Source organism: Psychromicrobium lacuslunae, from assembly GCF_000950575.1.
GTDB classification, from domain to species: domain Bacteria; phylum Actinomycetota; class Actinomycetes; order Actinomycetales; family Micrococcaceae; genus Renibacterium; species Renibacterium lacuslunae.
Genome location: NZ_CP011005.1, coordinates 288358 through 401897, shown reverse-complemented (window position 1 = coordinate 401897; position 113540 = coordinate 288358). Strand labels below are relative to the sequence as shown.

Annotated in this window: 110 protein-coding genes (2 of these 110 only partly in view); 34 read left to right on the top strand and 76 right to left on the bottom strand. The window is 59.6% G+C overall.

Annotated features, from left to right (window positions below):
- Positions 1 to 477, top strand: partial view of a class I SAM-dependent methyltransferase gene (locus UM93_RS01860; RefSeq protein WP_045073309.1) — the 3' portion only. The gene continues 141 nt to the left of window position 1, outside the view; 477 of the gene's 618 nt are visible here — the last part of the coding sequence; the start codon falls outside the window, past its left edge; its stop codon occupies positions 475 to 477.
- 134 nt (positions 478 to 611) lie between these two features.
- Here the strand turns inward: UM93_RS01860 and UM93_RS01855 are convergent, their stop codons facing one another.
- From UM93_RS01855 to UM93_RS01820, 8 genes are all read right to left on the bottom strand, one after another.
- Positions 612 to 2171 carry an amino acid permease gene (locus UM93_RS01855; protein WP_082056975.1) on the bottom strand — a complete coding sequence of 520 codons (1560 nt, stop codon included), beginning with the start codon at positions 2169 to 2171 and terminating at the stop codon, positions 612 to 614.
- 77 nt (positions 2172 to 2248) lie between these two features.
- On the bottom strand, positions 2249 to 3187 hold the full coding sequence (gene dapF, locus UM93_RS01850) for a diaminopimelate epimerase (protein ID WP_045073308.1): 939 nt from the start codon (positions 3185 to 3187) through the stop codon (positions 2249 to 2251).
- A gap of 9 nt (positions 3188 to 3196) precedes the next feature.
- Positions 3197 to 4135 carry a tRNA (adenosine(37)-N6)-dimethylallyltransferase MiaA gene (gene miaA, locus UM93_RS01845; protein ID WP_045073306.1) on the bottom strand — a complete coding sequence of 313 codons (939 nt, stop codon included), beginning with the start codon at positions 4133 to 4135 and terminating at the stop codon, positions 3197 to 3199.
- Positions 4132 to 5619 carry a tRNA (N6-isopentenyl adenosine(37)-C2)-methylthiotransferase MiaB gene (gene miaB, locus UM93_RS01840; protein WP_045073304.1) on the bottom strand — a complete coding sequence of 496 codons (1488 nt, stop codon included), beginning with the start codon at positions 5617 to 5619 and terminating at the stop codon, positions 4132 to 4134. Before miaB ends, miaA begins: the two co-directional genes overlap by 4 nt.
- Positions 5620 to 5809: 190 nt before the next feature.
- Positions 5810 to 7075 carry a coiled-coil domain-containing protein gene (locus UM93_RS01835; RefSeq protein ID WP_052663521.1) on the bottom strand — a complete coding sequence of 422 codons (1266 nt, stop codon included), beginning with the start codon at positions 7073 to 7075 and terminating at the stop codon, positions 5810 to 5812.
- Positions 7076 to 7260: 185 nt separating this feature from the next.
- Complete coding sequence (locus tag UM93_RS01830; RefSeq protein ID WP_045073302.1) at positions 7261 to 7812, bottom strand: regulatory protein RecX; 552 nt, start codon at positions 7810 to 7812, stop codon at positions 7261 to 7263.
- Positions 7799 to 8854 carry a recombinase RecA gene (gene recA / locus UM93_RS01825; protein WP_045073300.1) on the bottom strand — a complete coding sequence of 352 codons (1056 nt, stop codon included), beginning with the start codon at positions 8852 to 8854 and terminating at the stop codon, positions 7799 to 7801. Before recA ends, UM93_RS01830 begins: the two co-directional genes overlap by 14 nt.
- Positions 8855 to 9189: 335 nt before the next feature.
- Positions 9190 to 9411: a DUF3046 domain-containing protein gene (locus tag UM93_RS01820; RefSeq protein WP_045073298.1), complete on the bottom strand. Its 222-nt coding sequence runs from the start codon at positions 9409 to 9411 to the stop codon at positions 9190 to 9192.
- Positions 9412 to 9439: 28 nt separating this feature from the next.
- Here UM93_RS01820 and UM93_RS01815 point away from each other — a divergent pair, with 28 nt between their 5' ends.
- On the top strand, positions 9440 to 9934 hold the full coding sequence (locus tag UM93_RS01815; RefSeq protein ID WP_045073296.1) for a MarR family winged helix-turn-helix transcriptional regulator: 495 nt from the start codon (positions 9440 to 9442) through the stop codon (positions 9932 to 9934).
- A 104-nt stretch (positions 9935 to 10038) separates the two neighbouring features.
- Here the strand turns inward: UM93_RS01815 and UM93_RS01810 are convergent, their stop codons facing one another.
- From UM93_RS01810 to UM93_RS01770, 9 genes are all read right to left on the bottom strand, one after another.
- Entirely contained in the window at positions 10039 to 10488 is a 450-nt protein-coding gene (locus UM93_RS01810; protein ID WP_045073295.1) for a helix-turn-helix domain-containing protein, read from the bottom strand.
- Between the two features lie 112 nt (positions 10489 to 10600).
- Positions 10601 to 11164 (bottom strand): CinA family protein, encoded by a 564-nt coding sequence (locus UM93_RS01805; RefSeq protein WP_082056973.1) that lies wholly within the window; start codon positions 11162 to 11164, stop codon positions 10601 to 10603.
- Positions 11161 to 11775 carry a CDP-diacylglycerol--glycerol-3-phosphate 3-phosphatidyltransferase gene (pgsA, locus tag UM93_RS01800; RefSeq protein WP_045073294.1) on the bottom strand — a complete coding sequence of 205 codons (615 nt, stop codon included), beginning with the start codon at positions 11773 to 11775 and terminating at the stop codon, positions 11161 to 11163. The genes UM93_RS01805 and pgsA overlap by 4 nt, the downstream gene beginning before the upstream one ends.
- A gap of 134 nt (positions 11776 to 11909) precedes the next feature.
- Positions 11910 to 14726, bottom strand: coding sequence for an FtsK/SpoIIIE family DNA translocase (locus UM93_RS01795; protein WP_045073293.1), 2817 nt, complete (start codon positions 14724 to 14726; stop codon positions 11910 to 11912).
- Between the two features lie 273 nt (positions 14727 to 14999).
- Complete coding sequence (locus UM93_RS01790) at positions 15000 to 16523, bottom strand: DUF4185 domain-containing protein (protein WP_199921796.1); 1524 nt, start codon at positions 16521 to 16523, stop codon at positions 15000 to 15002.
- A gap of 44 nt (positions 16524 to 16567) precedes the next feature.
- Positions 16568 to 17308, bottom strand: coding sequence for a hypothetical protein (locus UM93_RS01785; protein WP_045073292.1), 741 nt, complete (start codon positions 17306 to 17308; stop codon positions 16568 to 16570).
- A gap of 2 nt (positions 17309 to 17310) precedes the next feature.
- The gene (locus UM93_RS01780) at positions 17311 to 18198 is read right to left on the bottom strand and encodes a carbohydrate ABC transporter permease (RefSeq protein ID WP_199921795.1); all 888 of its coding nucleotides are present in this window, start codon (positions 18196 to 18198) and stop codon (positions 17311 to 17313) included.
- Positions 18180 to 19130: a carbohydrate ABC transporter permease gene (locus tag UM93_RS01775; protein ID WP_082056971.1), complete on the bottom strand. Its 951-nt coding sequence runs from the start codon at positions 19128 to 19130 to the stop codon at positions 18180 to 18182. The genes UM93_RS01780 and UM93_RS01775 overlap by 19 nt, the downstream gene beginning before the upstream one ends.
- A 28-nt stretch (positions 19131 to 19158) precedes the next feature.
- Entirely contained in the window at positions 19159 to 20496 is a 1338-nt protein-coding gene (locus UM93_RS01770) for an ABC transporter substrate-binding protein (protein WP_199921794.1), read from the bottom strand.
- Positions 20497 to 20717: 221 nt separating this feature from the next.
- Between UM93_RS01770 and UM93_RS01765 the strand changes: the two genes are divergently transcribed.
- A complete protein-coding gene (locus tag UM93_RS01765; RefSeq protein ID WP_045073290.1) occupies positions 20718 to 22352 on the top strand; it encodes a fucose isomerase in 1635 nt (544 codons plus the stop codon).
- A gap of 30 nt (positions 22353 to 22382) precedes the next feature.
- Positions 22383 to 23369, top strand: coding sequence for a LacI family DNA-binding transcriptional regulator (locus UM93_RS01760; RefSeq protein ID WP_045073288.1), 987 nt, complete (start codon positions 22383 to 22385; stop codon positions 23367 to 23369).
- A gap of 19 nt (positions 23370 to 23388) precedes the next feature.
- On the opposite strand, the gene UM93_RS01755 is transcribed toward UM93_RS01760, so the two are convergent.
- The 11 genes from UM93_RS01755 to dapB form a co-directional block, all read right to left on the bottom strand.
- Complete coding sequence (locus tag UM93_RS01755) at positions 23389 to 25821, bottom strand: GH116 family glycosyl-hydrolase (protein ID WP_052663517.1); 2433 nt, start codon at positions 25819 to 25821, stop codon at positions 23389 to 23391.
- Positions 25822 to 25873: 52 nt separating this feature from the next.
- On the bottom strand, positions 25874 to 26740 hold the full coding sequence (locus tag UM93_RS01750) for a carbohydrate ABC transporter permease (protein ID WP_045073286.1): 867 nt from the start codon (positions 26738 to 26740) through the stop codon (positions 25874 to 25876).
- On the bottom strand, positions 26733 to 27671 hold the full coding sequence (locus tag UM93_RS01745; protein WP_052663515.1) for a carbohydrate ABC transporter permease: 939 nt from the start codon (positions 27669 to 27671) through the stop codon (positions 26733 to 26735). Before UM93_RS01745 ends, UM93_RS01750 begins: the two co-directional genes overlap by 8 nt.
- Positions 27668 to 29029, bottom strand: a complete 1362-nt coding sequence (locus UM93_RS01740) for an ABC transporter substrate-binding protein (protein WP_052663511.1) — start codon at positions 29027 to 29029, stop codon at positions 27668 to 27670. The genes UM93_RS01745 and UM93_RS01740 overlap by 4 nt, the downstream gene beginning before the upstream one ends.
- A gap of 5 nt (positions 29030 to 29034) precedes the next feature.
- Entirely contained in the window at positions 29035 to 30147 is a 1113-nt protein-coding gene (locus UM93_RS01735) for a glycoside hydrolase family 172 protein (protein WP_045073284.1), read from the bottom strand.
- Positions 30148 to 30406: 259 nt separating this feature from the next.
- The gene (locus UM93_RS01730; RefSeq protein WP_045073283.1) at positions 30407 to 31498 is read right to left on the bottom strand and encodes an epoxide hydrolase family protein; all 1092 of its coding nucleotides are present in this window, start codon (positions 31496 to 31498) and stop codon (positions 30407 to 30409) included.
- Between the two features lie 190 nt (positions 31499 to 31688).
- On the bottom strand, positions 31689 to 33380 hold the full coding sequence (locus UM93_RS01725; protein ID WP_045073282.1) for a ribonuclease J: 1692 nt from the start codon (positions 33378 to 33380) through the stop codon (positions 31689 to 31691).
- Between the two features lie 20 nt (positions 33381 to 33400).
- The gene (dapA, locus tag UM93_RS01720; RefSeq protein WP_045073281.1) at positions 33401 to 34318 is read right to left on the bottom strand and encodes a 4-hydroxy-tetrahydrodipicolinate synthase; all 918 of its coding nucleotides are present in this window, start codon (positions 34316 to 34318) and stop codon (positions 33401 to 33403) included.
- A 72-nt stretch (positions 34319 to 34390) separates the two neighbouring features.
- On the bottom strand, positions 34391 to 35197 hold the full coding sequence (locus UM93_RS01715; RefSeq protein ID WP_045073280.1) for an alpha/beta fold hydrolase: 807 nt from the start codon (positions 35195 to 35197) through the stop codon (positions 34391 to 34393).
- Positions 35181 to 35696: a hypothetical protein gene (locus tag UM93_RS01710; RefSeq protein WP_234399358.1), complete on the bottom strand. Its 516-nt coding sequence runs from the start codon at positions 35694 to 35696 to the stop codon at positions 35181 to 35183. The genes UM93_RS01715 and UM93_RS01710 overlap by 17 nt, the downstream gene beginning before the upstream one ends.
- Positions 35696 to 36445, bottom strand: coding sequence for a 4-hydroxy-tetrahydrodipicolinate reductase (gene dapB / locus UM93_RS01705; protein WP_045073278.1), 750 nt, complete (start codon positions 36443 to 36445; stop codon positions 35696 to 35698). Before dapB ends, UM93_RS01710 begins: the two co-directional genes overlap by 1 nt.
- A 220-nt stretch (positions 36446 to 36665) precedes the next feature.
- On the opposite strand from dapB, the gene UM93_RS01700 reads away from it, so the two are divergent.
- On the top strand, positions 36666 to 37970 hold the full coding sequence (locus tag UM93_RS01700; protein ID WP_045073277.1) for an MFS transporter: 1305 nt from the start codon (positions 36666 to 36668) through the stop codon (positions 37968 to 37970).
- Here the strand turns inward: UM93_RS01700 and UM93_RS01695 are convergent.
- Genes UM93_RS01695 through UM93_RS01680 form a run of 4 tightly spaced genes read right to left on the bottom strand, consistent with a single transcriptional unit; the run spans position 37965 to position 40621 of the window.
- Entirely contained in the window at positions 37965 to 38429 is a 465-nt protein-coding gene (locus tag UM93_RS01695) for a molybdenum cofactor biosynthesis protein MoaE (RefSeq protein ID WP_045073275.1), read from the bottom strand. The two genes, UM93_RS01700 and UM93_RS01695, sit on opposite strands and share 6 nt — an antisense overlap.
- Entirely contained in the window at positions 38419 to 38895 is a 477-nt protein-coding gene (locus UM93_RS01690; protein WP_045073274.1) for a MogA/MoaB family molybdenum cofactor biosynthesis protein, read from the bottom strand. The genes UM93_RS01695 and UM93_RS01690 overlap by 11 nt, the downstream gene beginning before the upstream one ends.
- Entirely contained in the window at positions 38892 to 39389 is a 498-nt protein-coding gene (gene moaC / locus UM93_RS01685; RefSeq protein WP_045073273.1) for a cyclic pyranopterin monophosphate synthase MoaC, read from the bottom strand. The genes UM93_RS01690 and moaC overlap by 4 nt, the downstream gene beginning before the upstream one ends.
- Positions 39386 to 40621 (bottom strand): molybdopterin molybdotransferase MoeA, encoded by a 1236-nt coding sequence (locus tag UM93_RS01680; protein ID WP_045073272.1) that lies wholly within the window; start codon positions 40619 to 40621, stop codon positions 39386 to 39388. The genes moaC and UM93_RS01680 overlap by 4 nt, the downstream gene beginning before the upstream one ends.
- A gap of 120 nt (positions 40622 to 40741) precedes the next feature.
- Between UM93_RS01680 and UM93_RS01675 the strand changes: the two genes are divergently transcribed.
- A complete protein-coding gene (locus tag UM93_RS01675) occupies positions 40742 to 41584 on the top strand; it encodes an MTAP family purine nucleoside phosphorylase (protein WP_045073271.1) in 843 nt (280 codons plus the stop codon).
- Position 41585: 1 nt separating this feature from the next.
- A complete protein-coding gene (locus UM93_RS01670; RefSeq protein ID WP_045073269.1) occupies positions 41586 to 42647 on the top strand; it encodes an NAD-dependent epimerase/dehydratase family protein in 1062 nt (353 codons plus the stop codon).
- A 6-nt stretch (positions 42648 to 42653) separates the two neighbouring features.
- Here the strand turns inward: UM93_RS01670 and UM93_RS01665 are convergent, their stop codons facing one another.
- Genes UM93_RS01665 through UM93_RS01655 form a run of 3 tightly spaced genes read right to left on the bottom strand, consistent with a single transcriptional unit; the run spans position 42654 to position 46142 of the window.
- On the bottom strand, positions 42654 to 44240 hold the full coding sequence (locus UM93_RS01665) for a molybdopterin-dependent oxidoreductase (protein ID WP_045073267.1): 1587 nt from the start codon (positions 44238 to 44240) through the stop codon (positions 42654 to 42656).
- On the bottom strand, positions 44224 to 45396 hold the full coding sequence (locus tag UM93_RS01660; protein WP_045073265.1) for a sensor histidine kinase: 1173 nt from the start codon (positions 45394 to 45396) through the stop codon (positions 44224 to 44226). The genes UM93_RS01665 and UM93_RS01660 overlap by 17 nt, the downstream gene beginning before the upstream one ends.
- Positions 45393 to 46142 (bottom strand): response regulator transcription factor, encoded by a 750-nt coding sequence (locus UM93_RS01655; RefSeq protein WP_045076698.1) that lies wholly within the window; start codon positions 46140 to 46142, stop codon positions 45393 to 45395. The genes UM93_RS01660 and UM93_RS01655 overlap by 4 nt, the downstream gene beginning before the upstream one ends.
- A gap of 165 nt (positions 46143 to 46307) precedes the next feature.
- On the opposite strand from UM93_RS01655, the gene UM93_RS01650 reads away from it, so the two are divergent.
- Genes UM93_RS01650 through UM93_RS01640 form a run of 3 tightly spaced genes read left to right on the top strand, consistent with a single transcriptional unit; the run spans position 46308 to position 48339 of the window.
- On the top strand, positions 46308 to 46964 hold the full coding sequence (locus UM93_RS01650; protein ID WP_199921793.1) for a glycosyltransferase family 2 protein: 657 nt from the start codon (positions 46308 to 46310) through the stop codon (positions 46962 to 46964).
- Positions 46961 to 47626 carry a TIGR04282 family arsenosugar biosynthesis glycosyltransferase gene (locus tag UM93_RS01645; RefSeq protein ID WP_045073263.1) on the top strand — a complete coding sequence of 222 codons (666 nt, stop codon included), beginning with the start codon at positions 46961 to 46963 and terminating at the stop codon, positions 47624 to 47626. Before UM93_RS01650 ends, UM93_RS01645 begins: the two co-directional genes overlap by 4 nt.
- Positions 47623 to 48339: a class I SAM-dependent methyltransferase gene (locus tag UM93_RS01640; RefSeq protein WP_052663509.1), complete on the top strand. Its 717-nt coding sequence runs from the start codon at positions 47623 to 47625 to the stop codon at positions 48337 to 48339. Before UM93_RS01645 ends, UM93_RS01640 begins: the two co-directional genes overlap by 4 nt.
- Here the strand turns inward: UM93_RS01640 and UM93_RS16960 are convergent.
- Positions 48336 to 48794: a hypothetical protein gene (locus UM93_RS16960; RefSeq protein ID WP_052663507.1), complete on the bottom strand. Its 459-nt coding sequence runs from the start codon at positions 48792 to 48794 to the stop codon at positions 48336 to 48338. The genes UM93_RS01640 and UM93_RS16960 overlap by 4 nt on opposite strands.
- Positions 48791 to 49954 carry a molybdopterin-dependent oxidoreductase gene (locus UM93_RS01630; protein WP_082056968.1) on the bottom strand — a complete coding sequence of 388 codons (1164 nt, stop codon included), beginning with the start codon at positions 49952 to 49954 and terminating at the stop codon, positions 48791 to 48793. The genes UM93_RS16960 and UM93_RS01630 overlap by 4 nt, the downstream gene beginning before the upstream one ends.
- A 112-nt stretch (positions 49955 to 50066) precedes the next feature.
- Here UM93_RS01630 and UM93_RS01625 point away from each other — a divergent pair, with 112 nt between their 5' ends.
- Complete coding sequence (locus UM93_RS01625) at positions 50067 to 51557, top strand: glycosyltransferase 87 family protein (RefSeq protein ID WP_052663504.1); 1491 nt, start codon at positions 50067 to 50069, stop codon at positions 51555 to 51557.
- Here UM93_RS01625 and UM93_RS01620 read toward each other — a convergent pair.
- Together UM93_RS01620 and modA are read right to left on the bottom strand one after the other, a co-directional pair.
- The gene (locus UM93_RS01620) at positions 51497 to 52312 is read right to left on the bottom strand and encodes an ABC transporter permease (RefSeq protein ID WP_199921792.1); all 816 of its coding nucleotides are present in this window, start codon (positions 52310 to 52312) and stop codon (positions 51497 to 51499) included. The genes UM93_RS01625 and UM93_RS01620 overlap by 61 nt on opposite strands.
- Positions 52313 to 52315: 3 nt before the next feature.
- The gene (modA, locus tag UM93_RS01615) at positions 52316 to 53167 is read right to left on the bottom strand and encodes a molybdate ABC transporter substrate-binding protein (RefSeq protein ID WP_052663502.1); all 852 of its coding nucleotides are present in this window, start codon (positions 53165 to 53167) and stop codon (positions 52316 to 52318) included.
- Between the two features lie 119 nt (positions 53168 to 53286).
- Between modA and moaA the strand changes: the two genes are divergently transcribed.
- The 4 genes from moaA (at position 53287) to UM93_RS01595 (ending at position 58113) form a co-directional block, all read left to right on the top strand.
- A complete protein-coding gene (gene moaA, locus UM93_RS01610) occupies positions 53287 to 54354 on the top strand; it encodes a GTP 3',8-cyclase MoaA (protein ID WP_045073262.1) in 1068 nt (355 codons plus the stop codon).
- Between the two features lie 12 nt (positions 54355 to 54366).
- Positions 54367 to 54633 carry a MoaD/ThiS family protein gene (locus UM93_RS01605; RefSeq protein WP_045073260.1) on the top strand — a complete coding sequence of 89 codons (267 nt, stop codon included), beginning with the start codon at positions 54367 to 54369 and terminating at the stop codon, positions 54631 to 54633.
- Positions 54634 to 54780: 147 nt separating this feature from the next.
- The gene (locus UM93_RS01600) at positions 54781 to 55419 is read left to right on the top strand and encodes a TIGR00645 family protein (RefSeq protein ID WP_082056967.1); all 639 of its coding nucleotides are present in this window, start codon (positions 54781 to 54783) and stop codon (positions 55417 to 55419) included.
- Positions 55420 to 55797: 378 nt separating this feature from the next.
- Positions 55798 to 58113: a fibronectin type III domain-containing protein gene (locus tag UM93_RS01595; RefSeq protein ID WP_234399357.1), complete on the top strand. Its 2316-nt coding sequence runs from the start codon at positions 55798 to 55800 to the stop codon at positions 58111 to 58113.
- A gap of 92 nt (positions 58114 to 58205) precedes the next feature.
- On the opposite strand, the gene UM93_RS01590 is transcribed toward UM93_RS01595, so the two are convergent.
- The 4 genes from UM93_RS01590 to UM93_RS01575 all read right to left on the bottom strand — a co-directional run bounded on the left by UM93_RS01590 (position 58206) and on the right by UM93_RS01575 (position 63710).
- Positions 58206 to 59516, bottom strand: a complete 1311-nt coding sequence (locus UM93_RS01590; protein ID WP_045076689.1) for a M16 family metallopeptidase — start codon at positions 59514 to 59516, stop codon at positions 58206 to 58208.
- 96 nt (positions 59517 to 59612) lie between these two features.
- Positions 59613 to 61886 (bottom strand): polyribonucleotide nucleotidyltransferase, encoded by a 2274-nt coding sequence (locus UM93_RS01585; protein ID WP_045076688.1) that lies wholly within the window; start codon positions 61884 to 61886, stop codon positions 59613 to 59615.
- Positions 61887 to 62112: 226 nt separating this feature from the next.
- Positions 62113 to 62382, bottom strand: a complete 270-nt coding sequence (gene rpsO / locus UM93_RS01580; protein WP_045073257.1) for a 30S ribosomal protein S15 — start codon at positions 62380 to 62382, stop codon at positions 62113 to 62115.
- Positions 62383 to 62756: 374 nt separating this feature from the next.
- Positions 62757 to 63710, bottom strand: coding sequence for a GlxA family transcriptional regulator (locus UM93_RS01575; RefSeq protein ID WP_045073255.1), 954 nt, complete (start codon positions 63708 to 63710; stop codon positions 62757 to 62759).
- A gap of 96 nt (positions 63711 to 63806) precedes the next feature.
- Between UM93_RS01575 and UM93_RS01570 the strand changes: the two genes are divergently transcribed.
- Positions 63807 to 64760: an NADP-dependent oxidoreductase gene (locus tag UM93_RS01570; RefSeq protein ID WP_045073253.1), complete on the top strand. Its 954-nt coding sequence runs from the start codon at positions 63807 to 63809 to the stop codon at positions 64758 to 64760.
- A 127-nt stretch (positions 64761 to 64887) separates the two neighbouring features.
- Here the strand turns inward: UM93_RS01570 and UM93_RS01565 are convergent, their stop codons facing one another.
- Together UM93_RS01565 and UM93_RS01560 are read right to left on the bottom strand one after the other, a co-directional pair.
- Positions 64888 to 65853 (bottom strand): bifunctional riboflavin kinase/FAD synthetase, encoded by a 966-nt coding sequence (locus UM93_RS01565; RefSeq protein ID WP_045073251.1) that lies wholly within the window; start codon positions 65851 to 65853, stop codon positions 64888 to 64890.
- Positions 65854 to 65863: 10 nt separating this feature from the next.
- Positions 65864 to 66406: a DUF4345 domain-containing protein gene (locus tag UM93_RS01560; protein ID WP_045073250.1), complete on the bottom strand. Its 543-nt coding sequence runs from the start codon at positions 66404 to 66406 to the stop codon at positions 65864 to 65866.
- Between the two features lie 184 nt (positions 66407 to 66590).
- Here UM93_RS01560 and UM93_RS01555 point away from each other — a divergent pair, with 184 nt between their 5' ends.
- Complete coding sequence (locus tag UM93_RS01555; protein ID WP_045073248.1) at positions 66591 to 67580, top strand: malate dehydrogenase; 990 nt, start codon at positions 66591 to 66593, stop codon at positions 67578 to 67580.
- On the opposite strand, the gene UM93_RS01550 is transcribed toward UM93_RS01555, so the two are convergent.
- The 4 genes from UM93_RS01550 to truB are packed head-to-tail and all read right to left on the bottom strand — an operon-like array spanning position 67577 to position 70014.
- The gene (locus UM93_RS01550; protein ID WP_045073246.1) at positions 67577 to 68212 is read right to left on the bottom strand and encodes a GNAT family N-acetyltransferase; all 636 of its coding nucleotides are present in this window, start codon (positions 68210 to 68212) and stop codon (positions 67577 to 67579) included. The two genes, UM93_RS01555 and UM93_RS01550, sit on opposite strands and share 4 nt — an antisense overlap.
- Positions 68209 to 68676, bottom strand: a complete 468-nt coding sequence (locus UM93_RS01545; RefSeq protein ID WP_045073245.1) for a hypothetical protein — start codon at positions 68674 to 68676, stop codon at positions 68209 to 68211. Before UM93_RS01545 ends, UM93_RS01550 begins: the two co-directional genes overlap by 4 nt.
- 31 nt (positions 68677 to 68707) lie before the next feature.
- Complete coding sequence (locus UM93_RS01540; protein ID WP_045073243.1) at positions 68708 to 69073, bottom strand: hypothetical protein; 366 nt, start codon at positions 69071 to 69073, stop codon at positions 68708 to 68710.
- Positions 69070 to 70014, bottom strand: a complete 945-nt coding sequence (truB, locus tag UM93_RS01535; RefSeq protein ID WP_082056966.1) for a tRNA pseudouridine(55) synthase TruB — start codon at positions 70012 to 70014, stop codon at positions 69070 to 69072. The genes UM93_RS01540 and truB overlap by 4 nt, the downstream gene beginning before the upstream one ends.
- 23 nt (positions 70015 to 70037) lie before the next feature.
- On the opposite strand from truB, the gene UM93_RS01530 reads away from it, so the two are divergent.
- Positions 70038 to 71192, top strand: a complete 1155-nt coding sequence (locus UM93_RS01530) for a pyridoxal phosphate-dependent aminotransferase (protein ID WP_045073241.1) — start codon at positions 70038 to 70040, stop codon at positions 71190 to 71192.
- Positions 71193 to 71308: 116 nt separating this feature from the next.
- Here the strand turns inward: UM93_RS01530 and rbfA are convergent, their stop codons facing one another.
- The 5 genes from rbfA to UM93_RS01505 all read right to left on the bottom strand — a co-directional run bounded on the left by rbfA (position 71309) and on the right by UM93_RS01505 (position 76812).
- Entirely contained in the window at positions 71309 to 71746 is a 438-nt protein-coding gene (gene rbfA, locus UM93_RS01525) for a 30S ribosome-binding factor RbfA (protein WP_045073239.1), read from the bottom strand.
- Positions 71747 to 71853: 107 nt separating this feature from the next.
- Complete coding sequence (gene infB / locus UM93_RS01520; RefSeq protein WP_045073238.1) at positions 71854 to 74688, bottom strand: translation initiation factor IF-2; 2835 nt, start codon at positions 74686 to 74688, stop codon at positions 71854 to 71856.
- A gap of 157 nt (positions 74689 to 74845) precedes the next feature.
- Positions 74846 to 75166, bottom strand: coding sequence for a YlxR family protein (locus UM93_RS01515; RefSeq protein ID WP_045073236.1), 321 nt, complete (start codon positions 75164 to 75166; stop codon positions 74846 to 74848).
- 109 nt (positions 75167 to 75275) lie between these two features.
- A complete protein-coding gene (nusA, locus tag UM93_RS01510) occupies positions 75276 to 76247 on the bottom strand; it encodes a transcription termination factor NusA (RefSeq protein WP_045073235.1) in 972 nt (323 codons plus the stop codon).
- A 1-nt stretch (position 76248) separates the two neighbouring features.
- Positions 76249 to 76812 (bottom strand): ribosome maturation factor RimP, encoded by a 564-nt coding sequence (locus UM93_RS01505; protein ID WP_157874070.1) that lies wholly within the window; start codon positions 76810 to 76812, stop codon positions 76249 to 76251.
- A 117-nt stretch (positions 76813 to 76929) separates the two neighbouring features.
- Between UM93_RS01505 and UM93_RS01500 the strand changes: the two genes are divergently transcribed.
- A complete protein-coding gene (locus tag UM93_RS01500; protein WP_045073233.1) occupies positions 76930 to 78849 on the top strand; it encodes a DUF4439 domain-containing protein in 1920 nt (639 codons plus the stop codon).
- Complete coding sequence (locus tag UM93_RS01495) at positions 78849 to 79847, top strand: aminoglycoside phosphotransferase family protein (RefSeq protein WP_045073231.1); 999 nt, start codon at positions 78849 to 78851, stop codon at positions 79845 to 79847. Before UM93_RS01500 ends, UM93_RS01495 begins: the two co-directional genes overlap by 1 nt.
- A 38-nt stretch (positions 79848 to 79885) precedes the next feature.
- Here the strand turns inward: UM93_RS01495 and UM93_RS01490 are convergent, their stop codons facing one another.
- Positions 79886 to 80692 carry a sulfite exporter TauE/SafE family protein gene (locus UM93_RS01490; RefSeq protein WP_045073230.1) on the bottom strand — a complete coding sequence of 269 codons (807 nt, stop codon included), beginning with the start codon at positions 80690 to 80692 and terminating at the stop codon, positions 79886 to 79888.
- Positions 80693 to 80704: 12 nt separating this feature from the next.
- Positions 80705 to 82510, bottom strand: a complete 1806-nt coding sequence (locus tag UM93_RS01485) for a proline--tRNA ligase (protein ID WP_045073228.1) — start codon at positions 82508 to 82510, stop codon at positions 80705 to 80707.
- Between the two features lie 103 nt (positions 82511 to 82613).
- Between UM93_RS01485 and UM93_RS01480 the strand changes: the two genes are divergently transcribed.
- From UM93_RS01480 to UM93_RS01460, 5 genes are read left to right on the top strand one after another with little or no spacing between them, the layout of a single operon-like run.
- A complete protein-coding gene (locus tag UM93_RS01480; protein WP_045073226.1) occupies positions 82614 to 83252 on the top strand; it encodes a PadR family transcriptional regulator in 639 nt (212 codons plus the stop codon).
- Positions 83253 to 83300: 48 nt separating this feature from the next.
- Complete coding sequence (locus UM93_RS01475; RefSeq protein WP_045073225.1) at positions 83301 to 84071, top strand: ABC transporter ATP-binding protein; 771 nt, start codon at positions 83301 to 83303, stop codon at positions 84069 to 84071.
- A gap of 8 nt (positions 84072 to 84079) precedes the next feature.
- Positions 84080 to 84820: an ABC transporter permease gene (locus tag UM93_RS01470; protein WP_082057229.1), complete on the top strand. Its 741-nt coding sequence runs from the start codon at positions 84080 to 84082 to the stop codon at positions 84818 to 84820.
- The gene (locus tag UM93_RS01465; protein ID WP_045073222.1) at positions 84820 to 85494 is read left to right on the top strand and encodes a TetR/AcrR family transcriptional regulator; all 675 of its coding nucleotides are present in this window, start codon (positions 84820 to 84822) and stop codon (positions 85492 to 85494) included. Before UM93_RS01470 ends, UM93_RS01465 begins: the two co-directional genes overlap by 1 nt.
- Positions 85495 to 85526: 32 nt before the next feature.
- Positions 85527 to 85802: a hypothetical protein gene (locus UM93_RS01460; protein WP_157874069.1), complete on the top strand. Its 276-nt coding sequence runs from the start codon at positions 85527 to 85529 to the stop codon at positions 85800 to 85802.
- A gap of 15 nt (positions 85803 to 85817) precedes the next feature.
- Here UM93_RS01460 and UM93_RS16955 read toward each other — a convergent pair whose 3' ends face one another.
- Positions 85818 to 86393, bottom strand: coding sequence for a TetR/AcrR family transcriptional regulator (locus UM93_RS16955; protein WP_052663499.1), 576 nt, complete (start codon positions 86391 to 86393; stop codon positions 85818 to 85820).
- 64 nt (positions 86394 to 86457) lie between these two features.
- On the opposite strand from UM93_RS16955, the gene UM93_RS01450 reads away from it, so the two are divergent.
- On the top strand, positions 86458 to 87384 hold the full coding sequence (locus UM93_RS01450) for an alpha/beta fold hydrolase (RefSeq protein WP_045073219.1): 927 nt from the start codon (positions 86458 to 86460) through the stop codon (positions 87382 to 87384).
- Positions 87385 to 87400: 16 nt separating this feature from the next.
- Here UM93_RS01450 and UM93_RS01445 read toward each other — a convergent pair whose 3' ends face one another.
- From UM93_RS01445 to dxr, 7 genes are all read right to left on the bottom strand, one after another.
- Positions 87401 to 88300, bottom strand: coding sequence for a GNAT family N-acetyltransferase (locus UM93_RS01445; protein WP_045076684.1), 900 nt, complete (start codon positions 88298 to 88300; stop codon positions 87401 to 87403).
- A complete protein-coding gene (gene ispG / locus UM93_RS01440) occupies positions 88254 to 89429 on the bottom strand; it encodes a flavodoxin-dependent (E)-4-hydroxy-3-methylbut-2-enyl-diphosphate synthase (protein ID WP_045073217.1) in 1176 nt (391 codons plus the stop codon). The genes UM93_RS01445 and ispG overlap by 47 nt, the downstream gene beginning before the upstream one ends.
- 88 nt (positions 89430 to 89517) lie before the next feature.
- A complete protein-coding gene (locus tag UM93_RS01435) occupies positions 89518 to 89808 on the bottom strand; it encodes a YciI family protein (protein ID WP_045073216.1) in 291 nt (96 codons plus the stop codon).
- Positions 89809 to 89902: 94 nt separating this feature from the next.
- Positions 89903 to 90436 carry a hypothetical protein gene (locus tag UM93_RS01430; RefSeq protein WP_045073214.1) on the bottom strand — a complete coding sequence of 178 codons (534 nt, stop codon included), beginning with the start codon at positions 90434 to 90436 and terminating at the stop codon, positions 89903 to 89905.
- 38 nt (positions 90437 to 90474) lie between these two features.
- On the bottom strand, positions 90475 to 91080 hold the full coding sequence (locus tag UM93_RS01425; RefSeq protein ID WP_324606755.1) for a MarR family transcriptional regulator: 606 nt from the start codon (positions 91078 to 91080) through the stop codon (positions 90475 to 90477).
- 68 nt (positions 91081 to 91148) lie between these two features.
- Positions 91149 to 92537, bottom strand: a complete 1389-nt coding sequence (locus tag UM93_RS01420) for a M50 family metallopeptidase (RefSeq protein WP_045073211.1) — start codon at positions 92535 to 92537, stop codon at positions 91149 to 91151.
- Between the two features lie 14 nt (positions 92538 to 92551).
- On the bottom strand, positions 92552 to 93775 hold the full coding sequence (gene dxr, locus UM93_RS01415; RefSeq protein WP_045073209.1) for a 1-deoxy-D-xylulose-5-phosphate reductoisomerase: 1224 nt from the start codon (positions 93773 to 93775) through the stop codon (positions 92552 to 92554).
- An 82-nt stretch (positions 93776 to 93857) separates the two neighbouring features.
- Between dxr and UM93_RS01410 the strand changes: the two genes are divergently transcribed.
- The gene (locus UM93_RS01410) at positions 93858 to 94652 is read left to right on the top strand and encodes an isocitrate lyase/PEP mutase family protein (RefSeq protein ID WP_045073208.1); all 795 of its coding nucleotides are present in this window, start codon (positions 93858 to 93860) and stop codon (positions 94650 to 94652) included.
- A 95-nt stretch (positions 94653 to 94747) separates the two neighbouring features.
- On the opposite strand, the gene UM93_RS01405 is transcribed toward UM93_RS01410, so the two are convergent.
- The 7 genes from UM93_RS01405 to UM93_RS01375 are packed head-to-tail and all read right to left on the bottom strand — an operon-like array spanning position 94748 to position 102498.
- A complete protein-coding gene (locus UM93_RS01405) occupies positions 94748 to 95587 on the bottom strand; it encodes an HpcH/HpaI aldolase/citrate lyase family protein (RefSeq protein ID WP_045073207.1) in 840 nt (279 codons plus the stop codon).
- 2 nt (positions 95588 to 95589) lie between these two features.
- A complete protein-coding gene (locus UM93_RS01400) occupies positions 95590 to 96141 on the bottom strand; it encodes a MaoC family dehydratase (RefSeq protein WP_045073206.1) in 552 nt (183 codons plus the stop codon).
- A complete protein-coding gene (locus tag UM93_RS01395; protein ID WP_045073205.1) occupies positions 96134 to 96808 on the bottom strand; it encodes a CoA transferase subunit B in 675 nt (224 codons plus the stop codon). The genes UM93_RS01400 and UM93_RS01395 overlap by 8 nt, the downstream gene beginning before the upstream one ends.
- A gap of 3 nt (positions 96809 to 96811) precedes the next feature.
- Positions 96812 to 97627, bottom strand: coding sequence for a CoA transferase subunit A (locus tag UM93_RS01390; RefSeq protein ID WP_045073204.1), 816 nt, complete (start codon positions 97625 to 97627; stop codon positions 96812 to 96814).
- Between the two features lie 52 nt (positions 97628 to 97679).
- Positions 97680 to 98852: an acyl-CoA dehydrogenase family protein gene (locus UM93_RS01385; RefSeq protein WP_045073203.1), complete on the bottom strand. Its 1173-nt coding sequence runs from the start codon at positions 98850 to 98852 to the stop codon at positions 97680 to 97682.
- Positions 98849 to 100843, bottom strand: a complete 1995-nt coding sequence (locus tag UM93_RS01380) for an acetyl/propionyl/methylcrotonyl-CoA carboxylase subunit alpha (protein WP_234399355.1) — start codon at positions 100841 to 100843, stop codon at positions 98849 to 98851. Before UM93_RS01380 ends, UM93_RS01385 begins: the two co-directional genes overlap by 4 nt.
- Positions 100844 to 100890: 47 nt before the next feature.
- On the bottom strand, positions 100891 to 102498 hold the full coding sequence (locus UM93_RS01375) for a carboxyl transferase domain-containing protein (RefSeq protein ID WP_045073202.1): 1608 nt from the start codon (positions 102496 to 102498) through the stop codon (positions 100891 to 100893).
- 93 nt (positions 102499 to 102591) lie between these two features.
- On the opposite strand from UM93_RS01375, the gene UM93_RS01370 reads away from it, so the two are divergent.
- Entirely contained in the window at positions 102592 to 103248 is a 657-nt protein-coding gene (locus UM93_RS01370; RefSeq protein ID WP_052663497.1) for an SACE_7040 family transcriptional regulator, read from the top strand.
- An 80-nt stretch (positions 103249 to 103328) separates the two neighbouring features.
- Here UM93_RS01370 and UM93_RS01365 read toward each other — a convergent pair whose 3' ends face one another.
- From UM93_RS01365 to pdhA, 3 genes are read right to left on the bottom strand one after another with little or no spacing between them, the layout of a single operon-like run.
- The gene (locus UM93_RS01365) at positions 103329 to 104708 is read right to left on the bottom strand and encodes a dihydrolipoamide acetyltransferase family protein (RefSeq protein WP_199921790.1); all 1380 of its coding nucleotides are present in this window, start codon (positions 104706 to 104708) and stop codon (positions 103329 to 103331) included.
- Positions 104705 to 105736 carry an alpha-ketoacid dehydrogenase subunit beta gene (locus tag UM93_RS01360; protein WP_045073199.1) on the bottom strand — a complete coding sequence of 344 codons (1032 nt, stop codon included), beginning with the start codon at positions 105734 to 105736 and terminating at the stop codon, positions 104705 to 104707. Before UM93_RS01360 ends, UM93_RS01365 begins: the two co-directional genes overlap by 4 nt.
- Positions 105733 to 106905 (bottom strand): pyruvate dehydrogenase (acetyl-transferring) E1 component subunit alpha, encoded by a 1173-nt coding sequence (gene pdhA / locus UM93_RS01355; protein ID WP_045073198.1) that lies wholly within the window; start codon positions 106903 to 106905, stop codon positions 105733 to 105735. The genes UM93_RS01360 and pdhA overlap by 4 nt, the downstream gene beginning before the upstream one ends.
- Before the next feature lie 266 nt (positions 106906 to 107171).
- On the opposite strand from pdhA, the gene UM93_RS01350 reads away from it, so the two are divergent.
- The 3 genes from UM93_RS01350 to UM93_RS16950 all read left to right on the top strand — a co-directional run bounded on the left by UM93_RS01350 (position 107172) and on the right by UM93_RS16950 (position 108941).
- Complete coding sequence (locus tag UM93_RS01350; RefSeq protein WP_045073197.1) at positions 107172 to 107663, top strand: Lrp/AsnC family transcriptional regulator; 492 nt, start codon at positions 107172 to 107174, stop codon at positions 107661 to 107663.
- A 292-nt stretch (positions 107664 to 107955) separates the two neighbouring features.
- Positions 107956 to 108366, top strand: a complete 411-nt coding sequence (locus tag UM93_RS01345) for a DUF4383 domain-containing protein (RefSeq protein WP_045073196.1) — start codon at positions 107956 to 107958, stop codon at positions 108364 to 108366.
- Complete coding sequence (locus UM93_RS16950) at positions 108366 to 108941, top strand: hypothetical protein (protein ID WP_052663494.1); 576 nt, start codon at positions 108366 to 108368, stop codon at positions 108939 to 108941. The genes UM93_RS01345 and UM93_RS16950 overlap by 1 nt, the downstream gene beginning before the upstream one ends.
- A gap of 77 nt (positions 108942 to 109018) precedes the next feature.
- Here UM93_RS16950 and UM93_RS01335 read toward each other — a convergent pair whose 3' ends face one another.
- Both UM93_RS01335 and UM93_RS01330 read right to left on the bottom strand, forming a co-directional pair.
- A complete protein-coding gene (locus UM93_RS01335) occupies positions 109019 to 110617 on the bottom strand; it encodes a solute symporter family protein (RefSeq protein ID WP_045073195.1) in 1599 nt (532 codons plus the stop codon).
- On the bottom strand, positions 110617 to 111009 hold the full coding sequence (locus UM93_RS01330) for a DUF485 domain-containing protein (RefSeq protein ID WP_045073194.1): 393 nt from the start codon (positions 111007 to 111009) through the stop codon (positions 110617 to 110619). The genes UM93_RS01335 and UM93_RS01330 overlap by 1 nt, the downstream gene beginning before the upstream one ends.
- A gap of 199 nt (positions 111010 to 111208) precedes the next feature.
- Between UM93_RS01330 and UM93_RS01325 the strand changes: the two genes are divergently transcribed.
- The 3 genes in view from UM93_RS01325 to UM93_RS01315 are tightly spaced (at most 41 nt apart) and all read left to right on the top strand, a layout consistent with a single transcriptional unit that may run on beyond the window.
- Positions 111209 to 112462, top strand: a complete 1254-nt coding sequence (locus UM93_RS01325; RefSeq protein ID WP_045073193.1) for a histidine kinase — start codon at positions 111209 to 111211, stop codon at positions 112460 to 112462.
- A 41-nt stretch (positions 112463 to 112503) separates the two neighbouring features.
- On the top strand, positions 112504 to 113277 hold the full coding sequence (locus UM93_RS01320; RefSeq protein WP_045073192.1) for a LytR/AlgR family response regulator transcription factor: 774 nt from the start codon (positions 112504 to 112506) through the stop codon (positions 113275 to 113277).
- A protein-coding gene (locus UM93_RS01315; protein ID WP_234399354.1) for a hypothetical protein crosses the window boundary here: on the top strand, positions 113274 to 113540 show its 5' portion. The gene runs 189 nt beyond the window's last position; the window shows 267 of its 456 coding nt (coding positions 1-267); it begins with the start codon at positions 113274 to 113276; its stop codon lies beyond the right edge, outside the window. The genes UM93_RS01320 and UM93_RS01315 overlap by 4 nt, the downstream gene beginning before the upstream one ends.

The following is a 113540-nucleotide window of genomic DNA, read 5'->3' as shown; positions in this document are numbered from 1 at the left end:
GCGATCCTACTCAACGAAGCGCCCGTGCCGCCCACGCGAGGCAACCTGCTGGACATTGGCTGCGGCTGGGGGCCGATTGCGCTGAGCTTAGCGCTACTCTCCCCCGAGGCGACGGTGTACGCGGTGGACGTGAACGAACGGGCGCTGGGCCTCACTCGGCAGAATGCGGAACGCCTGGGCTTGAGTAATCTGCATACGGCGCTGCCGGATCAGCTGGACCCCGAACTTCGTTTTGACGCCATCTGGTCGAATCCACCGATTCGAGTGGGCAAAGAAGTACTTCATCAGATCCTGCAGCAATGGTTGCCCCGGTTGTCCCCGGGCGGTAGCGCTTATCTGGTGGTGCAGAAGAACCTCGGCTCCGATTCGCTGCAGCGCTGGTTGACGGAGAGCTTCGCAAGCAGCGGCTTCACGGTCAGTCGTTACACCACCGCGAAATCCTTCCGAATCCTGGAAGTCCAGCGCACCGCAGCCTAAGCCCTTCTTTCCCACCCCGTGAGTTCGCGGTTTTGTCTCGGATTCGCCAGTAATTACTGGCGAATCCGAGACAAAACCGCGAACTCGGCCAAGGTAGAGGTAGAAGGCGAGAGTAGGGGCCGAGGGTCTGCTGGCTACGACTTCGGTTTTTTGGTACTGCTCGGTCGGTTGGCGACCACCGGATAGGCTCCGGTGAAGCCCTCCCGCTCGGCGGCGAGCTCACGGATTCGATGCCGGAACGCAAACCAACCAATGATCAGCAGCGGGATAATGATCACCAGCGATGCCACGGTATAGCTACCAACCGGCCAATCGAGCGCCATCAGCACCAGCACCCCGAAGAGGAATAACAGGGTCAAATACCCGGTGTACGGTGCCCCAAAAAGCCGGAACGACGGCCTGATCAGCAGCCCCTTCTTTGCCCAGGCGGCGAGTCGCATCTGACAGAGCACGATCATCGCCCAGGTGGAGATAATTCCAATGGAAGCCACATTGAGCACAATCTCAAAAGCATCGGAAGGTACAAAGGCGTTCAGCACGACGCCGAGCAAACCAATAAAGGCGGTCAATGCGATGCCGCCATAAGGCACCCCGGCCTTGTTCATTCGGGCGGTAAACTTCGGCGCCGAACCAGCCATTGACATCGACCGCAGAATCCGTCCAGTCGAATACAAGCCAGCATTGAGCGAAGAGAGCGCTGCGGTTAGCACGACTAAGTTCATAATCGCGTCAACGCCCTGCACCCCGATGTGGCTAAAGAAGGTCACGAACGGACTCTCCCCCGCCTTATAGGCGGTGTAGGGCAGCAAGAGCGAGAGCAGCACGAGGGAGCCAACATAGAACACCGCGATCCGGAAGATCACCGTATTGATCGCTTTGGGAATGACCTTGGCTGGGTTCTCAGTTTCACCGGCTGCGGTGCCGATCAGCTCGATTGAGGCATAAGCGAAGACCACGCCTTGCATCACCACAACAGCGGGCAAGATTCCGTTCGGGAAGATCCCTCCGTTATCGGTAATCAGGCTGAATCCGACCTCTTGGCCGGGCACCGGCGTGCCAAAGATGACGAAATACAGGCCGATAACCAAGAAAGCGACCAAAGCCACTACCTTGATCAACGCAAACCAGAACTCCATCTCGCCGAAGACCTTAACCGAAACCAGGTTCAGGCCGAGCACAATCACCAATGCCGCCAGCGCGTAGACCCATTGCGGTACATCTGAGATCGGCTGCCAGTACTTGCCGAAGAAGCCCATGTAGAGGGCGATCGCGGTAGAATCCACAATCGAAGTCATCGCCCAGTTCAGCCAGTACAACCAGCCGCTGACAAAGGCAGCTTTCTCGCCAAAGAACTCTCGGGCATAGGAGACAAAGGAACCTGAGGACGGCCGATGCAAAACCAATTCGCCCAGCGCCCGCAAAATGATGAAGGCGAAGAAGCCGCAGACTGCATAGCAGAGCACCAGAGCTGGACCAGCGCTGGCCAAGCGTCCTCCGGCCCCCATGAACAAGCCGGTACCGATCGCGCCGCCGATCGCAATCATCTGGATTTGGCGGTTTTTCAGGCCCTTATGGTAGCCAGCGTCCTCAACGTGGAGTTCGGACTCCGAAGGGTGACCAGGAAGATGAGCGACATTGCCAATCGCTTCCTTGCCCCCGACAGTTGTAGTGGACGCGCCTTTTTCTTCTGACATTCGGTGAGTTCCTTCCGACACAAATCGTCAAAGGCACAGATTACCCCAAGAAAAAGGGAGCAAGCTCAGAGGAGCGCTCAGATGAACGTGCCGTTCGCGACGATGACGGCTGGCCCGGAGAGTCGAATATGCTCTTTCCCATCCGCTCCGATGAAGAAAGTGACCTGCAACTGACCGCCCGGAACGTTGACTTGCCAGTCATTCGGCGCACCCTCCCCAGCCCAGAATCGGGTGGCCAAAGCGGCAGCGCAGGCGCCGGTGCCACAGGAGTATGTTTCGCCGGAGCCGCGTTCGTGCACCCGCATGCTGATAGTCGCTACCCCGTCGGAGACCAGTGGCTCATCCGGCAAAGCGAACTCCACATTGGAGCCGTGCTCAGCAGCCGGCTCGACAATGGGCTCCTTGAAGAGTTCGAGCTCATCTAGTTCGCTACGATTCGCCAGCGCCACAACGGTGTGCGCATTGCCGGTACTAATCGATAGCGCAGGCCGAGCGACTTCCAGGGAGTCTGCGGTGACCAGCGAGTCAACGCCCCGGGCGGCGGCCAGTTCCGGGAAGATAAAATTCCAGACCCCCATATCAACGGCAAAGCCCTGGGCTGTGCGCTCGACCAACTTCACCCCGGCCCTGGTGCCTACCGGCAAGGTCTCACCGAGCTGCAGCGAGATCAGCCCTTCGTCGAGCAAGAATTGCACGAAGACCCTGACGCCATTGCCGCACATCTCAGCGATAGTGCCATCGGAGTTGCGGTAGTCCATGAACCATTCGGCTTCCGGTGCCGTTTCGGTCAGCGCCCGGCCTTCGGCCAGATTGCTTGACTTCACCGCACGGATTACGCCGTCAGCACCGATCCCCAACCGACGGTCGCAGATCGCGACCACGGCGGAAGCGCTGAGTTCTTGCTCCCCTGCTGGATCGGCGATCAAGACAAAGTCGTTGCCGGTGCCATGTCCTTTGGAAAAAACCTGCCCGGACCAGTTGAGCAATTCGGCGTTAATGTTCTCGGGTTGGTTCATACTTCCAGCCTACGACATGGCCAGCTGCGCTGATTGGACTAATTCTCGGGCTCGCGTCGTGAGCCGCGGGTCCGCCCAGTTCAGCCACTGAACACGGGGGTCCGCCCGGAACCAGGTGAGTTGACGGCGGGCGAACTGCCTGGTGGCCACAATGGTGTCTTCAGTAGCCTGCTCTTCGCGGTAGGACGGCTCGTCGAGGTTCCTGAGGAACTGCTGGTAGCCCAGGGCCAATGATGCCGTCTTGGCTTCTCGCAGCCCACGTTCGGCCAGTGCCGCAACTTCGGCGCGCAGCCCCAGTTCAAGCATCTGGTAGACCCTGCGAGCCAACCGTTCATGCAACTCTGCTCGATCACCGTTGAGAGCTAGTTGCAGGCTCGGCTGGAAATACTGACGCTGCGGCATAAAGGAAGAGAATGGTCTGCCGGTCACTTCGAGGACTTCTAGCGCCCTGACGAGCCGCTTATCATCGGAGATCCGAGCGGCTGAGATAGGGTCTGATTCGAGCAATCGCTGCTTTAGCGTCGCCGAACCGTGCGCTGCGAGTTCCGTTTCGAGGCGCTTCCGCACGGCCGGGTCGGTGCCCGGGAAGTCAAGCACATCCAGTGCGGCTCGCACGTAGAGTCCGGAGCCGCCGACCAAGATCGGATGCAGGCCACGGTCTTGAATGTCGGCGATATGTTCTCTGGCCTGTTGCTGAAAGCGGGCAACACTGGCTTCTTGATGGATGTCCAGCACGTCAAGCAAATAATGCGGAATGCCTCGACGTTCCGAGACAGGCAGTTTCGCGGTGCCGATATCCATTCCCCGGTAGAACTGCATTGAGTCAGCGTTAATGATTTCGCCGCCGAGCGACTCGGCTAGCTCCAGGCCCAGCTGAGACTTCCCCGAGCCGGTTGGACCGACAACAGCGATGAGGAGCGGCCGGGGTTCCGCACCGGTTCCACTCACCTGATCGGCAGGCTGGGCATGCCGAGCGACACCGGACCAGCGGCTGCTCCGCTCGCAGCCGCGCCGCTTGGCACACCGCAAGACTCGGCCTGCGCCCGGTCCCAGGCGTCCCCGGCCCGAGAGCGACGGAGCTGGTAAACCGTATCGGGTCCAGGGTCGGCAACCAGGTGGAACGCCGCGGCCTCGGTGACTGTGACGGTGACCAGATCACCGGGTCGTGGCTGTTCGGCACCTTCCGGGACGGTGAAATGAACCAGTCGGGAATCTTGAGAACGTCCTGACAGCCGGTGGGTCTCGGCCGCTTTCTTGCCACTCTCCGCGGTCACAAGTAACTCAACCTGTTGACCGATTTGCTTAGCGTTCTCTTCCGCCGATATCCGGTCCTGCAGGGCGGTCAGCCGTTCATAGCGTTCCTGTACCACCGCTTTCGGCAGTTGGTCTGGTAGCTCGGCCGCCGGGGTGCCCGGGCGTTTGGAGTATTGGAAGGTAAAGGCGGTGGCGAATCTAGATTTCTCCACCACATCAAGGGTGGCTTGGAAATCTTCTTCGGTCTCGCCTGGGAAGCCGACGATAATATCGGTAGAGATTGCGGCCTGTGGAATTCGCTCACGAACTTTCTCTAGGATGCCCAGAAACTTGGTGGAACGGTAGGAACGACGCATATCCTTGAGCACCTTATCGGAGCCGGACTGCAAGGGCATATGTAACTGCGGCATCACATTGGGTGTCTCCGCCATGGCTTCGATCACGTCGTCGGTAAACGCCGCCGGGTGCGGGCTGGTGAATCTGACCCGTTCCAGGCCTGGAATCTCTCCACAAGCCCGCAAAAGTTTGCTGAAGGCCTGGCGATCGCCAAATTCCACGCCGTAAGAGTTCACATTCTGGCCCAGCAGGGTGACTTCGATGGCTCCATCATCAACCAGGGCCTGAATTTCGGCCAGAATATCGCCGGGCCGACGGTCTCTTTCTTTGCCCCGTAGGGACGGCACAATGCAGAAGGTGCAGGTGTTATTACAACCGACCGAAATGGAAACCCAACCGGAATACACCGAGTCCCGCTTGGTGGGCAGGGTGGAGGGAAAAACTTCCAGGGACTCCAGAATCTCCAATTGTGCGTCTTGGTTATGCTTGGCGCGCTCCAGCAGAGTCGGTAATGCACCAACGTTGTGGGTGCCGAAGACGACATCAACCCAAGGCGCGCGTTTCAGGATGGTGTCTCGATCCTTTTGCGCCAGACAGCCACCGACCGCTATTTGCATCCCCGGATTGGCTTCTTTGACACTGGCTAGCATGCCGAGATTACCGTAGAGCTTATTATCGGCGTTTTCCCGAACCGCACAGGTGTTAAAGACCACCACATCGGCCAGCTCGCCCTCCGCCTTCACCAGGCCACTGTCCTCCAGCAGCCCTGCCATTCGTTCGGAATCGTGCACGTTCATTTGGCAGCCGTAGGTACGCACCTGATAGGTGCGTTGCGGTGTCATACTCTGTTGTTGGCCCTCGGGTACTACTAAAGTCACCCCTTAAGCTTAACTCCCGCCTGGCGGGCACCAGACCAGTTCGCCCCGCCACTGCCCAGATGTCCAGAAAAAGTCACGCTGGCACCAGAACACTTAGCGGCCCGAGACGTCTAGAGGCTTATGGCACCTGAACGCTGAGAGCGCTCTCAGTTGGCTAATACCAGTTATTGGCCACCTCATGGCCCCAAGCCCCACAGGGCGAGCCGTAGCGATCCTTAATGTAATTTAGACCCCAATTAATCTGGGTACGGTAGTTCGTCAACCAATCAGCGCCGGCGGTATCCATTTTTGACGGTGGCAGCGACTGAGCAATGCCATAGGCCCCGCTGCTCGGGTTGGTGGCGTTAGTCAGCCAGCTAGACTCCTGGGTCCACAGCTGCAGCAGGCAGCCCATTTGATCCTGTCCCCAACCAAATACACCTAGGGTGGCCGAAGCGTAGGCTTGGGCGCCGGCCGGATCGTTCACCCCACCGCCTGGGATGTTGGGCAACAACACCTCGGGCGGAATATAGCCACCGTCGCCGCCAGGAGCTGGCGGCGGCACATTTGCTGCCGCGTTCGCGGCGGCCGCAGCGGCAGCGGCTTGTGCTGCCTTCCTTGCTGCTTCTTCTGCGGCTTTCCGCTTGGCTTCCTGCGCCGCCTCATAGGCAGCCTGAGCGGCAACTCCTTGCTGGTACTTGTTCTCCACGGCAACCGTGGTGTTGTTCAGCGAGGCCAGCTGAGCCTTAAGGGTCTTGCTGGTGGCCTGATTCTTCGCCAGCTCTGCCTCGGCGGCCTGCTGAGCCGATACCGCAGAGTTGTAATCCGCCTGGGCTTGTTCGGTCAGCTTCTGCTGTTGCTCCTGGGCGACCTGCTGTTGCGCTTGCAAGGCCTCAGTCACCTTCTGAGTTTGCTGCGCTTTGATCGACAACTGAGAGGCATTGCGGGTCATCATATTCATCAGATCGAGCCGGGCCAGACCACCCGGCGACTGCATATCCCCCAAGGCGCTGAAGAACCCCAAGCTATTGCCACCGGTCTTATACGCATTAGCTACCAAGGAACCCGCCTCGGTATTGAGCTTGCTTGCTTGTTTCTCCGATTGCTGGGTCTGCCCTTTGAGGACATTTAGTTTGGCGTCGGCAGCATCGAGAGCAAGCTTTGTTCTCGCGTACTGTGCCGATGCAGCCACCGAAGCGTCTCCTAAGGCCGCGGCCCGAACCTGGAGGGTGCTGAGAAGTTTGGTGATATTTGCGACTTCGCTCGCCGCAGAGGCCGCATTTTTCTTGGCATTCTGAACATCCTGCCAACTCGGATAACCGCTCGGCGGCGCATCGTCGGCTTGTGCTGAAACAGCACCAATACCTGAAAACAGTAATGTCCCGGTGAGCACCAAGCTCACCGGCACCACAAGCTTCAACCTCTGCTTGAACCTAAACATAGGTCTTCAGAATAACTCCCAGCAACTCATAGCGCTGCAGAATCGCCGAAAGTCACAGCTAATCCCAGGCATCTCGTACCAAAAGGACTAGTTGGCTAACTCTCAAACTGGTCTTCTACCTGGTTCCCTAGCAGCCTGGTCCTCTCCTCCGGTCCTCCACCCTGGTTCTCTAGCAGTCTGGTCCTCTAGAAGTCTGGTCCTCTATCGCTCTGGTTTTCTAGTTCTGCCGAAGCCACCGCGAAGGCCAGGCCCGGCGAATAGCCTTTCCGAGCTAGCATCGCCACGAGTCTCCGAAGCTCTTTATCGCGCTCCACTGGCTCGCTCAAGTCCCTACCGGGGCGCAGTTTGCGGCGCACCAATGCTGCCGCAGCTTCCCGCTCCGAATTGTCATCTAGTTGTTCCAGAGCGGCCTCTGCCAGGTGCTGAGCAACACCCTTCTCTCGAAGCTCTCTGCGCAACGCCGAACGAGCCAGCGAGCGGCTCTGGGCGCGTGAACGCACCCAGAGCATCGCAAATTCTGCGTCATCGATCAGCTTGACGTCTTCAAAACGATTCAAAACCGCCTCGGCAGCTTCCGATGGCACTCTTCGCTCGGCCAATTTTTCGGCCAGCTGATGCCTCGTCTTGGCTGAACTTGTCAGCTGTCGCAACACGATCGCACGCGCCACTGACTCTGGATCCGCCTCCGGGTCAAGTTCAGTGCGGCCTCGCCGAACCGCCTTTTTAGATTCCGTCAACGGCCCTGAGCGTGGTTGTTTCCTGGCCGCCATCGCTCTCCGGCTTCACGCCAACACCAAGCTTCTCTTTGATCAGACGTTCTAGCTCTTCTGCCAATTCAGGGTTATCACGCAAGAAACGGCGGGAATTTTCCATCCCCTGCCCCAGTTGGTCGCCATCATAGGTAAACCAGGAGCCCGACTTCTTAATGATTCCGTGCTCCACACCCATATCGATAATGCCGCCCTCACGGGAAATGCCCTGGCCGTAAATGATGTCGAACTCGGCAACCTTGAAAGGCGGGGCCATCTTGTTCTTAACGATCTTTGCTTTTGTCCGGTTACCGACCGAATCGGCGCCTTCCTTGAGCGTCTGGATGCGCCGGACGTCAATGCGGACCGAGGCATAGAACTTCAAAGCCTTGCCGCCCGTGGTGGTCTCCGGGCTGCCGAAGAAGACACCGATCTTCTCTCGAAGCTGGTTAATAAAGATCGCCGTGGTCTTTGTTTGGTTGAGCCGACCGGTGATCTTGCGCAAGGCCTGACTCATCAGCCTCGCCTGCAGACCAACGTGGCTATCGCCCATTTCGCCTTCAATTTCGGCCCTCGGCACCAAGGCAGCCACTGAGTCAATCACAATAATGTCCAGCGAGCCGGAGCCCACCAGCATGTCCATGATTTCCAGCGCTTGCTCACCGGTATCCGGCTGCGAAACCAGCAGCGAATCGACGTCCACGCCTAGCTTGGCGGCATATTCCGGGTCCAAGGCGTGCTCGGCATCGATAAAAGCGGCAATGCCACCGTTACGCTGCGCATTGGCAACCGCATGCAAGGCCACCGTGGTCTTACCCGAGGATTCCGGACCGTAGATCTCCACCACGCGGCCCCGGGGCAATCCGCCAATACCGAGCGCCACATCCAGCGCAATTGAGCCGGTGGGAATGGTTTCAATGGGGGCCCGAACATCATCCCCCAGGCGCATAATGGAACCTTTGCCGTACTGCTTATCGATCTGGGCAAGTGCGGCTTCTAGCGCCTTTTCGCGATCTGGTGATGCTGCCATCTGAGACCTCAATGCTTTCTTTTCCGGTGCTTTCCTGCAAGGCTTTTCCTGCAGGGAAACCGCAAGGTTTCCTGCAGCTTCGGCGGCTTGCCGAGACTGTTATCTACGACGCTACGTGGCGCCACCGACAATATCGCTGTCAATCGCGAAGAACCGGTGGAATGTGGATAACGAACTCAGCCTTGACCAACCCGCAGGAGAAGTGGATCTTCTCTTCTCAAAGACTAGCGCTATCCGAACAGATATTCGAATAATTTTGCGGCGTGTCACGCTAAAACGCTGCACCCCAACCGGACAACGCCCCAGCCGGACAGCGCCCCAGCCGAACCTTCCGCTTAGGAAGAAGGTTTAATGTCCTTGCCAAGCCGCCGTTCAACTGGAACGTCTTTAGCTTCGCATAGTGCCTGCCAAACGCTTCGCGGCGGCACCCCAGCCTCTAAGGCCTCACGCGCGGTTCGTCCACCTACCGCATCGAGCACCATATCGTTAGCGAGCGAAGCCGCGTACCCCTCGCCAAATTCCTCCGCCATCAATCGCCAAAACTCACTGAGCCGCATTATGCGATCCTCCTACTAGAATGTATAGATGACGACCCCTACTGATGGCCGCCGTAATTCCGCGAATCCCGGCGGCCCCGATGAGGCTGCCATTGAGGCTGCCGAGGAACAACTGAGCTTGCTATGGCGACGCTCTCGCGCATCTTCCTATCATTTTGCCCGCACGGTTCACCCCGACTTGGAACCGGCCGCTTATGGCCTGCTGGCGATCTTACTCAATGAAGGACCGATGAGGCTGACCGATCTGGCCGCCAATATTGGCGTCGGCAAACCTTCGGTGAGCAGGCAGATCGCCTTCCTGCAGGAGATCGGTCTGGTGCACAAACTCGACGACCCACAGGACGGCCGGGCTCAACTCATTCATCTCACTGATAAAGGTCAAGAGCAAATCAGAGCCAGTCAGTCCGCTCGTAAAAAAGCCCTCGATGACCGGTTGGCAGCTTGGTCCCCCTCGGATGTCCGTGAGTTCGCCCGATTATTAAGGAAGTTCGGCGAAGATTCCAACGAGGCGCAAACCCAATAACCCGCCCGGTGGGTGGCCGTTCTCGCAACTAGGTCTCCAGCTAGGCATCAAGCGGCACGCAATGATGCCCGGTGCTAGGCACCGGGCATCATTAAACCTCGATTTTAGTTATAAGCAGGCGACGGGAACTCCGCAGAGAACTCTTCCTCAAGCGCCTTATTGTCCAAAGTATGGCCATAACGAGTAGCGAAGTCCTGGGGCAGCGTATCTGGCACCGCTAGGCCTTCGGCAATAGCCAACCGGTCGCTGACTTCGCGCAGCATCATCGACAGCGGCACGTCGAGCGCCGCGCAAATGGAGGAGAGCAATTCCGAAGATGCTTCCTTCTGACCGCGCTCGACCTCGCTGAGATATCCCAGCGAAACCCTCGCATTATGTGAGACTTCGCGCAAAGTGCGCCCCTGACGTTGACGCAGGTCTCGCAGAACGTCCCCAATTTCGTGGCGAATAACTACCAGCTTCTTGCCTTCGCTGGGAGCCACCTTAGGCTCGTTTGCCAAACCCACATCGCGCCAGCGCACCACGCCGTTTACGGATACGGGCTGTTTCACCATTTACTCCCTCATCATCTCCCCTGCTGGGGAACGTATATTTCCATCCTAGGTGGTTATCAACTGCCTTGGATATATAGACCAACTATCAATCAAATTGTTTTGTTCCCGGCGCTCAGCCGAGAGTTTGCTGTGAAGCCCCGAGTACCTCTGCCAGCAGATCGAGAGCGGCGTGCACCGCCTGAGTTCTGATCTCCGCTCGGCTGCCGGCGAAGTGACACTCCCTGAAGCTTGCTTCACCATCCAGCGCCACCGCCACGAAGACGGTGCCGACTGCTTTGCCGTCGTGCGGTTCCGGGCCTGCTGCCCCGGTGGTCGCAATGCCTACCCTCGACTTCATCACTCGGCAGCTGCCAAGCGCCATCTGCCGGGCCACCTCGCCGTCAACCGAGCCGACGGTGGCGAGCAGCTCCGTAGGAACTCCCAGCACTACGGCTTTTATTGCATTCTGGTAGGCCACCACGCCGCCCTGAAACACCGCTGAGACACCGGGCACGCCGGCGAATTCTGCGGCCAGACCACCACCGGTGAGCGATTCAGCAGTGGCCATGCTGAGCCGCCGCTGAATCAACAGTTCGACCAGTGCCGCGGTTTTGCTGGCAGCATTGGGATTGGTACTGGTACTGGTCCCGGGCTTGCTCTCCGGAACCGCATCGGGAACCGCCAGCTCCGGCGTCATCGCCCGGCTCCGGATATCTGTTCGGCCGGGCCGGTGCCGGTGTTACGCAAGCGAACTGCCTGCATCACGTAATCCACCCCGGTGACCACGGTGACCAGCAGAGCCGCCAGCATCACCAGGAAGGCGATCAGGCCTAGCCAAGGCCATTGCGGTGTGAACGGCAAGAGATACAGCAAAATAGCTGCTGTCTGCAGTACGGTCTTGATCTTCCCGCCCCGCGAGGCCGGAATCACACCATAGCGGATCACCACAAAACGCAAAAGAGTAATACCGAGTTCGCGCACAAGCATCGGTACCGTGATCCACCAAGACAGCTCGCCGAGCGCGGAAAGAATGATTAGCGCGGAGCCGATCAGCAATTTATCGGCAATCGGGTCAGCGATCTTGCCAAAATCGGTCACCAGTCCGCGGCTGCGCGCCAAATCGCCGTCGAGCTTATCGGTGTAGATAGCGGCCGCAAAAACCAGCAGCGCGGCCCAGCGCCACCAGGAATATTCGGCGTTGTCGGAGAGTAGAAACCAGATGAAGAAGGGCACCAAGACAATGCGCAATACGGTCAAAACATTGGCAATATTGAGCGCCGGCACTGGCTGGGTTCCCGATTCAGTCACAGTTTCTAGCTTAGCCCGGCCTGATATGCAGCGCCGCACCAAGGCATTAAACGCCGCCGAGTTCGGAGCTTTGCACGGTTTGAGGGGCTCAAAGCGTGCAAATCTCCGAACTCGGCGAGAGGGGTGAGAGGGGCTTAGCGGCCGGTCAGTTGCCAGGCATCCTCGCCACCTTCATCGTCGTCATCGCCGTCGTAATACTCCACCGCCTGCGGCCGGGCATTCAAATCGTCTGCCACCAAATCCGTACCGTAGCCTTGGTTGACGTTGGCGTTCTCCGCCAATGCCGCCGTGGTGGCATCTACCGGGGCGGAAGGTTCATCGCCGCGGATCGCTGCCAGGGTCGCCGCCAAGTCGTCGGGCTTGACCAATACATCGCGTGCCTTGGAGCCCTCGGAGGGACCGACCACACCGCGTGATTCCAGCAGATCCATCAGTCGGCCAGCCTTCGCGAAGCCGACCCGCAGCTTGCGTTGCAGCATCGAAGTGGAGCCGAACTGAGTGGTAACCACCAACTCGGTGGCCTGCAATAAGACATCAAGATCGTCGCCGATCTCCTCGTCAACCTGCTTCTTCGGCGCTTCCACCGCGACGTCGTCACGATAGACAGCCTGCAACTGGCCCTTGACATGTTCAACCACTTGGCGAATTTCCGACTCAGTAACCCAGGCACCCTGTACTCGGATCGCCTTGGAAGCTCCCATCGGCAAGAACAAGGCGTCGCCTTGACCGAGCAGCTTTTCAGCACCCGGCTGATCTAGCACGACGCGGGAATCAGTCACCGAGGAGGTCGCAAAGGCCATTCGGGACGGCACATTGGCCTTGATCAGACCGGTCACCACATCAACCGAAGGACGCTGCGTGGCGAGCACCAGGTGAATACCGGCGGCGCGAGCCAGCTGGGTGATCCGGACGATGGAATCTTCCACATCACGCGGCGCCACCATCATCAGGTCGGCGAGCTCGTCAACGATCACCAGCAGGTAAGGGTAGGGCTTGAGCACGCGCTTGGAATCCGGCGGCAACTTCACCTTGCCGGCCCGCACCGCCTTATTGAAATCGTCAATGTGCTTGAAGCCGAAGTTCGACAAATCGTCGTACCGGGTGTCCATCTCGCGAACCACCCATTGCAAGGCCTCGGCGGCTTTCTTGGGGTTGGTAATAATCGGAGTGATCAGGTGTGGCACGCCCTCATAAGCGGTGAGCTCCACCCGCTTCGGGTCGACCATCACCATCCGGACTTCGTCCGGGGTGGCCCGCATCAGAATCGAGGTGATCATTGAGTTCACGAAGGAGGACTTACCGGCACCGGTGGCACCCGCGACGAGCATATGCGGCATCTTGGCCAGGTTGGCCACCACGAAGCCGCCTTCGACGTCCTTGCCAACTCCCATCACCATCGGGTGATCGGTGCGCCGCGCGTTCTGCGAACGGAGCACATCGCCGAGCGAAACAATTTCCTTATCCACATTCGGGATTTCAATGCCAATCGCGCTCTTGCCCGGGATCGGCGAGAGAATGCGCACATCGGCGCTCGCCACCGCATAAGAGATGTTCTTACTCAGTGCGGTGACTCGCTCCACCTTGGTGCCCGGGCCGAGTTCAATTTCGTAACGGGTTACGGTCGGACCGCGGGAGAAGCCGGTAACCTGGGCATCCACCTTGAACTGGTTGAGCACCTCGGTGAGGGCAGCAACCACGGCGTCATTGGCCTCGGTGCGTTCCTTTGGTGCCGAGCCCGGGGTCAGCACGTCCGAGCTAGGCAGGGTGTAGGTGACATCGCCGGCCAGGCTGAGCTGCTCCGAGCGCTGCGGGATTGGCGTCATTGGCGGTTGCGGTGCCACGTGATGCACGGCGACAGTGGGGTTCACGCTCGGCTTGGGCGGGGCCGCCGCCAAGTTCTGCACACCAATCGTCGAAATGGCCTCGGTCACCGCCTCAGCGGGCTTCAGACCTTGGGCGGCCTTGAGCTGATCGACGGCAATCTCAGCTTTTGTGGGCCGACGGACGCCCGGCGGCACAGCGGGTGCAGCGTGCTCTGGCTCCGCATCATCACCGACCAGCGCATGCTCGAAGGCTTCGTCTCCGGTGAAGCCATCCAGCAGTGAGGTATCCGATTCCTCTTTCTTCTTACCGAAGAGACCTCGCTTGGCGCGTTCCTTCTTGGGTTTGGCGGCCTCGTCGCGATCAAAAAGATAGCTCTGATCGTGTCCGTCCCGATCGGTCTCGGGCTGCGGGTCTTGGCCCATCAGATGCTCGTAGAGGTGACGTAATCGACTCGGGATCGCTCGGAACGGTGTGGCGGTGACGATCAGCAGGCTGACGAAAGCCAGCAGCGCATAAACTAGCACGGCAAGCCAGAAATTGAGCGCGGCAAATGGTGCCGCGGCAATGAAGCCAATGGTCCCGCCTGCTTTGCTCACGCCGTCAAAACCGCTTGCTAGGCTCGGCTCACCGGCCACCAGGTGGGCAATCGCCGCACCAGCAACGGTCATAATGCTGAAGCCGATGGCAATACGATTATTGGCCCGGACGCTCTCCGGGTGACGGAATTGACCGACCGCGCAAATCAGCAACATCAGCGGTAGCAACATGCCCAGCCAGCCAATGGTGCCTTTCACCACACCGTGCACACCGTCAGCGAACCAACCGGTCAGCCCCCACCACTCGAAGGTTGCGATTCCAATCGCGAGCAGCAAGAGCAGCAGCGCACTGCCGTCACGGCGCAACGCTGGATCGAGGCCCGAGACGTCGTGCCCTACTCGACGGATGCCACCGCCAACGGCGTGCCCAATGCCCTGCCAGAGGCCGCCAATTGCACGGACGGGCCAGGAGGGTTGATGCACCTCGGGTTCGGGTATTTTGCGCGTGCGTGTGGAGCTAGCCGCTGCTTTGCCACTGGTTTTAGTGGTGCGACTAGCTGTTGGGCGCACGGGGGAAGTACGAGTCGCCATACCCTCACGCTACCTGTGCATTGGCTGTTTCCCGGGATTTAGCCAGGGTTTTCGCGAGAATCCGGTGCGACCCGCTGTGAAAAGCGCGACGGCAGCCATCCAATTAGAGCCCTACTTCAGCTCCTCAGTACCCCTTCGGTCGCTTGCTTCGGAGAGGCGTCCCTGCCCACTGAATCGAGTGATTCAGTGGGCACAGACAGCTTGCCCCACCGAAGCGAGTGACTCGGTGGGGCAAGCTGAGGAACTAATCCGGTTGTATAGTCTGGTTCGCGCTTAGGTCCGAGTCAGCGAGAAATCGTCGAGTTGCAGCCAGGCATCACCATGATCGGTCCAGATGCCGCCGTAGACGGTGACCGAGCTGTTCGCTCCTGAGTTGAAGGTCACCGTGTATCTAGTCCAGCCCGGCACACTGCTAAACGTGGCTTCCGAAATCACCTGCCAAGAGGTTGTCCTGGCGCCCAGGAAACCAGCGTAACTGCTCGCCGAGGTACGGACGAAGCCGCTCAGGGTGTATTGGGTGTTTGGGGTTACGGCCACGCTCTGGTGCACGTCCTGCCAGCCCGAGTTATGCCGTGCCCAAGCGTTTTTGTCGCCGCTGAAACCCCAATGCTGATTGTCGATGCCACAAGTACCGGCACACTGCCAATCACCGCCCAGCGCGGTGTTGCGCTCGAAGCTGGGGTCGTTGAGCAGATTGGGTTTAGCCACCGTGGCGTCCGCATTCAAGCTAATTTTCATCAGGTAGGTGTTGTAGGGATTCCACTGCGACATCACGAAGTACAACTCACTGCCGGACGATTTCGGGTGGATAAAACCGCCGTAGAACCCCGGGTAGTCCGAGGGGCCGACGATGGTGCTTGGCGCGCTCCAGGGCCCTTGCGGCGTCGCCGAGCTGCGCAGCACCAGGTCCTCGCCATTGATGTACATCATCAGGTATTTATTCGTGTAGCTGTTGTAGGCCACCGAGATCTCGGAGACCGGAGCGGCGACCACACTGGCCGCTGAGCTCTCGGCCCCGGTGACCCAGGCGCTACCGGTCCAGTACTGATAGGCAGCGGCGCTGAGCAGCTGAGCCTCCGGCACCCTAGCCAGGTGCAAGGAGCCGCTCCGGCCGCTCGGCGTGCCATAGACATAGACGTAGCCGTCCTTGCGCACGAAAGCCTGCATTTGGAATTGGTTATTGCCGGTGCCATTAGCATTGTCCCAGCGTGGCCCCGCGTCCTTCACCCAGGTTTGGCCATTGTCATCCGAGTAGGCGATGGAGGCATAGTTGGTGGTCCACTCCCCCGGTAAACCCCAGTGCCGGACCGACATATAGGAGAGGTATTGCCGCGAACCGACCGAAATGCCCGCGGTCGGAATCACCGTGATTTCGTCATTGTCGATGTGCTTGGCTGAAATCAGCTGCTTGGCGTGCCCCGGCACATCGGTGGCCGCGCTGTCGAAGGTCATCCCGTCAGCCAAGTTGTTATCCGAGCTGCGCAGCAGCACCTGACTACGCCAGTCGCCGTCGACGCCCGCCGGAGTGCCTCCGCCGGGCCCGGTCCAATTCGTGCCGAAGGTGTCGCCGAAAGCGGCCAGCGTCTGACCAGCTCCGTTGTCCCAGAGAATGCCGAGGTCAGTGGCCTTGACTTTCCACTGGGTGTCGGTGGCGCTCAGCGAGTTCGGCCCGGTCACCTTAGAGACCACGGTGGCCGGAGTATGGGCGGTGGTGGCTTGGGCGGGTAATGCCACTAAGGCCGCCGACAAGAAGCCTAGGACCAGGCCGCCCGCGATGAAAGTCCCCCTACGTTTCACGATACAGACTCCTTCAGTTTTAGTGTTCCTTTAGTGCCGTTGCGCTACTGTGCGGCTCCGGCGGTTGTTGTTTGATGGATATTCAACTGCGCTAAAACGGTCCGATAAGCCAGCGCAGCAACTAGTGCGACCGGCACCGGCAGCAACAACATGAGCGCGGCGCTCAGATTGGCGGCCAGCCAGATGCCCAGCACCGCGAGGGCAGCTACGGCGAGGAACGGGATCGGCCGACGAGCTAACAAATGGCAGGCCAGCAACCACTTCTCGACGCCCGGCCTACTCGCCTCGGCCTGGCCACTGTTTGAGGCAGCCCGTGCCGGGAGCTCAGCATTCAAGGCGAAAACAATGGGTAAGGCGAGGACTATGATCACTGAGACACTGCCGCCAACTACCACCGGCAGATAGAGCCACAATTGCGCGGCACTATTCAGCGCTTGCCAGGCGACCAGCGTAAGGGCTATCGGGACAGCGCAGCACAGCGCCTGGCCAAGCGAACGTGACCAGCCCCGGCGAAAGCTAAACAACCAATCCCGGACCCGCGGGTCGTCGCCATCGATGATGCTCAGGGCGGTATGGATCATCGAGGCAAAAACCGGTGCTAGCAAAGCCATCCCCAATAGCACCGACAACGGCGTCAGACCGGGCAGCGCGAAAACCACTAGGCCAAAGCCGAGGCAAGCAAGCACACTTTGCAGCAACAGCAAGGGCAGGTTCTCCCAGGCGCCCCGCAGCGCATCGGCTATCGATACTGCCTCGTCCTCGTGCTCAGCCCCTTGACGCTTCATCGCTAACCCCGCAGCCCGCTCTGCGCAATGCTCGCCACAAAGTGCCGCTGGAAGACCAGGAACAGCACCAGGATCGGCAGCACCACAGCGGTTACCGCAGCGAACACCACCACGGAGGAACCTCCCTGAGCCGCTTGCAAGGACACCAGCCCGACCGGCAGGGTCATTTGCTCCGGACTGGAGAGGAAGATCAAAGGGGTGAAGTAGTTGTTCCACGATGCCTCAAAGCCAAGCACCGCGAGTGCTGAGAGCGCCGGCCCGGAAAGCGGCACCAGCATTCGGAATAGGATCCAGAAATGCCCTGCCCCATCAATCCTGGCCGCTTCGTCAAGTTCACGCGGAATGGTGTTGAAGTACTGACGCAGGAAGAAAATCGCAAAGACATTGATCAGCGCGGGCAGCCACAGCGAAGCGAGATTATCCACCAGGCCGAGTGTGCGCATCAGGATGAATACCGGAATCACAATGAGCTGCCCGGGCACCATCAAAGCGCTGAGCATTAGTACGAAAATTCCCTGTTTGCCCCGAAAGTCGATGCGGGAGAAGGCGTAGGCCGCTAGGACTGCGATGAAGAGCGATCCCACGGTGCTAATCACCGCGACCAGAATGCTGTTCAAGGCCATCCGCCCAAAGGGAATTAGCCCCTCAATCTGGGCAAAGTTGTCCAGGCTGAACGGAATCGGTAACCAGTTCGGCGGCAAGCTGAAGGCGCTCCCGGCCTCAGTCAGGGCCTGCACTACCATCCAGACCAAGGGCGAAACCATCACCAGGCCGATCACCAGAAGAAGCAGATCGAGCAGCGCAGATCCGGTGCTGAACTTACGGCGTCGACGCAGTTTCGGTGCCGCAACCTCGGCGGCTTGCTCAACGCTCATTGCTGGTAAACCCATTTTTTCGCCCCCCAGAATTGCAATAGCGTCACCAGCATCATGATCACGAAGACCACAATGGCGACGGCGGAGGCATAACCAACCTGGAACGCCTGGAAACCCTGTTGATAGAGGTACATGATGATGGTTGTGGTGGAGCCATCGGGGCCGCCCTGGGTGATGATCTGCATCGGGTCAAAAATCTGGAAGGCCCCCAGAAAGGTGATCACGGTAGCAAAGAACAAGGTCGGCGACATCAGCGGAATGGTGACATTCCAAAACACCTGCCAGGAATTAGCACCATCGGTCTTTGCCGCTTCGGTCAGTTCCTTAGGCACCGACTGCAGCCCCGCCAGCATGATGATGAAGGTGAAGCCAATGGTGTGCCAGAAATCAATGCCGATAATGCCGGGTAGCGCCCAGGCCGGATCGGTGAACCAGTCCGGCATGGTGATGCCGATTTGCTGAGCGTAATAAGCCACCGGGCCGAACGTCGGATCAAGCACATATTTCCAGAGCAGTGACACCGCCGCCCAGGAGATCAGGAAAGGGAAGAAAACCGCCGCCCGCAGGAAGTAGGAAACCACCTTGTTCATCACCCGGTTGACGGCCAGCGCAAGCAGCAAACCGCCAATAATGTGCGTCACGATGGAGGCGAGAGCGAACAGGAAAGTATTGCCCATCACCTGAGGTAGCAACGGATCGCTAAACAGCTTGACGAAATTATCGACTCCGCTGAAAGTCGCCGGGGTGAGCAGATCCCAACTGAAGAAGCTCAGAATAATCGCCACCACGAAGGGGCCCAGAATGAAGATCAGGAACAGAATCGCGGCCGGGGAGAGAAAAGCATAGCCCCAGAGCGGGCTGCCCTTGCGTCTATTATTAGCGCTTGAACGCCTGCTTCTGCTGCGACTTCCGCTCAGCTTCGCCGCATCAGCCGTTGCCGAACTCACAACACAGCCTCCGCTTGGCCGAACTGCATCACAGCAGGGCCTGAATCTGCTTATTGGCCGAATCTAGCGCTTCTTGAACTGGCTTAGTGCCCAAAATGGCTTGCTGCCAGGCCTCGGTGATGAACTTCTGCATTTGAGCGCCCTTCGCCGGGGATGGAATCGGCGTCGCCCATTCCACGGATTTAGAGAAGAGCGTGACGTTCTTCGGTGCCCCGGCGGTGAAGGCTTCGCTCTGTGCGACGGCATTGCGGGCTGGCACGTTGGTGCCGCCCACCTTGGCGAAGAATTCGGAGGCTTGCTTCGAGATCAGGAACTTAATGAAGGTCCAGGCGGCGTCCTTATTCTTTGAGGCCTTCAGAATCGGCCAGGCATCCCAACCGATGGGGCTGCCATTGGCTTTGTTCTTGGGGAACTGGATGATCTGCACGCCGTCAATGAAGTTAATGCTCTTAATACCGGGCTGCGCGAAACGTCCGCTCGCGAAAGTGGCGAGCTTGCCCTGCTTCATCTGAGTGCCAGCATCGAACTGGCCGCCCGGTTTCGGCGAGAGCCCCTCGTCAATCAGGCTCTTTACGAATTCGGCCGCCTGCACCGCTTCCGGGGAGTTGTAGGTGGCCTGGGTCCAGTCGGCATTGAGGGTGCTGGTGCCGTTGGTGAGCAGCCAGGGCATGATGTCAGCGAAGGGGAAACCATAGGCTGCCGGGATCAGATAGGCTCCGGTCTTGTCCTTAATGGTGTGCCCGGCTTTTTTGAAATCGTCCCAGGACCAATCGCCACTCGGCAGCTCAACCCCGGCCTTCTGGAAAAGCGAAGCATTCGCGTACAAGGCCACGGTATTGAAGCCACCGGGCATGTAGTAGGTCTTGCCATCGGTGGAGCCGTATTTCTTGGTCCAGTCCAGCAGATTCTTATTCACATCGCCGTAATAGTCATCTACCGCGGCTTTGTCCTTCGCGATGTAATCGTCAAGTGGCTCTAGCAATCCTTTGGAGGCGAGCAGCGCCTGCCCTTCGGTCGCTACCTGGATGATGTCTGGCACTTTGCCGCCGGCGATTTGGGTGGAGACAGTGTTCACAAAGCTGCCCCAGTCCCCCGCCGGGATGCCGGTAGCGTTCAGCGTGATATCAGGATTTTGCTTATTGAATTCAGCAAAGAGCTGTTTAAAGGCAGCCTGCTGATTGGCATCGCCCAAATAGAGAAAACTCAGCGTTGCCTTCCCCGGCGTACCACCTCCGGAGTTGCCGCCACCACACGCCGCTAGGCCACCGAGGGCCGGCACCAGCGCGGCGAGTCCGGCCGCTCTGAGCACATTGCGGCGGCTAAAGCTTGAGCCCTGAGCTACCAGCTGCTGATTTGTAGATTCCACTTTGAACCCCTCACCTTGTCGCCTCCGTCAGCGGGAAAGACCCCCACGGCAGCGTGTTTCCGGACCGATCACTCGTGTCGTAACCCCCAACGGCTGAGATTCGAGAAATCGATTGCATACATACTAAGCATCTCTAGCTTTGGTGCGTCAAGACATTTGAGAAATCGATTACAGTTAGTTATGGTAAAGGCAACTGTTCGATTCAGTCAGAGAGGACTGCCATGACCTACCTCCTGCCCGCCCCAGCCTCCCGCCCGGTCAGCCAGCCGAAAGTTATCTATACGGTGGCTTCCGGGGACCTGCGGCTCAGCGCCAATCAGAAATGCTGGCCTACTCAGCAGCAATTGGAAGCTGACTTCGCTCAAGCGGTGGAAAAGTTCGGTTTCACGGTCTCCCGGGCGCACCAGGAAGACACCGAGACCGGTCATGGTTTCATCGATTCGCAACGCAAAGGCATTGAAGTCTTCAAGAACATTCCGGTGGACGCCCCGCTTGTCGTGGTAGACGCTGTCTGGCAGTACAGCCACCACGTGCTACCCGGCCTGCGCACCCATCAGGGGCCGATTTTGGTGGTCGCCAACTGGGCCGGCGATTACCCCGGCTTGGTCGGATTACTGAACCTCACCGGCAGCATGACCAAGGCAGGAGTCAATTACTCGGCGCTCTGGAGCAAAGACTTCAGTGATGAGTGGGCCCTCAACCATCTTCAAGACTGGCTGGCCAAAGGCGAGATCAGTCACGACACTTCCCATATCCGAGACCTGCCCGAACTGCCAGCCGCGGACGAGGTCGAGTTGGGTCGCGCGCTCGCCGAACAATTGGTTGCCGACAAAGCCATCATCGGGGTTTTCGATGAGGGCTGTATGGGCATGTATAACGCCATTATCGATGATGAGCTGCTGAATCCGCTGGGAATTTTCAAGGAACGGCTCTCGCAGAGCGCACTGGTCGCCGAAATGGCAAGGGTGAGCGATGACGAGGCGGCGGCAGTGAAAAGCTGGCTCGATGATGCCGGGCTGCGCTTCGACTTCGGTGCCGACGAAGCTACCGAGCTGACCCCCGCCCAGGTGCACAGCCAGCTCAAGATGTATATCGCCGCGGTACGCATTTCCGATGATTTCGGCCTCGATGCGGTGGGCATTCAGTATCAGCAGGGCCTCAAAGATACCGTGCCAGCCAGCGATCTGGCCGAGGGACTGCTCAATAATGTGCAGCGCCCACCGGTGTACAGCCGCGATGGTTCGCGCGAACTCTACCCGGGGCAGGCCCTACCGCACTTCAATGAAGTTGATGAGGGGGTTGCCGTCGACGCGCTGGCAACCAACCGAATCTGGACCGCAATGGGCTTCGACCCGGCAAACACACTGCACGACATCCGCTGGGGCGAGGAGTACAACGGCGAATTTGTCTGGGTCTTCGAGATCTCCGGCTCAGTGCCAGCCAGTCACAACGGTGGCTATCAGAACAGCTACAGCAAACGGCAGCCACCGATGTTCTTCCCGCTCGGCGGCGGCACCCTCTCCGGCGTCTCCAAGCCCGGTGAAATCGTTTGGTCGAGGGTGTTCATCATGGACGGCGAACTGCACCTTGATCTAGGCCGCGGCCACGTGGTTGAACTGCCGGCCGAGGAAACACAGCGGCGTCTAGATGCCACTGACCCGCAATGGCCGATTATGCATGCGGTGCTCGACGGCGTCAGTCGCGACCAGCTGATGGCTCGGCACAAAGCCAACCACGTTCAGGTGGCCTACGCCCCCGATGCCGAGGGAGCTGATAAGGCGCTGCTCGCTAAAGCAGCAATGTTTGCTCAATTGGGGGTTCACGTTCATCTGGCGGGTACGGTTAAGATCATTTAGAGGACTAAACCGGACAGAGGTAAAGCATCTATGGTCAAAATCAGTGACGTTGCCCGCGAGGCAGGAGTTTCTGTGGCCACTGTCTCGCGGGCGCTGAATAACCTGGATACTGTCCGCCCAGATCTCGCTGAACAGGTACACCGGGCCGCCGCGCAACTCGGCTATCGGCCGAATACGCTGGCCCGAAACTTACGCAAACAGAGCACCTTGGTTTGGGCGCTGATTATTTCGGATATTGAGAATCCTTTCTTTACCGCGGTCGCCCGGGGCGTTGAAGATACCGCACAGCAAAACGGTTATTCGGTGATGCTCTGCAATTCTGACGAGGAACCGGAAAAAGAATCTCGTTACCTCTCGGTGGCCGGCCAGGACCGGGTGGCCGGGGTGATTCTCTCTCCGCACAGCGCCAGCACCAACGTCTCCGCGCTGGGCCGAATACCGCTCGTGGTGATCGACCGAACCCTCAATGCCCCCTTCGACGTGGTACTCGTGCGCTCCCGTCTGGGCGCTCAGCAAGCCACTAAGCATCTCCTGGATGAGGGCTGGCAGCGACCTGCCTGCATCACCGGGCCGCGGGACGCCGAAACCGCGACCGAGCGTAGCGCCGGCTATCTACAGGCCTTGGAAGGTACCGGCATTGAGCCACAAGTGCAGTATCAACGCTTCCGCAGCGCCGAGGGCGCGCAGGCCACCGCTGAGCTGCTGGACGGCGAGAACCCGCCGGATTCCTTTTTCATCGGCAACGCCTCGCTGGCTCTCGGCGTGCTCGCCGAACTGGCGAAGCGCGGGCTGCGGCCGGGCGTCGATGTCGGCCTGATCAGCTTCGACGACGCACCGTGGGCGCCGTTTATTAACCCGCCCATTTCGGTGGTCGCCCAGCCCGCCTACGACATCGGTGTGCAGGCCGCTCAGCTGCTGGTGCAACGGATTGCTCATAGCGGCCCGCAAGCTCCGCGAGAAGTCAACCTTGCCACCACCTTAGTGGTCCGGGAAAGCTCTCAGCGCAACTCGCACTGAACTCCCGCACTCCCGAGAACTAGTCCACCAACCGCACCGAAACCTCGGCCGCTCCGGGGGCACTGCTGTGGAAACTCGCCTGGCCATTGGCAACTTTAACCTGACCCATGAGTTCCCCGGCAACCACCGGCCAGACCCCCGGCACTGCGCGAAGGGTGATGGTTCGGTTCCTAGCGTCGTACACCAAGCCGCTCCAAGCGTGCAGCAAACCAAAGGATGCCATTGAGCGGACGTAATGATCGCCGCACTCCATCTCATTAAAGGGATTACGACGTCGGCCCGAGAAGCGATCGCGAACGTCCTGCACCACCTGTTCGGCAAGGACATATTGCCCCTCCAGCGCTAAGCCGATAGCGGCCGAGTATTCCAAACCGGTCCACACCTCATGGCAATAAGGAAAAGGACGCACCGGCCGATCCCCGCGCGGGAAGGTACAGTTCAGCAGCCCTTTCTCGTCACCGAGTGCGTAGCTGCGCAGATGGTTGAAATGCGAGTAGAAATTTTCCCGGTGATTGTGCTCGAACACCGTGTTGATCGCCTTTGCGGTGTGCGCCGGATCGAGCCCGGTGCTCAAGCCAGAGAGCTGAGCCATTGAATGTCCAACCAGCTGGTCGCTGGTGCTGCCGGAGCCGATTTGCAGGGCCGGATCGACCAGGTCATCGGAACCCTCATCGGCCCCCTCGTGGTCGTAACGAATCCGCAACCCCTCAGCGATGTTCTCTTCGCTGAGCGGCGGGATCACCTTTTGTTGATAATACTCACCGTTGAAAAGCACCTCCTCGGTCCCGGCCGCCCCACTGGCCAATACTTTGCGGCATTGTTCGGCGAAAGCTGGTTCGTCGAGGTGCTCAGCAAGCTCAGCGCAGGCGGCGAGCGCTGCCAGATACCAAGATTGGTTGACCCCGCTTGGACCGTAATATTCGACGTCCATAGTGTTGTGCTGACAGCCCTCCATCACCCCGTCCTGATCGGCGTCCCAGCCTTTCGGGATCCAAGCGAACTCGATGGCACGCTTCACCCCGGGCCAGAGAGTGCGCAGCTTCTCATCGTCGCCGCTGAGCTGCCAGGTACGGAACAGCCTCAGGATGGCACCCATTTGACCATCGGCGGCGGCTACTGGCCACTCGGTTCCGTTGGTTTCCAGCGGTAAGCAGCTGCGGAAACTCATCATGCCTCGCTCATTGAGCGAATACCGGAATTCCACTTCACGCATGCTCCAGGCAAGTTCCGGGAACAACTGCTCAAGGGCGTATTGATAGTTCCACACGTGGGTGCAGGAGCCATGACAGCTGCCTTCATGCGGGTTACTCCCCTCCCAGGCCAGGAAGGTACCGTCAGCACTGCGCAAACAGGTTTGCGACTTCAACACCGCAAGGTTAGCCAGCGCGGCTTCGATAGCGGTCGCGGGCAGATCCGTTGAACTCAGAGTTTCCACGAAATCGGCGGTTCGGCTCTCCAACTCGGCCAACTGCGGAATTAGCCGAGTCAGCACCTCAGCGGCATCCCGATACTGCTGGGTGTAGTAGTTGCCAATGATCAGGTCACCGTAGACGCCCTTATTGGTCCAGGCGCGCCGATTGGGGAAATGCCAGCCAATCAAGAAGCCGAAGCTCGCACTCTGCCCGGCCGGGATCTGCTTGCTCAGCACAAGCGAGCCGGTGGGCACCTTGGCGGCTTCCGCCGGCTCGTCGAGCTGGCCATCGGCGGAGAAGTCGTCCCAGAAGTCAAGCAAGGAATCACCCCAGGAGCGTTTCGCCCAGCTGGTTCGGCTGGAACTCACCTGATCGAGGGCGGCGAGAGCTAAGGTGCCGAAAGACTCGGCGTCTTCCGGGACCTGGCTTGAGCTGCCGAGCAGCATGGTCCCGCTCGGGCCGTCTAGGCGTTCAAAGCTATTGCCGTCAGGCAGCGGCTGCGTGTGGCGATGTCCCACCACATTGAGCAGGTTCGCCGCCACCGAAACCTGCAATGGTGCCGCCGAGGTATTGGTCACCAACACCCGATAGATCAGCGCGGGAATGCTGCTCGCGGCAACATCCCCAGGAATCAGGGGGTTATACGCCTGCACCACTGCACTGACCGGTAGTTGCGGATCGCTCAGCGCTACTTGACCGAAGGGGTAGGCGGAGCGAAACTCGCTGTCGGCGAATCTGGGCAGCCCGGCCAAGGGTCGGCCTCGGCCATCCGGGTGGTCGTACTGCTGGTCAGGGATCGGCCCCTCCAAGAGCCTGGTCTGCGTCTCGGTGCCGTCGGACAGCCGGATCGCGAAAAAACTCTCCGGGGTGAACCCTTTATTGGGACGATTAAAAATCTCCCAATCGACTAGCTGACCGGAACCACTGAGCGAGATGCAGCCGGTGCCAATGCCGCCGACAGGCATCTTAATGAACGCCGAGTTGGCGGCGTCGAAGGTTCTCAGGATCGGCCACTCAGTCGTTGCAGAAGAGGTGTTCATTGACGGTTCCGCGGTACTTTCTACTCGGCAGACAGGATTCACAGCGCCGGGCTCATTTGAAGCCAGCGCTCTTAATTGAGGCGACAATTTGTTTCTGGAAGAAGAAGAAAATCAACAAGGTTGGCAGCGCCGCCACGGTTGAGGCAGCCAGAATGTAGTTCCAGCTCGAACTGTACTGTTGCTGGAAATTGGCAATCCCGATCTGCACCACCCAAAGATCGGGATTGGAGGTAATGGTTAGCGGCAGCACGAAAGCGTTCCAGTTGGCCAGGAAGAAGAACACCGCCAAGGCGGACATAATCGGCCGGGATAGTGGCAGGATCACACTCCGGTAGATTCGCCAGTAACTTGCCCCATCAATCAGTGCTGCCTCTTCCAATTCGGCTGGTAAGGAAATGTAGAACTGACGGAGCAGGAAAATTCCGAAGGCATTGAAGATCGCCGGGATGATCAGGCCCGCATAGGAGTCGAGTAAGCCCAGGGTGCGGATCACGATGAAAGTGGGGATCAGGATCACCGGAGCACTCACCAGCAGGGTGGAGAAGATCATCAGGAAGATGGTGTCCCGGCCGCGGAACTTCAATCGAGCGAGCGCATAGGCAGCCATCGAGTGAAAAAACAAGGCAAGCACCGTGATCGCCGCTGCGATCAGGAAGCTATTGATCATGTACCGCGCGAAAGGTACCTGCGAGAAAACGTAACTGTAGTTCTCCAAGGTCGGGTGGCTTGGCAGCAGGTCAAGATTATTCACCTCGTCTGCGGGTTTGAAGGAGCTGGTCACCATCCAGAGCAGGGGAAAGACGGTCAGCAGGCCCAGCAGCACGCCAACAATGAAGAGCACCGTCTTCTGCGGCGTCCAGCGCCGGTCAGCACGGGCCGTTTTGAGTTTCTTTCGGGCGGTGCGTGTTGTCTCAGTCATTGTCAAAGCGGCCACCTTTGGTCAGTTTGAACATCAGCAGCGACCAGGCCATGAGCACCACGATCAACAGCGAGCCGATAGCGGCGGCATAGCCAAGCTCCCCGTAGAGGAAAGCTTGCTGATAAATGTAGAAAATCAGTAGCGAGGTAGCTCCGGACGGCCCGCCATTGGTCAGCACGTAGACCAAATCGAAGCCGCCTGTCACCACCGCGATGGTCGAGGTGATGAGCACGAAGAAACTGGTTGGCCGCAGCAACGGCAGGGTGATGAAGCGGAAGCGTTGCCAGGCGCTGGCACCGTCGATCCGGGCCGCTTCGTAGAGCTCACCGGGGATATCCTGCAGACCGGCTAGGAAGATGATCATGTAATACCCCATTTGGAACCACACGGTGATCACCACCACGGTGCCAAGCGTCAACTGTGGATCACCCAGAAATGACAGTCCGTGAATGCCGAAAAGTTCCAGGAAGCCGTTCAGCACGCCGACCTTGTCGGTGAGCATGAACTGCCAGACCATCGCAATCACCACCAGGGAGATCACATAGGGCACGAAGAGCGCACTGCGGATCACGCCGATGAACGGGATGCGCTGCTGCACCAGGAGCGCCAGGCCAAGACCGACGACGAATATTGCCGGCACCACGATCACCAGGTAGAGCAGGGTGACCCCGGTGCTGGACCAGAATTGCGGGTCAGCGGCCATCCGCAGGTAATTGCCGAAGCCAATGAACTCGGCGTGACCGAAACCGTCGACGCTGAAGAAGCCGAGCCCAATCGCGAGCAGCATCGGCACCGCTACGAAAATCAGCAGGCCAAGGGAATCAGGTAGCAGGAACCAGAACGCTGCCCGGCGTTGCTTCCTTTCGCTCAGCGAGACTCGTTTTGTTTCAACTTCGCGACGCCCGGCGGTGCGAGAAAGTTGTACCGTCATAGCAGCGGCGCTCCCCGGTAGTTGGCCAGATAGGCTTCGAGCGCTTGTTGAGCGGTATCGGCTTGCGAGGCAGCCGAGGCGCCGGCCAGTTGCACCGCCTGAAGAGCGTTCGAGACTGTTTTATAAACCACGGGCGGGAACCGCGGTTCGCCGCGCCCGGTGGGCAGGATCAATTCTTTGAAGATCTTCATATGTGATTCTTCGAAGGCGCCATTAGCGGCCATTAGCTTTTCCGAGGACTTCCGCGGCGACATGTCTGACTTAGCACCGAAGCACCAGTCAGAAACCCGTTTTATGCTTTCCTCGCTCATGCTGCCCATGGTTTCGACCACGAATTTGGCGGCCGCTTCAGGGTTCCGGCCGTGTTTATTGACCACCCAGGCCCAACCGCCCAGGATGGTTCGGGGTTCGCCGCCCTTCGGGGTTGGCAGCGGCGCTATTCCATAGGGCAGGTCCGGGGTTTCCTGTTTGAAAGCGGCAAGCTGCCAGATGCCGCTTTGCCACATGGCTGCATAGCCAGCTTTGAAGGCCACCGGAAGGTCCCCGTTAGCGGGCAGTGTGCGCGGCGAGATACCCCGCTTAATACTTTGACCGAAGAGGTCCAAAGCATTCTGGAAGGGCGCCTCAGCCAGTTGCGGCCGTTGCGTCGCCGGGTCCACCACATCACCCTTGCCCTGCCAGAGCCAGGGGTAAAAGGTGAAGTTCTGGTAATAGCCGGGTACCACTTCCAGCACCAAACCGGCCTGCGAGTTGGTACTCAGTTTCTCTCCGACGTCGAGCATTTGTTCCCAGTTCTTGGGCACATCGGCTTCGGAGAGTCCGGCCTTCTCAAAAGACTTTTGGTTGTAGATCAGTGCCAGTGGCTCGATCTCCATCGGCAGTCCGTAGATACCGTCGCCGACTTTTCGGGTGCCTAACGCCTCCGGGTAGAAGTCGTCGATTGCGTCCTGGCTCATGTACGGCGCCAGGTCCAGTAGCGCATCACCGTTGTAATAACGCAGGAAATCGCCCGGGCTGAGCAAGAAGATATCCGGCCCCGCATTGGCCGCAAAAGCGGTGGCCAGCCTGGTGTTAGCGGGATTGGTATAGGCCGGAATGAAGACCGGTTTCACCTGCTGGCTATTCTTCTTGTTCCAGGAGTCAACCGCGTCCATGAACCATTTGCTCTGCTGCACCAGCGGCCCGGTTTGCTGTGGTGCCGGGGCATAGAACTGCCAGAACTGTAGCGGCTCTTCGGACTTCGATGAAGGCGCGCAGCCAGCCAGCGCACTGCCAGCCGCGAGCGCTCCGACCGAGAGCGCAGCCGCCGAGAGACCGCCTTTAATCAGGCTTCTGCGAGCAATAGACTCGGCAACCATCAGGATCAGCTCAACGGTTGCATGGGTTCCCCGGCGAGCTCCAAGTCATCGGCGCTGGGGAATTCCGGGCGATTGGTCGCTGGTCGATCAAGGTAGAAGAAGGCGGTCGAGGCGATATCGTCATGCAGCGGGTTATAGCGGTGCCGCGAACGCCAGCCTAAAGCCTGAATATCAACTGTGAGATCCTGCTGGAAGTGAATGGGGTCCATCACGTGCCATCGATAAAGGCCGAATCGCTGCTGTGAGTGGTACAGACCGTCTGGCCGGATCACCTGCGGCATGCCCAGGTACGGGGTGTTGTATTCGGTGTAACCCTGGCCGGGCACGTCGAAGTTCCAGGCACCACCGAAGTAATCTTCGGTGCCGGTGCCAGCAATGGTTGGCCAGGCACCGTCCGGCTGCTCCCTATCGCCATCCAGGTAGAACTTGATTTCGCCCTCGCCCCACCAACCGGGGCTGTTCACTCCCCAGGCCATATAAGTGCCGACGTAGTGACCGCTTCCTTCAATCCCGGTCAGGATGGGATGAGTCTGCTTATCCGGCAGCGGATTCGACCGCTGGAATTGGGCGTGGAAATATCCCAGGCCAGCAACTTCTTCGGCCTCGGGATAACTTTCATAGCTGACCTGGTAGTACACCGTCGCCTGGTTCTCCACCAGGTTCTCAATAGTGAACCGGGCATTCTTGGCGAACGGCATTGGCCAATAGGAATTGAAACCGCCGTGCGGGTTTGAAGCGACCATCGCCGATGATACTTGAGCGAACTTTCCCCAACCGTTAGCGAAGAAATCGCCGAGTGGTACCTCAATTGCTGGTTCCGTGGCATCGTCCCAATAGGCCCGTAGCACCAGGCTTCGCCAGTGATCTCGGTGCGTGGTCAGCCAAATGTGGGTGACCTTTCCGGCACCGGTGATATTCGCCATCTCAAAGGTGCTGTGCCCGGCGATGTCCACCGAGGGTGAAACCTTCCAACCCACTCCGAGGTCCACCGCACAGGCGGCCCCGGTGCCTTCGGTAGCCCTTCCGCCGCCGCCCTTCGAGCCGTCGAAGTTCTCCGGAGAGATGGAGCGGCTCTGTACTGAACGAAGTGCTGAGATGTCCGGCTGCGAAAGCTTCATTGCTTACCTTTTCTTCACTGGGATTCGTTAAATCAGTTCGGTAATCGTTTACAGAAACGCTATGACAGCTCAGATGGCAAGTCAAGGGCTGCCCCCGAACCGACAGAGATTCCTGCACTTTTCCTCGGGAAAACGATTTCTCTTGTTCGGTTACTGATCTGCGTGCCCGGCATGCTGGTCCACGATGATGCATTGACTTCACGATAGTGCTTCGACACGTCCTTGAACTATCCCAGAGCCATTGAGCTCTCGCTGACGCCTAGCCTAGGGTCCCCACAAATTCCCGCAAGCCCGCGGCGACCTCAGCGGGACGTTGCTTAGCGGCAAAATGGCCACCGTTGGAAAGCGCTCGCCAAAATCTAATATCAGTGCAAGTCCGCGCCGCATAGCTCTTCGGAAAACCACGCTCACCGTATTGAATGAGCGCACCTACCGGCACCGTAATCAGCGGGATTTCCGCACTACGGTGTTGGTCGAAATACGGCAGGAAGGAGGTGCCGATGCTCTGGCTAAACCAATAGAGGCTGACGCAATCCAGAATCTCGTCCCTACTCCAGTCATCCTGAAGGTCAACTGCAGTCCCTCGCCAACCATGAAACTTTTCGACGATCCAAGCAAGCAGACCGGCTGGGGAGTCGTTCAAGCCAATGGCAAGGGTCGTGGGCTTTGTGCTCTGTTCCTCGCTATAGCCCTTCTCGCCCTCCCAACGGGCAGCCAATTCAGATCTGAACTGTTGTTCCTCCGCTGATAGGTCAGTCAATCTAGCCGTACTCGGCAGCGGCGCGTGGGTGGTGAAAAGACCACTCACTGTCTCGGGGTGTTCAGCCGCCAACCATTCACTGGGGCCGGTACCAACGTCTTCTCCGTAGGTCAGGAATCGAGAATAACCGAGATGCTGTGTCATCAGTTCTAATAACATGGCACCAACAACGGAGTCAGACCATTCCGCGGCCCGTGGAGGTTCGGAAAATCCGTACCCCGGCAAAGAAGGCACCACAACGTGAAAGTCTTTCAATTCCTGCGCCAGTGGGAGCAATTCCAGGTAAGAATATGGCCAACCGTGTAGCAAGATAACGGCCTGGGCGTCCGGGTTAGCCGAGCGTAGCTGCACGAAATGCAGCAGACCACCCTGCAATTCGACGGTGTATTGCGGAAGGTTGTTGAGCCGACGTTCGGTGGCGCGCCAATCGTAGCCTTCCCGCCAGTAGGTAACGAGTTCAGCCAGATACTCGAGATCGACACCGGCTTGCCAGCCGGACATAGCAGTGACCCGTGGCAGCCTCGTCTGAGCGAGCCGGGCTCGTAAATCCTCGATTTCGGCAATGGGTACGCTCAGCGTGAATTTCTCCATTTACCCAGCCTAGAATTTTTCCTGCAACGTACTCAGGCCATTGCGGACAGCTACTGTCCGCCGGAGGCTTCTGGCTACCAAGCCATCAGGGCAAGCCACCAAAATAGCGAAATGACTTCGGGATAGTCCGTTGACCCACTGCTGGGCTATCCCGAAGTCATTCAACTATCGCGTTCGAATTCCGCCCTGCTTAGGCCTCCAAGACCACCGGGACGATCATCGGCCGCCGCCGCAACCGACGGTTCACCCAGGTGCCGATCACCCGGCGAACCACCTGTTGCAACTGGTAGTTGGTGTGATCCTTGCTGGCCGTCACCGCCTCTTCAAGGGCGGCGTTGATTTTCGGAATGATTTCGTCGAACACCGAGTCATCCTCGGCTACCCCGCGGGCATGAATCTCAGGGCCGGAGACAATCTTGCCGGTGGTACGGTTCACCACCGTCACGATGGAGATGAAGCCCTCATCACCGAGCACTCGGCGGTCCTTGAGATCCGTTTCGGTCACTTCACCAATGCTGCTGCCGTCCACATAGACAAAGCCGCACTCCACCTGACCAACGATCTTGGCCTGGTGGTTCACCAGATCGACCACGGTGCCGCCGTCGGTCAGCAGTACGTTTTCAGCGGGCACTCCGCTGCTCTGTGCAATCCGACCATTGGCAATCAGATGCCTGGTCTCGCCGTGCACCGGCATCACATTCTTCGGCTTCAAGATGTTGTAGCAATAGAGCAGCTCTCCAGCGGCGGCGTGGCCGGAGACATGCACCTTGGCGTTGCCCTTGTGGATCACCTCGGCACCGAGCTTGAGCAGACCATTAATAACCCGGAATACCGCGTTCTCATTACCGGGAATGAGTGATGAGGCCAGGATCACGGTGTCGCCCTGACCGACCTGAACCCGGTGATCACCGTTGGCCATCCGGGATAGTGCTGCCATCGGTTCACCTTGCGAGCCGGTGCTCATCAGCACCACCTGGCTATCCGGCAGATTATCCACATTCTTGAGATCGACCAGAATATTAGGCGGCACGTCAAGATAGCCCAATTGCGCGGCAATACCCATATTCCGCACCATGGAGCGACCCACGAAGGCGACCTTGCGACCGTGCAAGGCTGCGGCGTTCAACACCTGCTGAACCCGGTGCACATGCGAGGAGAATGAGGCGACGATAATGCGTTTCTCAGCCTGGCCAAACAAACGATCCAGAATCGGACCGATCTCTCGCTCCGCGGTGGTGAAGCCGGGCACATCGGCGTTCGTGGAATCCACCATGAACAAATCAACGCCTTCTTCACCCAATCGGGAAAAGGCCCGCAAATCGGTGATCCGCCCATCTAGCGGAAGCTGATCCATTTTGAAGTCACCGGTATGCAACACGTTCCCGCCGGCAGTGCGGATGAACACCGCAAGAGCGTCCGGGATCGAGTGGTTAACAGCAACGAACTCGCATTCGAAGGGCCCAAGTTGCTCGACTTGGCCTTCCTTGACCGCCATGGTGTAGGGCTTGATCCGATGTTCCTGAAGCTTCGCCTCGATCAGCGCCAGGGTCAGCTGAGAACCGATCAGCGGAATGTCCTGCCGTAGCCGGAGCAAATAAGGCACCGCACCAATGTGATCTTCGTGCCCGTGGGTGAGCACCACTGCCACCACATCGTCCAGGCGATCTTCGATATAGGAGAAGTCAGGCAAGATCAGGTCGACGCCGGGTTGGGTCTCCTCGGGGAAAAGCACCCCGCAGTCCACGATCAGCAGTTTGCCGTCAATTTCGAATACGGCCATATTTCGGCCGATTTCCCCCAAACCACCGAGTGGGACAACCCGCAATGTTCCCGGTGAGAGTTTGGGCGGGGTGCGCAGGCCAGGTTGGGCTACTTGGGTCATACTGTCTCTTTCATATCAGCTTATTGACGCACGGCGATCCCCAGATCGAAGCCAACCTCGTCGAGGTCGGCGTTAATCGTGGCGAGCTCCGCGCTGCTTGGTTCTACCAGTGGCAATCTGACCACTGAGTTCGGCAGGACTCCCTGCCACTTCAAAATCTGTTTTGCGGCTACTGCGCCCTGCACTCGGGTCATCACGGCACGCACCACCGGGTCCAGCTCCAGGTGCAAGGCCCGAGCGGTAGCGAAATCGCCGGCCAGCCCCGCGTCAACGAGCTGACGGAACTTAGCCGTAGCGACGTGAGTGGTGACCCCTACCAAGCCAACGGCACCGAGGGCCAACCAGGGCAGAATCAGTCCGTCATCGCCCGAATAAAGATGCAAATCGGTATTCGCTACCACTCGGGTGGTGGCGGCGAAGTCGGCCTTGGCGTCTTTGAGCGCAATGATATTCGGATGATCAGCCAGCCGGATCAGAGTTTCAGCAGTGATCGGCACGCTACTGCGACCGGGGATGTCATAGACCATTACCGGCAGCTCGGTGGAAGAGGCGATAGCCTCGAAGTGCGCTTGCACCCCTGACTGGCTCGGTTTGTTGTAGTAGGGCGTGACGATCAGCAGGCCATCTACGCCGAGCTTTGCCGCGCGCTGCGAAAGCGAGATCGAGTGCCGGGTGTCATTGGTCCCGGTGCCGACGATGATCGCCGCACGGTCGCCCACCGCGTCTTTGACGGCCTGGAACATGCCGAGATTTTCTTCATCGGTCAGCGTTGAGGTTTCACCCGTTGTGCCGGTTACCACCAGCCCGTCACAGCCATCGTCAACTAGCTTGCTCGCCAATTCGGCGGCCCGCTGATAGTCCACCGCACCATCGGCGTCAAAAGGGGTGACCATGGCGGTCAGCAGGGTGCCGAAAGGGTAGCGTGTCTGAATAGCCATGGCTAAAACGTTACCCGCTCAAGGCGAGAAAGGTGAACCGAGCGGCCCAGCGGGAAGACTTTTGCGCTCAACTCAGTCTGGGTGGCTGTGCCGGGCCAGAAAGGGTTCGACCGCGGCCAGCACCGGAGCCGGAGGAAACAAGGTGTCGCCGTGATCGCGATCGGGCAGCTCAAGCAGTTCCGCATCGGGCATCACTTCGGCGGCCCGGCGGGAATCCGCGAGCCGTCGAGCGTCTAGCGACCCCGCCAGCAGCAAGGTCGGAATCTGAAACTGCCGCAACTGCGTTTCGGAAATTCCTTCCGCCTCCTCGGTCTGCGCAAAATAGGCACGCAGCGCCTCCGCGTCATTGGCTAAGAACGCCATTCGAGTCACCGGATCAACCTGATGACCAATTCGTTCCTGCCAGCCGTCCAGGAAGCCCTGCATGCCGTGTTTGGCCAGCGCTGCATCGTAGTCAGCGAAGAACAGCTCAGCAATCGATCCAGCGGCAATTCGGTAGGTTCCCGCCGCTGAGATAAATGAAAGCATTCGATCCGGTACCGCTGCCCCTAAGCTGAACCCGATCCGGGCTCCGAAGGAATAGCCAAAGTAGTGTGCCGCGGTTATTCCAGCAGCATCCAGCACAGCCTGCACATCAAGTAGTACCCGGTCCATCGTGTAGGCGCTTTGCTGATGCGGCTTCTCGCTGCGCCCGTGACCGCGCAGATCCATACTGATCAGCCGGTACCGCTCACCAAGCGCCTTGACGTAGCCCATGCCTCGCCAAACTGCTTTAGAGAGCGCACTGCCATGGACCAGCAGCAATGGGTCACCGTCCGGATTGCCCTGATCCTGCCAAACCAGGCTGACCCCGTCGGTGGGGTTAGTCGCCGTTTGCACCGTTAGGTTTACCCTCCTGCTGCTCGGCTTCCCGGCGGTTGAAAGGGGTTAGCTCCGAACCTTTACCTCGGGAGAGGGAAATCGACTGCCGCATTGCAGAACGGGCACGCTTCCGGTCGCCCGCCGCGTCATAAGCGCAGGAAAGCCGGAACCAGGAACGCCAGTCCTGAGGAGCGGCTTCGGTCTCCGCCTGGTATTTCAGGAACTCCGCGTCGGCTGCTTCCCGGAGGATCCTGCCGCCAGGACTACGCGGTAAGTCATCAACCGGCAGACCGCCCTCCGACTCCAGGATGCCCGCCAGCTTCTCCATCCGCACACCGAAAAGCAGCTCCCTGATCATTGCCCAGGCACCAATCGGAGGCAGCACAATGAGTGCGGCGCCAAGCGCCTTAGCCACCGGATTCGGATCGGTGAGCAGCAGAATTGAGCGCTGCACCAGAACGACTAAGTAGAAAAGCAGTAGCAGGCAAATTAGGCCCACCCAGATTTTGGTGCGCATTAATCGAGCTCCAAATAACCGTCAAGGCCAAAGGTTAGGCCGGGACGGCTGGGGGCGGTTCGTACCCCGATCAAAATACCCGGCATGAACGAAGCCTGGCCGAAGGAGTCGTGACGCAGCGTGAGCTGCTCCCCTGCGGACCCGAGCAGCACCTCTTGATGCGCATAGAGCCCGGCGAGCCGCACTGAATGCACCGGAACGCCCTCGACGCTGCTGCCGCGTGCGCCGTCAAGCGACCTTTCGGTAGCGTCCGGGCCAGCTGGTAGGTCTTTTCGGGCTTCGGCGATCAGCTGGGCGGTACGCAAGGCGGTGCCGGAAGGGGCGTCAACCTTATCCGGGTGATGGAGTTCGATGATTTCCACCGATTGAAAATATTTGGCAGCCTTCGCCGCGAAGCTCGTGGCTAGCACTGAGCCGAGCGCGAAGTTCGGAGCGATCAGCACGCCGACTCCGGGATGCTGCTCAAGCAGTTCGCGCAGTTTGGCTTGCTTAGTGGCGTCCCAACCTGTGGTGCCTACCACCGCATGAATGTCATGTTCGACGGCAAAGCGAACGTTTCGTTCGGAGGAGTCCGGCACGGTCAGTTCAATAATCAACTGGACCTGGCGCTCGAGTAATGTTTCGAGCGAGTCTCCTCGACCGAGAGTTGCTACCAGTTCCACGTCTTCGGCTCGTTCGACCGCCTGAACAGCGGCCTGCCCCATCCGTCCCCGGGCACCAAGCACCGCAACCCGTAACTTTTCCGTCATGTTCTAAGCCTAATGCCCGAGGGCCCCACCGCGAGCCTGCGAGCGGAGGGAGGGCATGAGGCGCTATCCCTGTGACCTCCCAATGTTCGTCCCTCACATCGGGGCCCTGGTCACATGGGCCCAGCCCGAAGACCCCACCGCGAGCCTGCGAGCGGAGGGAGATAGAGTTGTCGATGGTGTCGACTCGGCGCATCAAAGGTCAGGAATCACAAGGAGTCCGATGTACTCGCCCCTGGAACTGCTGTCGCCTCAGAAACTGGGCGGCACCTTCCGGCGCGTCCTGATGACTTCAATCCTGTCGAATCTCGGCGACGGGGTACTGATCGCGGCCGGTCCGCTACTGGTACAGCTCCTCACCAAAGACCCCTTCCTGGTTTCCTTAGCGCTCTTCATGCAGACCGTCCCGTGGGTGCTCTTTGGGCTTTTCGCTGGGGTGGTAAACGACTCGATCTCTCGTAAGCACGTCATGCTGATCACCGGGAGCGTGCGCTTCCTGGTGCTCAGCGGCGCGAGCGTCATGCTGCTGACCGGCACGTTGAATATTTGGCTGCTCTACCTCTTGCTCTTCATCATGGGCACCGGCGAAACCTTCGGCGACAATGCCTGGTCATCGGTAATCCCCGACATCGTTCCTTCAGAGCATTTGGGAGCGGCTAACGCCCGGCTCATCGGTTCAAATCAGGTCCTCAATCAGCTAGCCGGACCGGCCCTGGGCGGCCTGCTGTTCGCTGTCGCTTCCTGGCTTCCCTACGCCTTCAATGCGGTGTTATTCGGTTCCGCACTGATTCTGATCGCTCGCACAGTGATCCCCAACCCTCATCTGGAGAACCGTGAGAAGCCGCTCGCCCAGCGCAGCCTAACGGCCCGGAGTCGCCAGGTGTTTGGGGATCTCGGTGCCGGTCTCAAATGGCTCTGGCAGCATGCGGCCATCCGCACCCTCGCCATCGTGATCTTCACTTTCAATATCACCTGGGGAGCTGCCTGGGGCGTGTTAGTGCTCTATGCCCATCAGATACTCGGTCTGACGGACTGGGAATACGGCATTTTCATGGCGCTCTCGGCGATTGGCGGGGTGCTCGGCACCGCGATCTATAGCGCCGCAGAAAAACGGATGTCCTACACCACTCTGATGCGGATCGGGCTCAGTCTGGAGACCTTGCTAATGCTCGCCTTCGCCCTCACCTCCAATCGCTGGTTTGCCGCCGTTTTCATGCTCATCTTTGGTTTTTACGCGGTGATTTGGGGAACGCTCTCGATGACAATTCGCGGCCGCGCGGTGCCAACCGAGATGCGTGGCCGGGTCGGCAGCGTCTACATGCTCGGCGTGATGGGTGGCATTGCCATCGGCACTGGGATCGGCGGCGTGTTCGCCGGGCTGTACGGCATCACCGCACCGTTCTGGTTCGCTTTTGTGGCCGACGCCCTCATCTTGGCGCTGCTGTGGCGAGCGCTGCCCGCGATCGGACGAGCCGGTCAACATGGACCTCAGGAACCAGTAAACGACGAAACGGCCTCGTCGCTATAACCCGACCCATTCCACGCTGCCATCGCTGAAGAACTGCTCTTTCCAAATCGGCACCCGGGCCTTGATTCGGTCCACCAACGCACTGCAGACCTCAAAGGCCAGCCCGCGATGCGCGGCAGCGACCGCACACACCAAGGCTGGATCGCCAATCTGTAAGTCGCCAATCCGGTGCGCCGCCCAGATGCGCAGGCTACCGCCGTCCACTAGCTGCTCAGCAGCCTCGCCAACGTCCGACGGAGCATACTCGGTGAGCAGCTCGCTCAGGACACTCTGCAGAACTTGTTCCGCACTGGGGTGCGCCGAGTAGCTCAGCGAGAGCACCCCCTTGCCAGCGTCGTGGTCTCGCACCACCCCTGAGAAGCCGACCACCGCTCCACAATCGGCCGCCTCCACCTCGCGGAGTGCGGTTTCCAAACTAATCGGCTCGCTGGCTAGGCGAGCAATGGCCTCAATGCTCATGGCTACCTTCAATTTGTTCCAGAAGATGACGCAGCAACGGGGTGAGAACCGTCAAGCCATCTTTAATGCCGCCCGAGGAACCGGGCAAATTCACCACGACGCAGCGGCCAACCACGCCAGCGTAGCCGCGACTCAGCGCCGCGGTGGGCGTTTTCGTCATGCCGAGCGCCCGGATCGCCTCCATAATTCCAGGGATCTCACGCTCCAGTAACGGCTTGGTGACCTCCGGGGTGAGGTCATCAGCTGTTAGGCCGGTGCCGCCGGTGGTCAGGATCAGCGAAGCACCCGCCGCGAGCAGCTCTTCGATGGCGTTTCGGACCGGTTCGCCATCGGCAACAATAGCGACCGGCAACGGCTCTAGATCCTGTGCTCGCAACCATTCGCTCAGAGGCGCCGCACTGGTGTCCGGCCGCTCACCGTGGGCGGCACGCGTGGATGCCACCACGATTCCTGCCCTCCGGTTCATGCTTCAGCCTCAAAATTGCCACTCTTGCCACCTGATTTGGCGAGCAATTTGATCTCGCCGATCACCGCTCGCTTATCAACGGCTTTGATCATGTCGTAGAGCGTAAGGGCTGCGACGCTGGCGGCGGTGAGGGCTTCCATCTCTACCCCGGTCACCCCGAGGGTGCGCACAAGGGCGAGGATTCTGATGGCATCATCGCCGAGCTCAAAGTCAATCTGCGCCTTACTGAGCGGAAGGGGATGGCAAAGCGGGATCAGTTCCGAGGTCTTCTTGGCGGCCATGATCCCGGCCACTCGGGCCACCGCGAGCGCATCGCCTTTGGGCAGCCCGCCGTTGCTCAGCAGAGCTAGCACTTCGGGCTGGGTGTTCAGCACCGCTTGAGCTTTGGCTTCTCGATGGCTGGGGTCCTTCGCCGAAACATCAACCATCAGCGCCTCCCCGGCCGCATTCAGGTGGGTCAGTCCAGTCATCTCAGTCATTCCAGGATCACTCATAGTAGCCATACTTCCACTTCTTGCCCGGCGGCAAAGTGATCTTGGCCGAGCGGCAAGACCACCAGGGCATTGGCCTCGGCGAGTGAATGCAGTAAATGCGAGCTCGGACCACCGATCAGCCGCACCTGACCATTCTCAAGGACGCCGCGGCGCATTTGCTGTTTGGCGACCGGGCTGCTGGTTGCTGCTGCCAGTCGTGCTGTTATTCGTCGCCGAGGCTCAGCCAATAAGGGGCGAAGAAACATTTCGTAGGACAGCCAGCTACTCACCGGGTTGCCCGGGAAGCCGAGGAAGGCAATCTCTGAGCTTGGTTCGGCTGCCTTGAGCCGCTCGACTTGGCTGGCACCAGACACGGTGCCGAGTGCCTGCGGGCCGCCTGGCTGGATGGCCACGGCATGGAACTCTACCCGGGCGGATTGCGAGTCCCCTTGAGCAGTGGAGAACGCCTGCTTCACCACCTCAAAGGCTCCCTGGCTAATCCCGCCGCTGCTGATCAGCAGATCGACCTCAGGCAAGTTCTGCACAAGCTGTTCAACCGCCTCGGCTCGGTCGGCTATCGCCGGCAAAACCACCACTTCGGCGCCGACCTCGCTCAGTGCGCTGCTCAGCAGCGTCGAATTAGCGTCGTAAATCTTGCCTGGTTCAAGCAGCTCACCCGGCTGCCGCACCTCATCCCCGGTGCTGAACAGCGCCACCCGCACCCGGCGCTGGACTCGGACCTCGGTGATTCCCAAGGCAGCTACTAATCCGAGCGCGGCTGCACTCAAACGGGTTCCGGCAGCTAGTGCACAAGCGCCTTCGGCGAGGTCACTGCCGGAAGCCCTCACGAACTGCCCCACCAGCACTTCCGGCAAGCGGACCTTCTCCCCTACCGGGAGAAACCGCGCCGGTTCGGCTACTTCGACCTGCACCACGGCGTCCGCCCCGGGCGGCAGCTTCGCTCCGGTCATGATCGGCGCAGCGTGGCCGGGCGGCAGCTCGGCTGGATCGCTACCGGCCGCGATAGCAGCCGCCACCCGCAACTCGGCACCGCTCTCCGCGGCACGCACCGCGTAGCCGTCCATCTGGGAATTATTGAAAGGTGGCAGCGCAATGGTGGCCAAGAGGTCCTCGGAAAGGATCCGATGCAAAGCCGCATCCAGCGGCACCAGCTCTGCTTCATCAATCAGTCGAGAGAGCATTGGTGAAAGTAACTCACTGACCGCGGCTTGATGTTCGGCGACGGTTCTCATGGCCTCATTCTGCCAGTTCGGCGACGCGCTAGCTGTGAGCGAACGTCAGCAGTCAATAATGTCCTCGTTTCGTAAGCCTTCACTCGCCTCATCGTCGTTGCTGCTTGACAGAATAAAACGATGAAAACTGAATGGAGACCAACTCTGGCGGTGATCGGTGGCAGTGGAATGTATCAGTTGCCCGGTAGCCAGCTGCTTGACCAACTGAACGTGGAAACACCTTTTGGTTCGCCTTCGGCGGCGATCAGCATGGTGAAGTTCAATGACCAGTTGCTCGCCTTTTTGCCGCGGCACGGGCCCGCGCATCGAGTAGCTCCACAGCAGATCAACCATCGCGCCAACCTTTGGGCACTCGCCTCAGTGGGGGTACGTGCGGTGATCTCCTCGGCCGCGGTTGGCTCGCTCGTGGCCGGCCAACCGCGCGGCAGTTTCAGTGTGATTAGCGATTTTTTTGATCGGACCTGGGGGCGTGCCGACACTTTTTACGACGGCGGTTCAGCCGCTGGGGTGCAACACTTACCGGCGGCCGACGCCTTCTGCCCGCAGTTACGCAGCCTACTCATTGACAGCTTGCGGGAGCTCGCCGAACCTCATCAGCAGCAAGCAGTGGTCGCCGTGATCAACGGTCCGCGCTTCTCCAGCCCGGCCGAATCTGCTTGGCTCACTGCCGCCGGAGCCGAGTTGATCAGCATGACTCAGTACCCCGAACCAGTACTGGCCGCCGAACTCAATTTGGGCTATGCCGCCCTTGCCTATATCACCGACGCGGATACTGGGCATGACGGTTCCGAACCGGTGAGCGCTGCGCTGGTGATGTCCCGGTTAGGTGAGGCGCAGCCGCGAATTCAGGCCGTGCTGAGCGTGCTGGTCAGCAAACTGGCCGCCAGCTATCAACCACAAGAACGGGTTCCCGCCGCCGCGGTAGCGGCGGTCCTGCAACTACCTACCTCGGCCGGTGCCTGAGATGAGGTTGCTGATCACCGGTGGCGCGGGCTTCATCGGTCTAGCGCTGGCGAAGGCGGCGCTACGGGCCGGCTGGCAGGTGAGACTCTTAGATAGCTTGGCGGCCGAAGTGCACTGCACCGCTCCGCCGATTCCCGCCGGTGCTGAACTCATCAAGGCCTCGGTCAACGATCCCTCAGCTGTCCGGCGGGCTTTGCGAGGAGTTGACGCGGTAAGCCACCAAGCCGCGAAAGTCGGCCTGGGCGTCAGTTTCCAAGACGCACCCGATTACGTCACGAGCAATGTGGGCGGCACCGCCGTATTGCTCGCGGGAATGGCGGAAGCGGGAGTAAAAAACCTGGTGCTCGCTTCTTCCATGGTGGTCTATGGCGAAGGTGTTTACTACAACGACGCCGGAGCTCAGCTGCGGCCCGCGGCTCGGCTCGAACGCGACTTGGCCGCTGGAATCTTTGAGCCACGGGATCCGCAGACCGGCAAGTTACTTTCTCCCGGTCTGGTTGACGAAGACGCTCGGCTCGATCCACGGAATGTCTACGCCAGCAGCAAGCTGGCGCAGGAACACCTCGCCGCGAACTGGTCCCGCGAGACCGGTTCACGGGCGATTGCCTTGCGTTATCACAACGTTTATGGCGTCGGAATGCCACAGAATACGCCGTATTCCGGTGTTGCCAGCATTTTTCGCAGCGCTTTGGCCCGCGGCGAGGCACCCCGAGTTTTCGAGGATGGTCAGCAACGGCGAAGCTTCGTCGACGTGCAGGACGTGGCTGCGGCTAATTTAGCGTGCTTAGACCAGCTCACCGAATCGGGGCCAGAATTCCGGGCCTACAATGTTGGCGCTGAACGCGTTCACACTATTGGCGAGCTCGCCACTGCGCTTTCCCAGGCACTGGACGGCGTTCCACCGATCATCACCGGGGAGTACCGACTCGGGGATGTCAGGCACATCACCGCTAGTTCAGCCCGGATTCGCCGAGAGCTCGGTTGGCGTCCGCAGCTCGACTTCGAAGCCGGCATTCGACAATTCGCTCGGGCGCCGCTTCGACCGAGCGCAACCTCAAACTAGCCGATCTCAGCCGACTCGGAGTGTTATTTGGTGATAGCCGCTAGAGCCATCCGGGGCTGGCGGTGCCACTTCCGAACTCTGCACCTCACCGAGGCCGTCGACGCAACGAACCCGCACTTGATGTTCGCCACGGTCGAGCATCAATTCGGCCTGCCATTGCACCCAGGTGTCCTTCGAAATGGCGCTAGCCAGTTTGACTGGCTGCCAGTCACCGCCGTCCACGCTCAACTCCACTTTACTCACCCCGCGTTGCTGGGCCCAGGCCATCCCACCTAATACGGTAGGGCCGGCGGGTACAGCAGAGCCGGAGCGCGGCAGATCAATTCGCGATGACTGCTTGATCGGCCCGTGATCCGACCAGCCCCGAGTCGACCAATAAGCCACGTCCGCAGCGAAGGTAGTCACTTTCAGCTCGGTGAGCCATTTCGTCGCCGAGACAAAACCATAGAGGCCGGGCACGATCAGCCGAGCGGGGAAGCCGTGCTCGGCGGGCAATAGTTCACCATTCATCCCGACGGCGATCATCGCGTCCCGCTGGTCCGTCATCGCCTGCAACGGGGTGCTCGCAGTGAAACCGTCGGAGCTTCGGGAGAGCACCATATCCGCTCCCGGTTTCACCCCGGCTTTGGCCAAGATCTCGCGCACCGGCCAGCCCAGCCAGCGCGCGTTGCCGATCAGGTCGCCACCAACCTCGTTAGAAACGCAGGCAATCGTGACGTAGCGCTCCTGCATTGGCTGATTGAGAAGCTCAGCCAGGTTCATGCTGATTTCGCGATCCACCAGACCGGTTACTTTAAGCTGCCAATCATTGGGGTTTATGACCGGTACCGCGAGCGCGGTATCAATCCGATAGAACTGTTTATTGGGCGTGACCAAGGAAGTTATGCCGTTCAGGGCGAGCTGCGCGTTCGCCGAAATTGGCGCGGCCGCTTGTTGGGCCATCGGGAGTTTCAGTTTCTCCCGGGCGGCTTGATAGGCAGCCTGGGACCCCCTGATCGCCGCGGTGACTAAGGCCGTCAGTGCGGTTGCTGCCGCGCTGAGCCCGATATTGCGGAGAAATAGCCTGCGTTCTTGGCCGGCTGGCTGAGTCCGCGAAGCCTCGTCCAGGTTCTGCAGGCTGCCTGCGACAGCTCGCCAGCCGCGCAGCCGATTGATCAGCACGCGCAGCAGCACAATGCTCAGTGCCGCTGCTAGCAACGGCGAGACCAGCACCAAAACACCATTACCCGCCAGGCTGCCGGCTGAACGCGCAAGCACAGCGAGCAAGCCCAGCAAGCCAAAAATGCCAACCGCCACCAGACCCCAGCTCTTTCGTTTGAGCTCGAGAATCCCGGCCAAAGCCGCAAGGATGGCAATCACCAGCGCCATGCCGATCAGGAAAAAGAATTTATCCGAGGTGCCAAAGCTGGCAATCGCCCAATCCTTGACACCCGGCGGTACTACATCGATCACTGTTCCGCCGACCGCCGTCACAGCGGAAAGCGAAGGGCTCAGGAACCCCGCCACCAGTTCGGCGGCCAACAAACCAAAACCCACGGCTAGCACACCGCAGAGCGCCGCCCAGAGTAGCGCCGGCTTAGATTGCTTGTTCATCAGCCACCCCGTTCAAAGGTATTTGCACAACGAAACGGCAGCCAAGCTCGGTATTCTGCACGCTCACCTCGCCGCGGTGGGTGGCGACGATACCCGCGACCGTGCTGAGGCCCACCCCAGCGCCGCTAAACGCTGAGCTTCGGCGTTCCGGGCTTTTCCGCCAGCCCGCTTCAAATAGCCGGCTCAGGTCTTGCTCCGCAATGCCGCCGCATTCATCGCTCACTTCGATGCTCGCGTATTTTCGGTCCTCGACGCTCGCCTGCTTGGATTCGGTCAGCACCACGGCGGTGCCAAGCCAGACGGTCGATCCCTCGGGTGAGTAGTTAATGGCGTTCAGAATGAGGTTCCGAATCACCCGGCCCATTAGCGCACCATCAACACTGAGCACCGCACTATGCACAGCGTCGCCATCGATGCTGATCTTGCGAGCAACCGCTAATGGTTTCAGGTCAGCGATAGCGTCGCTGATCAGGTCGTAGAGGTCAATGGGCTTCAAATCAAGCACCAACGCACCCGACTGAATAGTGGAAAGTTCAAGCAAATCATTAACCAAGACCGCCATCTGATCAGCTTGATTAATGATTTTCTGATGATATCCGGAGACATCACTGACCACCCCGTCTTGCAAGGCCTCGGTCATCGCTTTCATACTCGCCAAGGGGGTGCGTAAATCATGCGAAACCCAACTGACCAGCTCACGACGGGCAGCTTCGATCGCCGCCTCACGCCGCCGAGATTGCTCGAGTTTCTCACTGGTGAGCTGAAGTTCGGTGGCCAGCGCGGCCAACTCTGAGGTCATTCGTCGCTCTGGAGCAACCGTCTTGCCGAGGCCGATATCGCGCGTCTCACGCACCAGTCTCGAGGTGTAGCGGGAGAGCCCGAAGCCGAGAACCAGGGCCACCACGACAGCCATCAGTGAGGCAATGGCCAGAATGTACCAAAGCACCTCGACGTTGGAAGCGGAGATGAACATGGCATTCATCGCACTGACCACCCCGGCGATGAGTACAGCTACAGTGGCAAAAACCACCAAACAGATCTGTACCACGATCGAGGACCGACGAAGCAAGCGTTGTGCAATGATGGTGAGCCCGCCGATCAACACCGTCCAGCCAAGAACCCAGAGTAAAACCGTGAGGATATTGGCGAAGCTCATGGCTGCCCCTGGGAGTTACTCGGTGCTGGCCGCTCCGGTTCTACCGGCTCCGGGTCAAAGCGGTAGCCAACGCCCCAGACGGTATGCAGCAGCGTGGGATGCGTTGGGTCTTTTTCGATTTTTTCGCGTAGCCGACGGACGTGGACGGTTACCGTGGAAAGGTCCCCGAAGTCCCAGCCCCAGACCGCCTTGATCAGCTCCTCACGGCTGAAGACCTGCTGCGGTCGGCGCAAGAAAAAAGCTAGTAGATCAAACTCACGGGCGGTCAAGGCAAGCATCTCGCCGTGCAGTTGGACCTGCCGAGCCGCCGGGTTGAGGCTGAACCCGGCCAACTCCACCGTCGGCTCCGGAGCGAATTCCTTGACACTTCGGCGCAGCACGGAATGTACCCGGAGCACCAGTTCACGCGGGGAAAAGGGCTTAGTGACGTAGTCATCAGCCCCCATTTCCAGACCGAGAATGCGATCGTCCTCGGTCCCTAAGGCGGTGAGCAGGATAATCGGCATGTTCATCGTCTTGCGAATTCGACGGCACACCTCTGCCCCGTCGAGTCCGGGCAGCATTCGGTCAAGAATGATCAGGTCTGGGTTGCTCTCGGCCGCTAGGTGCAGGGCGGTAAAACCATCGGTGGCGAGTTCCACTTGATAACCGGCCCTGAGCAGGTAGTCTCTGACCACTGCCGCGATTAGCTCTTCATCTTCCACCAGCAAAATCTTGCGGTTACCGACCTCTGGCACTCCGGGCAGCGCTGAAGCTTGGAGGTTAGCTTTGCTAGCGCTGTAATGTGCCACCCTTCCAGCATAGGATTCAGTCACTCCTTTTGCTGCGGATCGTCCGTTTGGCCACCAAGCGTCCCAGTTCTGTAATAAATTCCGCTGCCTTTTCCGGTCACGAAAATCTAGCGTCGAAGAGTGACTCAGATTGATATCGTCTTTCCCTGCCTCAATGAGGCTGCTGCACTGCCGGTAGTGCTGGCCAAGTTGCCGACGGAGGCTCGGGCCATCGTGGTGGATAACGGCAGCAGCGACGGTTCCGCAACGCTCGCGCAAGACCTTGGCGCGTTGGTGGTCCGGGAGCCGCGTCGAGGTTTCGGCAGCGCCGCGCATGCCGGTTTGCTTGCGGCTACTGCTCCGCTAGTAGCTTTTTGCGATGCCGATGACTCGCTCGATCCACGGGAGCTAAATCTCTTCCGTGCCTTGGTGGAACATGGCAGCAGCGATCTGGTGCTCGGCGCCCGGCAGCCATCGGCGGGTTCGTGGCCGCTACACGCGCGCTGCGCCAATGCCGCGTTGGCCCGTCGATTGCGGCACCGCACCGGCTTGCCATTGACCGACCTCGGCCCACTGCGGTTGGCTCGCAGAGAGGCGCTGCTCAGCCTCGGCTTGCTGGATCGACGCAGCGGCTATCCCCTAGAAATGCTGCTCAAAGCGCACCGCGTTGGCTGGAAAATCACCGAACTTCCGGTCAGCTACCGGCCACGCATCGGCCGTTCCAAGGTCACCGGTACGCTCCAGGGTGTCCTGCATGCGGTGATCGATATGAACCGGCAACTGAGGGAGCTACCATGAACAGGTTGCGCGAGCTGACCATCGCGGTGATGGCCAAAGAATGTCTGCCGGGCCGGGTAAAAACCCGTCTCAGCCCGCCGCTCACGGCAGCACAAGCAGCCAGGCTGGCGCAACTCAGTCTCAGCCAGACTCTAGCTTTAGTCCGGCGATTCGCGCCCCGGCAGCAATTACTGGTTTTTGATGGCACTCCCGAGCCAGCCGATGCAGCGGGATTTCGGCTACTCCAACAGGTCCCAGGGTCGTTGGATGTCAGGCTGGCTGCGATCTGCGCCGCAGTGCCGGGGCCGCTGCTTATTTTGGGCATGGACACTCCGCAGCTCCAGTTGAGCGAATTCAACCAGCTCCTCGAGGACTGGGCCGATCCGCGGCCGCAATTCGACGGCTGGCTTGGGCTGGCGGCGGACGGCGGTTTCTGGGCGCTCGCGCTGGCTAATCCGCAACCAGAACACCTTCTCGGCGTGCCAATGTCCACCGAGCGCACCGGAACCGATCAGTATCAGCGGTTACTGGACGCTGGCCTTTCGGTGGGCATGCTGCCGCGGCTGCGCGATGTTGACTATTTCGATGACGCTCGGCAAGCCGCTAGGCAATGTGCTGGCTCAGCTTTTGCCGAGTTCGTGTTCGAATTGGAAACCCTTCTCGATCTGAACAGCAGCCAATGAGCACCGAATTGAGCAGTGCAGAAGCCCTCAACACCAGCGAGGACCAGGTCCCGCGGTTCTTTGGTCGAGGTGCTGACGAGCCCTACACCAGGGCACTAAACCAACAACATGGTGTGTTGAGCACTATCGATCTAGCTGGCCGGGTGACACCGATGCGATTCCAGTTACAGGATTGGGCTGCTGCGGCGCAGCCGATTGAACGCCGACTGCTTCGACAAGTTACCGGCCCACTGCTTGACGTCGGCTGCGGCCCTGGGCGGATGCTGAACGCAGCCGAGCGTCTGGGGACCGAAGCCTGGGGTGTCGAGCCGCACCCATTCGCGGCCGACCAGGCTCGAGCCAAGGGTTTAGTGGTGCTGCAACAATCCATTTTCGACCCGCTGCCGGGCCGGCTTGAAACACACTATTTTTCTGCTGTGTTGTTGCTGGACGGCAATATAGGCATCGAAGGGAACCCCGATCGGTTACTTCAGCGGCTGCATACTTTGACCGCTTCGAGGGGCACGCTCATTGTCGAAACCGATATCGACGAGCAAATAGCACAACGCTATACAGCGGTGCTGGAGGATTCCCAAGGGAGGCGAAGCGACCCGTTCAACTGGGCTAGGTTCGGTCTTGGCGCGCTCAGCAGGCTCGCACCCAAGCACGGCTGGGAACCAGCCCGAACAGTGCGGAAGGGAGAGCGAACCTTTTGTTTACTCCGTCGCCGCTAGTGGTCTCTGATCCGCGCACGCCATTCGATCATGAATACTGACGCCGCCGTCACCACCGCCAAAACTAGCCAGAAAACGACTAATGCTGCCAGGTAGTCCCCCTCTAGCACTGACTCTTGTTTAGCCACCTGCTGCGCCTTGAGTAACGGCAGAACTATCAGGCTCTGGACCGCGCCGATCAGCAGAGCACTTCGGATTACCGCAGCAGAGCTTTGCCGCAGTCCGTAGCTGAGTCGGCGCAGCCCCGCGCCGGAGAGCTGGGTTAACGGGACCAAAACGCCGTCGTGCAGCAGCAAGGCCACAGCCAGCCAGGACAACAGCCCAAGCATCTCCCCGAGGTTCAACTGGCTCGGAATACCAATCAGCCCAAAGGCAATTAACAACACCCCCAGCAAGCCAAGCGCGAGCCGGAACACCATCATCCGGCTCGCCTTTGCCACGGCTCTGGCTTTCATCCGAGCACCTCCACCGAGCTGACCCATTTGGTCTGTAATACTCCGGGGCGCCCAGGGGCCATCACCCGAGCCGGAAATCCATGATCTAGGTCTAGCGGCTCACCATTGAGTTCAAGCGCCAAAAGTGTTTGCTCGTCCTGGCTATAAGCTCCGGGCATAGTCATCTGACGGTAATTTCCGGCCACTTCCAAGGAGGTTATCCGTAGCGTCGAACCTGCCGGCGCTCCCATCAGCGCGACCAAATCACGTACCGGTACTCCCCGCCAGCGCGCGGACTGACTCCACCCTTCAACACAGGCCACCGGCAATTCGTACTCGGCCATCGGCAATCGGCCCAACTGCCGCAGACTGAGCTCGAGCGAACGGCCCCGATAGACCAGGCGCAAGCGCCAGCCATCGCCCACCGCGGCCGGGCTAATTCCTGCTTCAGCTGCGCTGCGATTCACCGGTACCGCCTGTGGACCAGTGTTCTGACGCCTTGGTGCAAAGATGTTGAAGGGAGCCAGCCAGGAAAAAGATTGGCCGGCGGTGCTGAGAACTACCGCTGTGGCGCTCAACCCGACGCCGGTCAGAAGCCCACGCCGAGTCCAGCCACCCACGGGCCGAGGACTATCTTTCAAAGCCTTGTTCTTACGCCAGTGCCGAGCGATCAGCGGGAGCTTGACGGCGATGTGCAGTACCAAGGATCCAATGATCAGCCAAGCCAGCCAGTAATGCGTCTGGCGAAACGGGAAGGGCCAGGGATACCACTTATAGGTATTGATCAGACCAATGGTTAGTTCGATCAAGGACGCAGCGACAAAAAGGGCTATCGACCCTCGTTCTAAGACATCCCGGAGATTCCTGATCGGCGGCCAGCGCAATAGTTCGGGATAGACCGACCAGAGTTTGGCCAACAACAGCGGGATGGCAGCGATGCCGGTCACCAGATGGACGCCCTGACTGAGTTGGTAAATCCACACCGGACGCAGCGGGAAGAGAGGAAGACTCCCCGGCTCCTGGAGTAAGTGGGAGAAAATCCCGGTCACGAAACACAGCAAAAAGGCCGGGCCGAGCCAACGGCCGAGCTGCACGGTCAACCTGGTACTACGGGTCCCCGAGTGCATTCGGCGGGAGAAACTCTCAACTCGGTTTTGCAAGATCCGGGTGATTCGATCCATCTCTTCATCACACCACCGCGGCCTCCACGATGGCAGTGGGCAGTCCTTACGAAAGCGAAACGAATGCCTCAGATTAGCCCGCCGTGCCCGCTTGATACGACAGGATCAGTTCATGCGAGAGGATCACAGGCCGCATTTGAATCCGCGGTGGAGTAGCTCGGCCAGTCGGCCAGCATTAGGGGCCTGGCTGCTCGCTCTGCTTTGCCTGCTCGCGGCGCTGACCTGGTTTTTAGTCGATCTGAGCAGGTTGTCTTGGCTGATCCCCGGCCTTAGCCGGACATCGCCTTCGGCCAGTATCGTGCTGCTCTGCGGCACCATCCTGTGCTGGCTGGTTTTCACCCTGGCGGTGCTGGTAGCACGAACTGTCTTGCGCTCGCTCAAGCCGCGAAAGGCAGCAGCTTGGGTACTAATCGGCTGCACATTGCTCGGTTCAGCCGCGGTCAGTGCCACCCCGGCCAGCAGTAATGATTCGGCGCGTTACGCCTGGGATGGCATCGTCCAGAAAAACGGCATTTCACCTTACCAATATCTGCCGGTCGATCCAGCTTTGGAACGGCTGCGGCCGTCCTGGCTGTTCCGGCCCGCTGAGGCAGGTGGTTGCCGCACCGATGACTTCCCTACCGGCGTGGAACGTTCGGGCGATATTTGCCTCGCTATCAATCGCCCTCAAGTCCCCACTATTTACCCAGCCACGGCGGAGATCTATTTCTTCCTGGTCCGTTTAGCTTGGCCTGACTCAGTAGGTTTTATTGGCTTCCAGCTCGCCGGTCTGCTGCTGAGTCTTGGTATCTCCGCGCTGCTCCTCCGGCTCTTCCCAGCTGCCGCCGACCGAGCCGCCTGGTGGGCTTGGAGTCCGCTACTGATCTTTGAGGGCATTAACAATGCGCATGTGGATCTGCTGGGCGCCGGCCTGACTCTGCTCGCGGTGGTGCTACTGGCGAAAGGCAAAGTGCTGGGATCAGCGGTAGCGTTTGGTGCCGCGGTGGCGGCCAAGCTGATCCCGGCGATCGCCGCCGTGGGCTTGCTCTACCGCAGGCCATGGCGTTTCATTCTGCTCTCGGTGGGGACCTTCGCGCTGCTCTACCTACCGTATTTGTTGCTCTCCGGTCCGGCCGTGCTGGGATTTCTACCGGGATACCTGAATGAAGAGGGATACGATGCTACCCACCCATCGCCCCGTTTTGCGCTGCTCAGTTGGGCCCTGCCAACGAACTGGGCGATTCCGATCGGCGCGCTCCTGCTGATAATGATTGCCTTGTTACTGTGGCGTCGAACGGACCCGACAAAACCGTGGGACGCCCAAGCCTTGTTGATCGCACTGGCTTTGCTCATTGCTAGCCCTAGCTACCCTTGGTACGGCCTGCTGTTGCTGCCCTTCGTGGTTTTGGGCGGCCGTTTTGAGTACCTTGCCGTGCCGGTTGCGCTCACCGTGGTGTATTTCGCCCGCTGGCCGGATGGTCTGCTGAGCAGCCGGATTGCCTTGCTCTTGGCAGCCTTGGCAATGGTCACCGGCTGGTTTTGGCGCCGTCGATCGCCCGCAACTCAGGCTGGCGGCAGTAGTCGGCCGGTGCCGAACCTGGCGAGCAGCAACACCACCAGGTAAATACCAATCAGCATCAACGAGATGCCCAAGGCCGCTTCTGGCTGATTCGAATTGAGGCTCAGTTCGATCTGTAGCGGCAGGGTTCTAGTACGGCCGGCGATCGAGCCGGCGAAGGTGATCGTGGCGCCGTATTCCCCCAGTGAGCGGGCAAAAGCCAGCAGAGAACCGACCAGCACCCCGGGCATCGCCAAGGGCAAGGTGATATGGCGCAGAATCTGACCGGCGCTCGCACCACTGGTGGCAGCGACCATTTCCATCTCGGGCTCCACGTTGCGCAGGCTGGTCATCGCGGAAATCACAAAGAACGGCAGTGAGACGAAGACTTGCACCAGGATCACCGCCCAAGGGCTAAAGCCCACATCAATGCCCGCCTGGTTGAGCAACGCGCCGAAGAGGCCATTGCGACCCCAGAAATAGAGCAGCGCTATGCCGGAGACCACCGGTGAAAGCACTAAGGGGATGAGGAGCAAACCACGTGCCAAGCCAATCCAGGGACCGGTTAACTTGCTCAGAATCACTGCAAGTGGCATGCCTAATAAGGCGCAGACGACGGTTGAGGCGAGGGCGGTGATGAGTGAAAGCCCCAGCGATTGCAGTGCCTCTGGGCTGCTCAGCAGGCCGGGCAACTCAGGCCAAGGGGCCCGGACCACTAAGGCAATCAGCGGACCGGCGCACAGGAAGAGCGCCAGTCCGGCTGGTAACCACAACCAGCCCGGCAAGGTGGAGCGAATGAAATGGCTCGTGCGACCCTGCAAAGCTTACTTCCCGCTGGACGGTGAGCTGCTGCTCGTGCTGCTCGTGGAGCTGACGGTCGAGGCTGAGGCGGGACCGAAGCCCGCTTGCGCCAAGATCTGCGCCGCTTCCGACCCGGCTAGCCAGTCCCGGAAAGCCTTAGCGGCAGCATTGTTCGCCCCGGCTACGGTGAGAGCCAGGGGATACTTATTCGGCTTGAGGTCGTTGAGTTCAACGCTGCTGACACCCTGGGAGGCGGCAGCCTTGGCATCGGTGCTATAGACGAATCCGGCGTCCACTTGCCCGGTTGAGACTTTGGTCAGCACCGCCTTCACATCGTTTTCCTGGCTCGGCTGTTTGAGGCTCAGCTTTGCGGCATCAAGAACACGTTGGGCCGCCCGTCCGCAGGGCACGCTCGGCGCGCAGACTGCGACTTTGCTGCTCGCTGCGGCGTCTTGCAGGGAGGAGATCTTGCCGGGGTTGCCGGGCGCTATCGCCAGTGTGATCTTATTGCTGGCAATGATCGTGGTGCCGCCGGAGAGGATCGGTTCGCTGGTCTTGGTGGCAATCGAAGCAATGGACGCCTCATCGGCGGTCACCAAAATATCGGCCTTGGCCCCTGAGCTGAGTTGCTGCACCAGCTGGGAGCTCGCCGCGTAACTCAGGGTGAAATTCGTCCCCGAGTTCTGCTGATGATAGGTATCGGTCAGGGTCTTCATCACCTCGGTCAGCGAGGCCGCCGCGAAGACGGTCACTTCACCGGATTTAGCGGAGTCAGCCGGACTAGGGCTACAGGCCGAAACCCCCCAGGCCAAGGCGCTAGCCGCTACCAAGAGCGAAACGACTTTTCCGGCTGAACGGAAACGATGAAAGGTCACTCCTTGAGCCTAAGTGTTTGGCCGAGGAATCGCACGGTTTGAGAGCTATCTCGCTCATTTGTCTCCAGCTTGTAAGCTTTCTGGCAGCCAAGCGGCGCTAAGTGGCGTAGCGTAGATACATGGTCACCGCTGCAACACCGATTCAACTGGGGATGCCCTCGGCTGCCTCCGGTTTGTTGGATCGTTTTGGCCGTCGCGCCACCGATCTACGAATCTCGCTGACTGATAAGTGCAATCTGCGATGCAGCTACTGCATGCCAGCCGAAGGACTCAGCTGGTTACAGCGCTCCCAGGTACTCACCGCCGCGGAGATTTTCCGGCTGGTGCGAATCGCGGTGGATTCCTTGGCGGTGCGGGAGCTCCGGCTCACCGGTGGCGAGCCACTTGTGCGGGCCGATCTGGTGGAAATTATCGCCGGCCTCCGCGCCGCGCATCCTGAGCTACCGATTTCAATGACCAGCAACGCCGTCGGGCTAGCAAAAAAAGCCGCTGCCCTGAAGCAAGCCGGGCTGAGCCGGATCAATATCTCTCTGGACTCTTTGCACCCGGAGACCTTCGCCCAGCTGACTCGTAGGCCGTTCTTGGATCAGGTTCTGGCAGGTATCGATGCAGCGCTGGCGGCTGGGCTCACCCCGCTAAAAGTCAATGCTGTGCTAATGCGCGGCATTAATGATGCCGAAGCAGCAGAGCTTCTGGCCTGGTGCCTGGAGCGCAGCATTGAATTGCGATTCATTGAGCAGATGCCGCTGGACGCCGACCATGGCTGGACTCGCGAGGGCATGATTACCGCCGCAGAAACCCGCGAGTTGCTTTCTTCTCGTTTTGTACTGGCACCCGATCCCCGACTGCGCGACGGTGCACCAGCCGAACGCTTCGAGGTCAGACTCCCCGACTCGGCCGAGCTACTGGGCACCGTTGGCATTATCGCCTCGGTCACTGAGCCCTTCTGCGCTGATTGCCGACGCACCCGAATCACCGCCGAAGGCAAGGTGATGAGTTGTCTGTTCTCCCGCGAGGAGGTCGATTTGCTCGCGCTGCTACGTTCCGACGCCGACGACGATGCCATTGCCGCTCGCTGGCAGCAGGCGATGTGGGCGAAGCCAAAAGCACACGGAATGGATCACGTTGGTCTGGATTCTGCTGACTACGTGCAGTCCGAGCGCAGTATGAGCGCCATCGGTGGTTAGTCGGGTGCTGCCGTGATCGTCAGATACTTTGCCGCTGCCCGCGCTTCGGTGGGAGTTGATCAGGAGAGTCTTGATCTGCCGAGTGGGACGACGTTCGCCCAGTTGCTGATCGAATTGGCGAGCAGGCATCCAGAGTCTGCTAGCGACAGTGCGCCACGGCTAGCAGAACTGCTCCCCCGCTGCTCCTTTTTAGGCAATGAGGTGGTGTTGCGGGAGCACAGCGTGCAGCTGTCCGGTGATGAGCTGATCGATGTACTGCCGCCCTTCGCCGGCGGCTGACGGTTCGCCCACAGCACAGTCGGCCCAATACTGGCGCAGTCTCCCCCAGCCTCAGTTAGAATGATTCTCACACTTTGACAGCTTGTTTAGCAGTTGTTTAACAGTTTGACCGAATACCCGCCGCAACGACGAGCATCCGGAGACACCATGCCACAACATCCCACCCCCATCGACGATAACTATCTGAATCGCGCCACACCGCGGGCACTGGGCGGATTCATCTTCTTCAGCCGCTGGCTGCAAGCGCCGCTGTACCTGGGGCTGATCGTCGCCCAAGGCGTGTACGTGGTCTTGTTCATGAAGGAACTGTGGCATATCGTCACGCATTTCGCCGAACTCGATGAAACCAAAATCATGCTGGCCGTCCTCGGCCTGGTCGATGTGGTGATGATTGCCAACTTATTGATCATGGTGATCATTGGCGGCTACGAGACTTTTGTCTCGCGGATCAATTTGAAGGGCCACCCGGATCAACCGGAATGGCTTTCCCACGTCAACGCTAATGTGTTGAAGACCAAATTGGCGATGTCGATCATCGGCATCTCCTCCATCCACCTGCTGAAGTCCTTTATCGGTGCAGCGGATCTCTACACAAATGAGAAGACCTCGGATCATGCCGGGAACATCCTGATGTGGCAGACCCTAATCCACTTGGCCTTTATCGTGTCCGCCTTGGCGCTCGCCTGGATCGACAAAATGGGGCAGAAAAAAGTGATCGAGCAGCAGCCGCAAACCACCATCGCCCAGCCCTCTGAACCCGCTCCGGCCGGCGGAGCCGGACACTGAGTTCGTCTAGACGAACTTCAGCTTTTGCCGCGCCATTCGGCCAGGATTCCGCACGTAACCTAGACAGCCTCAGCGGCTAGTCATTTTTCCTCACCCCGAGAATGAGATAACTTGATCACTTGATCAACTTTTTGTTTCGGCTCAACAAGGCTGCTCGCCTCGCCACCGCACCGAAACATTACTGAGGAACATTGGGGTTATATGTCTCGTTCGCACCGTTATGCACTTATCACTTCAGTGAGCTTACTTTTCGCTCTAATAGCTCCCCTAACCACCGCCGCAGCTGCAACTCCGCTGCAGTCAACATCGAACCATCTGACACCTACTAGCCCGGCTCCGCTTGCATTGCTCCCAGCCGCCAGCGGTGCCACCACCTCTGTGGCTGCTGTCCCGGGTAAAGGACAAGGCTCTAATCAATGGGGCTTTGCTGGCGATATCGAAACCTCACGGGGAGCTTCAGACAGCACCTTTAGCTATGGTGTCGCAATCAGTCCGACCGACGGTTCGCTGTGGGTCACCGACTCCGGAAAGGTGGGTTGGTCTTCCCTGCTCTGCCAATTAGCGGGGCTCGGTGCCCCACCCTGCCAGTTCGGCACCCCGAGCATCGCGCACTATCCGGCCAATGGCACGGTGTCTTCGGACTATCTTGGTGGCGGAAACTATCAGGCCACTGGCTACACCGCGAGTCCGGGTGTTAACGCGGGTCTTGGTGCCCGGTTCGCTCCGCTCGCTGAATCCGATCAGAAAACCTTCCCGGCGGCAGAAAAGGCGCAACATGGCCCCCGTGGCATCGTTGTCGACGGCACCGGCACCGCTTGGGTGGTCGATTCAGAGGCGAACTCTCCGGATAGCGGCCCTGCTCAGGCAATCAAGCGCTTCGCTCCCGACTTCAGCAGTCTTCCAGGCGCCGGTTTCACCGGCAGTTGGGCGCAAACCGCGACTCCCGGTTATCTCAATTATCGGGCCGGAATCTCGGTAGACTCTTCGGGCACGGTGTGGGTGGATAATCAGGTTAGAGATGCGCTTGATGGCTTCAATCCCGACGGTTCGGTCAGCACCCGGGTCAAGCTCGATGTACCAGCTGGAACGTACAGTGCGACCGACCCGGGCTATCGGAATCCCTATGGTGTCGCCATCGATCAGACCGACGATAGTTACTATCTTCCACTGATCAATTTCCGCGATGACCCCGGCTTACGGAACACCCCGTTCATTGAGAAGCGCGATAAGAGCGGAAAAATCATCGCCACTTTTGGTCAAAATCAACTCACCAAGGGACAGGTTGTTTTCGGCAGCTATGTGGATCAGGTGACTCGGCATGTCTACGCCTGGAGTGGTGCCGACACCAGTTCAAGCGCACTTTTTGAATACACCAAAGACGGCGAATTCATCCGTTCGTATACCTCGAGCCAGTTCCCTGGGCTAACTAACATTCGGGGTGTGGCCACCGATAGCAGAGGCTACCTCTATGTCACCGTCGGTCAGGGCAGTGCCTCCACTCGAGTGATGGTGCTGGCGCAAACCCCTTCGCCAGTGAATTCGGTCTGTGCGGCGCGATCAGTCGATAAGAGCAGCGTCTCGCTGAGTTGGAACTGTGATGGCCCGAGCGTAGAAGGTGCCCAATACAGCAAGGCCCCGGTGCTCGATTACGTCATTGAGAGCCGTGAAATCGGAGGTACTAGCTGGAGTGTCATCCCGCACCCGCCATCCACCGCACAAAATCGAGTGATTAGCGGCCTCGACCCGACCAAGGAATATGAATTTAGGGTCTCGGCCTGGAACGAGGCTGGAAACGGCGATTGGGCATCGGCGCAGGCAGTGCTTGCGAAGAGTAATGACGATCTGCTGCAGACCAGTTACCACACTTCCGGCAGCGTTGACGTGCTGGCAAACGATTCCTTCGATGCGAACCTACCCGCTGTAACTACCTCATTGCTCGACGCTCAGGGCAGCGCAGTCTCAGAGCTCACGGTGGCTGGCGAGGGAAAGTACACCCTCGCTGGGAGTGTTGTGACATTCAGCCCTGAAGCGGGTTTCCACGGCCAAGCGAGCCCGCTGAAATACCGGGTAAGTTACGCCGATAACTGCTTCTCCGAGGCGCTTATTAGGGTTCAGGTGGGCGATCCGGCAATGCTCACTCTGGTCAAGAAAGTCGACGGTGACAGTGGCGCGGCCGAGCCAAGCGCCTGGAGCCTCAGTGCAACCGCCCAAGACGGTTCGGTGGTATCAGGCATCAGTGGCAGCTCGGAAGTTACCCGACTGCCGCTGACGCCAGGTCGCTACGCGCTGGCTGAGACAGGTCCAACTCGGGGCTATCAGACAGCTGGTTTCATCTGTGTTACGGGTGATGGTGACCCCGCAGCGGCCGACAGTGCGGTAACCTTATTAGCCGGTCAGGACACCGTCTGTACGGTGACGAATAGCTATACCGCGGCGACCGTGACGCCCAGTCCTACTGCCAGCCCAAGCACTTCAACCTCGACTCCTAGCCCGAGCACGCCGACCTCAACAGCTAGTTCGTCTCAGCCGGCGGTGCCCGCACAGACTTCCAGCCAGCACCCCTCGGCGGCCGAATCGGATCCTGAGATGCCCGAAACGGGTTTCACTGCGGGCTGGTTAGAGTTGGGGCTGATCGCGGTGATGATTGGAAGTATCGTACTGTTCTCGCTCAAGAGGAGAACTCGACAGCACTAAGGCGGATCCCTTCGACCTTAGATGCTATGAGGGCGTCGTTTAGATTTCATTGCGAAATCTAAACGACGCCCTCATTTTGATCAAGGTTTTCCTTAGCGACCGAAGGTCTCGTCTTCGTCGAAGGGTCCGACCACCGTGATGGTGCGCGGTGCAGCTGCAAGTTCCTTTGCTAGTTCGTGAACTTGCTCGGCGGTGACCGTATGAATATGAGCCAAGGTCTGGTCAATATCAAGGAATTCACCGGAGACCAGTTCGGCCCGGCCCAGCCTAGACATTCGCGAGCCGGTATCTTCCAGCGCAAGTACGATCCCACCGGAAAGCTGCCCGATGGCCTTGTTTAGTTCCTCGACCGAGACGCCGTCGGCCGCCAGCTTGTCCAGCTCCGCGGCCAAGAGCTCTAGAACCTGGGGCACCTTCTGCGGCGAACAACCGGCGTACATACCGAAATAACCGGCATCAGCATAGGCGGAGGAGAAAGAGTAGGTTGAGTAAACCAGGCCACGTTTCTCCCGGATTTCCTGGAACAATCGAGACGACATGCCGCCACCCAGAATCGCGTTCAGCACGCTCATCACGAAGCGCCGCTCGTCGGTCGCCACTAGCGATGGGCAGCCCATAATAATGTTCGCCTGTTCGACCTGACGTCGAATCACCTGCAAACCAGGGCTACCGTTAATGGCGGCAAAATCGGTATTCCGGCGCTGCACCGGTACCGCTTCGGGATCCAAATCCCAGCCCGCACCCTCCAGCGCACTGAGCACCTGAGCACAGACCTGATCGTGGTCAAGTCCGCCGGCGGCGGTAATCACCAGTTCATCCGGTCGGTAGTAACGCCGATAGTGTTGCCAAACAGATTCTCGAGAGACGCCTCGAATTGCCTCCGGAGTACCACCGATCGGACGTCCCAAGGGGTGCGAGCCGAGCACCGCAGCCACGAACTTCTCATGGGCCACGTCGGTCGGGTCATCGCTGTCCATCGCGATTTCTTCCAGGATGACCTCGCGCTCGGCCTCCAGTTCTTCGGGGTCGAGCACCGCCGAAGTCACCATATCGGCGATCACGTCAATCGCCATCGCTAGGTCGCTGTCCAGTACCCGGGCGTAGTAGCAGGTGCTTTCTTTAGCGGTAGCGGCATTTGACTCACCACCGACCTCGTCAAAAGCCGAGGCGATGTCTAAGGCACTACGAGCGGTGGTCCCCTTGAACAGCAAATGCTCAAGGAAATGCGTTGAGCCGTGTTGGTTCTCGGCTTCATCCCGAGAACCAACACCAACCCAAAAACCAATGGTGGCGCTACGCTGGCCGGGCATTGACTCGGTCAGTACCCGGACACCGCCGGGTAGTACCGAACGGCGCACCAGGGCTCCGCCCGGTTCGCCCGAGACAATCTGCCCCGACCCCAGGTAGCCACCATTCTGTTGCCCTTCGGCGGGCTGAGCGGTCACCGATTGACCGCTCAGCGCCAGTGCCGAAAGCAACGGTAGTTGTTCAGTCAAGGTTTAGTTGGCCTGAACGTCGGCAGCCTCTGCCTCGGCCGCAGCGGCCTCGGCAACGGCTTCTGTAGCTTCGCCCTCAGCTTCCGCGATTACCGGCGAGAGCGAGAGCTTTCCACGGTCGTCGATCTTGGTGATTTCCACCTGGATCTTCTGACCGACGGAGACCACGTCGTCGACGTTGTCAACCCGCTTGCCATCGTTGATCTTGCGCAATTCGGTGACGTGCAACAGGCCGTCCTTGCCCGGGGTCAGCGAGACGAAAGCACCAAAGGTGGTGGTCTTGACAACCGTGCCCAGGTAGCGTTCACCAATCTCGGGAACCTGCGGGTTGGCGATCGCGTTGATCGCGGAACGAGCAGCGTCAGCTGAGGGGCCGTCGGTGGCCCCGATGTACACCGTGCCGTCATCCTCGATGGAGATATCCGCGCCGGTGTCTTCCTGGATCTGGTTGATCATCTTGCCCTTGGGCCCGATGACCTCGCCGATCTTGTCAACCGGGATCTTGACCGCGATAACGCGGGGCGCAAACTCAGAGAGCTCATCCGGTACGTCGATCGCAGCGTTGAGCACGCCGAGAATGTGCAAGCGGGCTTCGCGAGCCTGCTTGAGCGCGGCAGCCAAGACGGAGGCCGGGATGCCATCGAGCTTGGTGTCGAGCTGAATAGCGGTAACGAACTCGGAGGTGCCAGCCACCTTGAAGTCCATATCGCCGAAAGCATCTTCAGCGCCCAGGATGTCGGTCAGCGCGGCGTAACGGGTTTGGCCATCAACCTCGTCGGACACCAGGCCCATCGCGATACCAGCAACCGGAGCCTTCAGCGGCACACCGGCGTTGAGCAGCGACAGCGTCGAAGCGCAGACCGAGCCCATTGAGGTCGAACCGTTGGAGCCGAGCGCCTCGGAGACCTGACGGATCGCGTAGGGGAACTCTTCACGCGAGGGCAGCACCGGCACCAGGGCACGCTCAGCGAGAGCACCGTGGCCGATTTCACGGCGCTTGGGCGAGCCAACCCGGCCGGTTTCACCGGTCGAGTAGGGCGGGAAGTTGTAGTTGTGCATGTACCGCTTCGTCTTCTCCGGGGAGAGCGAGTCGATCTGCTGTTCCATCTTGAGCATGTTCAGCGTGGTAACGCCCATGATCTGGGTTTCACCCCGCTCGAAGATTGCCGAACCGTGCACTCGAGGCAGCACCTCGACCTCGGCGGTGAGCTGGCGAATATCGGTCAGGCCACGGCCGTCGATGCGAACCTGGTCCTTCAGGATGCGCTGGCGCACCACCTTCTTGGTGACCGAGCGGAAGGCTGCGGAAAGCTCCTTCTCACGGCCTTCGAATTGCTCGGCCAGCTGCCCAACGACTTCGTCCTTGAGTGCGTCAGAGGCGTTGTCCCGCTCCTGCTTATCGGCGATCTGGAAGACCTCGGCGAGTTTGCTCGCGGCAGCGGTCTCAACGGCGTCGTAAGCATCCTGCTCGTAATCCAGGAAGATCGGGAATTCGACGATCGGCTTGGCGGCGCGAGCGGCCAAATCAGCCTGCGCTTCGCAAAGCACCTTGATGAACGGCTTAGCCGCTTCCAGGCCCTCGGCAACGATCTCTTCGGTCGGCGCGGTGGCACCGTTTTCCTTGATCAGTTTCCAGGAGTTATCGGTCGCCTCTGCCTCGACCATCATAATCGCGACATCGTCGCCAGCAACTCGACCGGCAACCACCATATCGAAGACGGCGTTCTCCAGTTCGGAGTGCCGTGGGAAGGCAACCCACTGGCTGCCACCATTCTGATCTGCGATCAGAGCGACGCGGACGCCGCCAATCGGGCCGGAGAACGGCAGACCGGAAAGCTGAGTGGACATCGAGGAAGCGTTGATAGCGACCACGTCATACAGCTCATCGGGGTTGATCGCGAGCACGGTGACCACGATCTGAACTTCGTTGCGCAGGCCCTTCACGAAGGCGGGGCGCAACGGGCGGTCCATCAGACGACAAGCCAGGATGGCCTCGGTTGAGGGACGGCCTTCGCGACGGAAGAACGAACCGGGGATCCGGCCAGCGGCGTACATCCGCTCTTCCACGTCGACGGTGAGCGGGAAGAAGTCGAAGCCTTCACGCGGCTGCTTGCCCGCGGTGGTGGCGGAGAGCAGCGCAGTGTCGTCGTCGATGTAAACCATCGCGGCGCCGGCGGCCTGCTGAGCCAAACGACCGGTTTCAAAGCGGATAGTGCGTTTGCCAAAGCGACCGTTATCGATCACGGCTTCGGCGAATTGGATTTCGGGACCCTCCAAGAGAGTCACCTCCGTTTCTGTGTTTCGCCTCCGGTCATCTTTCACCCAGCCCATCTCCCGACGGGCCACACCCGGCCTTCGATCGAGACCCACGGAACTCTTTTCAGAATCGTCCGGAGGTCACTACCGAGGACCGCGAATGCGCAGTGATTGATGACTTTCAGCTGGTTTCAGTTGAAAGTTTTGAGGCCGCATTCCCGAAGCGGGAGTGCGGCCTCAAACAGTTTTATCGACGCAGGCCGAGGCGCTCAATGAGCGAACGGTAGCGTGCAATGTCGGTGTCATGCAGGTAAGCCAGCAGACGCTTCCGACGGCCCACCAAGGCCATCAGGCCACGACGGGTGTGGTGGTCATGCTTGTGTACCTTCAGGTGCTCGGTCAAATCGGAGATGCGCTTGGAGAGCATCGCGATCTGGACCTCCGGCGAACCGGTGTCACCCTCGGCGGTGGCGTATTCCTTGATGATGTCTTGCTTTACAGCGGCGTCTAATGCCACAGGTAACTCCTTGAGTTGTGCCGTGAGTCCCGTAAAACCCTACGTCTTCGGGTGCGTACCGTTGCGGCTCCGTCAACATCGCTGACCAGGCCCTAACGGCACGAAATCCAGCCGCCACGGACTGCAGCCAGATTTACCCCACCAGTTTACTCTGCGCGGGCAACTTCTGTCGAAACCAGGCCACGGCAACCCCACGTTCCCCAGCGCCGAGTTCGCGTCCTAGTCTCGAATTCGCTTCCAAAAACAGGCGAATTCGAGACTAGGAGGCGAACTGGTATGAAATGGGTGGCCGGCGTTGGCCGGGCGGGTGGCCGGCGTTGGCCGGGCGGGTGGCCGGCGTTGGCCGGGCGGCCTGCCTTGCCCCGACGACGGGACTAGCGTTGGAAGGTTTGCCGATAGTGAGACGGTGGCACCCCGAGCGCGGCTTTGAAGTGCTTTCGGAGCGAAGAAGAACTGCCCAGCCCGGCGCGATCGGCGATGCTATCGATCCCCAGCTGACTGGTTTCCAGCAGTTCTCTGGCCAGATTAAGCCGTTGCTGCAGAAGCCAAGCCCCCACGCTAAGCCCGGTCTCCGCCCTGAACCGACGACTAAAAGTCCGACGACTCAGCCTCGCGTGCGCCGCGAGGCTAGCCAATGCCAGGGGCGTGGAGAGCTCCTGCAAGGCCCACTCTCGCGTCGCCGCCGTCGAGCTTCCCTGTAACTGCGGAATCGGGCGCTCGATGAACTGCGACTGGCCGCCCTCGCGCCAGGGCGGAATCACGCACGCACGGGAGACTTGGTTAGCTACTTGGCTGCCATGGTCCTTCCGGATCACATGCAGACAGAGGTCAATACCAGCGGCCGCCCCAGCGGAGGTCATCACCTCACCGTCATCGACGTACAAAACATCGGGAAGCACCTTCAGGTCCGGGAAGTTTCGCTGCAACTTCTCGGTGTCTCGCCAGTGGGTGGTGGCCTTGCGGTCCTTCAATAGTCCGGCCGCAGCTAGGAAAAATGCCCCGGTGCAAATGCCTAGCAGCCTAGTTCCCGGACGGATTTGGCTTAAAGCTGCCAAAACCTCGGGGGCCAGTTCGGTACTTGTCGCCCAAACCGCCCCGCCGTGGGCCGGCGGCATCACCACTGTGTCGGCGGTTGCGAGCAACCGAGCATCATGATCCACCGCGACTTTGAAATCGGCATCGGTAGACACTGGCTCACCATCGGGCGAGCAAGTTTGTACTTGATACAGCGGCTCGCCGTCCTGCTGCGCCGCGCCAAAGAGCCTAGCGGCCATCCCCAGCTCAAAGGACATCACGCCGGGCAAAGCAAGAACAACCACTCGATGCATGGCCCAATCTTCTCATAGAGTGTCATTCAGGCCACTATCTTTAGGCGTCAGCACTGTCGAGACTGAAAAATGTTCAAGAACAGCAGAAGGAGCACGATGACAGAGAGCAGCATGCTGGCAATAGTTCAGCACCGCGCCGGCGATGCCGAGACCTTGGAACAACAGCGGGTGCCAAGGCCAAAACCGTCGGGAGGCGAAATTTTGGTTCGAGTGTGCGCGACGGCGTTAAATCCGGTGGATTGGAAAAGCCGGGAAAGAGGTTTCCTTCCGGACGGCAGCGCTCCCCCGTTTACCCTGGGTTGGGATGTCTCGGGAGTGGTTGAGGAGGTGGCGGACGGCGTTACGCTTTTCGCACCCGGGGACGAAGTTTTCGGAATGCCCAGCTTCCCGCACGCGGGCAGCGCCCACGCTGAGTACCTAGTCGCTCCGGCGCGCCACTTCGCCAGCAAACCGACTGCTCTCAGCCATCAGCAGGCAGCCGCGCTGCCGCTTGCCGTGCTCACCGCCTGGCAAGCCTTGGTCGAGACCGCCGGGATCCAAACCGGGCAACGAGTATTGATCCCGGCGGCAGCGGGCGGCGTCGGCCATCTGGCAGTGCAAATCGCTAAGGCTCATGGCGCTTATGTGATCGGTACGGCGAGCACGGCGAAGCACCCATTACTCCGCGAACTCGGCGTCGACGAAGCAATCGACTACCGGCAGGTTGATGCTACCCAGACAGTGCGCGAGGTCGATATCGTGTTGGATACCTTGGGCGGCAATAACGGTCTGGCTAGCCTCGACACCCTCAAACCCGGAGGCATTTTGGTCAGCCTATTGCCGCTCGAACCGGAGACTCAGGAGCTCGCTGCACAACGCGGAATCAGGGCAATTCGCCTTATGGTCACACCGGATCGCGACGGCCTGCGGGAAGTTGCGGCATTGGTAGAAGCCGAAAAGCTAAAGCCAGTGATCGACAGCGTTTTTCCGCTCTCCGAGATCAAGCGGGCGTACCAACGCGGGGAGACTAACCGCGCCAGCGGCAAGATCGTCGTCGTTCCCGGCAGCTAGGTACTGACGCGGCTCCTACGCCGAGTTCGTGGTTTAGTCTCGGATTCGTCAGTAATTACTAGCGAATCCGAGACTAAACCACGAACTCACGGGGAGGCGTGTGGGTGTGGCCGACGACGGGCGGCGGTCAGGATTGAGTTGCTGTGGGCTCTTGGCCTAGCAGTTGCCGCGCTTGTTCGACGTCTCGGCACATCTGGTCGATCAGGGCTTCCGGGCCGGTGTAGGCGACCATGCCACGCAGCCTCTCGACGAACTCCACGGTGACGAACTGACCGTAGAGGTTGAAGTCCTCGACGGCTTCGGCCGGCCGGTCCAGCACATGGGCTTCCACTTGGCGACTGACGCCCTCGAAGGTCGGGTTGCTACCCACCGAAATGGCGGCCGGCCAGCGCACCTCACTCTGGTCAATCAGCCATCCCGCGTAGACCCCGTCGGCCGGGATGAAGCCGGAAGCATCGGCGGCTAGGTTGGCGGTCGGAAAACCAAGCTCACGCCCGCGAGCAGCGCCGTGCACCACCTCGCCACGCATTTGATGAGGTCGGCCTAGCACGGTGGCCGCGGTGGCGACGTCACCCACTTGTAAAGCCTCCCGCACCCAGGTCGAGGAACAGCGACGATCAGCACCAAACTCTTCAATCACCCGCACCCGGAAACCGTGTTTTTCGCCGAGTTCTTGCATGGTTGCCAGGTCACCGGAATTGTCCCGGCCAAAGCGCACATCGTGGCCAATCACCACCTCGGCGGCATGTAAGGTCCGCACGAAGGTGTTGAGCACGAATTCCTCCGGGCTCTGCGCCGCGAAGTCCAGGTTATAGGCCAGCACCAGCACTGCATCAATGCCGCTCTCGGCCATCATGTCTAGCCGGTCTGACAGACTCATGATCTGGGCGGGCGCGCTATCCGGGCGATGCACCTGAGCCGGGGGTGGATCAAAGGTAATCGCCACCGCCTGGGCTTGCCGCTCGCCAGCTGCTGCGACCAACTGGCGAAGAACTTCCTGATGCCCCCGATGTACGCCGTCGAAATTGCCGAGCGTCACCACTGAAGGGCCGAAGTCCACCGGGACCTCGGCCAAGCCGTTGAAATATTGCACGTATCTCAGATTACTGCTTCGGGACGGTGTTCATTCCACGGTAACTCGCCCGCAGCTTCTGAGTGCGGTTGATCCAGAGGTACCAGACCGCAATCACCGGCGGGATCACCAGCTCGAGGATCATTAAAAGGATCATCAAGAAATTCGGCAAACCGCTGACCGCCCAGGAAAATACTCGGGCTAAGCCACCGAGGAAGATCGTGGCACAAACGAAAATCAGCACATTCGCCCAATTGAACTTAACCGCGATGGCCACGAACGCAGCACCAACACCGACCAGGATGGCAGCGAAGAAGCGGTAGTTGCTCTCCAGGGTCGCGTTGTTTTCGCTAATCGCGTCGGGCAGCCCTTTCACGCCGACGAATAGGTCAAAGAGCCCGAAGCCAGCAATCACCACGCCCAAGGCCGCTACCACAAGCCGGAAGACCTTCCAATCGGCGAGGTCTTCAGCCGCTTGAGTCTTGACCGGATCCGCTGCCGCCTCCGCCGCTTCGGTAGAAGACTCGGTGGGAAGGTCTTCCGGAACATCCTCTGGCACTAGGGGTTCACTCATCTCATAATTCCTTCCGCGATTGGCATGCTCCTGTTATGTTCTCACGTCTCGCACAGGAAGCAACGGCACGACGGCGATAACCCTCAGTTTCCGAGCGAGCACCACCATCCACAGCAGTTTTGGTGTCCGGTCGCGCTGCGCCTACGCTGGCGTTAAGACGAGAACACCGAGTAAGGGAGCCGTTATGAACACCCCTGTCAAAGTCGCCGTCACCGGGGCAGCCGGTCAGATTGGTTATAGTCTGCTTTTCAGAATTGCCAGCGGCCAGCTCTTCGGCCCACAAACGCCGATACAACTCAGGTTATTAGAAATCACTCCCGCTCTCGCAGCCCTAGAGGGCGTCGTGATGGAGCTTCAGGACGGTGCCTACCCCTTGCTAGATTCGATTGAGATCGGTGATCAAGCCGAGCGGGTGTTCGACGGTGTCAACGCTGCGCTGCTGGTCGGGGCCCGGCCGCGCGGACCGGGGATGGAGCGTCGGGACTTGCTAGAGGCTAACGGGGCCATCTTCTCCGTGCAGGGCAAAGCCCTGAACGCTGTCGCGGCCGATGACGTGAAGATCGTAGTCACCGGCAATCCAGCCAATACCAATGCGCTGATTGCGCTCAGCAATGCCCCCGATATCCCGGCGGAACGGTTCACTGCGTTGACCAGGCTTGATCACAACCGGGCCATCGCCCAACTGGCGGCTAAACTCGATGCCCCGGTGCGAGAAATTAGCCGAATGACCATTTGGGGGAATCACTCAGCCAGTCAATACCCGGATATTTTCCACGCTCGGGTTGGTCTGGAAAATGCTGCAGAACTGGTTGACGATCTGACCTGGTTAGAGACCGATTTCATCCCCACCGTGGCCAACCGTGGCGCAGCTATCATTGCCGCCCGGGGTTCCTCCAGCGCCGCCTCAGCGGCCAGCGCGACGATCGACCACCTGCACGACTGGGCGCTGGGCAGCGCGGCGGATGATTGGGTTTCCATGGCTGTGCCCAGCGACGGCAGTTACGGCGTACCGCAAGGACTGGTGAGTTCCTTCCCTTGCATCTGCCGGGCCGGCGAGTATGAAATTGTGCAGGGCTTAGAAATCAACGATTTCTCTCGCTCTCGTATCGAGGCCTCGGTGGCCGAACTCGCCGAAGAGCAGCGCGCTGTGCGAGCCCTGGGATTCCTCGGCTAACCCACTGGCTTTTCGGGGCCAGCCCAGGCAGCTTGCGGCTCACGCGGTTCATCACTCGCTAGCGAGAGCAGCCACTGATCGATCGACTCGCCTCGGTTATCTGCAAAGGCGCGCAACTCTGCCTCGAACCTGAACCCGGCCTTCCATGCCAGCTTGTGGCTTGCCCAATTAGGTACTTCGGCACGCCAATAGAGATGCCTAAGGTCCAGCCCGTTGAAGGCGTAGTCGACGATCAACTGAACCGCGCGCAACGCAACACCGCTGCCTTGGCTTTGGTCACCGATATTGATGCCAATCTCCGCAGTACTGCCGCGAAAAAGATGCAGATCTATGCTGCCAAGGAAGACGTTTTCATCCTCCCTAACCACCGCAAAGCTGTGCCTTTCGCCTTTCTGCCACCCAGGAGCCGCTACTTCCTGAACAAAATACTGGGCATCCTCCAAAGAGTAAGGGCTCGGCAACGCTGGCAACCAACGCTGAGCAGCTGCTTGCTGACAAATCTCGGCGATCTTCTCAGCGTCTGCCAGTTCGATACCACGCAAACCCACTACACCGTCGCTCAGCCGCGGAATTACAGGATCCAGTTGCAACTCAGCTTGCGGACTACTCAGCTCTGTTTCTTGCTCGCTCATTGTTGTTCCCCTTTATTTTCAGCTGCTGACTGCTGCGATGCAGCGACCACGGCCGAGGGACGTTTCCGGTACAACCAGATCAAACCGAGAATGGGCAGCAGCAACGGCACAAAACCGTAGCCTCGACCGAAGCCGCTCCAGACCGTGTCGTGCGGGAAGGCATTAGCGTCCAGCAAACTCAATGCGCCAATCACCAGCACGCCGAGGAGTTCGATCACCACCGCAATGACCGAAGCCCAGTACCAGCGACGGACACGTTTAGCTAAGGAAATGGTGGCCGCGATATACACCAACGCGGCGAAAGCGGAGAGCAGGTAAGCGGTGGGGGCTTCGGAGAACTTGGTGGCAATCTGGTAACCCGCACGCGCCGTCGCTGCTAAAGCAAACACTCCGTACACCGCAATCAATAAACGTCCGGGTCCCGTTGCCCTGCTAGTCTTTTCCGCTGTCACTGCCTCGCCCATCCATCACTGTGTTGCCCTACCTGCTAAGACCCTACCCGCCAAACCAAATCTGATTCATTCGATACATCATCACTATCACTACCAGCCCCACCGCGCCGAGCACGAAATTGCTCCACCGGCTGCGTTCGATCAGGGACCACCAGACCCCGCCGATTGGCACCACTACGGCGGTAATCAGGTAGCCCCAGAACTCCCAGGACTCGCCCTGTACTGCCTCGCCACCGCTCTGCCGTACGATGCTAGCGACGAGGAAGACCAGCAAAAAGACTTCGACGGCGGCCACCGAAAGGATGGTGATGTCGTTTGGGCCTTTCTTGAGAACTCCAGCACCAAAGCAGACCACCGCAGACGCCAGGCCAACAACCAGCGAAGTAATGAACCAGCCGTCGAGAATCACTTTTTCTCCTTCGCCTCGGCGGCACTGGGCTGTTGCTCTCCGGCGGCAGCAAAAACCAAAATCGCTTTAGCGTGCTTGCCAGCAGCCCCGGGGTCTTCCAAAAGGGCCACCAGAGTGCCGTCCGGGCCGAAGGCGGCCACCGGTTGCTCGGCGCTATGCGCCTGACCGGTAGCGGCAATCCTACGGCCAAAAGAAAGCTCAGTGGTCTCCTCCTCGCTGAGCTCACGCACTGGCATTAGAGCTCTGGCAGCAACCGAAATGTCAAGCACCTGAAGCTGCCCCGCTGCCTCCTCCAAGGTCTGGGCTTGATCAATCCGGTAGGGTCCAACCGCGGTGCGACGTAGTTCGGTCAAATGCCCGCCAACGCCGAGTTTTTCTCCTAGGTCCCGGGCGAGCGCCCGGATGTAGGTGCCTGAAGAACATTCGACTGTGGCATCCAGTTCAATGATCTGCGCTCCGGAGATCTCCCGTCGTTGCCAGGAGTGCACTTCGAAACGTTCAATGGTCACGGGGCGAGCAGCGAGCTTAACCTCTTCCCCCGCTCGGACCCTGGCATAAGAACGTTCGCCATTCACCTTGATCGCACTCACGCTGCTCGGCACTTGCTGAATTTCTCCGGTTAGCTCGGCGACCCCGGCGAACAGTTGTTCCTCGGTCACCTCGGAAGTGCTGTTTGTGGTGGTCAGTTCACCCTCAGCATCGTCGGTGATTGTCGACTGCCCCAAGCGAATTGTGGTGGTGTAGGTTTTTGAGGTGCCGACAATGTAGGTGAGTAGTCTGGTGGCCCGGTTAATGCCGAGCACCAAAACCCCGGTTGCCATCGGGTCCAGGGTGCCGGCGTGGCCAACTTTGCGGGTACCGGCCAGGCGGCGCATTTTGGCCACCACGTCGTGGCTGGTCCAGCCTTGGGGTTTGTCCACGATCACGAGTCCTGAAAGCACGCCTTTCAGTATATGTTGGCTCTATGGCTTTAGACGCAGTACCGCCCCTGGCTCAACACGTTCTGAACCTACCGAGCAATCAAATCAGGGAAATTACCGAAGCTGCCTGGACTCGCCCAGATTCTCTCGTGCTCAGCATTGGTGAGCCAGGGTTTGAGGTTCCGCAACACGTCCGTCAGGCCGCCATTGACTCGCTGCTGCGAGATGAAACTAATTACACCCCAAACGGCGGCATCTGGCCGCTGCGCGAAGCCTTTGCCGAGCGGCTAGCCAAGCAGCAGGGCGTTCAAGTGGATCCGCGGCGGATCTTCGTCACCGCGGGCGCTCAGCAAGGTCTGCACCTCGCGCTGAGCCTTCTGCTCTCCCCCGGTGATGAAATTCTGATTCCGAACCCCGGCTACCCGACGTTCGCAATGACCAGTAGGCTGCTCCATGCGGTACCGATCGGCTATCCGCTTCGGGACGAACACGCTTTCCAGCCTCAGGTTGCCGATATCGAAGCGCTGATCACGCCAAGGACCAAAGTTCTGCTGCTCAACTCGCCGTCAAACCCTCTTGGGGCAGTGCTGAGCGCCGAGTTGACCGAGGAGTTGGTGGCGCTGGCCCGCAAACACAACCTCTGGGTAGTTTCGGACGAATGCTATGAGGCTTTTACCTTTGATCTGCCGCACGTCAGTCCGGTGCAGTTCGATACCGACGGTCGGGTCTTGCTGTGCTGGACGGCATCGAAGACTTATGGTTTGACCGGGATCCGAATCGGGGCGCTGCTCACCCCGCCGGGTATGCAGGTCGCGGTCTCCAACGCGGTGGAGTCGAGCTTCTCCTGTGTCAGCACTCCGGCGCAGTATGCTGCACTGGCGGCGCTCACCGGCCCTCAAGACTACGTGGCGCAGGCCAAGGCACACTACCGGAACAACCGAGACGTGGCGGAGGCTCAACTACGGGCCCAAGGCTTGCATTTTTTGAACGCCAAGGGAGCGTTTTATCTCTGGGTCGATGTTTCTCACCTCAGCAATGGCGACGTACGTTCCTGGGTCCACGGGTTCTTGGCCAGCGACGGCGTCGCCTTGGCGCCCGGCACGGCCTTCGGCTCGCAAGGCGAGGGCTGGGCGCGGATTGCACTGTGCGGGGATACTTCAGATTTGCTAGCCGGGATTTCTCGGATTCCCGGGCCATAAGGAGCATCCGTCATGGCAGCACTACTTTCCAGCGTGAAAACGGTGCAGAAATACCTCGGCACCACTTTCACACTGGAAAGTGGTGCCGAGGTATTTGAGCTCAGAGACTTGAGGGCTTAGGCCTCTTCCTCGTCTTCTTCGTGCTTTTTATAAGGATCCGCCTCACCGGCAAACGTTGCCTGCGAAGCCTGTGCCGCCAGTTCGGCGTCGCGCACCTTGGCTTCGCGGATTAGCTCTTCAAGGTGAGTTGCCGTCTCCGGAATCTCATCGGCGATGAACTCGAGCGTCGGGGTGAGCCGAATGGTCAAATTCTTACCCACCTCACGGCGCAAGATCCCGCGGGATTTCTCCAACGAAGCGGTAGCTTCCGCTTTCGCTTCTTCGTCGCCAAAGATCGTGTAGTACAGCGTTGCGTGCTGTAGGTCGTTAGTGACTCGCGCCTCGGTCAACGTGATGTTTTCCACGCCTGGTTCCTTGACCTGCTTACGCAGTGCCTCGGCGACGATCACCTTAATGCGTTGGGCCAAACGGGCAGCCCGTGCCGGATCAACCATGCTTCCTCCTCAATACTTCAGCGTCAATACTTCGACTGAGTGTGCAGTTCTACACCCTAAGACCAGGTCAAAAGGTGTAGAACTGCACACTCGGCGAACTTCTGTGCTTAGACTCGCGGCTTTTCGCGCATCTCGAAGGTCTCGATGATGTCCTCGGGCTGCAGATCGTTGAAGGAGCCTAGGCCGATACCACACTCGAAGCCGTCACGGACTTCGGTGGCATCGTCCTTGAAGCGCTTCAGCGAGTCAACCGTGAGGTTGTCTCCGATCACATTGCCGCCACGGAGTACCCGGGCCTTGGCATTGCGTCGGATCAGGCCGCTACGCACAATCGAGCCAGCGATATTGCCGAACTTCGAGGAACGGAAGATCTCGCGGATTTCCGCGGTACCCAACTGAACCTCTTCGTATTCCGGCTTGAGCATGCCCTTGAGAGCCAGCTCGATGTCGTCGATCGCCGCATAGATGACCGAGTAGAAACGCATATCGACGCCTTCGCGGTCGGCCAATTCGGCCACTCGCTCGGCAGGCTTGACGTTGAAGCCAATGATGATCGCGTTGTCCACGGTCGCCAGGTTGACGTCGTTCTGGGTGATCGCACCAACACCGCGGTGGATAACCCGCAGCTGCACACCTTCGCCGACGTCGATCTTGAGCAAGGAATCTTCCAGCGCTTCAACAGCACCGGAGACGTCGCCCTTGAGGATCAGGTTGAGGGTATCAACCTTGCCATCGGCAACTGCCTGATCGAAGTCTTCCAGGCTGATCCGCTTGCGACGCTTGGCCAGCGCAGCATTACGGTCGGCTGCTTCGCGCTTCTCGGCAATCTGACGGGCGGTACGCTCGTCACTGGTGACGAAGAAGGTATCGCCTGCGCTTGGCACTGAGGACAGGCCAAGGACCTGAACTGGCCGCGAAGGACCAGCTTCCTCGACTGCCACGCCGTCTTCGTCGAACATCGCCCGAACACGGCCATGTGCGGTACCGGCCACGATGGTGTCACTGACCCGCAAAGTACCCGACTGGACCAGCACGGTAGCAACCGAGCCACGGCCCTTGTCCAGGTTCGCTTCAATGGCGATACCACGAGCGTCCTTATTCGGGTTGGCGCGCAGATCCAGAGCAGCATCGGCGGTCAGCATCACGGCTTCGAGCAGCGCATCGATGTTCAGGTTTTGGCGAGCCGAAACATCGACGAACATGGTGTCGCCACCGTACTCTTCGGGAACCAGACCGTATTCGGTGAGCTGTCCACGGATCTTCTCCGGGTTAGCGCCCTCTTTATCGATCTTGTTCACGGCGACCACGATCGGCACCTCGGCAGCCTGGGCGTGGTTAAGTGCTTCAACCGTCTGAGGCATCACACCGTCGTCAGCCGCAACCACCAAGATGGCGATATCGGTGACCTTGGCACCACGGGCACGCATTGCGGTGAACGCCTCGTGACCCGGGGTGTCGATGAAGGTGATCTTGCGAACTTCACCTTCGTGTTCGTGGTGCACCTGGTAAGCACCGATGTGCTGGGTAATGCCACCGTGCTCATCGGCCATCACATCGGAGTTACGGATAGCGTCAAGCAAGCGGGTCTTACCATGGTCAACGTGACCCATCACGGTGACTACCGGAGGACGCACTTCAAGGTCGTCGTCGCCTTCAGCCTCAAGTTCAGCTTCAAAGTCAATATCGAAGCTGGAGAGCAATTCGCGCTCTTCGTCTTCGGGTGAAACCACCTGCAGCTTGTAACCGAGCTCTTCACCCAACAAAGCGAAGGTGTCCTCATCCAAGGACTGGGTGGCGGTAGCCATCTCGCCCAGGTGGAAGAGCACGGTGACCAATGCTGCGGGGTTCGCCTCAATCTTGTCGGCAAAATCGGTGATCGAAGAGCCACGACGCAGCCGCACCACAGTGTTGCCGTCGCCCCTGGGTACGCTCACGCCGCCCAGTGACGGAGCACTCATCTGCTCGAGTTCTTGCCGCTTCGCCCGCTTCGACTTGCGCTGTTTACCGCGACCTGCGCCACCCTTGCCGAAGGCTCCCTGGGTACCGCCGCGACCGCGACCGCCCTTGCCGAAGCCACCGCCAGCGGGAGCACCGCCACCGGAACCAGCACCTGCGCCACCTGGAGCGCCGCCTGGACGAGCTCCGCCGCCGCGGCCTGGGCCACCGGCACCGCGGGCACCCGGAGCCGGACGCTCGGTGCGGTTAGGCATCATGCCCGGCGTCGGACGGTTGCCGCCACCGGGGCGAGGGCCACCAGAACCGCCAGGGCGCGGACCGGCCGAGGCACCCGGACGGGGACCGCCAGAGCCTGCAGCAGGACGCGGACCACCGGAACGCTCACCGTCGGGGCGAGCACCAGCGCGCGGCATACCTTGCGAGGAAGCGAAGGGGTTATTGCCCGGACGCGGGCCACCCGAACCACCGGGACGCGGTGCGCGCTCGGCGGGACGCGGTGCCGGAGCACCTGGACGCGGACCGGCGCTCGGTGTGGCCGAGCGCTCGCCTTCGGTGGGGGCACCCGCACGCGGCATGCCCTGGGAGGTGGCGAAGGGGTTATTGCCCGGGCGTGGCCCGGAACCGGGTGTGGCACCGTTCTGCTGAGCAGTCGGAGCCGCTGGGCGTTGAGCTGCCGGTGCTGCCGGACGTTGCGCGGCCGGCGTCGGGGCAGCTGGCGCCTTTGCTTCGGTAGCGGCGGGTTCTACAACCGGCTCGGCAGCCTTCGCAGGCGCCTTAGGGGCCGGCTTCGCGGGTGCCTTAGGCGCCTCTTGCTGAGCAGCCGGAGCCGCATTGGGGAATGCTTCGCGAAGCTTTTTGACTACCGGCGCTTCAATAGTTGAGGAAGCTGAGCGAACAAACTCGCCCAACTCTTGCAGTTTGGCAACTGCGTCTTTGGAACTAATTCCGAGCTCTTTGGCGAGCTCATGTACACGGGCCTTGGCCACGCTTTACTCCTGTCTCGGTTCGCACCGAGTCAGGCACGAACCATCTAATTCTTCAGTTGGGTTTCCACCGGGGAATGGCCAACATTTGAGCGCAGTGAAATTCTCATTGCTTAGCTCGCAGATTGGCACTCATCGCTGGGTACTCATCGGGTTTCCATCAGTTTTCTGACCCGCTTTCAGCTTGGATAAGTTCGTTTTGTACTATCACTGTGCGCAACTGCCCCTCTACTTCCTTGGCATTCACCTGAGCTTTGAAAGCTCTGGCAAAGCCACCTCGTTTAAGCGCCAGCGCCAGACAATCCAGATCTGGATGCAACCAAGCACCCCGACCAGCTATCCGACGTTCAAGATCCAGCGCCAGCACAGTGGGACCGTTCTTGACTACGCGTAGCAACATTGGCTGAGCATCTCGCCGACGGCATCCCACGCACGTACGCGTTGGTGTATTGGACACTACAAAACCTTCTGCTACACCCATCACGAACAACGGAGGACGCCGAAGTCGAAAAACTCGGCCTTAGCTATTCTAGCCCTCCGGCCTGCCTAGCAGCCAATCACTACCCTTGGAGGATTTGAGTTCGGGAAAATTACTCGGCGACGGCATCGGAAATAATGTCGATGCGCCAGCCGGTCAGCTTGGCCGCTAGTCGAGCGTTCTGGCCTTCTTTGCCGATCGCCAGCGAAAGCTGGTAATCAGGCACGATCACCCGAGCCGAGCGGGCGGCCTCATCAACAATGGTCACCGAGTTAACGCGTGATGGCGAGAGCGAATTGGCAATAAAGGTCGCCGGATCATCGCTGAAATCGACGATGTCGATCTTCTCATCGTTCAATTCATTCATCACCGCACGCACCCGAGCGCCCATCTCACCGATGCATGCCCCTTTGGCATTAATACCGGGTTGATTAGCCTTCACCGCGATCTTGGTGCGGTGCCCGGCTTCTCGGGCGAGTGCCACGATCTCCACTGACTTATCGGCGATCTCCGGCACCTCGAGTTCGAAGAGCTTCCGGACCAGCCCCGGATGGGAACGCGAAAGCGTGATTGACGGGCCTTTCGGACCTCGATGCACGTCAATCACGTAGGCACGCAGTCGATTCCCGTGTGGGTAACGCTCGCCTGGCGCTTGTTCGGTGGGCGGCAGCACTGCTTCCACGGTGCCGAGGTTGACCTGTACCATATTCGGGTTGTGGCCCTGTTGGATCTGGCCGGAGACCAGCTCGCCCTCTTTGCCACGGAACTCGCCGAGCACATTATCGTCCTCGACATCACGTAGGCGCTGCAAAATGATTTGCCGAGCAGTGCTGGCAGCGATTCTCCCGAAGCCCGCCGGGGTATCGTCGAACTCACCCACCACGGAGCCGTCATCATCGAGTTCAGCCGCCCAGATGGTAACGTGGCCGCTCTTTCGATCCAGTTCCGCCCGAGCCCGTTCATAGGCTCCCGCCGTTTTGTGATAGGCGACCAAAAGCGCCTGTTCAATGGTCGGGATGAGTTTATCCAGCGGAATCTCACGTTCGCGCTCCAGCAAACGCAGCGCGCTCATGTCAATATCCATCTCAATCCTGACCTTTCTGGCCGGATTCGTCTCCGGCCGGTTCATACGGTTCAACCGCGTCTAAACGAGCAAATTCCACCTCAACATTGCCTCGACGAATCTTCGAGAACTCAATGAACACCGGATCCAGGATTTTCGGCTTCATCCCCTTTTTGACGATTCGTTCCTCGCGAATCGTCACACCATCGTCCTCCACACCAACGAGTCGAGCAGTGGGATTGTCCCCCTCAAACAAGTTGACCCTGACGATGTGCCCCAATGCCCGGCGCCAATGCCTTAACTCGGTCAGCGGTCGGCTGACTCCGGGCGAGGAGACCTCCAAATCGTAGGCTCTGCCATCGTCTTCCGGGTCGTCATCGAGAGCAGCCCCCACTAACTGTGAGACCTCCGCAATGGTGTCCAAGGCGACACTGCCGCTACGATTTTCCGGCAGATCGACTACTACTTGGATGATGCGATGATCACCGGTGTGCTGGATGGTGACCTCTTCGAGGTAGAGGTCTTGCTCATTCACGAGGGGTTCAAGCAGCGCAAAAAGCCGCTGCGACCGATCCGGCTTGGACATTCTCAAAGCCTTCCTGCGCCCTTGCGGGCCCCACGTGATGATGTTGTAGGTATCTAGCCTACCAATCCTTCGGCCTTCCGGGTGTGCCCTCAAGTGCATTGGCGGCACGAACATGGCATGATCATAGCCGTGAATGACCCGGCGGCACCGCAAAATCAGCGAGACCCTGAAAATCCCGAGGGTGCCGCGCCAGCCAGCCCTGAAGCCGGTATCACGCCTCGCATTATCACCACGAAGCGGGGTAAATCTCGCCGTGCCAGTGCCGCCGCTGGCACCCCCAACTCGACCGGACTCAGCCCGCTGATCCTCGTTCCAGCCGATGCGGTCGATCAGCCAGCTGAGACTGAATCTCAGACTGAAACGACCTCGGCAACTACTAAGACCGGCCTAGACACCGTCACAACAGCTGGCGAGGAGCCAACGGCGGCGAGCAATGAGAACGTTCAAGGAGCCGGTACGCTCGCGGAAAGTGGCGGGACGAGGACGGAAACCGAGCAGCTTTCTGGACCGGTCGACCGAACCGGGTCTACAGAGACCACAGAGCCAGCTGAATCTAGCGAGTCAACTGAACCTGAGGAAGTACCCGCAGCAACAGCGCCAGAGGAGCCGGTTCGCGTTGACTCGTCTCAGTCGGCTGAAGCAAGCGGCGCTTCAGAGCTCGGGCGGCTAGCGTCAGCTGAAACAGCAGCACACGAGGTCGCTCAAGCGAGCGACCTAGCCGAACCGGCGGCTGCGCTTCTCGACGCCGACTTCCTGTCCGATCCCAGCTTGGCCAACGACCTCGATCTGAGCGGTGAACCGGCCTTCCTGCAGGCACCGGAGCGGGTCAGTGAGGCTACCGAGCCGTCGGTGGAGCCGGTCAAACCAGTTGAACCAGCCGAGCCAATGGAACCAGTCGACTCAGCTGAACCGCTGGGCGCCTCGGCCCCGACGCCAAGCACTGAGCCGACAGCTGAAGTAGCACCGCTCACCCGGCAATCGCTACGTGCTCGGGAAGCTGCCAGAGAACACGCCAAAGACATCGAGCGCCCGGAGCGCAAAACTGGCCGCACGATACTGGCCTGGGGCCGACGTTCACTGCTCTTGCTACTGATCGCTGTGTTGGTTGTGGCGATCGGCAGTACCGTCACGACTAAGGCCCCGCTTGGTCCATCCGAGACCGAATTGGCCAGAGTCAAGACGCTGAGCGAAACTACGGTGCTGCTTGAACAGGCGAAACTACTCAACGCGAGACCTGCCTCCAGCACACTGACGCCAGCGCTGAAAACTTCGCTGAACACCCTGGACGCAGCGGTGCAGGCCTTGACCATTCCTGGCACCGCCTCGGCGAGTCCCAGCGCCACGCCGACCTCGGCTACGACACCCTCGATTTCGGGTTTCTTGAAGGGGCTGGAACAGCAGGCAGCCAAAAATCTGGAGACCGCGGGCCGGGTTGATCCGGGGCTTGCCCGGTTGCTTGCCTCGATAGGTGCCGGTGAGGCCATTGCAAGCCAGTACCTCGCCCAGCTCGGCGGGATCCCGCAAAGTGCGCCGAGCTTTGCCGCACCCGCCGTCGACGCACCCGCTTCGAGTTGCCCTAACCCTAGCGCCGCTGCCAGTGATCAATCGGCTCAGCCGGATCAGCAGGGCCAGGTAAATCAGCAGCAGGCTCTGAACGCTGTTGAGCTAGCCGAGCAGAAGGCTGTCTACGCCTACCAAGTAGCCGCCACCAGATTGGGAACTCCGGCGGCCGCCGATTCAGCACTCAAGCTGTTAGCGGCTCACCAGGAAACGTTGGGAGAGGTTCGACAACAATTGAGCTCGCGTTGCCAGCAACTGCCTGCACAGCAGGCAGGCTTTGGCTTGAGTGCGGCCTTCCTGGCTGCGCCTAACACCGAGCTCAGCAGCCTGGAAACTCAGCTTGCTGCGGTGTACGGGGATCTGATCGCCCTCAGCGACGGCAGCCTGCGCAAGTGGGCAATCGGCCAGCTGCTCAATACCAGCCGTCAGGCACTCATCTTTGCCGCGCCGAAAGCTGCCCTGCCGGGAATGTCATGATGAGCGTGCCAATCCCGGAGGATCTGCAACGGCGCTACAGTAACACCGCCGAGCGGCGGGCCTGGTTAGCCAGGTTGCCGCAGTTGTTGCACAACGCCTATCACCGCTGGAAGGTGCAGCCCGAGCTGGCTCCTGGTCAGCAGCCCTGGAACGGATTCACCGGTATTGCGGTCCCGGTGTCAGCTGACGATGGCAGTGCTGCCGTGATTAAAATTTCTTTCCCCTACGAAGACATCGCCCATGAACCTGACACGCTCAAGCTTTGGCAGGGACGCGGCGCGGTGCGGCTGTTGCAGCATGATCGAACGGATCGGGCTATGTTGCTGGAGCGGCTGGACTCCGACCGCTGGTTACAGTCAGCGCCTCTTGAGCAGGCCATCTCGGTCTGGGGGACGTTAGTGAGGAAACTGTCGATCAGCCCTGATCAGCGGCCGGAATGGCTAAGTATTCCCTCGCTGGCCGAACAGACTGAACGCTGGAACGACGAACTGCCGCAACGCTGGAAAGAGCTAGCCGAGCCGTTCCCGCGCTGGCTTTTAGAGGCCGCGCTTGAAGTATGCCAGACTCGCGGGGCGGTGAGCCGCCGTGAAAGCCACGACGTCCTCGTGCACGCCGACCTGCACGGTATGAACATTCTCGCCAGGCCCGGTACCAGCGGTTGGCAGGCCGACGATTTCCTGGCCATTGACCCGCAGGGCATGGTTGGTGAAGCCGAGTTTTCGGTGATGCCGATGCTGTCCAACCGGCTTTCCGATCTGCCGGTGCAGAATCCTGAGCTGGGCCTGCTGGATCGGTTGAACATGCTCTGCGAGGCGGCGGGCCTGGACGTTGAGGTGGCCAGACAATGGACTATTGCCCGCGAGGTCGAGGACGCCTTATGGTACGCCTCAAAGCGCGATCACCAGAGGGATCTCAACCGCTCCTTGTGGTTGTCCAGCACCCTAGCGGGCCGCACGATCCAAGGTTTACCGCACCCGCACAGCCTGGAGATCAGCTAGGCCAAGCCCATCACAGCGGACCCTAGCGCCCTAACGCGTTAGCGCCCAGCGTGCAGCACGTTCTCCTGCCAGACATCCCAGCCGAGTTTGATAATCAGCACCGCCACTACCGCGAGGAAAACCACTCGGATGAATCCGCTGCCTTTGCGTACCGCCATCCGGGAGCCCAGATAACCACCAGCCATATTGGCCGCACCGGCCAAGAGCCCTAAGCCCCACAAAATGGAGCCGTGTGGCAGGAAGAACAGCAGCGCGCCCGCATTGGTCGCCATATTTACGATCTTCGCCTTGGCGCTGGCTTCCAGGAAGGCATAGCCCATTAGACTCACCAACGCGATCACTAAAAACGATCCGGTGCCCGGGCCAAGCAGGCCATCGTAGAAGCCAATCGCAGCCCCAATCAGGCAGGCCAGCAGGTAATGCCGATGTCCGGAGTGTTTGAGCGCGGTGTGCGCACCGAGGCTCGGCTTGAGCGCGGTGAAAATGGCCACCGCGATCAAGGCCAGCACAATAATCGGCTTGAAGACCGATTGCGGCAGGTTCGCGGCCACCACAGCACCGGCGAAACTGCCGCCCAGGGCGATCAGCGCCATCGGAATAGCAGTTCTCAGGTCCGGACCAACCCGGCGGTAATAGGTGACCGAACTCGTGGTGGTTCCGAAAATGGAACCCATTTTATTGGTGGCAAGGGCCTGCACCGGGGTGATGCCGGGAACCATCAGCATCACCGGCAGCATAATCAATCCCCCACCACCCACCACGGCGTCTACCCAACCTGCCGCCAGCCCGGCGACCAGGATGAGCAAAATCGTGTAAAACTGGATGTCCTCAAAGCCGGAGAGCATCAAGTGCCTGGCTCAGAGCGAGTCGCGGAGCGTGAGTACCTGCTGCACTACTTGCTCTAGCGGCACGTTTTCGGTTTCGCCGCTGCTCCGATTCTTCAACTCGACCACACCGTCCACCAGACCGCGACCTACCGCGAGAATCATCGGCACACCGATCAGCTCGGCATCGCCGAACTTCACCCCGGGAGAAACCTTCGGTCGGTCATCGAAGAGCACTTCTAGACCTGCCGCTTCGAGTTCGTTGGCAAGTTTTTCGGCGGCTTCGAAGACCGCGGCATCCTTACCGACCGCGACCAGATGAACTTCGGCCGGGGCGACAGCGATCGGCCAGACCAGGCCCTTATCATCGTGGTACTTCTCGGCTATTGCGGCGACCGCACGAGTCACCCCGACGCCGTAGGAACCCATTGTCACGACTACCTGCTTGCCATTTTGGTCGAGCACCTTGAGATCGAAGATCTCGGCATATTTACGACCCAATTGGAAAACGTGGCCCATCTCGATGCCTCGAGCGATTTCTAGGGGACCACTGCCATCCGGTGCTTCGTCACCTTCACGAACCTCAACCGCTTCAATCACGCCGTCCCAGCCGAAATCACGGCCGGCTACTAGGCCGAAGACATGCTTACCGGCTTGATTTGCCCCGGTGATCCACCGGCTGCCGCTGACCACTCGCGGATCAACCAGGTAGAGCAGCTTGCTACTGCCTTCCAGGCCGAGCACCGGATTCGCCAGATCCAGGCCGGGGCCAATATAGCCCTTGACCAGCAGCGGATTTTTCTTCAGATCCGCTTCGTTTGCCGCCTCTACCTCCACCTCGCCGCCAAGGCCCAGGTGGGAGGAGATATTCGCTTCAATTCTCTTCAGGTCGACTCCTCGATCCCCCGGCACGCCGATTACTACAAGCTGACGTTCGCCGCCGGGCAGATCGATCGCCAGCACCACATTCTTCAGGGTGTCCGCACCGGTATAGGCAACTCCGTCGGCACGCGGCGCAAGTTGATTAGCTGCAGCGACCAGAGTCTCAATAGTGGGGGTATCTGGGGTGTCTCGAACCTCGGCGGCAGCAAAATCCGTATAGTCGATATCCGCCGGTACTACCGTGCTGACCGCCTCGACATTGGCCGCGTAGCCGGCGGTTGAGCGCACGAAGGTGTCTTCGCCGACCGGCGTCGGGTGCAGGAACTCTTCACTCCTTGAGCCACCCATCGCACCAGAGGTGGCCTTGACGGCGATGATTTCAAGGCCCAATCGCTCAAAAATCTTAAAGTAGGCAGCCCGATGCGCCTGGTAACTGTTCTCCAGTCCGTCATCATCAATATCGAAGGAGTAAGAATCCTTCATGATGAACTCACGGCCACGCATCAAGCCCGCCCGAGGCCGCGCTTCATCACGGTACTTGGTTTGGATCTGGAACAGGCTGAGCGGCAGATCTTTATAGGAAGAGTAAAGATCTTTCACCAACAGGGTGAACATTTCTTCGTGCGTTGGAGCCAGCAAGTAGTCGTTCTCTTTACGGTCCTTGAGCCGGAAGATGCCATCGCCGTATTCGGTCCAGCGATTGGTGGCTTCGTAGGGTTCACGCGGTAGCAACGCTGGAAAATGGACTTCCTGAGAACCAATAGCCGCCATTTCTTGGCGAACAATCTGCTCCGCCTTGCCGAGTACCTTGAGCCCCATCGGCAACCAGCTATAGATTCCCGGCGCAGCGCGGCGAATATAGCCAGCCCGTACCAGCAACTTATGGCTGGCGACTTCGGCGTCCACTGGGTCTTCGCGCAAGGTGCGCAGGAAAAGCTGGGAAAGGCGAAGTACCACCGATGTGGCTCCCTTCTGGTTCGTTCACGCTATTCGGATGAAAAGCCACTACTAATCTACCGTCAGCTAGGGCTCCAGAAGAACGCTGCCTTAAACTCAGTGCATGGCTCCCTACTCCACTCGGTTATTGGTGCTCGGCGTGGTCCGGATTTTTCAACCAGCGCACGGTTATCTATTGCTACAAGAGCTGAACTCTTGGCAAGTGGATCGCTGGGCCAATGTGAAGCCTGGTTCGATCTATTCAGCTCTGCGGACTCTAGCGAAAGAAGGGCTGCTCGAGGTCGTCCAGGCTGAGCAGGACGATTCGGTAGCAAAGGCCTCCTACCAGATCACTGAGGCCGGTTTGACGGAGTTCAGCCAGCTCTTTCGCCAGTCAATCGCCGATGTAGCATCACCAACCATTGCCACCAGCATGGCGGGCATCGCTTTTTTACCCTTTTTCAACCGCGCGGAGGTGACCGAATTGCTGCGCGAGCGTGCTTCCCGTTTGGAACGAGGGCTGCAGGCCGAGTCTGCGGCCATCGCGCAACTCTCCCAGGGCCAGCCAGATGTCCCGCCGCATGTCTTGGAGCATCATTTGTTCTCGGTGGAGCTATTGCGCGGAAATCTGAACTGGACAGCAGCTGCCCTGAACAGAATCGAGAGCGGCGACTACGCCTTCGCGGGCGAACCCCCGGTCTGGTCACCTCCGGCTGACGATCCGATCTGGGGCAACTCACGTCAACCCATCGACAAGACCTAAGTGCCGATCTAAAATAAATTCATCGCTCGATGAATTTAGGCGGTTACGATGGCAGCTTCACGGAACACTCAGTCTTCTCCTCTGACTCCTCCACTGGGCTCGCCCTCGGCTGTCGCGGCACAGCAGCTCAGCGTTCAGAAGGGCCGTCTCAGCATCCTTAAGGAGCTGAGTTTCTCGCTAGCAGAAGGCAGTCTCACCGGTTTACTGGGTCCTTCGGGGGCCGGAAAAACCACCCTGATGCGCATCATAGTGGGCGTACAAAAGATCACCGGAGGCAAGGTCAGCGTGCTTGGCCAGCAGGCCGGCAGCGCCAAGCTGCGCGGTCGAATCGGCTATGTCAGTCAGGCTGCCAGCGTCTACCGGGATCTCAGCGTGCTGGACAACGTGAGATATTTTGGTCGGCTACTCGGCGCGAACCGTACCGCAGTACTTAATGCCTTGGAAGACGTCGGGCTCGCTCAGCTCAGGCAGCGCCGCGCCGGTTCGCTCTCCGGTGGTGAACTTGGTCGGGTATCCCTCGCTTGCGCTTTACTCGGAAACCCCAGCTTGTTGGTAATGGACGAACCAACGGTCGGCCTAGACCCGCTATTGCGCGCTCAGTTGTGGGAGCATTTTCGCTCGCTGAGCAATCGCGGCTGCACGCTGTTGATCTCCAGCCATGTGATGGAAGAAGCCAGTCACTGTGACTCGCTTCTGCTCTTACGACAGGGCGAATTGCTCTCCCAACTAACTCCTGAGCAGTTGCGAGAAAACGGAAAGAGCGAGGATCTAGAACTCGCTTTTCTACAGCTGATCAAAACCCACCAGGAGGAATCATGAGCCCCTCGATGAGCTGGGCAACCACCATTCGAGTGCTCGGGCAGCTACGCCGCGACCCACGCAGCATTGCCCTGATTCTGGTCCTGCCAGCCGCGCTGCTCAGCGCGATTTACTTCCTTTTTGAAAATGAGCGGCTAGCTCCCGGAGCGCCTCGCAGTTTCGACCGAATCGGCCTGATCATGCTGGCCATTTTCCCCTTCGTAGTGATGTTCCTGGTCACTTCCATCACAATGCTGCGCGAGCGTACCTCCGGCACCCTGGAACGGCTAATGACCACGCCAATCCACAAAGCGGATCTGATCATCGGCTATGCCCTCGCCTTCTCCCTGATGGCCATCCTGCAAACCTTGGTGGCAACTCTCATCGCGTACTGGTGGTTCGGTCTGAACATCATCGGCCCGCCGGGGTTCGTCATCCTGGTGGCCGTGCTGAACGCCGTCCTCGGGGTAGCGCTGGGCCTGTTTTGCTCAGCCTTCGCACGAACCGAGTTCCAGGCCGTACAGTTCATGCCCCTCGTGGTGATTCCTCAATTGCTACTCTGCGGCTTATTTGTCGCCCGGGACCAGATGAATGACGTGCTGCAAGCCGCCGCCCGAGTAATGCCCTTGAGTTACTCAGTGGAAGCGCTCGGCGAAGTGGCGAGTCATCAACAGATTACCGGCACCTTGCAGCTCGATTTGGTGGTTTTGGCTGCTATTGTCGTGGCCATGCTCATCCTTGCCTCGCTCACCTTGCGCCGTAAAAGCTAATGACTCAAGAGAACGTCAGTCCGAAGCGTGGTCGGCGGCGCGGCGGTGAAGACACTCGTGAGTTGATCCTCAGTGCCGCTCGCGAGTTGTTCGCCGAATCAAGCTTTGAAGGCGTCAGCCTGCGCCAGATTGCCCGGCACGCCGGAGTTGATTCGGCCTTGGTGCATCACTATTTCGAGTCCAAAGAAGCGCTGTTCACAGCCTGCGTGGAACTACCCGCCGACCCTCTGGCGGTGTTAGCAACAGTGGCTCACAGTTCCCCGGAACAGCGAGCGGAAAGCTTGATCCGCGCGGTGCTGGGCCTTTGGGATTCCTCGGCACGGCCGGCACTACTTGCCCTGGTGAACTCGGCAATCAGCTCTCCGCTCAGGGCATCATTGGTGCGACAGGTGATGAATAGGCTGCTGATGCCGCAGGTCACTGCCGGGCTAGATGGCAGTCCGGCAGAGCTCAGGCTTCGAGGCAATCTGGTGATCAGCCAGCTACTCGGGGTGATTGTGGCCCGGCATGTGGTCAAAATTGAGCCATTGGCCTCGGCGTCGATTACCGAGCTGGTGCACTGGACGGCTCCGACCATCCAGCGCTATCTGACCGGTGAAATCACTCAAGAGCCAAACTCAGATGATCGCAATGGGCAGTACTCCCCATCGCAGCCCGAATCCCTCAGGCCCTAGGCTGGATAGATGAGAAGCTGGGGAGGACGCCGGTGAGCGAAAATATGCTGGGCGCCGATCCCGAAGAGCTACGAGCGCTGGCCCGGGAGATGTCGCAGCGTGCTGATCAGTTACGGGAAGCACGAGCCACCCTCAGCGCTAAGGTCAATGGCCCACTGCAGTGGCACGGCCCAGATGCTTTCTTCTTCAAGCATGCCTGGAATTCCTCACACGCACCGACCTTGCATAAGGCAGCGGAAATGTTGCTCGAAGCGTCAAGACGGCTCCAGCAACAAGCTCAGGATCAGCAGGATACCAGCTCCAGCTAGAGCTGCTCGCCGCCCCTATTCGGTGACAAACTCGCTCACCGCCTTGTCCAGCAGAGCTTCCGCCTGAACGAGACTGAGTTGCTGCAAAAGCAGTTGTTCGGTGCACTCGGCCAGCAGCCCAATCAACATATTGGCCAGCAGAGCAGCTCGGCCCGGCGGCTGGCCAACTAATTCTTCGATGAGTCCCTCGACTAACTCGGCAAACTGAGTACGGGCCAGAATGTACTGGCCCCTCATCTCGGTATCGGCCAGCGAACGGGCCAAGATAGCCCTCCCAGCCAGCACGTCCCGCAGCGCTGAATCATCACCGGGTAACAGGCAGCAGAGAACTTTTTGTAGCCTGAGCGTCGGGGTGGGCGAAGCTAGCGCCTGAGTAATACGGCTATCAATCCGACCATGCAGGGCTTGGCCTGCGGCATCAAGTAGCTCTTCCCGGCTGGCGAAGTAATGCTGAAGCATCCCCCGGGACACCTTCGCCTCAGCAGCCACCGTGCTGTAAGTGACAGCGTCAGTGCCACTTTGCGACAACAGCGAAAGCACATGCTCCGCAATGCTGCGGCGGCGCTCACCCTCGTCAACGATCTTTGGCATACCCTCACTCCTTTTAACGTTATGATCATATTGTAAAAATTCTTCTCGAGAAAGTTCAGACCTGATGAGCGAACCAGCCACCGCAAATATCGGTGTTCAGTTCAAACACCGCGGACTCGGGTATTTCACTAACTTGGTGGGCGCCAACAACTATTTCTCCGCCTACCAAGACGGCCTTGAACAGCTTCCGGAGCCAACGGCGCATTGGGATATTGTCACCGACTTCGGTACAGTCCGGGTCTATCGTTTCGGTACTGACGGGCGCACCCCCTTAGTGCTGCTGCCTGGCCGACAAGCGGCGACGCCGCTCTGGCGAGCAAATCTGCCCACCCTGATGGCGCTGCGCACCGTGTACACCATTGATCTATTGGGAGAACCTGGTTATAGCGTGCAGCAGCGACCGATCACCACTGATGCGGAGCAGGCCAGCTGGCTTGATCAGGTGCTGAAGGCCCTGGAACTGCCCAAGGTGCATCTTTTGGGGCTCTCTATTGGCGGCTGGACGGCGATCAACTACGGCCTGCATTATCCGGATCGAATCGCCTCGATGACCCTTCTCGATCCCGCGATGAGCTTTGCCCCGGTCAGTCTCAAGATGATTCTGGTCTCACTTGGCTCGGTCTTCCCATGGTTGCCTCAATCGCTGAGGCATCGACTGTTGAGCTGGATGTCTGGCGGCGCGCGATCTTCCGATGAGCTACCCGAAGGCAGACTGATCTCCTTAGGGATGAGCGAATTCACGCTGCGTCTTCCGACACCGAGACCGTTCTCTGAGCAACAACTTCGAGCTTTAGACGTACCAGTGTTGGCGGTCATCGCTGGCCGGAGCATTATCCAAAACCCGCAACGGGCGCTGCAAACTGCTAACACCACCTTGCCGCAAGGCACTGTGGAATTCTGGCCAGAGGCGTCGCACGCCCTCAATGGTGAATACCCGGAACTCATTGCACGCCAGACGGCTCAGCTCATTGCGCGAGTCGATTCCGCTTAGCACCCCAGCGAGCTGCCTAGAAAAGCACAGTGGCGAAGGTACCAACTCTCTTAAACCCCACCTTTTGATAACTCGCGTAGGCCCGTCGATTGTAGTCATTGACGTAGAGACTGACGGTTGGCGTCAGCCGTCGGGCCAGCCGCACCACTGCGGCCATGTAGCCATGGCTGAGGCCTCGCCCACGCAACTCCGGACGGAGCCAAACCCCCTGGACCTGGCTGACCGCTTGCGAAACCGCACCAAGATCGGCCTTAAAAATCACCTCTCCTGCCCCGTCAAGATGACTGAAAGAGTGACCCTGCCTGATCAATGAGGCAACCCTGCGCCGGTAGAAATCTTCGCCTGCACTGTAGGGCGAGTAACCAACTTCTTCCTCAAACATTGCCGCTGCAGCGGGCAGAATACGATCAAAATCCGCCATCTCGCTGACCCGCAGTTCGGGGGTAGCGGATAACTGAGAATCTTGATCAATAGCCATCAACGGCTGACAAGCGCGCACTTCTGCCGCCCTGGCACCGTTGCTATGCATGCGCTGGAAAATACCGAGCACTGCGTCCGCCGGACCATAAATGCTGGCATGTTTGCGGCCTAGGGCACTGAGGTACTCACCAAAATGTGGCGCCAATTCGGCGCTCATCTCAATCGGAATTACATTGCTGCCCACCCAGCAGGCCGCGAGCAACTGCCCCGCATCGTCGAAATAACCGATTGTCTGCACACCCAGCAAGCCTGGCACGGCGCTGCCATAGTGTTCCAACTGCGAGGCCATGAACACGTTGGCTATCGGATCTCGATCCACCAACTCACGCAACAACTCGGTATCCGGGTCGGTGAGGACCCGAATAGCCGATTCGTTCGCCCGGGCGAACCTAGGAGACGCTGACCACGGGAGAACCCTTGACGCCGCCTTGGCCATCAGCTCCACCCGCCTCTTCTATCTCCTCGGCAATCCGCATTGCTTCCTCAATGAGTGTCTCAACAATTTGGTCCTCGGGAACAGTCTTAATGACTTCTCCCTTCACGAAAATCTGGCCCTTGCCATTACCGGAAGCCACTCCTAGGTCGGCTTCGCGAGCTTCACCAGGCCCATTTACCACACAGCCCATGACGGCCACCCGGAGCGGAACTTCCATTCCTTCCAAGCCGGTTGTCACCTGTTCAGCCAAAGTATAAACATCCACTTGCGCCCGCCCACATGACGGGCAGGAGACAATTTCCAGCTTGCGCGGGCGCAGGTTCAGTGACTGCAGAATCTGATTGCCGACCTTGATTTCTTCTACTGGCGGAGCGGAGAGCGAAACCCGGATGGTGTCGCCGATCCCCTTCGAGAGCAGTGCACCAAAGGCAGTGGCCGACTTAATCGTGCCCTGGAAGGCCGGACCTGCTTCGGTAACGCCAAGATGCAGCGGCCAGTCACCGCGTTCGGCGAGCAGTTCGTAGGCGCGAACCATCACTACCGGGTCATTGTGCTTGACCGAGATTTTGAAGTCGTGGAAGTCATGCTCTTCAAAGAGCGAAGCTTCCCAGACCGCACTTTCGACCAGCGCCTCCGGGGTCGCCTTGCCGTATTTCTGCATTAAGCGCGGATCAAGTGAACCAGCGTTCACGCCAATCCGGATCGACACACCATGGTCTTTAGCAGCCTGGGCGATCTCTTTGACTTGATCGTCGAATTTGCGGATATTACCGGGGTTCACGCGGACCGCTGCGCAGCCGGCTTCAATCGCGGCGAAAACATATTTTGGCTGAAAGTGAATATCCGCAATGACCGGGATCTGTGATTTCTTAGCAATGATCGGCAGTGCTTCAGCATCATCGGCGGAGGGGCAAGCGACCCGCACAATATCGCAACCGGAAGCGGTGAGTTCGGCGATCTGCTGCAGTGTGGCATTGATATCAGTGGTCGGTGTGGTGGTCATTGACTGCACGCTGATCGGCGATTCAGAACCGACTCCCACTGAACCGACCTTGATCTGCCGAGTCTTCCTCCGCGGGGCTAACACCGGCGGCGGTGCAGCGGGCATACCCAAACTGACTGATGTCATTACTGTGACTCCGTTACATGCTTTGCGTTCTGCCGAATCGACGGTTGCCGCCCGACGAGCACACTCTCTATTCTAAGCTTCCTCAAGCTCAGAGGTATTCCTTGAGCAGACCAATGATTGGGTTCCAGGCTTTGATTTGATGCCCGGTAATGCAGCCTTGAATCGCGAAAGGGTCCTGGGTCAAAAGATCTTCTAGCTCTTCGATGGTTTCGGCACGGAAGATGATCAGTGCCCCGCTACCATCTGGATAAGGTCCGGAAACCAAGATTTTCCCTGCCTCAACCTGACTACTCAGCCAGTTTCGATGTTCCGGTCGATGCTGATCGCGGGCCGCCGCGGTCTCGGCGACATAAGTGTATTCAACGGCATAAACGCTCATCCTCTCAGCCTACACAGCCGCTTCGCGGGGCGGACCGGATGTCGGCAATCTCACCTCTGCTTCATTCCTCCGACGCCCTGCGCTGAGCTGATGCTTAGAGAATTCCGATCAGCCAACGCGCCGCGATGCCAATCAGAGTGGCGAAAATCATCGAGCTCAGGGTGCCAATAATGAATCGTTCGCTGGCTGCCGGACTTTCCTTGAGTTCTGGGTACCGCCCCAGCCCTTTGACAGCTATCACGTAGGCAATCGCTACTGGCTGATCGAAGACCAGGCAAAGCACTACGGCGAGCCGCTCTAGGATACCGATAAGCAAGCCACCGCGAAGCACCTTCACACCAACCACTTCAGATGCTGCCGCTGACCCCTGTTGGGCCCCGCTCTGCTCACCCCTGCCAGGCTCGACCTTCTGCGGTTCGGCCGGGTTAAGTTCGGCAGTGACAGAGTCAGCACTCGTCGACTCAGCAACCACTGCTGGTTCCGGTTCGGCCACGGTGGCCTGTTCCGACGAAACAGCCTCGGCAGCCCGGTGATCGACGCTGCGCGCAAGTTTAAGCACCAGAGTAGTCAGCGGCCAGCCCAGAAAACCAGCTATCAGCAATGCCCCGATAATGATCAGTACGGTCATGACAACAGCCTACTTTCGTCTGGTCCAAGCGGTCGGGATCAACTCCACTCAGCCACCGTTTGATCTGCCAGTTCCAGTAATAACGCTGCCGCCTCCCGGCCGGACCACTCCTCAAGCCAACCGGAGCGCCGGACCGCATTGCTGACCGCCTGAGGACTGAGCTTGAGCGACTCCGCCACCTCGGCCTGAGTACCTCGTTGACCGGGTGTGAGCTGATCGAGAATCCGCCATTCTGCCGCGCTTCGCGCCATCACCAGGCCGCCCAGTAATCGCAATACAGATTCAGCGGCATCGATCTGCTTGCTGGGAATGGCGCCATAAACACTCACCGGCACCCGGTTGCCTGATTTTTTGGCTCGTTCGACGGCTTCTCGAGCAGCAATAAACGCGCCGCCTTGCGCTTCCCGGGAATGCTGAGGCAATGGCTGTCGCACCTCACCAACTCCAATGCCGATATGCCACCCGCCGTCCCTTAGCGCCAGCATCGTCGCCTCGACCACGGAATTGGCATCCTCGAGCACGCCCTGCAATTCGTCTCCGATGGAACGCTCAAAGGCCAACAGCGTTGATACCCCGGAAAGGCGCTCGATGAGGACTGGTACCCGGTCGACGCTCTCTCGGCTATTGCGTTGATCTATCGTCATCACGAACATAGATCAACTATATTCGCTTGATATTCTGAAATCAAACCTTTTTGCTTGATTATAGAAAATCAACCAAAAAGGTTAACGGGCTTCACGATATCGGCGTAGATCAGCAGCGCACCCATCACCAGCAGTACTGAGGCGACCACATAGGTGAGCGGTAGCAGCTTGGCAATATCGAAGGGGCCTGGATCTTTCCGTTTGAAAAGCTTGGCTAACCGGCGCCGCACCGCCTCATAGAGCGCCCCAGCTACGTGCCCCCCGTCAAGGGGCAAAAGTGGGATGAGGTTGAAGACGAAAAGCGCGAAGTTCAGCCCAGCCATCAAACCGAGCAAGGTGGCGAACCGTGCGCTCAACGGCACGTCCTCCATGGCTGCTACCTGTCCAGCAACCCGACCCACGCCAACCACCGAGACCGGGCCGTTTGGATCTCGTGGCGCCGAGCTAAAGGCCGCCTGCGCCACGGCGACAAGGCGTTGCGGCAGATTCACCACGACCCCTGCAACCTGGGCAATATTATTTCCCACGGTCGGCAGCACCGCGGTGATCGGTTGTTGCACATTCTCACTACTGGGGCTAACTCCAATAAACCCGACGTCCTGGGTCAGCACCTTTCCGGCGGCATCTTTCTCCGGTGTTCCCGCGGCGGTGAGCACTGGACGCGCGGTGAGCACCGGGGTGATATTCAGCTGCACCGCTTTGCCGTTGCGTTGCACGGTGAGTTGAACTGACTTTCCCGCCGAGCTGCGGATCCAGGAGGTCAGCTCGTCCCAGCCCGTCACCTGCTTGCCATCGAAGGAAGTAATGGTGTCGCCCGGCAGTAATTTGGCGGCAGCAGCCGGAGTCGGGGTGCAATTCTTCGGATCCGGCGTTGCCTCGCCTTCTTTGATCTGGCAAGCGTTCACGACGGCAAGCGTGGTGGTGGCCTGAGCGGTACCAAACCCCATCAACAGCACCCCCATTAGCACGGTGCCGATCAGCAAGTTCATGAACGGACCGCCGAGCATAATGATGATCTTTTTCCAGACCGGGAGTTTGTAAAACACCCGGTTCTCATCCTCGGGACCGACCTCTTCATGGGCCATGGCCCGGGCATCGGTGGCGAGTTGCTCGAAGCGACCCGATTTGCGCTGTCTGCTGACCCGTTGCGCGGCACCAGATTCGGCCAAGGTTTGGAACATTCCGGTGCTGGAGGGCCGGACGCTACCGTCTTCTTTATTGGGCGGGTACATCCCAATCATGGCCACATAACCACCCGCCGGAATGGCTTTAATGCCGTACTCCGTCTCGCCCTTTTTCTTCGACCACAAAGTCGGCCCGAAGCCGATCATGTACCGGGTGACACGCACCTTGAAAAGCTTGGCGGGCACCAAATGGCCGACCTCGTGTAGCGCGATTGAAATGCCGACCGCAAAGACGACAAAAAGCACGCCAAGAATAAAAAGCAATACCGTCACAGTGAATCTTCCAACTAGTTCTCTCCGGCTAAACGTTCCTGAGCCCGCCGTCGTGCCCAGATTTCAGCTTCTAGTACCGCCTCCAGGGTAAGCCCGGAGAGCGATGCTTGCGCTGAGTGTTCGCTGAGCACCGCTTCAACGGTATCGACGATGTCGAGGAATCCGATGCTCCCCTGGTGGAAAGCTAGCACGGCTTCTTCGTTGGCAGCATTGAAAACCGCGGGGTGGGTACCACCCTGTTTGGCCGCGTCCTTAGCTAGCTCCACAGCGGGAAAGGCCTGGTGGTCCAGCGGCTCAAAGGTCCACTCGGTAGCCTGGCTCCAGTCACACGGCTGGGCAGCGCCGCGCACCCGCTCCGGCCAGGCCAGGCCTAAGGCAATGGGTAGCCGCATATCCGGCGGCGAAGCCTGAGCAATGGTGGAGCCATCGATGAACTGCACCATTGAGTGCACCACCGACTGTGGGTGCACCACAACGTCAATGCGGTCCAGCGGCACATCGAAAAGCAAATGTGCCTCGATCAGTTCTAGACCCTTATTCACCAGGGTGGCCGAGTTGGTAGTGACCATCAACCCCATATCCCAGGTGGGATGTTTGAGTGCCTGTTCCGGAGTCACCTGACTGAGTTCGTGGCGCTTCTTGCCTCGGAACGGGCCACCGGAAGCGGTCAGGATCAACCGTTCGATCTCTGCTGCAGTGCCGGAACGCAACGCCTGGGCAATCGCTGAATGTTCTGAATCAACCGGCACTAACTGCGCGCCGTACTCACGGGCGGCGTCCTTCACTAATTGACCACCGACAATTAGCGATTCTTTATTGGCCAGAGCTAGGGTGTTGCCTGCCCGCAGAGCGGCGAGCGTTGGAGCGAGCCCAATGGAACCGGTGATGCCATTGAGCACCACGTCGACGTCAAGGCCAGCCAACACCGTAGAGGCGTGCGGCCCGACCTCGATCTGGGGCCGGTAGCCCGGGGCTAAACTTTCTAGTCGCTCGCTGAGCTCCTGCACGTTTCCCTTGGCAAGACCGAGCACTGCGGCACGCGTCGCCACCGCCTGCTGGGCGAAAAGCTCCAGATTTGCGCCACCAGCGCTCAGCGCCGTGATCAGAAATCTCGGGGCGCCATCTTCATGGAAGGCCGCTTTGATCACCTCGAGCGCCTGGGTTCCAATCGAACCCGTGGAACCCAGGATGGCAACCCGGCGGCTCGGTGAACCCTGACCAGCTGTATCAATTGACATGCTCCCAGTATCCCGCACCACAAGATGACGAAGTGAGCAGGGACACCTTGGGTCGCGGGCTGGTTCCGCGTAGCGTGGAGCTATGACTACAGCACAGACCGCAGCAAACAATGCCAAGGGACAGCGCCTGATCGAGCTCCACCAGGCTCCGGAACTACTTCAAGTAATCAACGTCTGGGACGTCATTTCTGCCAAGGTGATCAGTGATCTTGACGGCACTCAGGCGCTGGCCACCGCCAGTCACTCGATTGCCGCTTCGCTCGGTTACGAAGATGGCGAGAATATCCCGCGTGAACTGATGATCGAGGCAGTAGGCCGAATCGCGACGGCCACTGATTTACCGGTTAGCGCTGATCTGGAAGCCGGCTATGGCGATGCCGGCGAGACCATTCGGCAGGCCATCGGCGTCGGCATCGTCGGCGCGAACCTTGAGGATCAGCTCAAACCCTTTGACGAAGCCGTTGCCGCGGTTCGGGCTGCGGTCAAGGCTGCCTCCGATGAAGGCGTGAGTTTCGCGCTCAACGCGCGCACCGATGTCTTCGTGAAGGGCGGCCCGGAGGCGAATAAGGAGGAGCAGATCACCGAGGCAATCAAGCGCGGCAAAGCCTTCCTCGACGAAGGCGCCACCAATGTCTTCGTGCCCGGACTGTTCGATGAGGCCACGGTGACGGCGTTGGTTGACGGCTTGGGCCACAATAAGCTCTCGGTGATCGGCCTGCCTGGTTCGCTCGCGCCGGCCAAACTTACCGAATTGGGAGTCAGTCGGATTTCCTACGGCCCGCTCACCCAACGCTTGGCACTGACCGCCCTGCAGGCCGCAGCGCAGGACCTACTGGCCGGCGGCGTGCTCCCGGACGGCATTAAGCCGCTCAACTAAGTCCCTCCCTCACCCTCGCGTTCGTTGGTTTGTCTCGGATTCGCTAGTAATTACTAGCGAATCCGAGACTTAACCGCGAACTCAGCGGGGTGGGGCTAGGCTTGGCTGGCCCGGCGTAGGGTGGCTTGGGCGTGCTTGAGTACGGGTCCGTCGATCATCTTGCCGTCGAACTGGAAGACGCCGTTGCTGGCGGCCTCGGCGGCCTCAAGTAGCGCCCGGGCGCGGTCAATTTCTGCTTCGCTCGGCGCATAGCCTTGCCGAATCACAGCGGCCTGACTCGGGTGGATGCACGCGGTAGCAGCGAAGCCCGAGGCGACAGCATCGGCGACTTCTGCGGCCAGGCCTGCGGTGTCCGGGATGTTCAGGTAAACAGCGTCGATGGCTGCTTTGCCGAAGGCTCCGGCGGCGAGTAACACCTGCGAACGAGCTTGCAGTGCCACCGCACGGTAGCTGCCGTCATCATGCCGTGAAGATGAGCCGCCGAGCGAAGCCAGCAGATCTTCCGCTCCCCACATCAGACCCACAACGTTCGGCTCTTGGGCAATCTCAGCGGCGCGGACCACACCGAGCGCTGTCTCGCAGAGCGCAAGCACTCTGAGTGAGGCGCGTGGTTGCACGCCGTGATCGGCAATCAGTCTCAGCTGCTCGGCAGATTCCGCCTTGGCGAGCATCACGGTGCGGTACTCGGTCCGCAATACCGCATCGAGGTCGAGCGCGAAGTCGGAGGTGTCCGCGGCATTGATCCGCACAATGGCTCGCTCCGGATCAAGCGGGTTCTCAATCAGGTATTTCCGCGCCTGCGCTTTTGCTTCCGGGGCGACAGCATCCTCCAAATCAAGAATGACGGCGTCCGCGCGTTCGGCCGCTTTGAGATAACGCTCCGGTCGATCCGCCGGGCAGAACAGAATCGCCGGACCCATCGTAAAGGTTTCCATGATTAGGCTTCCTTCGGAATCGGCGTAACAGCAGCCTCAGCATTGGCCCACATCAGGCAGCTCCTAGTCGCCTCGGCCACCAACACTCCGTCTTGGTTCCTGCCGACGAGCTTCATGGTGGCAATGCCTTGACCGGGGCGAGAGGCCGAGAGCCGCTTTTCGGTCACCACCGTCTCGGCGTAGAGCGTGTCACCGTGAAATACCGGGTGCGGGAAGCGCACATCGGTCAACCCGAGCTGGCCAATAATGGTGCCCTGGGTGAGCTGAGCCACCGAGAGACCAACCACCGTGGAAAGCGTAAACATCGAGTTCACCAGCCGCTGTCCGAAGGGCTGCTTGGCGCTCCAGGCAGCATCCAGGTGCAAGGACTGAGTGTTCATGGTGAGCGTGGTGAAGAGCACGTTATCCGCCTCGGTGACGGTGCGGCCGGGACGATGTGCATAGACAACTCCGGTCTGCAACTCATCGAGAAACAACCCGCGCTGTTCAATCACCGGCAGCGCGGTTTCACTTGTCTTGGAACTCGTTGCCTCAGCGCCGGTCGATTCAGACATTCGACGCAGCCTCCGATAATTCGATCCGCAACGGCGCGGCGGTGGCGGCAACGACCTCGCCTACCGAAACACCGGGCGCGGTTTCGCGTAGCACCAAGCCCTCATCCGGGACTACCTCGATCACTGCCAAATCGGTGATGATCAGATCAACACAACCCTTGCCGGTGAGTGGCAGGGTGCATTCAGTCAAGATTTTAGGATTGCCCAGTTTGTCAGTGTGCTCCATCATCACAATGAGCTTTTTAGCGCCAAAGACCAGGTCCATTGCGCCGCCCATGCCCTTGACCATTTTGCCGGGAATCATCCAATTGGCCAGGTCGCCGTTCTGTGCCACCTCCATCGCGCCGAGCACCGCAACGTCGACGTGCCCGCCGCGCACCATGCCAAAGGAAGCAGCCGAATCAAAGAAGGCAGCGCCCTTATTGACGGTGACGGTTTCCTTGCCGGCATTGATCAGATCCGGGTCGACAGCGTCCTCGGTGGGGTAAGGTCCGGTGCCCAGAATGCCGTTCTCGGAGTGCAGCACCACCTCAACACCAGCCGGGATGTAGTTCGGAATCAGCGTCGGCATGCCAATACCCAGATTCACGTACTGGCCATTTTCCAGTTCTTGGGCGACCCGGGCAGCGAGTTCGTTTCGGCTCAGTCTTTTTGTTTCCGCAGCCATCGTTCAGCCTCCCACGACTTGATTTTGCTCGGCAGCAATCTTTTCCGTATCCGCCGGAGAGGCCGAAACGGTACGCTTCTCAATCCGCTTCTCGGAATGCGGTGCACCCGCTGGAACGTGCACCACTCGCTGCACAAAAATGCCGGGCAGATGAATCTGTTCCGGGTCCAACTCCCCCGGCTCCACCAACTCTTCAACTTCGGCAATGGTCACCTTGCCCGCCATCGCGCAGAGCGGATTGAAGTTCATCGCGGTGGCGTGGAACACCAGATTGCCGTGCCGGTCGCCCTTAGCCGCATGTACTAGCGCAAAGTCTGGATTCAGGGATTCTTCGAGCACGTACTCGGCACCGCCGAACTCACGGACTTCCTTGGCCTCGGAGGCAATCAGCACATTGCCCTCGGCGTCGTACTTCTGCGGCAGCCCGCCTTCCGAAACTTGAGTGCCTACTCCCGCCGTGGTGTAGAACGCCGGGATGCCTGCACCACCGGCCCGCAGCTTCTCGGCCAGGGTGCCCTGCGGCGTCAGCACCACCTCCAGCTCACCGGAAAGGTATTGCCGGGCAAACTCCTTGTTCTCCCCCACATAGGAGGAGATGGTGCGCCGAATTCGTCCATCGGCCAGCAAGATGCCTAGGCCCCAGTCATCGACCCCGCAGTTATTGCTCACGGTCTCCAGCTCGGCAGTGCCCTGAGTATGCAACGCGTCGATCAACGCCACCGGAATTCCGCAGAGCCCAAACCCGCCAACCGCGAGCGAGGAGCCATCTGCAATGTCAGCCACGGCCTCGGCCGCTGTCGGCACTGTTTTGTCGATCATCTGAATCCTTTCAACGAGAACTTGCCCTGCGGTGGAACGTCTTAGTTGAGTTCTAAAGACCCAAATCTCGGGCGATCAACATCAGCTGAACTTCGGTGGTGCCTTCGCCCACTTCAAGTATCTTAGAGTCGCGGTAATGCCGCGAGACAGTGAATTCGTTCATGAAGCCATAGCCGCCAAACACCTGGGTGGCATCGCGGGCGTTATCCATTGCTGCTTCACCGGCGATCATCTTGGCAATCGCGGCCTCCGTTTTGAACGATTTACCGGCCAGCATCCGCGCTGCGGCATCGTAATAAGCAAGCCTGGCGGTGTGCGCCCGCGCTGCCATCCGGGCAATCTTGAACTGGATCGCTTGGTATTTGCCGATGGTATTACCGAAAGCCATCCGCTCCTTGGCGTAACGCACCGACTCGTCCACGCAGCCCTGTGCAGCACCGGTGGCTAGTGCGGCAATCGCGATCCGGCCCTCATCCAAAATGGAGAGGAAGTTCGCATAACCACGGCCTTCGACGCCGAGCAAATTGGCTTCCGGCACGCGCACATCGCTGAGCGTCAGCGGGTGGGTATCCGAGGCGTTCCAGCCCACCTTGTTATAGGCCTTCTCGGCGGTGAAGCCTTGGGTGTCGGTGGGCACCAGAATGGTGGAAATTTCTTTCTTCACGGTGCCATCGGCCCGGGTCGATTCGCCCGTCACCGCGGTCACGGTGACCAGTCGGGTGATGTCGGTACCGGAATTGGTAATGAACTCTTTATTGCCGTTGATCACCCAGTTACCGTTCTCCCGAACGGCCCGGGTCTTAGTGCCGCCGGCATCGGAGCCGGCTTCCGGTTCGGTCAGGCCGAAGCCCGCGAGCGCTTGACCGGAGGCGAGCATCGGCAACCACTGCTGCTTCTGTTCCTCGGTGCCGAAGCGGTACACCGGCATTGCACCGAGCGAAACGCCAGCTTCCAGCGTGATTGCCACCGATTGATCAACCCGGCCGAGCTGCTCGAGCGCTAAGGCCAGCGCGAAGTAGTCGCCACCCATGCCGCCGTGTTCTTCCGGGAAGGGCAGCCCGAACAAGCCGAGTTCGCCCATTTGCTTGACCACTTCGTAGGGGAAGCTGTGCTCTTCATCGTGCTTGGCGGAGACCGGGGCAACCACCTCATCGGCGAATTCACGAACCATATTGCTCAGCTCTTGATATTCGTCGCTGAGTCCGTAGTTCTCTGCGTTGTTCATGATTGCTCCTGTTTCTGTGCCTGTCCGGCGGGGTTCGCGGAGGCAGCTGCTGCTGTTGATTCGCTGGGGTGGATGGTGGCGAGGATTTGGTTGGCCTTGACTAGATCACCGGTTCGTACCGAGATTTTCACGACGCCGGCCACTGCCGCCGCCAATTGGTGTTCCATTTTCATTGCTTCAACGGCGAGTAACGTCTGGCCTTCCGAGACGGTGTCGCCGTCATTGACCGAAAGCGAGACGACGGTGCCCGGCATCGGCGAACGGACTTCCGGGTCAACGCTGCCTGCGGCTCGAGCCATCGAGGCGTTCTTAGCTTCGACCAGCTCTTCGCGGTTGCGTTTCCGAAGTGCAAATCCGACGCCGTCGCGGCCCAGCCAGAGGGTATCCGCTGCGGCGTCGAAGGCGTAATCCCACTGCTGACGGAGGCCGTTCACGCCGAGCGCGAGCTGCTGGCCATCAAATTCCAACTCACCGTCACCGACGGTGACCCGATGATTCTCCGCACCGTTCGCGATCGAGAAACTCAGCGGCCGATGCGCGCCGATCCGCCAGCCGTCGGCGCGATCCCAAATCTGCTCGCCGATGAGTTGAGCGGCGAAGAAATGTGCGGCGGCTTGTAGCTCATCCTCTCTTGGCGCGGCAAAGACGAAGTCTGGCATTTTACGTTCGATCATCGTGGTGTCGAGACGCCCCGCCCGGACGTCCTCGTCATTGATGAGCAGCCGCAAGTATTCGATATTGGTCTTCACGCCGAGCACTACAGTCTGGGCGAGCGCGGCGTCGAGCTTACTGAGCGCCGCCTCCCGGTCCTCGGCCCAGACAACGACTTTGGCCAACATTGGATCGTAATTCGACCCAATTTCCAACCCCGGCAAAAGCGCCGAGTCATTGCGGGAGAGCGGAGATTCGGCGAGCGCCAATACGGTGCCGGTCTCCGGCAAGAAACCTTGTTCAGGGTTTTCAGCATAGAGCCGGGCTTCTACCGCGTGGCCCTTCAGTACGACGTCGGACTGCAGCACGGTGAGCGACTCGCCAGCTGCGATCCGCAGCTGCCATTCGACCAAATCGACTCCGGTAACCAGCTCGGTGACGGGGTGCTCCACTTGCAGGCGGGTGTTCATTTCCATAAAGAAGAACTCGTCTGGCGCATCGTCGGAAACCAAAAACTCGACGGTTCCGGCACCGGTGTAGTTCACGCTGCGAGCCGCGTTACAGGCTGCCTCGCCGATGCGGGCCCGGGTTGCCTCATCCAGCAGCGCAGACGGGGCTTCTTCGATCACCTTCTGGTGACGCCTTTGTAGCGAGCATTCGCGCTCCCCTAGGTGAATAACGTTGCCGTGATTATCGGCGAGGACTTGCACCTCAATATGCCTCGGAGTTGCCACCAAACGTTCCAGGAAGAGAGTGTCATCCCCGAATGCCGAGGCCGCCACTCGGCGCGCGGTCTTCAAGGTTTCTGGCAATTGATCGGCTTCGAAAACCGAGTGCATGCCTTTGCCGCCGCCGCCAGCCGAGGGTTTGATCAGGATCGGGTAGCCGATCTCCTCCGCTGCCTCGATCAAATCCTGATCGGAGAGCCCTGGCTCCGCGATGCCGGGAACCACCGGAACCTGATGTGCCTGGACGTGATTCTTGGAGCGAATCTTATCGCCCATCACGTTCAGCGCCTCGAGGTTCGGGCCGATAAAGGTGATACCCGCCGCGTCGAGCGCCTGAGCGAAGGCCAGGTTTTCACTCAAAAAGCCGTAACCGGGATGCACGGCCTGCGCGCCAGTTCTGCGGCAAGCCTCAAGTACTGCCCCGATGTTGAGGTAGCTTTCGGAGGCCGCCGCCGGGCCAATCCGGACCGCGAGGTCGGCTTCCTTGACGTGCCGGGCCCCGGCATCGGCGTCGCTATAAATCGCCACCGAGCGAATCCCCATCTGGCGTAGCGTGCGGATCACCCGGCAGGCGATCTCACCGCGGTTGGCCACCAAGACCGTAGTGAACATGGTTTTTTCTTGCATCTTCGTCTGTTGCCCCATCATCATCTGGCCGCTCACATCCTGAACAGGCCGAAGGAGGTCTCCGGCAGCGGGGTTTGTGAACATACTTGGAGCGCCATGCCCACGATGTCCCTGGTATCGGCGGGGTCGATGATGCCGTCGTCCCATAACCGCGCGGTCGAGTAGTAGGGGCTACCCTGCGCCTCGTATTGTGCTTTAATCGGCGCTTTGAAGGCATCCTCAGCCTCGGCCGACCACTCTTCGCCGCGGCCTTCCAACTGCTCCCGACGTACCGTGGCTAGCACCGAAGAAGCCTGTGCACCGCCCATTACTGAAATCCGGGCGTTCGGCCACATCCAGAGGAAACGTGGGCTGTAGGCCCGGCCGCACATTGAGTAGTTACCGGCCCCGAAGGAGCCGCCGACCACCACGGTCAGCTTCGGTACCCGAGTGGAGGCCACCGCGGTGACCATTTTGGCGCCGTTTTTGGCGATGCCGCCGGCTTCATAGTCACGACCGACCATAAAACCATTGATGTTCTGCAAGAACAGCAGTGGGATGCCGCGTTGATCGCATAGCTCGATGAAGTGTGCACCCTTCAGCGCCGACTCGCTGAACAAGACGCCATTATTGGCGATGATGCCCACCGGGTGGCCATGGATATGGGCGAAGCCGGTGACCAGCGTGGTGCCGTAGTTCTTCTTGAACTCATGGAATTCACTGGCGTCAACTATTCGGGCGATGATTTCGTGCGCGTCGTAGGGGGCTTGCACGTCAACTGGCACGACGCCGTAGAGCTCTTCGGGATCGACCACTGGTTCCCGGGTTGCTACGGTGTCCCAGGCCGGCGCTTCCGGCAGCGGCAAGGTGGAAACAATATCCCTGACGATTTGCAGCGCGTGCTCATCATTTTCGGCCAAGTGGTCGGTGACGCCGGAAACCTTGGCGTGCACGTCCCCACCACCGAGCTCCTCGGCGGTGACAATTTCGCTGATGGCTGCTTTCACCAGTGGCGGCCCGCCCAGGAAGATGGTGCCCTGATTCCGCACGATCACCGTCTCGTCGCTCATCGCCGGGACGTAGGCACCACCAGCAGTACAGGACCCCATCACTGAGGCGATTTGTGGGATTTTGGCGGCAGACATCTTGGCCTGGTTGTAGAAGATCCTGCCGAAGTGATCACGGTCCGGGAAGACTTCGTCCTGCTTGGGCAGGAAGGCTCCGCCGGAATCGACCAGATAGATACAAGGCAGCCGGTTTTCCAGCGCCACCTCTTGGGCACGCAGGTGCTTTTTGACGGTCATTGGGTAGTAGGTACCGCCTTTGACGGTGGCGTCGTTGGAAATTACCACCACCTGTCGGCCATGGATCAGCCCGATCCCGGCGATCACACCGGCGCCTGGGCACTCATCGTCGTAGAGTCCGTCCGCCGCGAGCGGTGCGATCTCCAAAAAGGGGCTGCCCTCGTCGAGTAGCTGATCGATCCGCTCACGCGGCAGCAACTTGCCGCGGTCGAGGTGCCGTTGCCTGGAGCGCTCCGGTCCACCAAGAGCTGCGGTGGCCAACTTTTCCCGCAATTGGCTCAGCAGGGCGCGATGATCGGCGTCGTTGGCGGCGAAGTTGTCGCTGCCTGGCACAGCGGACGTCGTCAAGGTCTCCATTGACTCCCTCTCGATAGGCCGCCTGGCGCGGACCTATGCTTACTTGGGTTAGTGTTCGTTAACTGAGTTTTAGGTTAGTCTTTATTAACTGTGATGTCCACCACGGAGGGAGTCCACGTGGAACTCGTTGAGGAAACTGCTGAACAGGAGCAGGAACCGACCCAGCGCAGCTTGGCAAAGGCAAGCCGCCGTCAAGCTCTTTTAGATGCCGCCGCTGAGCTCTTCGCGCAGCGCGGTTTCAATGGCGTCTCAATTGAGGAGCTTGGTGCTGCGGCCGGCGTGAGCGGGCCGGCGGTTTATCGACACTTCAACGGCAAGCAGGCAGTTCTTGCCGCCCTGCTGCTAGGAGTCAGCGAGGACTTGCTGAGCGGCGGCCAAGCCGTGGTAGATGCTTCCCCCGATGCGCAGCAAGCCATCCGCGGGTTGATCGAGTTCCAGATCGACTTCGCGCTAGGCAATGCCGATATCATCCGGGTTCAAGACCGGGATCTGGCCAGCATGAACGAGGACGATCGGCACCAGGTACGCACACTGCAGCGCGACTACGTGGCGCTCTGGGTGGAAGTATTGCGTCTGCTGCATCCCAACGTCGAGCAGCTAGAACTCCGCGTCCAGGCACATGCCGCCTTTGGCCTGATTAACTCCACTCCGCACTCCTTGCGTTCGCACAGCAGCTCGGGGAAAGCCACACCGGCCAGGATCGCCCGCCCGGTGTTGGAACGGATGGCCTTGGCAGCTCTGCTGGCGTAGTAGGCTAGCCCAGAGTCAATGGGCTATCGCGACCACGTCGTTGGGGCCGCGAAGCCGGTCTAGATCATCCTGATCAGCGGCTAGATCATGGTGATGAGCATGCCTGGGTCAGCCAGGATCGTGCCAACGTCGGCCAAGAACTTCGAGCCCTGCTCGCCGTCCACCAAACGGTGGTCGAAGGATAGGCTCAAAGTCATCACCTGCCGCAAGGCAACCTCGTCCTGGTATTCCCAGGGCAGCTTGCGGACCGCGCCCATCGCCAGGATCGCTGCCTCCCCCGGGTTCAGGATCGGGGTGCCCGCGTCGATGCCGAAAACACCAATATTGGTGATTGAGATCGTGCCCCTCGAGAGATCCTCTGGCGTCGTCTTACCAGCCCGCGCGGTATCAGTCAGCTCGGAGAGCGCCTGGGCCAACTCGGTCAGGCTGAGCTTCTGCGCATCCTTGATATTTGGCACGGTCAGTCCACGCGGGGTGGCAGCGGCAATGCCCAGATTGACGTAATGCATGGTGACGATCTCTTGGCTTTGTTCTTCCCAGCGCGAATTCAGCGAAGGATTACGTGCAATCGCAATGCAGACCGCCTTGGCAACCAGCGTCAACGGCGTCAGCTTGAGTCCCCTGAACGCACGGCTGGCTTTGAGTTTGGTGAGCAATTCCATACTCGGGGTGACATCAACGGTGAGCATCTCAGTGACGTGCGGAGCGGTGAAAGCGCTGGCGACCATTGCCGCCGCGGTATATTTGCGCACGCCCTTGATCGGGGCGCGACTCTCCCTGGGCTTTTCCAGATCGAAGGGCATGTTCTGCTCCCCCGCGACGAAGCCGAAATTGACGCCCTGAGCAGTGGAGCTGGCCGCCCGAACATCATCGCGGGTAATCAGCCCATCGACTCCGGTCCCGCTCAAAGTACTCAGATCGACACCGAGGTCGCGCGCTAGCTTTCGTACCGGCGGGGTTGAGCGCGGCCGCTCGGCGACCGGTTCGCTGCGCTGCGGCTGTTGGGCCACCGGGGCTTGAGCAACCGCCGGGGCATGAGCGGTCATCGGCGCGACAGCGGCGGGTGTTACGACTTGAGCTGCGGGCTGGTTGAGCCGGGCACGCCGAGCCGGGCGACCACCCTTTTCCGGTTCTGCCCCGTACCCGACCAGGGTCGGTATGCGGCCTGCTGGCGCCTCGGCGGTCCCGTCGCCGGAATTCTGCGGTACAGCCTCTTCCTCTCCTTCGACGTCGAAAGAGACGATCGGGTTCCCCACTTCTACCACGGTGCCGGGTTCCTCATGCAGCTTGGAGATCACCCCGTGATACGGCGAAGGCAGCTCGACCACCGCCTTGGCGGTCTCCACTTCTGCGATCACCTGGTTGAGTTCAACCTGGTCACCGACGGCAACTTTCCAGGAAACAATCTCCGACTCGGTCAGCCCTTCACCGAGGTCCGGAAGGGTAAAAACTTTGATCATGACTGCGATGATCCTTCCTGGCCAGTCAAGCCGCTCAATGAATTGGGACGCCCCATCGCCCGGTCGATACCGTCAAGGATCCGATCCAGATCCGGCACATGATGCTTCTCCAGTTTCGACGGCGGATACGGCACATCGAAGCCGGTCACCCGCACTGGAGCGGCCTCAAGGTAATTAAAGCAACGCTCGGTGATACTGGCCGCCAATTCAGCCCCCAAACCACCGGTCTGCGAGGCCTCATGGGCCACTACCAAGCGACCGGTCTTACGCACCGAGGCTTCTATCGGCGGGAAGTCGATCGGCGAGAGCGAGCGCAGATCGATTACCTCAACCGAGATGCCTTCATCGGCTGCGGCAAGCGCCACATCGTTAGCGGTGGCCACCAGCGGCCCGTAGGCGACCAGGGTGACATCACTACCGGAGCTCACCACTCGTGCGCTGCCCAGTGCTGGAGCGGTACTCAGATCGATGCTCTCATCCACCTCACCCTTGGTGTGGTAGCGGCGTTTCGGCTCAAAATAGAGCACCGGGTCATCGCTGGCAATTGCCTGCTGAATCATGATGTAGGCGTCTTGCGGATTGGAAACACTCACTACGCGCAACCCCGAGGTATGAGTGAAATAGGCCTCGGGAGATTCCGAGTGATGTTCCGGCGAGCCAATTCCACCGCCGAACGGCACCCGAATGGTGATCGGCATTTTGACCTTGCCCTGGGTGCGGTAATGCAGCTTTGCCACCTGGGCAACGATCTGGTCAAAGGCTGGGTAAATAAACCCATCGAACTGGATCTCCACCACCGGCCGGTAACCACGGAAAGCGAGCCCGACAGCGGTGCCCATAATGCCAGATTCCGCCAGCGGGGTATCGATCACCCGATGCGCGCCGAAGTCCTTCTGCAGGCCGTCGGTGATTCTAAAGACGCCGCCGAGCTTGCCAATGTCTTCGCCCATCAGCACCACCTTGGCATCCCGCTCCATAGCCTTGCGTAGGCCGGCGTTGATAGCTCGGCCAAAAGTCAGCTGGCTCATCGGTGTGCCCCCTCGGCTGCGGTGTTCTCGGCTGGACCGAATCCGGCCAGGTAATGCTGATAGTGCTCACGTTGCCGCTCTAGCGCCGAATGTGGCTCGCTATATACATTGTCAAAGACTTGCAAGGCTTCTGGTTCCGGCAGACTAATGGTGTTGGCCCGCAAGTCCTTGGCGACTTGGTCGGCTTTGGCCTGAACCGCTGCCTTCGCCTCCTCGGTGAGCAGCCCCTTAGCGTCCAGGAGCGCGCCAAGCCGGGTGATCGGGTCTTTTGCCGCCCAGTCCTCAAGCTCATTGGCATCCCGGTAACGGGTCGGATCATCGGCCGTGGTGTGTGGGCCCATCCGGTAAGTGACCGCCTCAATGAAGCTAGGTCCGCCGCCATTGCGCGCCCGATCCAGGGCGATCCGAGTAGCGGCCAACACGGCGAGTACATCGTTCCCGTCCACCCGCATTGAGGGAATACCAAAACCAGGCGCACGGTCGGCGATGGCCTGATGGGCTTGAAGACCGACCGGTTCGGAAATTGCCCAATGATTGTTCTGGCAGAAGAACACCACCGGAGCTTGGAAGGAAGCGGCGAAAACCATCGCTTCATTGACGTCGCCCTGGCTGCTCGCACCGTCGCCGAAGTAGGTGATCACGGCGGAGTCAGCCCCGTCGTTAACCACTCCCATCGCGTATCCGGTGGCATGCAAGGTCTGCGCGCCAATAATGATTTGCGGGGTCGCCATATTGAACTCATATGGGTCCCAGCCGCCATGGGTATTACCGCGCCAAATCCGTAAGGAGTTCACCAAGTCGATGCCGCGCACGTAGGCGACCCCGTTCTCCCGGTAACTGGGGAAAACAAAATCGGCGGGTTGCAGCGCACGGGCCGAACCGATCTGCGCGGCTTCCTGGCCAAGCAGGGGCGCCCAGAGCGCCAATTGACCTTGCCGCTGCAGGGCGGTGGCCTCGGTATCGATTCGTCGGACGACCACCATGTCTTCGTAGTAGCCCAGCAAATCCTGATCGCTGAGGTCCTCGATCCAGGAATCATATTCTGGATTGCTCAGCCGCTCCCCCGCAGGACTGAGTAATTGGACGAAGTTGTCATCGGCGGGACCTTTCCGCCCCTCCCACCCGGAAAGCGCGGCGCTTCCGGCTGGCCCGGATTCTTCGGCTGACATGATGTCCCTCTCTTTCCCGAGCCACGATGACGGCTTGGATTAATCCTCGACACCGAACGCCATGGTGAGCGCCGGAGATCTAGCGGTGTGAGGGTCGGAGATGGTGACCAGCACACGGTTTTTGTACCCGGTCTTTCGTTCAACATCGAACTCATCACCAGATACATGTGACGATACTCACAGCAGCAATCCGGCACAACCGACATCGAAAATATTGAGCATTATGCTCAATATAGATGGTATAGACCGTGCTAATCTTGAGCACTATGCAAGCTCTCGACAACACCGATCTTCGCCTGATCGCAGCGCTGGTACGGGATTCCCGGCACACCGTGGTGGCGCTCGCCCAAAAACTCGGCCTGTCCCGAAACACCGTGCAGGCGCGGATGGCCTCGCTGGAGCGCAAACACGCCTTCCTGCCATTCGGCCGCCGGATCAACCCCAGCACTCTCGGCTACCCGCTGACCACCTTCATTTCAGTGCATGTCCAGCAGCAGAAACTCCAGCAATTAGCCGGTTCGCTGGCCGAGATACCTGAAATTCTGGAAGCCCACGGCCTCACCGGCGAAGCCGATCTACTGGTCCGGGTGGTCTCCAAAGATGCCGAGGACCTTTTCCGGATCAATGGCAAAATACTCGCTTGCGACGGCGTGGAACGCACCGACACCTCGCTGGCAATGAATGAATTCGTGCCGTTCCGAATCGAACCGTTACTAGAACAAGCCGCCCAAGGTACGGGCAAGCAGGACGCGGGCTAGCGGCCGACAGACTGACCGGCTGACAATCGCCTGGTCCGCCGCGGGCAAGACAGCGAGGGCGAGTTGCTTGGCATCAGGCACTTGGGCCGTGACGCCCAGCCCAACACAGCACAGCACAGCACAACACAGCAAGGATCCGCACGGCCCAGCGCGAGGGCCTCGCCTCGATGAAAGTTATTTGCAGCCTGAACCATCCATTATTGCCGGAGTTACGAACACTTTGTGGAAGCGTCAAACGTCGCTTCGATAAGGACGGGTCCCGCCGGGACTCGATTGACGGAAGGCATACCTCATGCGCACCTCACCCAACCGATTGTTGGCCACCATTTTCGGTGCCGTCTACCTGCTGGTCGGCGTCTTGGGCTTCTTCGTCACCTCCGGAATCGGCTTCGCCGCCACCGAGGGAAATAACTTGATCATCTTCGCGGTCAACCCACTACACAACATCATTCACCTGGCCATCGGCGCGGCTCTGCTGTTCGCCGGGCTGAGCTCGGCGGCGGCAGCCAAGGGCGTCAACCTAGCGGTTGGCGCGGTCTACCTGCTGGTCGGCATTGTCGGCCTGTTTCTGCTCGGCAGCTCGCTGAACATCATCGCGTTGAACGGTGCTGATAACGTGTTGCACTTGGCTAGCGCCGTCGTCCTGCTAGGCGTGGCGTTGAGCCAAGACAAGCAAAGCAAGTCAGCCAGCGCGGCGCTCTAATGAGCACCCAATCCGGGCCCTTGGCTCCGGCTGCGGTGGGCATGCTGTCCGCCTTCGCCGGCCTTGGCGCGGCGGTGAGCGGTTTCGGCCTGGCTTCGAACCTACTCAGTGAAGACCTTGTTTTACACCGGCTAGCAGCCGGGATTGCTTGGCCGGCCGCGCTGGCCGTGGCAATCTGCTCTGCCCTGCTGTTGAGTTGGGCGGTGCTCAGCTTCCGGGCCGGGCATCCCGTGCAAACGCGTCGTGTCGGCATTGCGCTGGGCGTACTGGTTGCGGTTGAGCTGTTGAGCTTCGGCTGGCAGTTCAGTCAGAAACATCTCGACGGCGGCCTGCTCGCCACGATCGCCTTGCAGTTGCTACTCCTGGGCACGCTGGGCTGGTTAGCACGACGGCCAAATATTACGCCAGGCACTCCGGCAGCTGGCAGATTGCTGCTGGTGATGTTTGCCGCCGCACTGCTAGTTTCTGCGGTGACCACCGCGGGCTTAGCCGCCGGCACAGCGGGACAATTCTCCATTCCGCACGATCAAATGCAGATGAATATCCCGGGCTTTGAGACCGGCCATCATCATTGATGTCGTTTGCTAAACATTCGCCCGGAATGAAGGCAGTTTGGTGGGGGCTGGCGATGCATCGCCAGCCCCCACCAAACTCAGTGTTCAGTTGCTTTCTCGGCCCCTAGTCCAGTCAACGATCGGACCTCCATCTCCGCTTGCTTGACCGGATCCTCCTGCCTTCGGTCGAAGATAGTGGCCAACCATCCCAACAGGAAGGCCAGGGGAATCGAAACAATACCCGGATTCGACAGCGGGAACCAGGCGAAATTGGCAGCTGGGAACATTGCCTTGGCATTACCCGAAACCACCGGGGAAAATACGATCAAGACGATCGCCGTGATCAGCCCGCCGTAAATACTCCAGAGCGCTCCGCGAGTGGTGAAGCGCTTCCAGAACAGTGAGTACAGAATGGTCGGCAGGTTAGCGCTAGCCGCTACCGCAAAGGCCAGTGCAACCAGGAAGGCAACATTCTGCCCGTTGGTGCCGATGCCACCAATAATCGCCACGATGCCGATTACGATCACCGTCCAGCGGGCCACTTTCACCTCGCTGCCGGGTTCCGGTTTGCCTTTCTTCAGCACCGAAGCATAGATATCGTGTGAGAATGAGGCAGCTGCGGTGATGGTCAGACCGGCCACCACCGCCAGGATGGTGGCAAAGGCAACGGCGGCAATGAAACCGAGCAATACCGGTCCGCCGAGCGCGAAGGCCAGCAGCGGTGCGGCCGAGTTCACCCCGCCAGGAGCCGCCGCAATATCCTTCGGACCGATCAAAGCTGCAGCCCCATAACCCAAGACCAGGGTGAAAAGATAGAAGATGCCGATCAGCCAGATCGACCAGACCACTGATTTGCGCGCCTCTTTGGCGGTTGGCACGGTGTAGAAGCGCATTAACACGTGCGGCAAGGCGGCGGTCCCAAGCACCAGGGCCAGACCGAGCGAGACGAAGTTAAGTTGGCTTGTGCTGGAGACGCCGTACTCTTTCCCGGGGTTAAGCAGGGTTTCCCCGCCTGCACCGGCTTTCGCGACGGCCGCGTCCATCAGCCCGGAAAGGTTGAAACCATGAAGCGAGAGCACCCAGATGGTCATCACCGCGGCGCCTGCGATCAGCAAAGCAGCCTTAATGATCTGCACCCAGGTAGTGCCTTTCATGCCACCAATCAAGACATAAACGATCATCAGGGCACCGACCACGGTGATCACGAGTGCTTGCCCGGTCTTATCGCCAATGCCCAGCAAAAGCGAAACCAAGGCGCCCGCACCGTTCATTTGCGCCAAGAGGTAGAAGAAGCAGACCGCCAGGGTCGAGATCGCGGCGGCTATCCGCACGGGTCGCTGTTTCAGCCGGAACGACAGCACATCAGCCATCGTGAACTTGCCGGTATTACGCAGCAGTTCCGCAACCAGCAAGAGGGCAACCAACCAGGCGACCAGGAACCCAATTGAATACAAAAAGCCGTCATAACCATTCACCGCGATCGCACCGGTAATGCCTAAGAAGGACGCGGCCGATAGATAATCTCCGGCAATCGCCGTGCCATTCTGCGAACCGCTGAAGGAGCGACCAGCGGCATAATAATCTGCTGCAGTCTTATTGTTCCGGCTAGCGCGGAAGACGATGACCAGGGTGATCGCGACGAAAAGCGCGAAGATCAGAATATTGATCCAGGAACTGCTCTGCATTGAAGCGATCATCAGCGCACCTCCCCCGATTCCGGAGCTCCACTACCGCGCTCCCCAGCAATGGTGTTATTTTCGATTTCCTCCCGTATTTCAACGGCCAACGGATCGAGTTTTCGATTCGAATAGATGACGTACCAGGTGGTGATGCCGAAGGTGGTGACAAACTGGAGCAGGCCAAAAATCAGCCCAATATTGATTGAGCCGAACACTTTGATCGACATGAAGCCATGCGCGTAATCGGCGAGCAAAACATACAGAAAGTACCAGAGCAGAAAAATCACCGCGAGCGGGAAGACAAAGCTGCGATGCCGTCTCCGCAACCGCTGGAATCGTTCCTCACCCTGAATCGCGACAAAATCCGGAGCGACAGCTCCGGAATCCGCGAGCTGACTTGGCTGAGCCATGATGTCTCCTTCGACATTGATCGGTATCTGTGTCCGCCGCACTTCGACGTGCCCCTCGGCGAAACTGTGATGCGTCTCACTATTCCGGAGATTCTTGAGCTGGCGGACCGTGTCCGACTTTGCAGACGACGAACGGTGCCGGAAATGCGACCAATGACTCATCCAGGCTGGATTGCAAAGAACGGATTATGCTTGCAGCATGCCGGAGCCCACCTTCGCTGTCATTGCGTTGCTCATTGGCTTAGCCATCCTGGCAACTCTCTTGGCGCTGCTGGGATTTCGACTTTCCCGTTCGCATCGGGAGCTCGGCAGCGACGCTGACCGAGCCAGTTACACCACCCTGCATCTGGCCGCCCGGGCGGGTGAGCAGCTGCGCGCCGGACTACAGCCTGGCAGCGCGGCCAAAGCCGCAAAACAGCTACGCGCTCTGCTCGGTTGCGATGCCTTAGCTATCTCCGATACCGAGCAGATGCTGGCCTGGGACGGCACCCCACTGGCCCTTGAGCGCGGCTTCTCGGAGAGCTTCGCACTAGCCCAAAAGACCTTGCAGAGCGGCCGGAGCCAGGTTTTTCGGTTTCCCTATCGAGGATCCGATGCCGCTGTCCAAGCGCTCGATGAACGACTCACCAAAATGGGTCTACGGGCCGCCGTGGTGGTGCCGATCCGCTTAGACCAGCGAGTGATCGGCACCTTGAGCGCGCTGAGCAGCTCGTCGAGTTCCACGAAATCCGCTCCTTCCGCGGGACTGGTCCGAGCCGCCAATGAAGTCGCGGACTGGGTGGCCGGGCAACTTCAACTAGCCGAACTTTCGGCCTCGAAAACCTTGCTCATGGAGGCTGAAGTGCGCGCACTACGTGCCCAGATCAGTCCACACTTCATCTATAACTCGCTCAATGCGATTGCCTCTTATGTGATCACCGATCCAGAACGCGCCCGGGAGCTGCTTGTCGAATTCGCCGACTTCACCCGCTACTCGTTCCGGCGACATGGCGACTTCACCACGGTTGCCGAAGAACTCCGCTCAATCGACCGCTACCTTTTGCTGGAGCGGGCTCGATTTGGTGACCGGCTGCAGGTCAGCCTGCAAATTGGTCCCGAGGTATTAAGCACCCTGATCCCCTTCCTCAGCTTGCAACCCTTGGTGGAGAACGCGGTGCAGCACGGCATTGAAGCAAAAGCTGGGGTGGGACACATTAAGATCACCGCACAGGATTCTGGTGCCTATGCCCAGATCACCATAGAAGACGACGGCGTCGGCATGGACCCAGCGCAACTCGCGGCTGTGCTGGCCGGCCAGGCCGAGGGTGACCATATTGGTTTGCGCAATGTGGATGCCAGGCTGCGGCAAGTTTATGGTGAGGACCACGGACTGGTAGTGGATACCGGACCGGATGCTGGCACTCTGATTACGCTCCGAATCCCGAAATTTCAGCCAGAACATTCCCTGGACTGAGCTCGACAGCCTCGCTATGCTCACTCGCTATGCTAGGGGGCATGGTCAGTGTGGACAGCACCCCGGCGGAGGGCTTGCAGGTGGTAGTAGCCGACGACGAGCAACCCGCCGTCGACGAGTTGAGCTACCTGCTTGCCAAGGACCCGCGAATTGGCCGAATTTATCCGGCTAATAGTGCCACCGAAGCCCTGCAACTTCTCGAAGCACACCCGGTCGACGCGCTTTTTCTGGATATCCACATGCCTGGGCTTGGGGGCTTGGAGCTGGGTAGGGTGATTAGCCGCTTTGCCAAACGGCATCAGCCGGCCGTGGTTTTCGTGACCGCCGATGAGGAAATGGCCCTAGAAGCTTTCGAGTTGGCCGCGCTGGACTATCTGCTCAAACCGGTGCGATTGGAAAGGCTGAAGGCCACCGTACAGCGGATTATTGAACAGCTGAGGCCCCGGTCCGAGACTGAGGAATTGACTAGCAGTGGGGAGCTGATTACCGTCGACCAGGCCGGGGTCACCAAAATGATCCGCCGCTCAGAGGTGCGTTATGTGCAGGCCCAAGGCGATTACGCGCGGCTGCACACCCCTGATGGCAGTTATCTGATCCGAGTGCCCTTGAGTGAATTGGCTGAGCAATGGCAGCCCGCTGGCTTTCTCCGGGTGCACCGTTCCTACCTAGTTGCGATGAGTCATGTGCAACAAGTTCGGCTGAGCAAAGGTAGCGCTTCGGTCAGCATCGGCGAAAGCCAGTTGCCGGTCAGTCGAAGCCATCTGCCGGAATTGCGCGAACGGATGTCTGCCAATCGCTTAAGGCCACGCGGATGACCGAAGCCAATGCGAAGCCCGGCGCTGACCAGTCCAGTGCCGATCAATCAAATCCCAACGAACCAGGCACCGAGCAGCTGCCAGCCCCGGCGCTGGGACGCACCCGGGTTACGGCACAACGTGCACATGCCGTGGTGAGCGCAGAATTTCCGGTCGCTAAGGAACTCGATGAGCAAAGCGGCGTTGGTCGATTGTTGATCAGTTCGCTGATTCGGGCTCAGCTTCGACTCTCGCTTGTGGTCGGCGCTGGCTTCCTGATTTTG

Bases quoted from the DNA above. Each gene is read 5' to 3' on its own strand.
- UM93_RS01625 (WP_052663504.1), top strand. From the start codon at position 50,067: ATGCGAGAGGATCACAGGCCGCATTTGAATCCGCGGTGGAGTAGCTCG.
- UM93_RS01555 (WP_045073248.1), top strand. From the start codon at position 66,591: ATGAACACCCCTGTCAAAGTCGCCGTCACCGGGGCAGCCGGTCAGATT.
- UM93_RS01480 (WP_045073226.1), top strand. From the start codon at position 82,614: ATGGCTCCCTACTCCACTCGGTTATTGGTGCTCGGCGTGGTCCGGATT.
- UM93_RS01450 (WP_045073219.1), top strand. From the start codon at position 86,458: ATGAGCGAACCAGCCACCGCAAATATCGGTGTTCAGTTCAAACACCGC.
- UM93_RS01755 (WP_052663517.1), bottom strand. From the start codon at position 25,821: ATGAACACCTCTTCTGCAACGACTGAGTGGCCGATCCTGAGAACCTTC.
- UM93_RS01735 (WP_045073284.1), bottom strand. From the start codon at position 30,147: ATGAAGCTTTCGCAGCCGGACATCTCAGCACTTCGTTCAGTACAGAGC.
- UM93_RS01545 (WP_045073245.1), bottom strand. From the start codon at position 68,676: ATGGGCGAGGCAGTGACAGCGGAAAAGACTAGCAGGGCAACGGGACCC.
- UM93_RS01725 (WP_045073282.1), bottom strand. From the start codon at position 33,380: ATGACCCAAGTAGCCCAACCTGGCCTGCGCACCCCGCCCAAACTCTCA.
- UM93_RS01550 (WP_045073246.1), bottom strand. From the start codon at position 68,212: ATGAGCGAGCAAGAAACAGAGCTGAGTAGTCCGCAAGCTGAGTTGCAA.
- UM93_RS16955 (WP_052663499.1), bottom strand. From the start codon at position 86,393: ATGCCAAAGATCGTTGACGAGGGTGAGCGCCGCCGCAGCATTGCGGAG.
- UM93_RS01370 (WP_052663497.1), top strand. From the start codon at position 102,592: ATGTCCACCACGGAGGGAGTCCACGTGGAACTCGTTGAGGAAACTGCT.
- UM93_RS01575 (WP_045073255.1), bottom strand. From the start codon at position 63,710: ATGCATCGAGTGGTTGTTCTTGCTTTGCCCGGCGTGATGTCCTTTGAG.
- UM93_RS01645 (WP_045073263.1), top strand. From the start codon at position 46,961: ATGAACAGGTTGCGCGAGCTGACCATCGCGGTGATGGCCAAAGAATGT.
- moaA (WP_045073262.1), top strand. From the start codon at position 53,287: ATGGTCACCGCTGCAACACCGATTCAACTGGGGATGCCCTCGGCTGCC.
- UM93_RS01425 (WP_324606755.1), bottom strand. From the start codon at position 91,080: ATGACGATAGATCAACGCAATAGCCGAGAGAGCGTCGACCGGGTACCA.
- moaC (WP_045073273.1), bottom strand. From the start codon at position 39,389: ATGAGTGATCCTGGAATGACTGAGATGACTGGACTGACCCACCTGAAT.
- UM93_RS01695 (WP_045073275.1), bottom strand. From the start codon at position 38,429: ATGAGCATTGAGGCCATTGCTCGCCTAGCCAGCGAGCCGATTAGTTTG.
- UM93_RS01780 (WP_199921795.1), bottom strand. From the start codon at position 18,198: ATGGGTTTACCAGCAATGAGCGTTGAGCAAGCCGCCGAGGTTGCGGCA.
- UM93_RS01385 (WP_045073203.1), bottom strand. From the start codon at position 98,852: ATGAACAACGCAGAGAACTACGGACTCAGCGACGAATATCAAGAGCTG.
- UM93_RS01690 (WP_045073274.1), bottom strand. From the start codon at position 38,895: ATGAACCGGAGGGCAGGAATCGTGGTGGCATCCACGCGTGCCGCCCAC.
- UM93_RS01435 (WP_045073216.1), bottom strand. From the start codon at position 89,808: ATGAGCGTTTATGCCGTTGAATACACTTATGTCGCCGAGACCGCGGCG.
- UM93_RS01375 (WP_045073202.1), bottom strand. From the start codon at position 102,498: ATGGAGACCTTGACGACGTCCGCTGTGCCAGGCAGCGACAACTTCGCC.
- rbfA (WP_045073239.1), bottom strand. From the start codon at position 71,746: ATGGTTGATCCGGCACGGGCTGCCCGTTTGGCCCAACGCATTAAGGTG.
- UM93_RS01765 (WP_045073290.1), top strand. From the start codon at position 20,718: ATGACCTACCTCCTGCCCGCCCCAGCCTCCCGCCCGGTCAGCCAGCCG.
- miaB (WP_045073304.1), bottom strand. From the start codon at position 5,619: ATGACACCGCAACGCACCTATCAGGTGCGTACCTACGGCTGCCAAATG.
- UM93_RS16960 (WP_052663507.1), bottom strand. From the start codon at position 48,794: ATGAAAGCCAGAGCCGTGGCAAAGGCGAGCCGGATGATGGTGTTCCGG.
- UM93_RS01745 (WP_052663515.1), bottom strand. From the start codon at position 27,671: ATGACGGTACAACTTTCTCGCACCGCCGGGCGTCGCGAAGTTGAAACA.
- UM93_RS01835 (WP_052663521.1), bottom strand. From the start codon at position 7,075: ATGTTTAGGTTCAAGCAGAGGTTGAAGCTTGTGGTGCCGGTGAGCTTG.
- UM93_RS01730 (WP_045073283.1), bottom strand. From the start codon at position 31,498: ATGGAGAAATTCACGCTGAGCGTACCCATTGCCGAAATCGAGGATTTA.
- UM93_RS01600 (WP_082056967.1), top strand. From the start codon at position 54,781: ATGCCACAACATCCCACCCCCATCGACGATAACTATCTGAATCGCGCC.
- ispG (WP_045073217.1), bottom strand. From the start codon at position 89,429: ATGACATCAGTCAGTTTGGGTATGCCCGCTGCACCGCCGCCGGTGTTA.
- UM93_RS01390 (WP_045073204.1), bottom strand. From the start codon at position 97,627: ATGATCGACAAAACAGTGCCGACAGCGGCCGAGGCCGTGGCTGACATT.
- UM93_RS01740 (WP_052663511.1), bottom strand. From the start codon at position 29,029: ATGGTTGCCGAGTCTATTGCTCGCAGAAGCCTGATTAAAGGCGGTCTC.
- UM93_RS01750 (WP_045073286.1), bottom strand. From the start codon at position 26,740: ATGACTGAGACAACACGCACCGCCCGAAAGAAACTCAAAACGGCCCGT.
- UM93_RS01820 (WP_045073298.1), bottom strand. From the start codon at position 9,411: ATGCGGCTCAGTGAGTTTTGGCGATTGATGGCGGAGGAATTTGGCGAG.
- UM93_RS01710 (WP_234399358.1), bottom strand. From the start codon at position 35,696: ATGCGCACCAAAATCTGGGTGGGCCTAATTTGCCTGCTACTGCTTTTC.
- UM93_RS01380 (WP_234399355.1), bottom strand. From the start codon at position 100,843: ATGTTCACTACGGTCTTGGTGGCCAACCGCGGTGAGATCGCCTGCCGG.
- UM93_RS01505 (WP_157874070.1), bottom strand. From the start codon at position 76,812: ATGTCCAAGCCGGATCGGTCGCAGCGGCTTTTTGCGCTGCTTGAACCC.
- UM93_RS01810 (WP_045073295.1), bottom strand. From the start codon at position 10,488: ATGGTGAAACAGCCCGTATCCGTAAACGGCGTGGTGCGCTGGCGCGAT.
- UM93_RS01815 (WP_045073296.1), top strand. From the start codon at position 9,440: ATGACGACCCCTACTGATGGCCGCCGTAATTCCGCGAATCCCGGCGGC.
- nusA (WP_045073235.1), bottom strand. From the start codon at position 76,247: ATGGATATTGACATGAGCGCGCTGCGTTTGCTGGAGCGCGAACGTGAG.
- dapB (WP_045073278.1), bottom strand. From the start codon at position 36,445: ATGACGGAAAAGTTACGGGTTGCGGTGCTTGGTGCCCGGGGACGGATG.
- recA (WP_045073300.1), bottom strand. From the start codon at position 8,854: ATGGCAGCATCACCAGATCGCGAAAAGGCGCTAGAAGCCGCACTTGCC.
- UM93_RS01570 (WP_045073253.1), top strand. From the start codon at position 63,807: ATGACAGAGAGCAGCATGCTGGCAATAGTTCAGCACCGCGCCGGCGAT.
- UM93_RS01680 (WP_045073272.1), bottom strand. From the start codon at position 40,621: ATGAGAACCGTCGCCGAACATCAAGCCGCGGTCAGTGAGTTACTTTCA.
- UM93_RS01670 (WP_045073269.1), top strand. From the start codon at position 41,586: ATGAGGTTGCTGATCACCGGTGGCGCGGGCTTCATCGGTCTAGCGCTG.
- UM93_RS01530 (WP_045073241.1), top strand. From the start codon at position 70,038: ATGGCTTTAGACGCAGTACCGCCCCTGGCTCAACACGTTCTGAACCTA.
- UM93_RS01675 (WP_045073271.1), top strand. From the start codon at position 40,742: ATGAAAACTGAATGGAGACCAACTCTGGCGGTGATCGGTGGCAGTGGA.
- UM93_RS01700 (WP_045073277.1), top strand. From the start codon at position 36,666: ATGTACTCGCCCCTGGAACTGCTGTCGCCTCAGAAACTGGGCGGCACC.
- UM93_RS01345 (WP_045073196.1), top strand. From the start codon at position 107,956: ATGCGCACCTCACCCAACCGATTGTTGGCCACCATTTTCGGTGCCGTC.
- UM93_RS01445 (WP_045076684.1), bottom strand. From the start codon at position 88,300: ATGGCCAAGGCGGCGTCAAGGGTTCTCCCGTGGTCAGCGTCTCCTAGG.
- UM93_RS01785 (WP_045073292.1), bottom strand. From the start codon at position 17,308: ATGAAGCGTCAAGGGGCTGAGCACGAGGACGAGGCAGTATCGATAGCC.
- UM93_RS01410 (WP_045073208.1), top strand. From the start codon at position 93,858: ATGACTACAGCACAGACCGCAGCAAACAATGCCAAGGGACAGCGCCTG.
- UM93_RS01360 (WP_045073199.1), bottom strand. From the start codon at position 105,736: ATGAGCCAGCTGACTTTTGGCCGAGCTATCAACGCCGGCCTACGCAAG.
- UM93_RS01365 (WP_199921790.1), bottom strand. From the start codon at position 104,708: ATGATCAAAGTTTTTACCCTTCCGGACCTCGGTGAAGGGCTGACCGAG.
- dapF (WP_045073308.1), bottom strand. From the start codon at position 3,187: ATGAACCAACCCGAGAACATTAACGCCGAATTGCTCAACTGGTCCGGG.
- UM93_RS01760 (WP_045073288.1), top strand. From the start codon at position 22,383: ATGGTCAAAATCAGTGACGTTGCCCGCGAGGCAGGAGTTTCTGTGGCC.
- UM93_RS01330 (WP_045073194.1), bottom strand. From the start codon at position 111,009: ATGGCTCAGCCAAGTCAGCTCGCGGATTCCGGAGCTGTCGCTCCGGAT.
- UM93_RS16950 (WP_052663494.1), top strand. From the start codon at position 108,366: ATGAGCACCCAATCCGGGCCCTTGGCTCCGGCTGCGGTGGGCATGCTG.
- UM93_RS01395 (WP_045073205.1), bottom strand. From the start codon at position 96,808: ATGGCTGCGGAAACAAAAAGACTGAGCCGAAACGAACTCGCTGCCCGG.
- dxr (WP_045073209.1), bottom strand. From the start codon at position 93,775: ATGTCAATTGATACAGCTGGTCAGGGTTCACCGAGCCGCCGGGTTGCC.
- pdhA (WP_045073198.1), bottom strand. From the start codon at position 106,905: ATGTCAGCCGAAGAATCCGGGCCAGCCGGAAGCGCCGCGCTTTCCGGG.
- UM93_RS01325 (WP_045073193.1), top strand. From the start codon at position 111,209: ATGCCGGAGCCCACCTTCGCTGTCATTGCGTTGCTCATTGGCTTAGCC.
- UM93_RS01350 (WP_045073197.1), top strand. From the start codon at position 107,172: ATGCAAGCTCTCGACAACACCGATCTTCGCCTGATCGCAGCGCTGGTA.
- UM93_RS01475 (WP_045073225.1), top strand. From the start codon at position 83,301: ATGGCAGCTTCACGGAACACTCAGTCTTCTCCTCTGACTCCTCCACTG.
- UM93_RS01465 (WP_045073222.1), top strand. From the start codon at position 84,820: ATGACTCAAGAGAACGTCAGTCCGAAGCGTGGTCGGCGGCGCGGCGGT.
- UM93_RS01490 (WP_045073230.1), bottom strand. From the start codon at position 80,692: ATGCTCTCCGGCTTTGAGGACATCCAGTTTTACACGATTTTGCTCATC.
- UM93_RS01640 (WP_052663509.1), top strand. From the start codon at position 47,623: ATGAGCACCGAATTGAGCAGTGCAGAAGCCCTCAACACCAGCGAGGAC.
- UM93_RS01400 (WP_045073206.1), bottom strand. From the start codon at position 96,141: ATGTCTGAATCGACCGGCGCTGAGGCAACGAGTTCCAAGACAAGTGAA.
- UM93_RS01805 (WP_082056973.1), bottom strand. From the start codon at position 11,164: ATGACGCCGGAGCTGGCGGTTCCCGATGCGGTTCCGGAGAGCAAGCCC.
- UM93_RS01430 (WP_045073214.1), bottom strand. From the start codon at position 90,436: ATGACCGTACTGATCATTATCGGGGCATTGCTGATAGCTGGTTTTCTG.
- UM93_RS01560 (WP_045073250.1), bottom strand. From the start codon at position 66,406: ATGAGTGAACCCCTAGTGCCAGAGGATGTTCCGGAAGACCTTCCCACC.
- UM93_RS01405 (WP_045073207.1), bottom strand. From the start codon at position 95,587: ATGGAAACCTTTACGATGGGTCCGGCGATTCTGTTCTGCCCGGCGGAT.
- UM93_RS01470 (WP_082057229.1), top strand. From the start codon at position 84,080: ATGAGCTGGGCAACCACCATTCGAGTGCTCGGGCAGCTACGCCGCGAC.
- UM93_RS01500 (WP_045073233.1), top strand. From the start codon at position 76,930: ATGATCATAGCCGTGAATGACCCGGCGGCACCGCAAAATCAGCGAGAC.
- UM93_RS01495 (WP_045073231.1), top strand. From the start codon at position 78,849: ATGAGCGTGCCAATCCCGGAGGATCTGCAACGGCGCTACAGTAACACC.
- UM93_RS01515 (WP_045073236.1), bottom strand. From the start codon at position 75,166: ATGGGTGTAGCAGAAGGTTTTGTAGTGTCCAATACACCAACGCGTACG.
- UM93_RS01660 (WP_045073265.1), bottom strand. From the start codon at position 45,396: ATGAGCTTCGCCAATATCCTCACGGTTTTACTCTGGGTTCTTGGCTGG.
- UM93_RS01335 (WP_045073195.1), bottom strand. From the start codon at position 110,617: ATGATCGCTTCAATGCAGAGCAGTTCCTGGATCAATATTCTGATCTTC.
- UM93_RS01665 (WP_045073267.1), bottom strand. From the start codon at position 44,240: ATGAACAAGCAATCTAAGCCGGCGCTACTCTGGGCGGCGCTCTGCGGT.
- UM93_RS01630 (WP_082056968.1), bottom strand. From the start codon at position 49,954: ATGGATCGAATCACCCGGATCTTGCAAAACCGAGTTGAGAGTTTCTCC.
- UM93_RS01320 (WP_045073192.1), top strand. From the start codon at position 112,504: ATGGTCAGTGTGGACAGCACCCCGGCGGAGGGCTTGCAGGTGGTAGTA.
- UM93_RS01795 (WP_045073293.1), bottom strand. From the start codon at position 14,726: ATGGCGACTCGTACTTCCCCCGTGCGCCCAACAGCTAGTCGCACCACT.
- dapA (WP_045073281.1), bottom strand. From the start codon at position 34,318: ATGGCTATTCAGACACGCTACCCTTTCGGCACCCTGCTGACCGCCATG.
- UM93_RS01855 (WP_082056975.1), bottom strand. From the start codon at position 2,171: ATGTCAGAAGAAAAAGGCGCGTCCACTACAACTGTCGGGGGCAAGGAA.